The sequence below is a fragment of the Rhizobium sp. AAP43 genome, from assembly GCF_001296045.1.
Taxonomy (GTDB): Bacteria; Pseudomonadota; Alphaproteobacteria; order Rhizobiales; family Rhizobiaceae; genus Allorhizobium.
Map to the genome: position 1 here is coordinate 1 of NZ_LJHS01000035.1, position 115343 is coordinate 115343.

101 protein-coding genes and 2 other RNA genes (1 of these 103 running past the window's edge) are annotated in these 115343 nt (G+C 59.8%); 40 read left to right on the top strand and 63 right to left on the bottom strand.

Going from position 1 to position 115343, the window contains the following annotated elements; genetic code table 11:
- Window positions 1-141 precede the first annotated feature (141 nt).
- Entirely contained in the window at window positions 142-606 is a 465-nt protein-coding gene (locus tag IP76_RS17035; RefSeq protein WP_054159542.1) for an Lrp/AsnC family transcriptional regulator, read from the bottom strand.
- Between the two features lie 164 nt (window positions 607-770).
- Between IP76_RS17035 and IP76_RS17040 the strand changes: the two genes are divergently transcribed.
- Window positions 771-1484, top strand: a complete 714-nt coding sequence (locus IP76_RS17040) for an aspartate/glutamate racemase family protein (RefSeq protein WP_054159438.1) — start codon at window positions 771-773, stop codon at window positions 1482-1484.
- Window positions 1485-1492: 8 nt separating this feature from the next.
- Here the strand turns inward: IP76_RS17040 and IP76_RS17045 are convergent, their stop codons facing one another.
- The gene (locus IP76_RS17045) at window positions 1493-2245 is read right to left on the bottom strand and encodes a pyridoxine 5'-phosphate synthase (RefSeq protein WP_054159543.1); all 753 of its coding nucleotides are present in this window, start codon (window positions 2243-2245) and stop codon (window positions 1493-1495) included.
- A 251-nt stretch (window positions 2246-2496) separates the two neighbouring features.
- Here IP76_RS17045 and IP76_RS17050 point away from each other — a divergent pair, with 251 nt between their 5' ends.
- The 3 genes from IP76_RS17050 (at window position 2497) to IP76_RS17060 (ending at window position 5023) form a co-directional block, all read left to right on the top strand.
- Window positions 2497-3486 (top strand): hypothetical protein, encoded by a 990-nt coding sequence (locus tag IP76_RS17050; protein WP_054159439.1) that lies wholly within the window; start codon window positions 2497-2499, stop codon window positions 3484-3486.
- Window positions 3487-3654: 168 nt separating this feature from the next.
- The gene (locus IP76_RS17055) at window positions 3655-4335 is read left to right on the top strand and encodes a MerR family transcriptional regulator (RefSeq protein ID WP_054159440.1); all 681 of its coding nucleotides are present in this window, start codon (window positions 3655-3657) and stop codon (window positions 4333-4335) included.
- A gap of 172 nt (window positions 4336-4507) precedes the next feature.
- Window positions 4508-5023, top strand: a complete 516-nt coding sequence (locus IP76_RS17060) for a DUF4405 domain-containing protein (protein WP_054159441.1) — start codon at window positions 4508-4510, stop codon at window positions 5021-5023.
- A 21-nt stretch (window positions 5024-5044) separates the two neighbouring features.
- On the opposite strand, the gene IP76_RS17065 is transcribed toward IP76_RS17060, so the two are convergent.
- From IP76_RS17065 to IP76_RS17085, 5 genes are all read right to left on the bottom strand, one after another.
- Window positions 5045-6175 (bottom strand): ATP-dependent RecD-like DNA helicase, encoded by a 1131-nt coding sequence (locus tag IP76_RS17065; RefSeq protein WP_054159442.1) that lies wholly within the window; start codon window positions 6173-6175, stop codon window positions 5045-5047.
- A 72-nt stretch (window positions 6176-6247) separates the two neighbouring features.
- Window positions 6248-6622: a nitrile hydratase accessory protein gene (locus IP76_RS17070; protein WP_054159443.1), complete on the bottom strand. Its 375-nt coding sequence runs from the start codon at window positions 6620-6622 to the stop codon at window positions 6248-6250.
- Window positions 6609-7268 (bottom strand): nitrile hydratase subunit beta, encoded by a 660-nt coding sequence (gene nthB / locus IP76_RS17075; protein WP_054159444.1) that lies wholly within the window; start codon window positions 7266-7268, stop codon window positions 6609-6611. The genes IP76_RS17070 and nthB overlap by 14 nt, the downstream gene beginning before the upstream one ends.
- Window positions 7268-7906 carry a nitrile hydratase subunit alpha gene (gene nthA, locus IP76_RS17080; protein WP_054159445.1) on the bottom strand — a complete coding sequence of 213 codons (639 nt, stop codon included), beginning with the start codon at window positions 7904-7906 and terminating at the stop codon, window positions 7268-7270. Before nthA ends, nthB begins: the two co-directional genes overlap by 1 nt.
- A gap of 9 nt (window positions 7907-7915) precedes the next feature.
- The gene (locus tag IP76_RS17085) at window positions 7916-8509 is read right to left on the bottom strand and encodes a LysE family translocator (RefSeq protein ID WP_054159446.1); all 594 of its coding nucleotides are present in this window, start codon (window positions 8507-8509) and stop codon (window positions 7916-7918) included.
- 167 nt (window positions 8510-8676) lie between these two features.
- On the opposite strand from IP76_RS17085, the gene IP76_RS17090 reads away from it, so the two are divergent.
- From IP76_RS17090 to IP76_RS23650, 4 genes are all read left to right on the top strand, one after another.
- Window positions 8677-9522: an aldo/keto reductase gene (locus IP76_RS17090; RefSeq protein WP_054159447.1), complete on the top strand. Its 846-nt coding sequence runs from the start codon at window positions 8677-8679 to the stop codon at window positions 9520-9522.
- Between the two features lie 31 nt (window positions 9523-9553).
- Entirely contained in the window at window positions 9554-10852 is a 1299-nt protein-coding gene (locus IP76_RS17095; protein WP_054159448.1) for an SDR family oxidoreductase, read from the top strand.
- Window position 10853: 1 nt separating this feature from the next.
- Window positions 10854-11333: a DUF2269 domain-containing protein gene (locus IP76_RS17100; RefSeq protein WP_054159449.1), complete on the top strand. Its 480-nt coding sequence runs from the start codon at window positions 10854-10856 to the stop codon at window positions 11331-11333.
- Between the two features lie 132 nt (window positions 11334-11465).
- On the top strand, window positions 11466-11996 hold the full coding sequence (locus tag IP76_RS23650; protein WP_082352591.1) for a metalloregulator ArsR/SmtB family transcription factor: 531 nt from the start codon (window positions 11466-11468) through the stop codon (window positions 11994-11996).
- 64 nt (window positions 11997-12060) lie between these two features.
- Here IP76_RS23650 and ilvN read toward each other — a convergent pair whose 3' ends face one another.
- Entirely contained in the window at window positions 12061-12633 is a 573-nt protein-coding gene (ilvN, locus tag IP76_RS17110) for an acetolactate synthase small subunit (protein ID WP_054159451.1), read from the bottom strand.
- A 16-nt stretch (window positions 12634-12649) separates the two neighbouring features.
- Entirely contained in the window at window positions 12650-14428 is a 1779-nt protein-coding gene (locus IP76_RS17115) for an acetolactate synthase 3 large subunit (RefSeq protein WP_054159452.1), read from the bottom strand.
- A gap of 403 nt (window positions 14429-14831) precedes the next feature.
- On the opposite strand from IP76_RS17115, the gene IP76_RS17120 reads away from it, so the two are divergent.
- A complete protein-coding gene (locus IP76_RS17120; RefSeq protein WP_156318622.1) occupies window positions 14832-16814 on the top strand; it encodes an ATP-binding protein in 1983 nt (660 codons plus the stop codon).
- Window positions 16815-16818: 4 nt separating this feature from the next.
- On the opposite strand, the gene miaA is transcribed toward IP76_RS17120, so the two are convergent.
- Window positions 16819-17733, bottom strand: coding sequence for a tRNA (adenosine(37)-N6)-dimethylallyltransferase MiaA (gene miaA / locus IP76_RS17125; RefSeq protein ID WP_054159454.1), 915 nt, complete (start codon window positions 17731-17733; stop codon window positions 16819-16821).
- Between miaA and serB the strand changes: the two genes are divergently transcribed.
- The 3 genes from serB (at window position 17732) to IP76_RS17140 (ending at window position 21639) form a co-directional block, all read left to right on the top strand.
- Window positions 17732-18622 carry a phosphoserine phosphatase SerB gene (serB, locus tag IP76_RS17130; protein WP_054159455.1) on the top strand — a complete coding sequence of 297 codons (891 nt, stop codon included), beginning with the start codon at window positions 17732-17734 and terminating at the stop codon, window positions 18620-18622. The two genes, miaA and serB, sit on opposite strands and share 2 nt — an antisense overlap.
- Window positions 18623-18630: 8 nt before the next feature.
- Window positions 18631-19176, top strand: a complete 546-nt coding sequence (locus IP76_RS17135; RefSeq protein ID WP_054159456.1) for a GNAT family N-acetyltransferase — start codon at window positions 18631-18633, stop codon at window positions 19174-19176.
- Window positions 19177-19263: 87 nt separating this feature from the next.
- On the top strand, window positions 19264-21639 hold the full coding sequence (locus tag IP76_RS17140) for a bifunctional diguanylate cyclase/phosphodiesterase (protein WP_245281492.1): 2376 nt from the start codon (window positions 19264-19266) through the stop codon (window positions 21637-21639).
- Between the two features lie 3 nt (window positions 21640-21642).
- On the opposite strand, the gene IP76_RS17145 is transcribed toward IP76_RS17140, so the two are convergent.
- From IP76_RS17145 to IP76_RS17165, 5 genes are all read right to left on the bottom strand, one after another.
- The gene (locus IP76_RS17145; protein WP_054159458.1) at window positions 21643-23253 is read right to left on the bottom strand and encodes a Do family serine endopeptidase; all 1611 of its coding nucleotides are present in this window, start codon (window positions 23251-23253) and stop codon (window positions 21643-21645) included.
- A gap of 302 nt (window positions 23254-23555) precedes the next feature.
- The gene (gene hflC, locus IP76_RS17150; protein ID WP_054159459.1) at window positions 23556-24509 is read right to left on the bottom strand and encodes a protease modulator HflC; all 954 of its coding nucleotides are present in this window, start codon (window positions 24507-24509) and stop codon (window positions 23556-23558) included.
- 1 nt (window position 24510) lies between these two features.
- The gene (hflK, locus tag IP76_RS17155) at window positions 24511-25635 is read right to left on the bottom strand and encodes an FtsH protease activity modulator HflK (protein ID WP_054159460.1); all 1125 of its coding nucleotides are present in this window, start codon (window positions 25633-25635) and stop codon (window positions 24511-24513) included.
- A 157-nt stretch (window positions 25636-25792) separates the two neighbouring features.
- Window positions 25793-26317: a dihydrofolate reductase gene (locus tag IP76_RS17160; protein WP_054159461.1), complete on the bottom strand. Its 525-nt coding sequence runs from the start codon at window positions 26315-26317 to the stop codon at window positions 25793-25795.
- A 21-nt stretch (window positions 26318-26338) separates the two neighbouring features.
- On the bottom strand, window positions 26339-27133 hold the full coding sequence (locus IP76_RS17165) for a thymidylate synthase (RefSeq protein WP_054159462.1): 795 nt from the start codon (window positions 27131-27133) through the stop codon (window positions 26339-26341).
- A 115-nt stretch (window positions 27134-27248) separates the two neighbouring features.
- Between IP76_RS17165 and ssrA the strand changes: the two genes are divergently transcribed.
- The 4 genes from ssrA to IP76_RS17180 all read left to right on the top strand — a co-directional run bounded on the left by ssrA (window position 27249) and on the right by IP76_RS17180 (window position 28824).
- Window positions 27249-27625, top strand: a transfer-messenger RNA (tmRNA) gene (ssrA, locus tag IP76_RS22895).
- A 165-nt stretch (window positions 27626-27790) separates the two neighbouring features.
- Window positions 27791-28294, top strand: coding sequence for an SspB family protein (locus tag IP76_RS17170; RefSeq protein ID WP_054159463.1), 504 nt, complete (start codon window positions 27791-27793; stop codon window positions 28292-28294).
- A gap of 40 nt (window positions 28295-28334) precedes the next feature.
- Window positions 28335-28523, top strand: a complete 189-nt coding sequence (locus IP76_RS17175) for a DUF4169 family protein (protein WP_054159464.1) — start codon at window positions 28335-28337, stop codon at window positions 28521-28523.
- A 52-nt stretch (window positions 28524-28575) separates the two neighbouring features.
- Entirely contained in the window at window positions 28576-28824 is a 249-nt protein-coding gene (locus tag IP76_RS17180) for a ribbon-helix-helix domain-containing protein (protein WP_054159465.1), read from the top strand.
- Here the strand turns inward: IP76_RS17180 and IP76_RS17185 are convergent.
- The 4 genes from IP76_RS17185 to IP76_RS17200 all read right to left on the bottom strand — a co-directional run bounded on the left by IP76_RS17185 (window position 28817) and on the right by IP76_RS17200 (window position 38523).
- Window positions 28817-32548, bottom strand: a complete 3732-nt coding sequence (locus IP76_RS17185; protein ID WP_054159466.1) for an AsmA family protein — start codon at window positions 32546-32548, stop codon at window positions 28817-28819. The two genes, IP76_RS17180 and IP76_RS17185, sit on opposite strands and share 8 nt — an antisense overlap.
- A 74-nt stretch (window positions 32549-32622) precedes the next feature.
- Entirely contained in the window at window positions 32623-34032 is a 1410-nt protein-coding gene (locus tag IP76_RS17190) for an FAD-binding oxidoreductase (protein ID WP_054159544.1), read from the bottom strand.
- 112 nt (window positions 34033-34144) lie between these two features.
- Window positions 34145-37294, bottom strand: coding sequence for an efflux RND transporter permease subunit (locus IP76_RS17195; protein WP_054159467.1), 3150 nt, complete (start codon window positions 37292-37294; stop codon window positions 34145-34147).
- Window positions 37291-38523, bottom strand: a complete 1233-nt coding sequence (locus IP76_RS17200) for an efflux RND transporter periplasmic adaptor subunit (protein ID WP_054159468.1) — start codon at window positions 38521-38523, stop codon at window positions 37291-37293. The genes IP76_RS17195 and IP76_RS17200 overlap by 4 nt, the downstream gene beginning before the upstream one ends.
- 279 nt (window positions 38524-38802) lie before the next feature.
- Between IP76_RS17200 and IP76_RS17205 the strand changes: the two genes are divergently transcribed.
- Window positions 38803-41277 carry an ATP-dependent helicase gene (locus IP76_RS17205; protein ID WP_054159469.1) on the top strand — a complete coding sequence of 825 codons (2475 nt, stop codon included), beginning with the start codon at window positions 38803-38805 and terminating at the stop codon, window positions 41275-41277.
- Between the two features lie 29 nt (window positions 41278-41306).
- Here the strand turns inward: IP76_RS17205 and IP76_RS17210 are convergent, their stop codons facing one another.
- The 3 genes from IP76_RS17210 to IP76_RS17220 all read right to left on the bottom strand — a co-directional run bounded on the left by IP76_RS17210 (window position 41307) and on the right by IP76_RS17220 (window position 44833).
- Entirely contained in the window at window positions 41307-41906 is a 600-nt protein-coding gene (locus IP76_RS17210; RefSeq protein ID WP_054159470.1) for a thymidine kinase, read from the bottom strand.
- Window positions 41907-42072: 166 nt separating this feature from the next.
- Entirely contained in the window at window positions 42073-42351 is a 279-nt protein-coding gene (locus IP76_RS17215; protein ID WP_054159471.1) for a DUF6074 family protein, read from the bottom strand.
- Between the two features lie 142 nt (window positions 42352-42493).
- Window positions 42494-44833: a glucose/quinate/shikimate family membrane-bound PQQ-dependent dehydrogenase gene (locus tag IP76_RS17220; protein WP_054159472.1), complete on the bottom strand. Its 2340-nt coding sequence runs from the start codon at window positions 44831-44833 to the stop codon at window positions 42494-42496.
- A 200-nt stretch (window positions 44834-45033) separates the two neighbouring features.
- Between IP76_RS17220 and pncA the strand changes: the two genes are divergently transcribed.
- The 3 genes from pncA to panB all read left to right on the top strand — a co-directional run bounded on the left by pncA (window position 45034) and on the right by panB (window position 47452).
- Window positions 45034-45654 carry a bifunctional nicotinamidase/pyrazinamidase gene (gene pncA, locus IP76_RS17225; protein ID WP_054159545.1) on the top strand — a complete coding sequence of 207 codons (621 nt, stop codon included), beginning with the start codon at window positions 45034-45036 and terminating at the stop codon, window positions 45652-45654.
- Window positions 45655-45749: 95 nt separating this feature from the next.
- Window positions 45750-46622 (top strand): pantoate--beta-alanine ligase, encoded by an 873-nt coding sequence (gene panC, locus IP76_RS17230; protein WP_054159473.1) that lies wholly within the window; start codon window positions 45750-45752, stop codon window positions 46620-46622.
- A 2-nt stretch (window positions 46623-46624) separates the two neighbouring features.
- Window positions 46625-47452, top strand: a complete 828-nt coding sequence (gene panB / locus IP76_RS17235; protein WP_054159474.1) for a 3-methyl-2-oxobutanoate hydroxymethyltransferase — start codon at window positions 46625-46627, stop codon at window positions 47450-47452.
- Window positions 47453-47467: 15 nt separating this feature from the next.
- Here panB and IP76_RS17240 read toward each other — a convergent pair whose 3' ends face one another.
- Window positions 47468-47728, bottom strand: coding sequence for a DUF2164 domain-containing protein (locus IP76_RS17240; RefSeq protein WP_054159475.1), 261 nt, complete (start codon window positions 47726-47728; stop codon window positions 47468-47470).
- Window positions 47729-47866: 138 nt separating this feature from the next.
- Here IP76_RS17240 and IP76_RS17245 point away from each other — a divergent pair, with 138 nt between their 5' ends.
- Window positions 47867-48571 (top strand): AzlC family ABC transporter permease, encoded by a 705-nt coding sequence (locus tag IP76_RS17245; protein WP_054159476.1) that lies wholly within the window; start codon window positions 47867-47869, stop codon window positions 48569-48571.
- Window positions 48568-48879 (top strand): AzlD family protein, encoded by a 312-nt coding sequence (locus IP76_RS17250; RefSeq protein ID WP_054159477.1) that lies wholly within the window; start codon window positions 48568-48570, stop codon window positions 48877-48879. The genes IP76_RS17245 and IP76_RS17250 overlap by 4 nt, the downstream gene beginning before the upstream one ends.
- A 29-nt stretch (window positions 48880-48908) precedes the next feature.
- On the opposite strand, the gene IP76_RS17255 is transcribed toward IP76_RS17250, so the two are convergent.
- Complete coding sequence (locus IP76_RS17255) at window positions 48909-50744, bottom strand: aminopeptidase P family protein (protein ID WP_054159478.1); 1836 nt, start codon at window positions 50742-50744, stop codon at window positions 48909-48911.
- A 260-nt stretch (window positions 50745-51004) separates the two neighbouring features.
- On the opposite strand from IP76_RS17255, the gene IP76_RS23350 reads away from it, so the two are divergent.
- Window positions 51005-51178, top strand: a complete 174-nt coding sequence (locus IP76_RS23350; RefSeq protein WP_054159546.1) for a hypothetical protein — start codon at window positions 51005-51007, stop codon at window positions 51176-51178.
- A gap of 157 nt (window positions 51179-51335) precedes the next feature.
- Here the strand turns inward: IP76_RS23350 and IP76_RS17265 are convergent, their stop codons facing one another.
- From IP76_RS17265 to IP76_RS23355, 3 genes are all read right to left on the bottom strand, one after another.
- A complete protein-coding gene (locus tag IP76_RS17265) occupies window positions 51336-52220 on the bottom strand; it encodes a 50S ribosomal protein L11 methyltransferase (protein ID WP_054159479.1) in 885 nt (294 codons plus the stop codon).
- A 145-nt stretch (window positions 52221-52365) separates the two neighbouring features.
- The gene (locus tag IP76_RS17270; RefSeq protein WP_054159480.1) at window positions 52366-52965 is read right to left on the bottom strand and encodes an SCO family protein; all 600 of its coding nucleotides are present in this window, start codon (window positions 52963-52965) and stop codon (window positions 52366-52368) included.
- Between the two features lie 136 nt (window positions 52966-53101).
- Window positions 53102-53257: a hypothetical protein gene (locus IP76_RS23355; RefSeq protein ID WP_197278373.1), complete on the bottom strand. Its 156-nt coding sequence runs from the start codon at window positions 53255-53257 to the stop codon at window positions 53102-53104.
- Between the two features lie 133 nt (window positions 53258-53390).
- Here IP76_RS23355 and IP76_RS17275 point away from each other — a divergent pair, with 133 nt between their 5' ends.
- The 4 genes from IP76_RS17275 (at window position 53391) to IP76_RS17290 (ending at window position 57415) form a co-directional block, all read left to right on the top strand.
- Window positions 53391-54182: a DUF2189 domain-containing protein gene (locus IP76_RS17275; protein WP_054159481.1), complete on the top strand. Its 792-nt coding sequence runs from the start codon at window positions 53391-53393 to the stop codon at window positions 54180-54182.
- A 190-nt stretch (window positions 54183-54372) separates the two neighbouring features.
- A complete protein-coding gene (locus IP76_RS17280; protein ID WP_054159547.1) occupies window positions 54373-56337 on the top strand; it encodes a methyl-accepting chemotaxis protein in 1965 nt (654 codons plus the stop codon).
- Between the two features lies 1 nt (window position 56338).
- Window positions 56339-56803, top strand: coding sequence for a chemotaxis protein CheW (locus tag IP76_RS17285; protein WP_006725961.1), 465 nt, complete (start codon window positions 56339-56341; stop codon window positions 56801-56803).
- A gap of 243 nt (window positions 56804-57046) precedes the next feature.
- Window positions 57047-57415, top strand: coding sequence for a hypothetical protein (locus IP76_RS17290; RefSeq protein ID WP_054159482.1), 369 nt, complete (start codon window positions 57047-57049; stop codon window positions 57413-57415).
- Between the two features lie 66 nt (window positions 57416-57481).
- On the opposite strand, the gene IP76_RS17295 is transcribed toward IP76_RS17290, so the two are convergent.
- A complete protein-coding gene (locus IP76_RS17295) occupies window positions 57482-57937 on the bottom strand; it encodes a CreA family protein (protein WP_245281495.1) in 456 nt (151 codons plus the stop codon).
- 89 nt (window positions 57938-58026) lie between these two features.
- A complete protein-coding gene (locus IP76_RS17300) occupies window positions 58027-58656 on the bottom strand; it encodes a 3'-5' exonuclease (protein WP_054159484.1) in 630 nt (209 codons plus the stop codon).
- A gap of 287 nt (window positions 58657-58943) precedes the next feature.
- Here IP76_RS17300 and IP76_RS17305 point away from each other — a divergent pair, with 287 nt between their 5' ends.
- The 5 genes from IP76_RS17305 (at window position 58944) to IP76_RS17325 (ending at window position 64228) form a co-directional block, all read left to right on the top strand.
- Window positions 58944-59477 carry a GNAT family N-acetyltransferase gene (locus tag IP76_RS17305; RefSeq protein WP_197278375.1) on the top strand — a complete coding sequence of 178 codons (534 nt, stop codon included), beginning with the start codon at window positions 58944-58946 and terminating at the stop codon, window positions 59475-59477.
- A 184-nt stretch (window positions 59478-59661) separates the two neighbouring features.
- Window positions 59662-61707, top strand: coding sequence for a DEAD/DEAH box helicase (locus IP76_RS17310; RefSeq protein WP_054159486.1), 2046 nt, complete (start codon window positions 59662-59664; stop codon window positions 61705-61707).
- A gap of 138 nt (window positions 61708-61845) precedes the next feature.
- Window positions 61846-62712: a TIGR02587 family membrane protein gene (locus tag IP76_RS17315; RefSeq protein WP_054159487.1), complete on the top strand. Its 867-nt coding sequence runs from the start codon at window positions 61846-61848 to the stop codon at window positions 62710-62712.
- A gap of 8 nt (window positions 62713-62720) precedes the next feature.
- Window positions 62721-63131, top strand: a complete 411-nt coding sequence (locus tag IP76_RS17320; RefSeq protein ID WP_054159488.1) for a TIGR02588 family protein — start codon at window positions 62721-62723, stop codon at window positions 63129-63131.
- A gap of 239 nt (window positions 63132-63370) precedes the next feature.
- A complete protein-coding gene (locus IP76_RS17325; protein ID WP_054159489.1) occupies window positions 63371-64228 on the top strand; it encodes a GGDEF domain-containing protein in 858 nt (285 codons plus the stop codon).
- Window position 64229: 1 nt separating this feature from the next.
- On the opposite strand, the gene ligA is transcribed toward IP76_RS17325, so the two are convergent.
- From ligA to IP76_RS17460, 28 genes are all read right to left on the bottom strand, one after another.
- The gene (gene ligA, locus IP76_RS17330; protein WP_054159490.1) at window positions 64230-66386 is read right to left on the bottom strand and encodes an NAD-dependent DNA ligase LigA; all 2157 of its coding nucleotides are present in this window, start codon (window positions 66384-66386) and stop codon (window positions 64230-64232) included.
- A gap of 65 nt (window positions 66387-66451) precedes the next feature.
- Entirely contained in the window at window positions 66452-67264 is an 813-nt protein-coding gene (locus IP76_RS17335; RefSeq protein WP_054159491.1) for an endonuclease/exonuclease/phosphatase family protein, read from the bottom strand.
- A 72-nt stretch (window positions 67265-67336) separates the two neighbouring features.
- Window positions 67337-68785 (bottom strand): phospholipase D-like domain-containing protein, encoded by a 1449-nt coding sequence (locus tag IP76_RS17340; RefSeq protein WP_054159492.1) that lies wholly within the window; start codon window positions 68783-68785, stop codon window positions 67337-67339.
- Window positions 68786-68842: 57 nt separating this feature from the next.
- Window positions 68843-70516, bottom strand: a complete 1674-nt coding sequence (recN, locus tag IP76_RS17345; protein ID WP_054159493.1) for a DNA repair protein RecN — start codon at window positions 70514-70516, stop codon at window positions 68843-68845.
- Between the two features lie 27 nt (window positions 70517-70543).
- The gene (locus IP76_RS17350; RefSeq protein ID WP_054159494.1) at window positions 70544-71410 is read right to left on the bottom strand and encodes an outer membrane protein assembly factor BamD; all 867 of its coding nucleotides are present in this window, start codon (window positions 71408-71410) and stop codon (window positions 70544-70546) included.
- A 212-nt stretch (window positions 71411-71622) separates the two neighbouring features.
- Window positions 71623-72579: a UDP-3-O-acyl-N-acetylglucosamine deacetylase gene (lpxC, locus tag IP76_RS17355; protein WP_054159495.1), complete on the bottom strand. Its 957-nt coding sequence runs from the start codon at window positions 72577-72579 to the stop codon at window positions 71623-71625.
- A 264-nt stretch (window positions 72580-72843) separates the two neighbouring features.
- Window positions 72844-74598, bottom strand: a complete 1755-nt coding sequence (gene ftsZ / locus IP76_RS17360) for a cell division protein FtsZ (RefSeq protein ID WP_054159548.1) — start codon at window positions 74596-74598, stop codon at window positions 72844-72846.
- Window positions 74599-74693: 95 nt separating this feature from the next.
- On the bottom strand, window positions 74694-76025 hold the full coding sequence (ftsA, locus tag IP76_RS17365; RefSeq protein ID WP_054159496.1) for a cell division protein FtsA: 1332 nt from the start codon (window positions 76023-76025) through the stop codon (window positions 74694-74696).
- Window positions 76022-76951, bottom strand: a complete 930-nt coding sequence (locus IP76_RS17370) for a cell division protein FtsQ/DivIB (protein WP_054159497.1) — start codon at window positions 76949-76951, stop codon at window positions 76022-76024. Before IP76_RS17370 ends, ftsA begins: the two co-directional genes overlap by 4 nt.
- On the bottom strand, window positions 76939-77865 hold the full coding sequence (locus IP76_RS17375) for a D-alanine--D-alanine ligase (RefSeq protein WP_054159498.1): 927 nt from the start codon (window positions 77863-77865) through the stop codon (window positions 76939-76941). Before IP76_RS17375 ends, IP76_RS17370 begins: the two co-directional genes overlap by 13 nt.
- Before the next feature lie 211 nt (window positions 77866-78076).
- A complete protein-coding gene (locus tag IP76_RS17380; RefSeq protein ID WP_054159499.1) occupies window positions 78077-78922 on the bottom strand; it encodes a GGDEF domain-containing protein in 846 nt (281 codons plus the stop codon).
- 71 nt (window positions 78923-78993) lie between these two features.
- Entirely contained in the window at window positions 78994-79968 is a 975-nt protein-coding gene (gene murB / locus IP76_RS17385; RefSeq protein ID WP_054159500.1) for a UDP-N-acetylmuramate dehydrogenase, read from the bottom strand.
- Window positions 79969-81381, bottom strand: coding sequence for a UDP-N-acetylmuramate--L-alanine ligase (gene murC / locus IP76_RS17390; RefSeq protein ID WP_054159501.1), 1413 nt, complete (start codon window positions 81379-81381; stop codon window positions 79969-79971). It abuts the gene before it with no gap.
- Window positions 81378-82499: an undecaprenyldiphospho-muramoylpentapeptide beta-N-acetylglucosaminyltransferase gene (murG, locus tag IP76_RS17395; protein ID WP_054159502.1), complete on the bottom strand. Its 1122-nt coding sequence runs from the start codon at window positions 82497-82499 to the stop codon at window positions 81378-81380. The genes murC and murG overlap by 4 nt, the downstream gene beginning before the upstream one ends.
- Window positions 82500-82503: 4 nt before the next feature.
- The gene (ftsW, locus tag IP76_RS17400; RefSeq protein ID WP_054159503.1) at window positions 82504-83658 is read right to left on the bottom strand and encodes a putative lipid II flippase FtsW; all 1155 of its coding nucleotides are present in this window, start codon (window positions 83656-83658) and stop codon (window positions 82504-82506) included.
- A gap of 1 nt (window position 83659) precedes the next feature.
- Window positions 83660-85069 carry a UDP-N-acetylmuramoyl-L-alanine--D-glutamate ligase gene (murD, locus tag IP76_RS17405; protein ID WP_054159504.1) on the bottom strand — a complete coding sequence of 470 codons (1410 nt, stop codon included), beginning with the start codon at window positions 85067-85069 and terminating at the stop codon, window positions 83660-83662.
- 7 nt (window positions 85070-85076) lie between these two features.
- The gene (gene mraY / locus IP76_RS17410; RefSeq protein WP_054159505.1) at window positions 85077-86177 is read right to left on the bottom strand and encodes a phospho-N-acetylmuramoyl-pentapeptide-transferase; all 1101 of its coding nucleotides are present in this window, start codon (window positions 86175-86177) and stop codon (window positions 85077-85079) included.
- A 24-nt stretch (window positions 86178-86201) separates the two neighbouring features.
- Window positions 86202-87635: a UDP-N-acetylmuramoylalanyl-D-glutamyl-2,6-diaminopimelate--D-alanyl-D-alanine ligase gene (locus tag IP76_RS17415; protein WP_054159506.1), complete on the bottom strand. Its 1434-nt coding sequence runs from the start codon at window positions 87633-87635 to the stop codon at window positions 86202-86204.
- The gene (locus tag IP76_RS17420) at window positions 87632-89086 is read right to left on the bottom strand and encodes a UDP-N-acetylmuramoyl-L-alanyl-D-glutamate--2,6-diaminopimelate ligase (RefSeq protein ID WP_197278374.1); all 1455 of its coding nucleotides are present in this window, start codon (window positions 89084-89086) and stop codon (window positions 87632-87634) included. Before IP76_RS17420 ends, IP76_RS17415 begins: the two co-directional genes overlap by 4 nt.
- A gap of 56 nt (window positions 89087-89142) precedes the next feature.
- The gene (locus IP76_RS17425) at window positions 89143-90888 is read right to left on the bottom strand and encodes a penicillin-binding protein 2 (protein WP_054159508.1); all 1746 of its coding nucleotides are present in this window, start codon (window positions 90886-90888) and stop codon (window positions 89143-89145) included.
- Window positions 90888-91364: a hypothetical protein gene (locus IP76_RS17430; protein ID WP_054159509.1), complete on the bottom strand. Its 477-nt coding sequence runs from the start codon at window positions 91362-91364 to the stop codon at window positions 90888-90890. Before IP76_RS17430 ends, IP76_RS17425 begins: the two co-directional genes overlap by 1 nt.
- A gap of 1 nt (window position 91365) precedes the next feature.
- Window positions 91366-92391, bottom strand: coding sequence for a 16S rRNA (cytosine(1402)-N(4))-methyltransferase RsmH (gene rsmH, locus IP76_RS17435; RefSeq protein ID WP_054159510.1), 1026 nt, complete (start codon window positions 92389-92391; stop codon window positions 91366-91368).
- Window positions 92392-92408: 17 nt separating this feature from the next.
- Entirely contained in the window at window positions 92409-92849 is a 441-nt protein-coding gene (gene mraZ / locus IP76_RS17440) for a division/cell wall cluster transcriptional repressor MraZ (RefSeq protein WP_245281493.1), read from the bottom strand.
- Between the two features lie 405 nt (window positions 92850-93254).
- An RNA gene (gene rnpB, locus IP76_RS17600) (RNase P RNA component class A) lies at window positions 93255-93653 on the bottom strand.
- A gap of 75 nt (window positions 93654-93728) precedes the next feature.
- Complete coding sequence (locus tag IP76_RS17445) at window positions 93729-94919, bottom strand: FAD-binding oxidoreductase (RefSeq protein ID WP_054159512.1); 1191 nt, start codon at window positions 94917-94919, stop codon at window positions 93729-93731.
- An 83-nt stretch (window positions 94920-95002) separates the two neighbouring features.
- Window positions 95003-95527, bottom strand: coding sequence for a lytic transglycosylase domain-containing protein (locus IP76_RS17450; protein WP_054159513.1), 525 nt, complete (start codon window positions 95525-95527; stop codon window positions 95003-95005).
- 234 nt (window positions 95528-95761) lie between these two features.
- Entirely contained in the window at window positions 95762-96523 is a 762-nt protein-coding gene (locus IP76_RS17455; RefSeq protein ID WP_054159514.1) for an N-acetylmuramoyl-L-alanine amidase, read from the bottom strand.
- On the bottom strand, window positions 96520-97257 hold the full coding sequence (locus IP76_RS17460) for a DnaJ family molecular chaperone (protein WP_054159515.1): 738 nt from the start codon (window positions 97255-97257) through the stop codon (window positions 96520-96522). The genes IP76_RS17455 and IP76_RS17460 overlap by 4 nt, the downstream gene beginning before the upstream one ends.
- Window positions 97258-97608: 351 nt before the next feature.
- Here IP76_RS17460 and IP76_RS17465 point away from each other — a divergent pair, with 351 nt between their 5' ends.
- From IP76_RS17465 to IP76_RS17475, 3 genes are all read left to right on the top strand, one after another.
- Window positions 97609-98823 (top strand): pyrophosphate--fructose-6-phosphate 1-phosphotransferase, encoded by a 1215-nt coding sequence (locus IP76_RS17465; RefSeq protein ID WP_054159516.1) that lies wholly within the window; start codon window positions 97609-97611, stop codon window positions 98821-98823.
- A 46-nt stretch (window positions 98824-98869) separates the two neighbouring features.
- Window positions 98870-99505, top strand: a complete 636-nt coding sequence (locus IP76_RS17470; RefSeq protein WP_054159517.1) for a LysE family translocator — start codon at window positions 98870-98872, stop codon at window positions 99503-99505.
- 133 nt (window positions 99506-99638) lie between these two features.
- Window positions 99639-100556: a lytic transglycosylase domain-containing protein gene (locus IP76_RS17475; RefSeq protein WP_054159518.1), complete on the top strand. Its 918-nt coding sequence runs from the start codon at window positions 99639-99641 to the stop codon at window positions 100554-100556.
- 22 nt (window positions 100557-100578) lie between these two features.
- Here IP76_RS17475 and IP76_RS17480 read toward each other — a convergent pair whose 3' ends face one another.
- Window positions 100579-101940 carry a serine hydrolase gene (locus tag IP76_RS17480; RefSeq protein WP_054159519.1) on the bottom strand — a complete coding sequence of 454 codons (1362 nt, stop codon included), beginning with the start codon at window positions 101938-101940 and terminating at the stop codon, window positions 100579-100581.
- Window positions 101941-102152: 212 nt separating this feature from the next.
- Here IP76_RS17480 and IP76_RS17485 point away from each other — a divergent pair, with 212 nt between their 5' ends.
- From IP76_RS17485 to IP76_RS17500, 4 genes are all read left to right on the top strand, one after another.
- Window positions 102153-103403, top strand: coding sequence for a DUF3419 family protein (locus tag IP76_RS17485; protein ID WP_054159520.1), 1251 nt, complete (start codon window positions 102153-102155; stop codon window positions 103401-103403).
- 8 nt (window positions 103404-103411) lie between these two features.
- Window positions 103412-104065: a methyltransferase domain-containing protein gene (locus IP76_RS17490; RefSeq protein ID WP_245281494.1), complete on the top strand. Its 654-nt coding sequence runs from the start codon at window positions 103412-103414 to the stop codon at window positions 104063-104065.
- Between the two features lie 131 nt (window positions 104066-104196).
- Window positions 104197-104976 carry a GH25 family lysozyme gene (locus IP76_RS17495; protein WP_054159522.1) on the top strand — a complete coding sequence of 260 codons (780 nt, stop codon included), beginning with the start codon at window positions 104197-104199 and terminating at the stop codon, window positions 104974-104976.
- Between the two features lie 114 nt (window positions 104977-105090).
- Window positions 105091-106278 carry a lytic murein transglycosylase gene (locus IP76_RS17500; RefSeq protein WP_054159523.1) on the top strand — a complete coding sequence of 396 codons (1188 nt, stop codon included), beginning with the start codon at window positions 105091-105093 and terminating at the stop codon, window positions 106276-106278.
- A gap of 437 nt (window positions 106279-106715) precedes the next feature.
- On the opposite strand, the gene metF is transcribed toward IP76_RS17500, so the two are convergent.
- The 5 genes from metF to IP76_RS17525 all read right to left on the bottom strand — a co-directional run bounded on the left by metF (window position 106716) and on the right by IP76_RS17525 (window position 115088).
- Window positions 106716-107621 (bottom strand): methylenetetrahydrofolate reductase [NAD(P)H], encoded by a 906-nt coding sequence (gene metF, locus IP76_RS17505; RefSeq protein ID WP_054159524.1) that lies wholly within the window; start codon window positions 107619-107621, stop codon window positions 106716-106718.
- Complete coding sequence (locus IP76_RS17510; RefSeq protein WP_054159525.1) at window positions 107621-108628, bottom strand: metalloregulator ArsR/SmtB family transcription factor; 1008 nt, start codon at window positions 108626-108628, stop codon at window positions 107621-107623. Before IP76_RS17510 ends, metF begins: the two co-directional genes overlap by 1 nt.
- Window positions 108629-108772: 144 nt before the next feature.
- Window positions 108773-111124 (bottom strand): methyl-accepting chemotaxis protein, encoded by a 2352-nt coding sequence (locus IP76_RS17515; RefSeq protein WP_054159526.1) that lies wholly within the window; start codon window positions 111122-111124, stop codon window positions 108773-108775.
- A gap of 402 nt (window positions 111125-111526) precedes the next feature.
- A complete protein-coding gene (ettA, locus tag IP76_RS17520) occupies window positions 111527-113176 on the bottom strand; it encodes an energy-dependent translational throttle protein EttA (RefSeq protein WP_054159527.1) in 1650 nt (549 codons plus the stop codon).
- Between the two features lie 112 nt (window positions 113177-113288).
- Entirely contained in the window at window positions 113289-115088 is a 1800-nt protein-coding gene (locus IP76_RS17525; RefSeq protein ID WP_156318619.1) for a hypothetical protein, read from the bottom strand.
- A 180-nt stretch (window positions 115089-115268) separates the two neighbouring features.
- On the opposite strand from IP76_RS17525, the gene IP76_RS17530 reads away from it, so the two are divergent.
- Window positions 115269-115343: the 5' portion of an alpha/beta fold hydrolase gene (locus tag IP76_RS17530; protein ID WP_054159529.1), read on the top strand. It continues 864 nt past the right edge of the window; only the first 75 of its 939 coding nucleotides appear in the window; the start codon lies at window positions 115269-115271; the stop codon falls past the right edge of the window.

Sequence of the window (115343 nt, forward strand, 5' to 3'; positions counted from 1 at the left end):
GTTCGCGAAGTCTACAAGGTCAACGCCGACAAGTCGGTGACCCTCGTCAACCGCACGATCTCCAACGCCTCCTGACCTCCTCGGGCGACGTGAGGCTCCGGGGCTTCGGCCCCGGGGCCAATTTTTTATGCAAGCAATGACCTAGATTGCATAGTCGACTGGAATGGTCAGGCCATTCTTCAGCGTCTCCATCGAGATGGACGCAGAGACATCAAAGAGCTCGACGCGCTTTACAAGGCGCCGGTAAACGACATCATAGTGCTCCACCCGCGGCAGGACGATCTTCAGAATATAATCGTAATGCCCCGTCAAACGGTGCGCCTCAACGATCTCCGATATGTCACTGACTGCACGCCGGAATTCCTCGATCCATTCATCCGCATGATGCGCCGTCTTTATCAGGGCATAGACGGTGGTTGGAACACCCGTCTTCTCTCGGTCCAGGACAACGATGCGCCGGGTGATATAGCCCTGCTCCTCAAGCTTCTGAATTCGCCGAGAACAGGCGGAGACCGAAAGTGAGACCCTATCGGCAATGTCCGCGACGCCGACACCTGCATCCCTTTGCAGCATATCCAGAATCTTCCTGTCTCTTTCATCAATCACGCTCATCACTCCCGCGAGTCACAGCAAGCGCGCAAAAATTCAGCGCCAAACACTGATATCGTCGCTGTAACGACGCGACAAGGATCGAAATCTGACTTCACAATGCATCCTGATCGCGCGGAGCCTCGGGCATCATCAGGACATTCAAGATATGGGAGACAAAGATGCGGATGATTGGCCTGATCGGTGGGATGAGTTTCGAGAGTTCAGCGGTCTACTACCGCCTCATCAACGAGGCCGTCCGCGCGCAGCTCGGCGGACTCTCTTCTGCCGAGGTCATCATGCATTCCGTGAATTTCGAAGAGATTGTTGGTCTGCAGAAGGCCGGACGCTGGGCCGATGCCGCAAATCGCCTTGCAGCAGCCGCCGCGGGGCTAGAACGGGCCGGCGCCTCCTGCGTTCTCATCTGCACCAACACGATGCATCTGGTCGCAGATGCGGTGGAGGGCCGACTTTCCGTACCCCTGATCAACATCATCGACGAAACAGCGGCATCCCTGAGAGCGCACGGCGCAAACCGACCTCTCCTTCTTGCCACCCGCTACACGATGGAGCACGGCTTTTACGCCGAGCGCATGCGCCGTCACGGCATCGAAATCATGGTACCGGATACCAATGGTCGCACAACCACACACGACATCATCTTCAATGAGCTCTGCGCCGGAGAGATCCGTCCGGCCTCACGCGAAGCGCTCCTGGAGATCGTCGCAAGCGCGAAAGCCAAAGGCGCAGATAGCGTGATCCTCGGCTGCACAGAAATCTGCCTCATCCTCAATCCAGAGCAACTGCCGTTACCGGGATTCGATTCCACCGCCATCCACGCCGCGGCGGCGGTAACCTTTTCGCTGGCCGGCAAAGCCGCCATACGCGCGGCCTGAGCCCTGCCTCACACAACCTGGCCACAGGCACGCCGGAACCGTCTGACGGTTTCGGCCATGCCGTATTGCAGCGCATCGGCCGTCAGACCATGGCCGATAGAGACCTCCGCCAGCTCCGGAATTCTCTTGACCAGTGCCGGCAGGTTGGCAACCGTCAGATCATGCCCCGCATTGACGCCAAGCCCAAGCGCAAGCGCAGCATCAGCAGTCAGACCGAGACGCTCCACCTCGCGAGACGCTGCCTGAGGATCATCGAAGCAACCGCCGTAAGGCCCCGTATAGAGCTCGACACGCTCAGCACCGGTGGCCTTAGCGAGCGCCATGGCCTCAGGCCGGCCATCCCCATCGACGAACAGCGAAACCCGCATACCTTTTGCCCGCAGTCGCGCCACGACACGTGCAAGTTCGGTCTGATGGAGCGATAGATCCCAACCGTGATCGGACGTCGCCTGGGACGGATCATCGGGTACGAGAGTTACCTGTTCCGGCTCGATCTCTTCGCAGAGACTGAGAAAATCCTCACTCGGATAGCCCTCGATGTTGAATTCGGCCTGCGGAAAAAGGTCGTCGATCAGCGCACGCAGCACCGGCAGATCGCTGAATCGAATATGCCTCTGGTCGGGCCGTGGATGCACGGTCAGACCACTGGCGCCGGCCTCCAGCGCCACGCGGCCGAGATCGGCCACGTTGGGCCAGGGAAGGTCACGCCGGTTGCGGAGCATGGCGATGGCATTGAGATTGACGGAGAGCTGGGTCGGCATGATCGACTGACTGTCCTGCATGAAAGAATGAAGCGTTACACGCAGCATCTGTAGGACATCGGACCGACGAAGACCAACGAGAATCGCAAATCATACGATTGAAGACTTTGATGGGTGGCGAGGAAGACCAACCTCCTAGACTTTAGGGTATTGACGAGCCCTGCCCATCCGCTACTCAGTTAACAATTGTGACAAATCGCACAATCGCGCATGCGCGACGCTCGGAATGAACCGAAACGAACGGGACAGGAATGACCAACACAGCCAGGATCGAACAGACCAGGGTTGCGGAAGCCTTGCGCCACGTGTTGGCCAGCCGGACATTTGCACGCTCCGAACGCTTACGCTCCTTCCTGAAGTTCGTCGTCGAAATGGAACAATTGGGCCTCGCGCATCAGCTCAAAGGCTACACGATCGGGATCGACGTCTTCAGCCGTGACGAGGGCTTCGATCCAGGCACTGACCCGCTTGTGCGCGTCCACGCAGGCAAATTGCGCAAACTGCTGAACCAGTTCTACGCCGATGAAGGACGCAACGAGACCTTGCGCATCCGCATACCGCTTGGTGGTTATGTTCCAGTCTACGAGGATACACTCGATACGAACTGGGACAGAGAGGCACAGCCCCTGTCAGCCGTCGCCATCCCGATGTCGTCAGGCATGCCGGCTTTCACCTCACACAGCACAACCATTGCCGACCTTCCCAACATCACGGTCGTCAATGCTCAGCGCTCTGACCGTCGGGCCGGCATCTTCCTGCAGGCTTTGGGCACCGAGAGTCACTGGGCCGTTGCGTTGAATGGTCGCCAGGCAGAGCGGCAAGGCCGAGATCAGACTGGGTCAGCCGCATTGCAGTTCGAACTGCATATCGAAGTGACCGATGATGCATCAGACCGCCTCAGTGTCTGGCTGCGCCACACGGCGAGCAACATAGAGGTTCCAAGCTCTCGCATGTCGATTGACATAACGGAGGACAATCTGGTGCTGGCCATGGCCGCAAATCAGTTTGCAAGCACGAACCTGACCATCCCCGGCCATGTGTACCGGTTCTGCAACAAACGGGGCCTCTCAAGCGGACTGATGCTCTGCCTAGAAGCGACCTACCGCTATAAGCTCGAACAGACAGATGACGCTTTCCAGCAGGCGCGACGCCATCAGCAGCGCTGGTCCGGCATGCGCGCAAGCAAGGAGCTGATTACCGAAATACCCCGCCTGATTACACTGTCCTGCCTGGCAAACTGAATCCGACCTCAACACCCCGCATTCACGAATTTATTTTACCGATCTCTTATATATGTGTACCCTTAACCATGAAGCGAATCCCTGAACGGCGGATCGGAGGAGCATCATGTCAGATTATACGACGACGAAGAGGAAGATGACGAATAGGGCCTATTGGGGAGGGGCAAGATGAACGGGGCAAAACCACTGAAAAAGGTCGGAAAGCAGGCTGATCAGTCGACTGACGATATTTTCCTGCCGGAAATTACACTGCCTCTAGATGCCCCGGCCGAACCGGTGGCCATCGCAGACATGGCCGAATATTTCGGTGTCACACATCGCACGCTGCATTTTTACGAAGAGAAGGGCCTGATAGAGGCATCACGGATTGGCTTGATGCGGATATACCGCCGCCGTGATGTGCTGAGAATGGCGCTGATAAATGCCTGCCGTGAAATCGGAATGCCGATTTCCGTCATCCAGGATCTGTTTGAGTCGTTGGCAACTGCAAATTCCGTCACCCAAGCCAATGAGATGTTTGAAGAGGCTCTGTCCGCTCGGCGAAGGGAATTGACCGCCCATCTGTCGACCGTCCACCGGCAACTTCAACAGATCAGCTCGCTTCTGGTCCAAGGGGAGGACGACAATCAACCGGCAGCCATCCGTGCTACATCCAACCTCAGCGATGCGGAACTGACCTGCCTGCACCTGATGGCGGAAGGCTTCACCACAACACGCATCGCTCGGAAACTCGACTTGAAGTTCGACGAAACCGAAGAAATTGAGCGCCATGTGATCTCAAAGATCGGGGCACAAAATCGCTTTCAGGCCGTCGCCAAGGCTGTCCTGCTCGGGCTTGTGGCAAACTGAAAGCGAATGCCTCCAACAACCGGCCGGCAGCGGCCCGGCAGGTTGCAGAAAGACGTGGCAACCAGCGCTGCGCGACTGCTTTTGCCACCTGTCAAAAATGGAGGAAATGTAACGGGACGTGGCGCGTTGCTGCGACTAGAAGGCACGTGTTGTAATATTTCAGGTGCTAATCATGTCCTCACTTCTCTCTCGCTACGCGACCCCGCTCACGACGGGCCTCTTTCTTGTTTCCCTGATCTCAGGCATTGCGCTGTTCTTTCACGTCGGGACCACAGCCTTCCGGGAGATGCACGAATGGCTGAGCATGGTGCTGATCCTGCCCTTCCTGCTGCACATCTGGAAGAACTGGCGCCCGTTCCTCAGCTATTTCAAGCGCTTGCCGATGTCCCTTTCACTGGCTCTCTGTCTCGTCGCCGGTCTGGTTTTCGCTTGGCCGGCGATCACGGGCTCGGCCAGCGGTGCCGGCGGAAATCCCGCCTTTGCCATGATCAACGTCGTCGCCGCAGGCACGCCTGGTCAGGTCGCACCTCTGCTCGGCACATCCGAAGCCGAGGTCGTCACAGCACTGAAGGACGGCGGCTTCACCGCCGCCGAGGCGACCAAACCTCTCTCGGAAATCGCCTCAGCCTCCGGCAAGGATACCATGGCCCTGATGGCAACCCTGAGCGCCATGGGCAACAAGCCCTAAATCATTCAGAAAACTTGGCGCTCACCGGACGATGGTGAGCGTCTCCGCCGCGCGCGTTACAGCGGTATAAAGCCAGCGCTCGCGGGTGTCGCGAAAAGCCCAGCTCTCATCAAAAAGCACGACGTCGTTCCACTGCGAGCCCTGTGCCTTGTGGACGGTCAGGGCATACCCATAGTCGAACTCATCGTAACGTTTGCGCGTCGACCACGGGATCTCCGTGTCGATTTCCTCGAAGGCAGCTTTGAGAAGTTTGATCTTCGCCGCACCCCGATCCATATCGTCGTCTTCCGGCTTGATCAGAAGATTGATGCCCGGCTTTACAGTCTCGCGCGACGACGTCATAACCTGCCAGAGGGAGCCGTTCAAAAGCCCCTTCACCTGATCGTTGCGCAGGCAGACCAGCTTATCGCCGGCTTGGGGGTATTCGGCCGTGAACCCCTTCAACTCGCGCAGGCGCATATTGTAGCGCCGCCGTGTCTTATTGGTTCCAACCAGAACCTGATCAGCGTTTAACACCAGCTCTTGCGTCACCTCGTTTTTCGAGATCACCCGCGCTGTCGTTCCATAGTCGCCATGCATGATCTCCTTGCCCTCGCGGATATGCATCGCGAGTTGGATGATCGGATTGTCTCGTGCCTGACGGTGGATGTCGGTCAGCAGATAGTCCGGCTCCTGATCGGTGAAGAAACCGCCACCGGAGACCGGCGGAAGCTGCCCCGGATCGCCGAGCACCAGGATCGGCGTCCCGAAACTCATCAAATCCCGTCCCAGTTGCTCGTCGACCATCGAGCATTCGTCAATCACGATCAGCGCCGCCTTGGCAACCGGGCTCTGGCGGTTGATCGAGAACATCGGCGCAATCGATGTCTTGCCAGTATCTTCGTCCTCGACGGCCTCTTCTCCGCGCGGACGATAGATCAGCGAATGAATGGTCTTGGCATTGGAGGCACCGCGTGACCGAAGCACCTGCGCGGCTTTGCCGGTAAAGGCTGCAAACAGCACCTCGCCGTCGACATGTTCGGCGAAATGCTTGGCAAGCGTCGTCTTGCCGGTGCCCGCATAGCCGAACAGGCGGAAGACCGGAGTCTTTCCGTCTTTCAACCACTTGGAAACGGCCTTGAGAGCCTCATCTTGTTGCGGGGCAAATTGCATGCATAGGTCATGCGCGGATTCGTGGGCGACTTGCAAGGCAAAAGCCGCCCAAACAAGAACAAATCAAGGACATCAGGCCCGCAGCGGATCGTTGCCGAGTTCGATCGGCTGCCCATGCGGCGTCGCTTCCGCCGCCCTCTTCCAGCTTTCGGCCAAAGCCTCGACAGTGTCCCGCTCCGCCATGCCCTTCTGCTCCAGAAGACCTGCCAGAGCCGCGACCCACGCTTCGAAATAATCGGAGCCATCCGCGGCCCGCGCGGGTTTATGGACCTCAACCGAAAGCGCTTGTGCCCATTCAGCCCAGGTGAACACGCCCCTCTCGTGGAGATGAACTGTCATCGCAAAGGCTTGCGCCTGCCACGGCTCGGCAAAGGTGGGGATGCCCTCCGGCGACTGCGGCAATCCCGGCAACAGGACAAGATCCGATATCGTGTCACACGCGTTCAAGATAGCTCTCCCAGGCATCGATCGAGACGGTCAGCCTCGGATCCGCCCCCTCGCCCCAGATTTCAGGCGCTGTGAAGACTACGGTGTAAACCCATTCCGGGTTTTCACCCCGCGCATGGGCATTGTCATCCGGAAAGACAAAACCGCCCTGCACGGCCTCAACGATTCCCAACTTCGCCCGCGCGTAACGCGGCAGTCGCGTGTGACCGGTCGGATGGAAATTCTTCGTCCGCACGTGATCTCCAACGGCAAACCGAGGCGCGGTCTCCACAACACGATCGCACGGTCCACCACGTGCCAGCACGCCAGCCACCATGTCGGCCTTCAGGACACGCTTCGGTTCGCGCCCATCCATACGGCTCTGGCCTGTGGCCAGCTCCTCCGCCGAGACGAAACCGTGCCGCTCAAGCAGCATTTCGACACCGCGTATCCACACTTCGTAATAACTTGCAGACAGATAGGCAGCGGGCGGAATGCTCTCGCGCGCATGCCGGCTTTCGTCGATCGTCCAGGCGCCGAAAGCGCCACACGACAACGTAATCCCGAGTGCCCGCTTTTCCCACTCGGCATGAAACCAGGGCTCGTCCACCTCGGGGGCGACCGGACCAAAGCCCATCTGACCGCCAAGATCATGGGGGCCGTTCATCACCTCACCTCCGGCGACAGTGCAAGCCCGGTCCCAATCATGGCGTCGCGCGTCACGAGTGCAGCAAGTTGGTCCTCATCAAGGTCCTCGGTGCCATCGGGTCGCATGGGGATGACGAGATAGCGCAGCTCCGCCGTCGAATCCCAGACGCGCACCCCCATGTTATCCGGCAGATGCGTACCGAACTCGGCCAGCACGCCGCGCGGATCGATGACGGCGCGAGACCGATAGGCAGGCGCCTTGTACCAGACCGGCGGCAGGCCAAGCACCGACCACGGGTAACAGGAGCAGAGCGTGCAGACGACGAGATTATGAGTCTCCGGCGTATTGAATACGGCACGCATATGCTCGCCCTGCCGACCCGTATAACCCAGACTTGCAATTGCGGCGGTCGCATCACGCTTCAACCAGTCGGCAAAATTGGGGTCGCTCCACGCCTTGGCCACAACTCGTGCGCCATTGCGCGGCCCTACCTTGGTCTCATAGGTGTCCACGATCGCGTCAATGGCCGCCGGATCGATCAGCCCCTTTTCCGTCAGCAGGGTTTCAAGCGCCCTCACCCGGGCCTGCATATCGGAATAGTGGTTGTCATGGTGATGATCGTGATCGTGATCATGGTCATGATGATGGCCTGACATGAGAAGCTCCTATTTCAGCATGGGCCAGAGGCTGAGGACCAGCAAAATCGCCATGGTGATGTTGAACCATTTCAACCGCACTGGCACGGACAGCCAGTCTCTCAGAACCGAGCCGAAGCCCGCCCAGGTCGACACGCTCGGAAGATTAACAGCGGCAAAGACTAGGGCGACGATAGCCACTGTCAAAGCATATTGCTCCGGATTCGGATAGACGGCCATGGCGGTCACCGCCATCACCCAGGCTTTGGGGTTGACCCATTGGAAGGCTGCAGCACCGAAGAAGGACATCGGTTCGGCCTTTGCCTCACCGTCGCTCATCTGGCGCGACGAACCGATCTTCCAGGCAATCCAGAGAAGATAGGCACCGCCGGCAATCTTGAGGCCGATAAAAGCTGGCGGATAGGCAGCAAGCACCGCGCCCAGCCCGAGGCCGACACCGAGCAGCAGCGACAGAAAGCCTGCGCCGATCCCGACCATGTGGGGAATGGTCCGACGGAAACCGAAATTCACGCTGGAGGCGAACAGCATCATGTTGTTCGGTCCCGGCGTAATCGAGGTGGTGAAGGCGAAAAGAACGAGGGCCAGCATGGTATCCGCCGACATGGATGCAGTCTCCCACAGATTTTCCGGTACCGTAGCTGACCTGTCGCCGGGCGCCAGTGGCATTGTTGTCTTCGTGACAGATTGCACCGCATGGGACGCGAAGCTTTGGCTTGCCTCGACATCAGTGGTCGTTATCCTCGAACCGCAACCACGCCGAGGAGCTTGCCATGCATGATGCGATCCCGACCGTTACGTTTCCGGACGGCAAGACAGTTCCGGCACTTGGCTGCGGCACATGGATGATGGGAGAGCAGCAGGTTGACGCCAAGGCCGAGGTCGCGGCCGTGCGCCGTGCGCTCGATCTCGGCATTGGTGTCATCGACACGGCCGAAATGTATGGGGACGGCGGCGCCGAGCGGATCGTCGGCGAGGCCCTCAGGGATCGACGTCAAGACGCCTTCCTTGTGTCCAAAGTCCTACCCTGGAATGCGAGCTTCGACGGAACGATCAAGGCCTGCCACAACAGCTTGGATAGGTTGAAGACAGACTATCTCGACCTCTACCTCCTGCACTGGCGGGGCGAACATCCGCTCGCAGACACGGTTGCGGCCCTGGAAGTGTTGAAGGTAGACGGACACATCCGCGCCTGGGGTGTTTCGAATTTTGATGTCGAAGACATGGAGGAACTGGTCTCGGTGCCGGGCGGATCGCACTGCGCTACAAACCAGGTCCTGTACAACCTCTCTCGCCGGGGCGTGGAATTTGATCTTCTTCCCTGGTGCCAGCAGCGGGATATGCCCGTCATGGCCTATTCGCCAATCGAGCAGGGCCGGATCCTCGATCACCCCGAACTCATCCATATCGCCAAGGCCTATCAGGCCACACCTGCCCAGGTGGCGCTTGCTTTCCTGCTGGAACGCGATGGCGTCATGCCCATTCCGAAGACTTCCAACCTGCAACGCCTGCAGGAAAATCGCGAGGCTGTCGATCTGGACATATCCGACGAAGACTGGGAAAGGCTCGACCTGGCATTCCCACCGCCTCAAGCCAAACAGCCGTTGGCGATGCTTTGATCCGACACGCGCAAGACTGGAATTCCCCGCAATGACAATCCTCGTTCTCGGCGCGACCGGCTTTATCGGCCAGGAAGTTGTGCTGTCCCTTCAGGCGGCTGGACACCAGACCATCGGCCTTGGCCGCGATATCCGCCAGGTCAAGGCGCGTTTCCCGCAGGCAGCCTTCCCCAGGGCGGATTGGCAAGCTCGCGACCTCAAATCTCTGCGTGACGCCGCCAGCTGGCTTCCGCTGCTCAAGAGTGTGACTGCGGTGATCAATTGCGCCGGCGCCCTGCAGGACGGATTGCGCGATGATCTCAAAGCCGTACAGACAGAGGCCATGCTGGCCCTTCAGGCTGCCGCAAATACGCTGCCGATAAAGCCGCTGATCGTCCAGATATCGGCACCTGCAAATCTTGCCCCCGCGGGCACGCGCTTCATGGAAACCAAGCTGGAAGCCGACCGCGCGCTGAAAGCGTCCGGCCTGCCGCATGTCATCCTGCGCCCGACGGTAGTAGTTGGCCGCAATGCCTATGGCGGTACAGCGCTCCTGCGTGCCATAGCCTCCTGTCCCGGCATCCTGCCCTTGGTCGACGGGGAAACCAGCCTGAACGCCGTCCACGTTACCGACGTCGCCAAGGCCGTCGTCGATGCCGTGGAGGGGCGACTGGATGATGGCTCGGATCTTGTGGTGGCCGGGCAGCCAACACGAACGCTCAAGGAGATGGCGCGCTTCTACCGTGGCTGGCTAGGGCTGCCCGAGGCACCGGTTGTCAACATACCAACACGCCTGACGCGCCCGCTGTCGTGGCTCGCGGACATGGCCGGACGTCTCGGCTGGCGCTCTCCGCTGCGCAGCACCGCGACCCGTATCAGCGGCATTGGCGTGGCACCGGCACCGGATGTGCCGACACGCTGGGCACCGGACCCGATCGTCAGGCTCTCGTCAGAGCCGGCAGCCGTTCAGGACCTCTGGTTTGCCAGGCTCTATCTTCTGAAGCCGCTCATGATCCTGACGCTTTCCCTCTTCTGGATCACCTCCGGCGTGGTGCCTCTTTTCGATCCCGTTCAGACATCGCTCCGCTTCGGCTCCAACCTGCCGCAGACACCCGCTCTTGCCGTCACCATCCTGACCTCGCTCCTCGACATCGCGCTCGGTCTTGCCATCCTCGTCCACCCCTGGGCAAAGCGCGCTCTGCAAGGCATGATCCTCGTCTCGCTGTCGTACCTCCTCGGGGGCACACTCATCGAACCTGCGCTCTGGCTCGATCCGCTCGGCCCTCTCGTCAAAGTATTCCCCTCCATCCTGCTGGCCATGGCAACACTCGCTGTCCTGGAAGAGCGCTGACATGCTCGAAGAAATCCTCCGCTTCGTCCACGTCATCGGCGCAACCGTGCTTCTCGGCACCGGCGCTGGCATCGCCTTCTTCATGCTGATGGCCCATCGCACGGGAAACCCATCCCATATCGCCCATGTCGCCGGCACCGTGGTGATTGCCGATACGGTATTCACGGCGACCGCGGCGATCCTGCAGCCGATCACCGGGGCATGGCTCGCCCAAGAAATCGGCTGGGACCTCACCTCGGGCTGGGTCTTCCTATCGCTCATCCTTTATGTCGTCGTCGGCCTCTTTTGGCTGCCGGTCGTCTGGATCCAGATCCAGCTGCGCGATCTCGCCCGTCAAGCTGCGGCTTCCGGCACAGCGCTCCCGGCGCGCTATGTGAGGCTTTTCCGGATCTGGTTCGCCTGTGGTTTCCCGGCCTTCCTCTCTGTCATGGCCATCCTTTGGCTGATGCTGACCAAGCCGAACATCGCAATCGGCCTCTAAGGTACAGAAAACAGCAAACAGCCCGCAGCCTCTGGATGACAGGCCCTTTACCTCAGTCGCTGAGAAAATTAGGAGTTTAACGAAATCCGGAATAGGGGCCGGATGGATTCGCGATTTCATGCAGGGGGCTACATGGCAAAGCGCAACAAGGGTGGCATCCACCCGATCTTGGACAAATCGACATCACGCGTGTTTCACGCACTGGCATCCGATCCGCGCCGGATGATGCTCGCACATCTCGCGCAATCATCGCTGACCGCAGGTGAAATTGCCGCGCGCTTCGACATGGCCAAGCCATCAATCTCGCAGCATCTCTCGATTCTGGAAAATGCCGAGCTCATCGAAGGCCGGAAAAAGGGCCAGTTTATTCACTACCGCCTGAAGCCGCAGTCTCTGCGCCACGCGCTCGAAGCCATGCTGTCGACGCTTGAGCCAGCGGATGCCGCAGACGCCGTCGGAGAAGACGACGTCGTAGCCGCAGCCCCTGTCATCGGATCAGCCAAGCGCCCTCGACCAGACAAGTCCAGCAAAAAGCAGGAGCAATCAGAGAGCGCAGGACAGCCAGCGAAACGCGCCAAAGAGAAGGCCACAAAAGCGGACGTCGCGCCGCCTTCGCCACCGCAACAGATGGGATTGCTCGACCTCCTCGGCATGGAGGCTTGAAAACCAAAGCGAAAGGGCGACCCCGCAGGATCGCCCGTTCACGTTTCGGCAATAACCGAATTCTTTACATGCCTTGTGCGCCACGATTCATCGCGGCGATGCCGGTGCGGCAGACTTCGTTCAGACCAAGCGGCTTCATGATGGAGACGAACTGGTCGATCTTGGAGGATTTCCCGGTGATCTCGAAGATGAAGTGATCGACCGTCGCATCCACCACCTTGGCGTGGAAGGCATCGGCCAGACGCAGTGTTTCGGCCCGCATTTCGCCTGATGCAACAACCTTCACCAGAGCCACTTCACGTTCGATCGGCCGCTCCTGGCCCTGCTCGCGGGCGCGGACTGTGAGGTCGACGACGCGATGCACAGGCACGATCCGCTCAAGCTGCGCCTTGATCTGCTCGAGAACCGACGGCGTGCCGCGAGTCACGATGGTAATACGCGACAGATGCGCCTCATGCTCCGTCTCGGAAACCGTAAGACTTTCAATGTTGTAGCCGCGACCTGAGAACAGGCCGATGACCCGGGCAAGCACGCCCGGCTCGTTGTCGACAAGCACAGAGAGCGTATGGCTCTCGATGGCTGCGGTTTCCTTCGCGATGAAATAGGCCGAACCGGTCGGTTGAAGATGTGCGTTCATGGTGTTTTCCTCCCGGTCAGACGAGCTGACGACCCTTGGCATCGATGGCATTGGCAACGGCTTCGTCGGTCGCTTCATCCGGCAAAAGCATCTCGTTATGCGCCTTGCCCGATGGGATCATCGGGAAGCAGTTGGCGAGATTGGCGACACGGCAATCGAAGATGACGGGTTTGTTCACGTCGATCATCTCCTGGATGGCCCCATCGAGATCCTCGGGCTTTTCACAGCGCAGGCCAACGGCACCATACGCTTCCGCCAGCTTGACGAAATCAGGCATGGCTTCCGTGTAGGAGTTTGACAGGCGGTTGCCATGCAACAGCTGCTGCCACTGTCGTACCATGCCCATGTACTGGTTGTTCAGAATGAAGATCTTGATCGGCGCATTATACTGGATGGCCGCCGACATTTCCTGAATGCACATCTGGATCGAGGCGTCGCCGGCAATGTCGATGACCAGGCTTTCCGGATGCGCGATCTGCACGCCGAGTGCCGCCGGCAGGCCGTAACCCATTGTGCCGAGGCCGCCCGAGGTCATCCAGCGGTTCGGCTGCTCGAAACCGTAGAACTGGGCTGCCCACATCTGGTGCTGACCGACTTCCGTCGTGATGTAGGTGTCGCGGTCCTTGGTCAGTTCATAGAGCCTCTGCAAGGCGTATTGAGGCATGATGACGTCCTTGGACGGCGAATAGGCGAAGGAATTGCGGGCGCGCCATTTGGTGATGCTCGCATTCCAGTCAGCGGTCTGGTTCGCTTCCGGCTTCTTCGGCAAGGCGCGCCAGGCTCGGACCATATCTTCGAGAACGCGGCCGATATCGCCGAGGATCGGCACGTCGACGCGGACATTCTTGTTGATCGACGACGGATCAATATCGATGTGGATCTTCTTCGAATTCGGTGAGAACGCATTGAGGCGGCCGGTTATGCGGTCGTCGAAACGCGCGCCGATGCAGAGCATCACGTCGCAATCATGCATCGCCATATTCGCTTCGTAGGAACCGTGCATGCCAAGCATGCCGAGCCAGTTCTTACCCGAAGCCGGATAGCAGCCAAGGCCCATCAGGGTCGAGGTGATCGGAAAATCGGTGAGCGAAACAAGCTCGCGCAGCAGCTTGGTCGCCTCAGGCCCGGAATTGACGACACCGCCGCCGGAATAGATGATAGGTCGACGGGCACCAGCCATCAGTTGCACGGCAGCGGCGATAGCGCCTGCATCGCCCGACAGCTTCGGCTGATAGCTCTTGGCCGGCTCGTGTGTTTCGGGCGGCGTATAGGTACCCGTAGCGAACTGGATGTCCTTGGGGACATCGACGAGGACGGGACCTGGGCGCCCGGACTTTGCAATCCGGAAGGCCTCATGAATGATGCCGGCAAGCTTGTTGACGTCCTTGACCAGCCAATTGTGCTTGGTGCAGGGCCGGGTAATGCCGACGGTGTCGCATTCCTGGAAGGCGTCAGAACCAATCAGCGCTGTGGGAACCTGACCCGAGATGCAGACCAAGGGAACGCTATCCATCAGCGCATCCTGCAGCGGCGTTACCGCGTTGGTGGCACCGGGACCGGAAGTGACAAGCATGACCCCGACCTTGCCGGTCGAGCGTGCATAGCCTTCTGCGGCATGGCCCGCACCCTGTTCGTGCCGCACGAGAATATGCTGGATATCGTCCTGCTGGAAGATTTCGTCATAGATCGGAAGGACCGCACCGCCGGGATAGCCGAAGATGTGCTCGACGCCGTTGTCCTTCAGCGCCCGCAGAACGATCTCGGCGCCCGTCATCTGATTGTCTTTGCCCGTCATGCTGTGTTTCCGTCCGCCTTTGTGGATTTGGGGCACGAAGCCCGGTTTTAGGCATAAAAAAAGGCCCCTTGAGGAGCCTGTCTTCTAGCGCATGGGTGGCTGTCGCCGGATGGTCACACCATCCTGCCCATGCGCTTTCCCACCACGATAAGTACCATCGAGTTTTTCATGCGCGAAGTGTTAGACAGAAAGCGCCCAAGCGTCAACGCATGTTTCAGGATTATTTTCGCCCTTTTGCGCAGTTTTCTTTCTTCCCCTCCCCTGTGTCCGCCTCAAGCTCACACCGGCTACACAAAATCTTAAACGGCTTCTTTCATCATGAGGCGAGCAGGGAGAATGATAAGTGCCGAACAACGAACAACACGACTCCGCCGCGGTCAGCGATCAGGATCGCCGCGATGGCATGCGCCCGGGCAACCGGATGCTCGGCCGTGTCGTCGCCTGTAGCGGCTCGCGCGCAACGATTGCAGCCGTCGCCGAGCGAGGCGGCACCGACCTCACGGAGTTGTGGTCCGTCGGGCGCCTGATCTCGATCGATGTGGGTCGCAACCGGGTCGTTGCCCTCGCCTATTCCATGCAGACCGAAGGCAAGGATTGGGGTGAGACAGCCGACAACCAGTTCCTCATCGAAGTCGAGCTCCTTGGTGAAGTGAACGTCGGAGATAACGGCTCCGAACGCTTTTCGACGGGAATTTCCCGCTATCCCTATCTCGGCGCCGTAGCCCACCGCATCCGTGCCTCCGATCTCGTTCGCATCTACGATTCCGGCCAGAGCGACACCTGCGTCATAGGAAAGCTTACCCAGGACGAAAGCATCGACGCCACGATCCACATTCCATCCATGCTGTCGAAGCACTTCGCCGTTGTCGGCTCGACCGGCGTCGGCAAATCGACAGCCGTTTCTCTCCTGCTGCGCAAGGCGATCGAAAGCGATCCAAAACTGCGCATCCTGATTCTGGACCCGCACAACGAGTTTGCCGCCGCCTTTCCAGACCTCGCGGTCGTCGTCGACACCGACACGCTGGACCTCCCCTTCTGGCTGATGCGGCTCGACGAGTTTGCCGAGGTTCTCTTTCGCGGCCGGCCACCGGTCCCCGAAGAGCTCGATGCGCTCCGCGACCTTTTGCCTGAAGCGAAGCGCAGCTTCCGCGGCAACGAAAACGCCTTGATGCGGCGCATGGCCGATCGCAATGCGATGACGGCTGACACCCCCGTGCCCTACCGAATGGCAGACCTTCTGGCCCTGATCGATGAACGCATCGGGCGCCTCGAAGGCCGGGACGAGAAGCCGCATCTGCGCTCGCTGAAGATGCGCATCATGTCGGCGATCAACGATCCCCGTTATCATTTCATGTTCTCCAACAACACGATCAGCGACACGATCATGGAGACGATCGCCCATGTCTTCCGCATCCCCGGAGACGACCGGCCGATTTCGACCTTCCAGCTGGCCGGGATTCCTTCGGAAGTCGTGAATTCGGTTGCCTCGGTTCTGTGCCGCATGGCCTTCGAATTGGCGCTGTGGTCCAACGGTGCGGTGCACATGCTCGTGGTCTGCGAAGAAGCACACCGCTACGTGCCAGCAGATCCAAGCCTCGGCTTCTTCCCGACGAGACAGGCGATTGCCCGTATCGCGAAGGAAGGTCGTAAATACGGCGTGTCCCTCGGCGTCATCACCCAGCGCCCGGGCGAGCTTGACCAAACCATCCTGTCGCAGTGCTCGACGCTGTTTGCCATGCGCCTTGCCAATGATCGCGACCAGGAAATCATCCGCTCGGCCATCCCGGACAGCTCGATCTCGACCACCAGCTTCATCTCTTCCATTGGCAATGGAGAGGCCATTGCCTTCGGGGAAGCCATTTCGGTGCCGATGCGCATGCGCTTCAGCCGGGTGGAGCAGTCACAATTGCCAAAGGCGAACGGCCTGACGGTCAAATCCAGCGACGAAACGCCGGATACCGTTGACCTTCGCTCGATTGTCGGACGCATGCGCTCGGTGGCGCAGCCGGACATTGCCGCATTCCAGCAGAGCGTCGAATCCACCTCTGCTGCGGGTCGAGGCGCCCGCAGCGGATCCTATGACGATGATGACGCGGATGAATACGGCTCCATGGCTGCCCCTGAAGCACCGGCACCTCAGCCGCCGTCCTATGGTGGTACACCGCGAACCACATTCAGCGCCGCAGATACCCCGCCAATCGAACCCTATCGACCCGACATGCTGCCTCAGGTCGGCCAGCAGGACCTGCGCCCACGATCGGCGTTATCGGGATTGACTGGTGGCGAACCGGCTTTCGGCAGCGCTCCCGTGCGGCGCGAGAACGGTCCGTCATTGCGGGAAAGCCTGCTCAAGAAGCCACTTTCGACGCTCTACAAACGGGATTGAGAAATCAGTCGAGCGAGATGCTGGCCGGGTCAACGCGCCGCCAGCTGTCATCCATTTGATTTCGAAACCAGGTCATTTGCCGCTTGGCATAGTGGCGAGTCGCCGTCGCTGCAGAGACAACGGCTTCCTCACGGGAGACCTCCCCCCTCAACATCGCCTGGATCTGGCTGACGCCGATGGCCCGCATTGCTGGCAGGTCAGGCGAAAGCTGCATGGCAAGCAGGGCTTTGACCTCATCAATCGCACCACTGTCCATCATGACTGAAAAACGCCGGTCGATGCGTCCGTAGAGTGTCGCGCGGTCGGGCAGGACCACCAGCTTCTCGGCCCGATCCGGATCGATCAGGCAAGGACCGGTCTTTGCCTGCAATTCGCGGATCGAAGACCCGGTCGCCTCTAGGATCTCCAATGCCCTGACGATCCTCTGGCCATCGCGGGCCTGAAGCTTTTCGGCAGTCCTCGGATCGCGTTCAATCAGGCACTGATAGAGCGCTTCCGGCCCCTCCTGAAGCAAACGGGTTCGGTATCGCTCGCGGATATCGGCCGGGATTGCCGGCATGTCTGAAAGACCACCAGTCAGCGCCTTGAAATAGAGCCCGGTTCCACCGACGATGACAGGCAATCGCCCCACATCCCGCAGCTCTTCGAGCAACACCGTGACATCCCGAAGCCACTCGCCTGTCGAGTAGGGCCTGGACGCCGGCACATGGCCGTACAGACGGTGATCAACGCCTTGCATTTCCGCGTCATCAGGGCGCGCAGTCACGACTTGCAGCGTATCATAGACCTGCATGCTGTCGGCATTGATGACCACACCGCCGGTGCGACGGGCGAAGGCCAGGGCAATTGCAGACTTGCCGCTCGCGGTCGGCCCGGTTATCAGGATCGCATCTTTTTTGTCGTCAGGATCTTCCATCATGGCTCTCGTTGCCACGCTTATCGCCAATCCGTCAAATCCCATTCTGAGCGTCGCGCTGGCCGAAAAGGCAGCAGACGCAGTCGGGTCGCGCTACCTCTACTGGCTGGCCGACGGCGTGGCTTGCGATATTGCACTTCCCGATGGGACAGATGGAGAGCGGGCAGACAAAATCCTGCGTGAGATTGTTGCGGGCCTGCCCGTCGATATCGCGGTCCAGGTCGCAGAAGACCGGCGCAAGTCTTTCCTGATTGCCGACATGGATTCCACTATGATCGGCCAGGAATGCATCGATGAACTTGCCGCAGAAGTTGGCTTGAAGGATAAAGTCTCTGACATCACCGCCAGGGCCATGAATGGCGAGATTGCCTTCGAACCGGCGCTTCGCGAACGCGTTGCACTCCTGAAGGGCTTGCCGATCGGCGTGGTCGATGAGGTCATCGCCAACCGCATCACATTGACGCCAGGCGGCATGGAACTGATCGCAACCATGCGCGCCCGGGGATACCATACCGCCCTCGTCTCAGGCGGGTTTACGGTCTTCACCTCACGCATCGCCGCAACGCTCGGCTTCCACGAAAATCGAGCCAATGTGTTGATCGAGGAGAACGGTGTTCTCACCGGTGAAGTCGCCGAGCCAATCCTCGGACGTCAGGCCAAGGTCGACGCCCTGCTCGAGATCAGCGAACGCCTCGGCATTACGCCGGCAGACGTCATCGCGGTTGGCGACGGTGCGAATGACCTCGGAATGCTGGGCGTGGCAGGATCCGGCGTCGCACTCCACGCCAAACCAGCCGTCGCCGCAGAGGCGAAGATCCGCATCGACCACGGCGACCTCACCGCCCTCCTTTACCTGCAAGGCTATCGTAAGTCCGAATTCGTCTCCGGCTGAGACATTCCATGGAGATCGTCACGGAACGTCTTGTCCTTCGAAACTGGCAGGAGGAAGACCGGAACCTGTTCCGCGAGATCAACCGGGACAGCAAAGTGATGGAGTTCTTTCCATATCGCCGGACGCATGGCGAGGCCGACATGATGATGGACAGGATTCGAGACCAGATTGCGCAATCCGGCCTCGGCCTTTTTGCGTTAGCCGACCGCCATACCAATGAAGCGATGGGTTTTTGCGGGGTGAGCCCCGCCGTTCTTCCGGGTATCCTTCCAGCCGATGCCTACGAGATCGGCTGGCGCACAGCCACCCGTTTCTGGGGCAAGGGTTTTGTTACGGAAGCAGCGTCGGCTGTTCTTGACCATGCCTTCAACAATCACCGGCTGAAGGAAATTTTTGCTTTCGCCGTTGCCCATAATCGCCGTTCGATTGCCGTCATGGAACGGATCGGGATGCACCGACTGGAGGGCAGGGATTTCGATCATCCCCTTGTGCCAGTTTCCCATCCGCAGCTGAAACCCCACATTCTCTACAGGGCCACCCCCAATAATGCGTGAAATATCCGAAAAGCCGACAACGCTAACGGAAGAATTCAGACGCATTTAAGCATTCCCTCCTATAATTACCCCATGCAAACACCGACAATGAACGCTCGGCCAGGCACCATGGCGAATTGGTATCAGCGCTTCCTCCATCTGGGGGAAGAAGGTCAGTCGCGGGACGAGGCTCCGCGTGTCCGGGCGATTCGCATGGCGATCGTTGCTGGAAATACGCGTTGGATGATGGCCGCAAACCTCCTGAATGCGGTCGTCACGATGGGGGCCTTCTGGGATAGCCCCGCAGCACTTCGTGTGAATATTGTCTGCTCCATCCTTGTTGCATTTGCCCTTCTGGCAATCTGGTCATCACATCGTCGCCGTCATCTGCCGCCACGAGACACCGCAAGCATTCGCGGAACACGGCGTGCCGTGATGCATGCCGCCCTTCTCAGCGGGTTGTGGGCCGCCATCGACGTGGTCGCGTACGCGCAAGCAGACGAGACGCAAAGATTGATTCTGATGGCGCTGACAGTGGGTATGGCTGGCGGCGGCGGCTTCGCTCTCGCCACGATCCCGCCAGCGTCGATTGTCTTCTGCGTGACGATCGGGGCCGGTGCCGTCCTTGCACTCGCCAGTTCGCCATCGGTATTCAACATCTACCTTGTCGCACTGTATGTCATCTTTGCCGCCATCATCATCAGGTCGTCCCTCAGCGTCTGCCACAGCCTGACCGAACGCGTCCGCGCCAAAATGGCAGCAGATGAACAGCGTGACGTTATTGGGCTGCTCCTCAACGACTTTGAGGAAAACGCCGCCGACTGGCTCTGGGAGACAGACGACAACCTGCATCTCGCACGGATTTCGAACAGACTGAGCCAACAGCTCGACGTGCCGGAAAACCTCCTCCTCGGCAAGCGACTGCAAGATATCATGCCGTTCGCGAGTTCGAGCCTGAACGGTATGGAAGGCATGGACTGTCGCGAGCAGTTCATCATTCGCCTGGAAGCGCGTCAGTCGTTCCGCGATATCGACATCTGCATCGAGATCAACGGTGAACTGGCCATATGGTCGATGACCGGCAAGGCGGTCACGAATGCAGAAGGGCGATTCCTGGGTTATCGCGGGGTTGGCCGCGATGTGACGGCAAACCGTGAGGCAAGGATGCGCATAGAGCATCTCGCCAGACACGATTCGCTGACGGAACTCGGAAACCGTGTCCTTCTCGGAGAAGATCTCGCGCGCGCAGTCACGAGACTTGAACGGTTCGGCGACAGCTTTTCAGTGCTCCTGCTCGATCTCGATCGGTTCAAACAGGTCAATGATACCCACGGGCATGCCGGTGGCGATGAACTCCTGCGCGAAATCGCCAAGACGCTCAGGCAGCTATGCGGAGAAGACTGTACCCTCGCCCGCCTTGGCGGTGATGAATTCGCCATACTGCAGATGTCCATCAACGATGCGCGCACCTCAAGTCTTCTGGCGTCTCGCATCATAGAGCGCCTCGAGAAGCCCTTCCACCTGAGCACGGGCACAGCAATGATCGGCGTCAGTATCGGCATTGCCTTCGCGCCCACTGATGGCACGAGCGGCGACCAACTGATGCGCCACGCCGACCTCGCTCTTTATCGAGCAAAGGAGGACGGTCGAAACAGATATCACTTCTTCGACCAGTCGCTTGACGCAGCGTCCCGCCGCCGCAACTTGATCGAAAACGAGCTCGCGCTCGCCGTTTCCCAAGGCACACTCGAACTCAGGTTCCAGCCGCTCGTATCCACACAAAGCGGGCAAGTGGTCGGTGCGGAGGCACTGCTGCGTTGGCGTCACTCGCAACTTGGACCGATCAGCCCGGCGGAATTCATACCGATTGCTGAGGAAACCGGTATGATCACCAGCATCGGCGCCTGGGTCCTTCGGGAAGCCTGCAAACTTGCCGCACGCTGGCCATCCCATCTTCGTGTTGCCGTCAATCTGTCCTCCCGGCAGTTCCTGAGCCCCGGGCTTTTGCCACTGGTCGAGAGCGCCCTGAAAAACAGCCAGCTTCCACCCGAACGCCTCGAACTGGAAGTGACTGAAAGCCTGTTGATGGACTCAACGCTTGGTCTTGAGCATACGATCAAGGCGCTGCGCGGCTTGGGGCTAAAGATCGCCCTGGACGATTTCGGGACCGGTTACTCCTCGCTCAGCTATCTGCGACGCTACACCTTCGACAAGCTGAAGATTGACCAGTCCTTCATCTCCGATATCGAGACCAATCGGGAGGGACGGGCAATCGTCGAATCGATCATCCGGCTGGCCCGAGATCTGAACATGGTGGTGGTGGCGGAAGGCATCGAAACCGAGGGCCAGCGCGAACAACTTCGCACGCTCGGTTGCGAACAGCTCCAGGGTTACCTTCTCGGAAAACCGATGCCGGTATCAGAATTCGAAGCCCATGTCGCAAACCAGCTGGCTCTGGCACCGGTCAAGCGGCTGACCGCCTGAACGCTATTCCAGCGGCACTGCGACAAGCTTCAGATTGCCGGATTTATCGGCGATCATCAGATATCCGCTCCGACGGCCCTCGCCCTTGATGGAGGTCAGCTTCTCGGCAACCTGCTGGGGCGTCCGCATGAACTCCTGCGCCACTTCAACAATCACGTCACCGACCTTGAGGCCTTTGCCCTCGGCCTTGGAACCGGGCAGAACGCGGGTGATCAACACACCTTCAACGCCCTCGGAGATCCCGAAAGCCGTCCGCTTGGCGTCATCAAGGATCGAGATCTCGACGCCTATCAGACCCTCCGTGACGGGTGCTGCGTTGGCAGCGTCGGGCGCTTGCGGCTCAGTGACCTCCTGTTCAGTCTCGTCACCAGGAACCTGTTCGCCATCAGGCTCTACACCGGGATCGGCATTGGGATCTGTGCCCTGATCTGCATCCGGATTGGAACCGTCAGTCTCGGGTTCGGCAGGCGTCGATGGCTCGTCACTGGCATTGGTGGCAGCGTCGTCTTTCAGTTCGCCGAGCGTGACCTTGAGAGACTGCTCCTTGCCGTCGCGCAGCACGACCACATCCAGCGCCTCGCCGATCGGACTTTCGGCCACGATCCGGGTCAGGTCGCGGGTCTCGCCGATATCGCGGCCGTTGAAGCGGATGATAACGTCACCGACGACGATCGGCCCCTTCTCGACCGGACCACCCTCAACCACGCCACTGATCAACGCCCCCTTGGGGCGCGGCAGGTCAAGGCTGCGGGCCAACTCGTCGGAGACAGGCTGGATGCGGACGCCGAGCCAACCGCGGCGCGTCTCGCCGAACTCGATCAGCTGCTTGACGATGTTTTCAGCAAGCTCTGTCGGTACGGCAAAGCCAATACCGATCGATCCACCGCTTGGCGAGATAATCGCCGTATTGATGCCGATGACTTCGCCGTCCATGTTGAACAGCGGGCCGCCGGAATTGCCCTTGTTGATGGCTGCATCGGTCTGGATGAAGTTGTCGTACGGGCCGGCATTGATGTTACGACCGCTAGCAGAAATGATGCCGACTGTGACCGAGCCTCCGAGACCGAAGGGATTGCCGATGGCCATGACCCAGTCACCAATGCGCATCTTGCGGGAATCACCGAACTTGACGGCAGTCAGCGGCTGCGGCGGCTCGACCTTGAGCACGGACAGGTCGGTCTTCGTGTCGGTCCCGATCAGTTTCGCCTTCAGTTTTGAACCGTCGGAAAAGATCACCTCGATATCATCGGCGCCCTCGATGACGTGATTGTTGGTGACGACGAAGCCGGCCGGATCGATCACAAAGCCGGAACCGAGCGAATTCACTCGGCTGTCGCTGTCGCCCTCTTCCCGGTTTCGGTAGAAGTCCTCGAACAATTCTTCGAAAGGCGACCCTTCCGGCACTTTTGGCACCGGTCCCTCGCCCTCTTCCTTGACGCTCTGCGAGGTCGAAATATTGACCACCGCGCCGAGAAGACCGGATGCCAGGTCCGCGACAGACTCGGGACCTTTCGCCTCAACGGCGGTTGGCACAGTAACGGTACCCCCACCCAGCACACTGCCGAGGATCAGAGCCGGCAGAATGATTCGCGACGTACGGGCGGAGTAAAACATCGGCGTCCTCGTTGAATTGTCAGACTTCATTGCGAACATAAGGCGGAAAGAGCAATGGCAAAATCACAATTGCCGGAATACGCTACAACCTGCTTGCGACCAGATCTTGTCATTTGCCCGGAGAGATGAAAATCGTTGGAGGCGTGTAGGCGTCAGGGATCGTGGCGATTTCTGAAAGTGAATCCCCACGTCATGACAATCCACAGGCCCCAGAACGAAACAAGGGGCTGGCGGCAGGGCCAGCCCCTCGATGTTTTGAATGATAGCTCCCGCCCCATGGCAAGAGCCGCACCGGTCAAAGTTTAATTGCTGGCCGGCGCTTCCGGTGCACCAGGAGCGGCTGGAGCAACCGGAGCCGCACCACCCGTCGTCCCGCTCGAACCTGCACCGCTATTGAAGTAGCGGAAGAAGTCCGAATCGGGCGACAGCACCATGGTCGTGCCCTGATTGCTCATGGAGCCGACATAGGCACGCATCGAACGGTAGAAGGCGAAGAAATCCGGGTCGCGCTGGAAGGCATCGGCAAAGATGCGGTTCCGCTCAGCATCGCCCTCACCGCGCAGGATTTCCGAATCGCGCTGCGCATCCGCCTGCAATTCGACGACCTGACGGTCGGCGATCGCGCGACGGCGCTGGCTTTCCTCATTACCGCGGGCGCGGATGAATTCCGCCTCAGCCAGACGCTCGGCCTTCATGCGCTGGAAGGTCTGCTGCGACACTTCCTGCGTCAGATCGGTCCGGCGAATGCGCACGTCGGTCACCGCAAGCCCGAGGCTCTCGGCAGCCGCCTGCAGATCATTGCGGACATCCGACATCATCGAGCCGCGTTCTTCCGAAAGCGCAGCATCGAAGTTGCGCAGGCCGTAGACCCGTCGCAGAGCCGCATCGAGGCGGGTACGAAGGCGCGATTCTGCGGCCTCCCGGTCTCCCGATACCGTTTCGCGGAAGCGACGGGCATCGGTGATGCGGTAGACGGCGAATGCGTCGACTTCATAGAACGCGCCGCCGCGAACCTGGACACGAATGTCCGGAAGATCGAAGCGCAGTGCACGGTCCTCGACATACTGGACCCGATCCGCGTCCATGAAGGCAAACGGCAGCTTGAAGTAGATACCCGGCTCTGCCTTGACGTCCTGGATCTGGCCGAAACGCAGAACGATGGCCTGTTCACGCTCGTTGACCACGAAGATCGAGGAATAGGCGAAGAACAGAACGGCGCCGAGCGCGATGATGAAATAGGGAAGGCGGTTCGACATGTCAGTTGCCTCCCGTGGTGGTCTGGCCGGCGGGCTGGTTGCCCGGCTGGCGCGTGATCTCATTGAGCGGCAGATAAGGCACGACGCCTTGCTTCTCGTCGATGATCACCTTGTTGGAGTTGCGCAGCACGTTTTCCATGGTTTCGAGATAGATGCGCTGACGGGTCACATCAGGTGCCTTGCGATATTCGTCGTAGATCGAGACGAAACGCTGAGCCTCACCTTCCGCTTCCTTCACCACCTGATCCTTGTAGGCGGCGGCTTCTTCCCGAATCTGGGCTGCCTGACCACGGGCCTGCCCGAGGCGCTGGTTGGAATACTGGTTGGATTCTTCGACGAAACGGTCTTCGTCCTGCTGCGCACGCTGTACTTCTTCAAAGGCCTCGGCCACTTCACGCGGCGGCGCGGCGTCTTCAATCGGAACCGCGTTGATCGCGATGCCAGCACCGTAATTGTCCATGGTGCCCTGGATGATAGCACGAACCTGGGTCGAAATCTCTTCGCGATTGTCACGGAAGACGTCCTGTGCAGGACGACGGCCAACCACTTCACGCATGGCGCTTTCGGAGACCTGCTGAAGCGTCTGGGCCGGATCTTCGAGGTTGAACAGATAGGCCTGCGGATCAGAAACCGTGAACAGAACCGAGAACTGGACGCTGACGATGTTCTGGTCGCCACTGAGCATCAGGCCTGCGCCCGGATTGCTCGACGTGGCGCGGCTCCCGACATTCTGCTGCTGCTCGGTCACCTTGACGATCTCGACCTGCTCGACCGGCCAGAGATGGAAATGCAGGCCCGGCATGGCAAGCTCTTCCTTCGGCTTGCCGAATTGAAGTTCGACGCCGCGCTCATCAGGCTGGACGGTATAGATCGACTGAACGACCCAGAAAGCGACCAGCACGAGACCCACGATCACAAAGGCGCCGCCGTTGAAGCCACCCGGCACGACGTTCTTCAGCCGATCCTGACCCCGGCGGATCAGATCTTCGAGGTCTGGCGGCTGATTGCCGCCACCACCGCCACCGCCGCGCGGGCGGTTCGGCCCCTGGCCCCAGGGACCCTGATTATTGCCGCCACCGCCGCCCCATGGACCGCCGCCGCCGCCGTTCTGATTGCTCCAGGGCATTCATACCTCTTTGTGTGAAAAATTCGCTCCCGAGTCCTCGAGCCGCCCGGCATCATCGAAACGCGCCATGCGGAAGGTTGAAGAGGTTATAGGTATACGGCATCGTGCTTTCAACGCGAGCCGCTCAACTTCTTGCAGTCACAAGGCAAAATTTGCGTTATCGGGGCATTCTGCGACGGTATATCGCGTATCTCGTCGGGTAATTGTCGACTGGGCCGGCCGGAATTTGCATTTCACTAACCATTTCGAAGACAGCGTCATCTATCGCTGGGAAATGCGTATCTCCCTCGAGATCGGCTTCGACATGGGTGACGCAAAGCACATCAGCCAGCGGCAAGGTTTGGCGATAGATCTCCCCCCCGCCAATGACACAGATCTCGTCAACACCTGCGGCCCGGGCCAGCTCACGCCCGCGCTCCAACCCTTCTTCCACGCTCCGCACCGTCTCGACGCCCGGCATGGCGAACGTCGCATTGCGGCTGACAATCACATGCGGCCGACCCGGCAGCGGCTTGGACCCGAAGCTCTCGAAGGTCTTCCGCCCCATGATCAGGGGCTTGCCCATGCTGAGTGCCTTGAAGCGCTTGAGATCGGTAGACAAGCGCCACGGCATGTCCCCGTCACGCCCGATCACGCCGCTCTTGGCAACCGCGACGATGATGGCCGTCTTGATCGTGGTCATGCTTTCACCCCCGTCGCCGCATCAAACAGCGATCGGCGCCTTGATGCTTGAATCAGATTCATAACCGACGAGCGTAAAGTCCTGATATTTGAATGAAAATATATCCTTGACATCAGGGTTGATCTGCATGACCGGCAGTGTTTTCGGCGTGCGGGTCAATTGCAGCTGAGCCTGCTCGAAATGATTGGCATAGAGATGCGCATCGCCGAGCGTATGGACAAAATCGCCAGGCTTCAGCCCCGTGACCTGAGCGATCATCATCGTCAGCAAAGCATAGGAGGCAATGTTGAAGGGCACGCCGAGAAAGATGTCAGCAGATCGTTGATACAGCTGGCACGAAAGCTTTCCATCGGCGACATAAAACTGGAACAGGCAATGACATGGCGGCAGAGCCATGTCATCGACGAGGGCCGGATTCCAGGCGGACACGATATGGCGGCGCGAATTCGGATTGGTCTTCAGCCCTTCGATAAGCTGGGCGATCTGGTCGATATGCCCCCCGTCATAATCAGGCCAGGACCGCCATTGCGCGCCATAGACCGGCCCAAGGTCACCGTTCTCATCGGCCCACTCGTCCCAGATGCTGACCCCGTTCTCACGCAGATAGGCAATATTAGTCTCGCCCTTCAGGAACCACAGGAGTTCGTGAATGATCGACTTCAGATGCAGCCGCTTCGTCGTGATGACGGGAAACCCTTCAGACAGATCGAAGCGCATCTGGTGCCCAAAGATCGACCGCGTACCGGTCCCAGTTCGATCGCCGCGATCGGTACCCGTTTCGAGCACGTGTTTGAGAAGGTCGTGATACTGCTGCATGAGCCCGTCCGGATTCGTTTTCGGCCCCTACCATACCGCCAAGCGCCGGTGAGACCAAGCTGCAGCAGGACTTATCCCCGGCCACCGCTTGTCCCATTCGCGAAGTTTTCGCATCCCTCTTTTCATCGCCGCGTGAAACACCTATATCACTCGTGCCGGGGCTTGCTCCGGCTATGGCAATAAACGGTCGGTGTAATAAACCTATTGGACCCGGGGGCGGTACCCGGCGCCTCCACCAAAAACCGGTCGGATCTGATCTCTTATCAGGCCGGCTTTTGATGGGGGCGAAATAGGATCGACAAGGGCGTAAAGATCGAACTTTTGCTCGGCATGATACCGCCGTTATCGGGTCACAAGTGTAGTTGCAAACGACAACAACGCTAAGGGTTATGCTCTCGCTGCCTAATGGCGGTGCGGGAAATCCGAACCAAGTCCTCTAGGTTAGCCCCTTGAGGCGGGGTCCGAAGGCACCTGGCAACAGAAGCCTTCACCTTTCCCGACTTTCACTCCGTCATTTTCTCCATGCCGCCCCGCCTATCAGCGGTTCGGAAAATGGTGTATCCTGTCTCGACGCAATCCTCTCGGCGGGGCTTTTCCAGCATCGTCCGCCGTGGCATATAGCCCGCAAACAGGCATGACAGAGAAAGACAGATTCTGATGGGGCACGACCACATTCGCTACGACATTCTGGCCCAGGACGCGCTTCGCGGCGTCATTCGCAAGGTCTTGAGCGAGGTGTCTGCCACCGGCCGGTTGCCGGGTGATCATCACTTCTTCATCACCTTCCTGACAGGTGCGCCCGGTGTGCGTATTTCCCAGCACCTGAAGTCGAAATATGCCGAGCAGATGACAATCGTGATCCAGCACCAGTTCTGGGAACTGAAGGTCACCGACAGTCTCTTCGAAGTTGGCCTCTCCTTCTCGGACACGCCCGAGAAGCTCGTTATCCCGTTCAATGCGATCCGTGGCTTCTATGACCCGTCGGTGAATTTCGAACTGGAATTCGACGTGCCGCTGGTTGAGGAAGAAGAAGACAGCGCAGAGATCACCGCCTACCCTGTCGATGCTGTGGCCAAGACGGAAGAAGGTGAAGCGCCCAAGTCTGAAGAAAAGAAGGAAGGCTCCGTCGTATCACTCGACGCCTTCCGCAAGAAGCAATAGCCGTACGGACGCGCAGCGGCTGAGGATCGGGAGAGCCTTTATGGCAGACGTGGTCAATCTCCGACAGTTTCGCAAGGCAAAGGCCCGTGACGAAAAGCAGGCGCTTGCCGAGCAGAACCGCATAACCTTCGGCCGGACCAAAGACGAAAAGACGCTGACCCGGACGCTGAATGAAAAGGCTGCCCGGGATCATGCGCAAGGGCGGCTCGAAAAGTCCTCGGACGATTGAGCGCCACGCCAACGCACACGTGCGCGACAGGATCTTCCACAAGGGATGAGCAATGCCTCGGAAGCAGTCCATCACCCTTCATGGCCACCGCACCAGCTTCTCGATTGAAGGTCCGTTTCTCGATGAGCTGCGCGCAATCGCAACTGAGCGCGATCTGAGCTTTGCAGCGCTTGTGGCCGAGGTCGATGAAAATCGCCCAGACGGCGCCAATCTTTCATCGGCCTTGAGGCTTTATGTCCTCAATGTCGTCAAAGCCCGCGCTGCAGCACCTAACCAGCCATTCCCCACCCCGGTCAGTTGACGCCGGGAAGCCCCTCGAAACGCACATCCGGCAATGGCTGCCGCACCACACGCTCTGCAGGCGGCGTCGGCAGTGCAGGTGCGGGTATCACGCTCTGTGTCGTTGGTTCGGCAGCAGGCGGCGCTGGCTGAGCCTGCCCCTGGTTTGCTTGTTGCTGCTGGGCAGCGGCAGCCTCCTCGGCTGCCTGCTTCTCCGCAGCGGCCTTTGCCTCTTCTTCCCGCTTCGCGCGCTCGGCGTCCAGACGAGCTCGCTCTTCAACGCGTGACCGCGTGAGCGCCGCCTCGCGCCTCAAGCGCTGCTTCTCCAAGACGCTGGATTGAAGCGCCTCGACACGACGACGTTCGGCCTCAAAGGCCCGCAGAGATAGAAAATTGGTAAGTTCCGTAACATCGAAACCAACGGCGGGATTGACGGCCTGGCCTGTGACGAAGAGACGGAGGGCAGGTTCCGCCCCCTCCATGGCCGCATCGCCTGCCGCAAGTGCCGCCCGCAATGCGGCTTCAACTTCACCTGTCGACAGATCGATCCGGAGGTCACCGGCGAGCTTGGCGGCCTCTGTCTCGAACGACGCGTTCTGTACGCGAAGAACCCGATCCGACAAGGCGACAGACAGCTGCAGGCCATCCAGATTGCTTCCACCCTGCGTAGCTGACGCTTCAACCAGTCCCTGCACGGCGGTCTGGTCGATCTTGGTTCCGAGCGCATCCGCCTGTTTGATGATCTCCGGCATGATGGCGAAATTTACACCGGACAGTTCAAGGCGCGGGAATTGCAGTTGGCCTGATCCATTGGCCGCACCGATCAATTCACTGGCACTAGCGCCAGCGCCTTCCGCATTGAAGGTAAGGTCTGCCCGGCCAACCAGAGCAGATGAACGCTCCAAGCCACGCTCTGTGCGCAAACTGTCAATGGTGCGCGCCACGTCCGCACCCTTCACGTCGAGCCGCATTTGCATAAGCCCTGCCCCATCTGCATTGGAAAGTGCCACCCGTCCGGCCACAGCACCGCCCAGCCATTCACCCTTGGCGGCCTGCAAAACGAGCTCCCCCGACTTAAGGCTGAGGGAACCGGAAAAATTCGCCACCGCCTCAAGCATCCCGATCCAGAGACGGCCGGCGGTCAGCTCAACGGCAACGTCGACTGGCGGCAAGGATCGCCCGAGCGGCGCGCCGGACAATGCGCCAGTTTGGGGATCGCGCAGTGGGCCGATGATGGTTTCAGCCAGCCAATCCAAATCAATCTGGTCGGCGGCGAGCGTTCCTATCAGCATCGGACGGGGCTGGGTGAGGTCGACCTGCAACTTGCCCTTCACCGGCTGGTCGGCGATCGTCGCGGTAAAATCATCCAGCACGATTTTGCCCGCATCGAAACGCAAGGCGACATTCCCCTTGACGGGCAGTCCAACTTCCAGCGCGGGAAGATTGCTCTTGAGCGCCATCAGATAAGGAGCAAAATCGGTACTGTCGACACCAATGGTCCAGTTGCCGGACGTGGGCAGTGCGCCGTCAAACCCAGCCGCTTCGCCATTCAGCGCAACGCGCGTCTCACGCCCCGCATACGAGAGTGTAACCGCGGCAAGCTTTGGATCTGTCGAATCGACCTTGAGGGTCAACGTTCCGCCGTCCCCGATTGGATAGGGTAATGGGTCTAGACCCATCTGACCGAGAAGGATCAATCCGTCGTCATTCTGAAGACTAACATCCAGCACTCGCTCCGCAGCATCAGGCTGGCGGAAATTGCTGTTGCTATAGCGCAAGGAAACCTGACTTGCGTTCGCTCGGCCATTGCCCGTCACCGTCAGTGACGATGCCTCGTCCACCACCACGTCGAAGGTGACATCCGTGTCTGCATAAAATGGTGCGGCAGCGGACAGTCTCCCCAACACCGTCGTTTCCGGGAAGCGCTGCTTTACGAGCTCGATGAACCGGCTCGGATCAGTTGCGGTGAACGTTGCTCTAGCCTTACCCTTGGGCTGCGCACGACTGCCCTCAAGCATGCCCGTTACTCTTAAGGCAGCACCTTCAACATTCCCGATGTTCAGGCGTTCCACATCGAGACGACCGCCTGTATAACGCAGGATGGCATCGACCTTGCCAGCCGTGACGCCCAGAGCAACCATCTGATCGATTTCGAGCCGTGCTGCGACCTTCTTCGCCAGGATCTGCTCGGCATCGTCTTGGCCGGTTACGAGGGCGGCAATCGCCCGTGCCGCATCGAGATCGAGCATCTTGCCCGCCAGATCAAGCGACAGGCTGCTTTCGCCATTCTTTGGCGATTCCCGTTCAAGACGACCTTTCAACGGATCCGCACCGACCGCCAATTCAAGATTTTCAAACCGCTGCAATTCCGGCGTCAGGTTGACCTTGGCCGAAAGGCCGGCCGACTTCAGCTGACGGATAGCGGGATCGACTTGGCCCGAGAGCCATGTCGCGAGTCCGGAAGGCTGGGTCGAGGCAATCAGCAGATCCCCTTCGAACGAAGGCGAACCCGCAAGCATCAACCGACCCTTCGCTTCCACCTGCGTGCGTCCGGGCAATACGGCAACTGCATTCTCCACCGTCCAGCCCTGTCCATCCGGGCGGACATCCAGCTGGATGTCGCGAAAGACGGAATCCCCGGCAACGATCGCCGGCAGGCGTAAACGCGCCTGCCCCGGCACTTTCGGGATCGGGATCTCGGCTGCTGTCTTGAGCAGGATGTCGAGCCTGCGCTGCAGCGACATTGTGCCGACCCGCGAGGTTTTCGCGCGGGTTCCTTCAGCCGCAAGCTTTGCGACATCGACCTGCTGCCCTTCCGCGACCAGGCGAAATTCGGGTTTTGCACCGGTATCGAGTTTAGCCTCCCCGGTAATCACGTAAGGGTCTTTCGTATCGCCGATTTCCATGCGGTACGAGGCGATGGAAATGCTTTCATTCGTCAATTCGACATCACCGCGGATGCGCGGCTCCGGAACCTGAGGATCACCCTTCTCGGCTGTCTCACCAACGGAAGTCCGCAGCTGTGCGTCGAACCGGCCCTGATAGACAGGGCGCTCCTCCCTCAAGGCCAGCGAACCATCAACCTGCACGCTGAAGGGACGGGCGTCTGGCTCGAGGCGCAGCCTGAGGGGCAAGGCGTCACTGGCGATCTCGGCGGTGTTGAGCGTGAAATGACTCGCCTCGCCGTCCAGGACGGCGCGCCCGTCAATCGCCCATGGGCCAGCGAGCGACCGTGCAGAGACATTCGCGTCGAGACCGGTGATCAAGCGGTTGCGACCAGTCTGCTGGTCGATGAATTCAATCTGACCACCGGTGACGGTGACCTTTTCCAGAACGACGATGCGGGCCGGCATGCTCGGCTTGCTGCCGCGCAACCAGTCGAGCGTACCATCCTGCAGAAGGCGGATCCGAGCCTTTGGCTCATCGATGCGCATGTCGAAAATCCGCACCTCACCCGAAAGCAAGGGGGCCAGTTCTGCGTCGAGCGAAAATCGCGCGACATGGACGAGCGGCGAACCGTCGACATCCGTACCCACGGTCACGTCTTCCATCGTCAGGGAGGGAAATGGCAGCAACCGCGCGCTGACCGCACCGTGAACTGTAACCTTCTTGCCGAGAATTTGGCTCGAACGATCCTCGAACTCCTGGCGGAAACTCGTCCAGTCCACGAAAAAAGGCGCGAAAAGGGCCACGAAGAGTGCAATGACGAGAAGGCCGCCAAGCGTAACCAGAATGCGTCCAAGCACCGAATGCAGCTCCCTTGTCTGTCCCGCGCAGGGTAACGAAATTCACCTGCCGGGCAACCTGCGAACTTTCGCAGTCAGGTGTGAAAGATTTTTCCCGGATTGAAAATTGAGTCCGGATCGAGCGCCTTTTTAACCGAGCGCATGACCGGCAAGGCAGATCCGAGTTCCTCGGCCAAATAGCTCATCTTACCCTGACCAATGCCATGTTCGCCGGTACAGGTCCCGTCCATTGCCAAAGCTCTCGCATTCAGTCTTCCGATAAACGCCTCCGCTCTCTCAACATCTGCGGCATCCTTGTCATCGAACAGCAGCAATACATGGAAATTGCCATCGCCCGCATGACCCACGATCGGCGCGAGCAGTCCTTCGGCGCGAATGTCGGCCTGTGTTTCTGCCACGCACTCGGCCAGCCGCGAAATCGGCACGCAGACATCGGTCGACAGCGCGGCCAGAGCCGGCTGAAGTGCACGGCTCGCCCAATAGGCGTTGTGCCTTGCCTTCCAGAGTTGCGCCCGTTCCTCGGCATTGGTCGTGTAATGAAACGCTTTGCACCCAAAATCCGCCGCGATTGCGGCAAACTGCTGGGATTGCAGCGCTACCGACTCCTCCGTCCCGTGAAATTCGAGGAACAAGGTCGGTTGTTCGGGGTAGCTTAGATTGGAATAGGCATTGCAGGCCCGCATCTGCATCTCGTCGAGTAACTCGATGCGCGCCACGGGAATGCCAAGCTGGATGGTCATGATCACGGCATTGCAGGCGTCTTCGAGCGAGGGAAAGGCGCAGACGCCACCGCTGATTTTTTCCGGGATGCCCTGCAGCCTGAGCGTAATCGAGGTGATCAGACCAAGCGTGCCTTCAGAGCCAACGAAAAGTCGAGTAAGATCATACCCGGCCGAGGATTTGCGCGCCCGGTGCGCGGTGCGGATTTCCTCACCATTGGCCGTGACGACTGTGAGCGCCAGAACATTGTCCTTCATCGTGCCATACCGCACGGCATTGGTGCCGGAGGCCCGCGTGGCCGCCATCCCGCCAAGCGAGGCATTGGCACCCGGATCAATCGGAAAGAACAATCCGGTATCGCGCAGGTAGGTATTGAGCTGCTCGCGCGTCACACCGGGTTCGACGGTACAATCGAGATCTTCCGGATTGACACTCAGGATCGCGTTCATGCGGCTGAAATCAACCGAAATCCCGCCGGAGGGTGCATTGACCTGCCCTTCCAGCGACGTGCCTGTGCCGAAGGCGACGATCGGCACGCGATGTTTGGCGCAAAGCCGGACAACCGCCTGAACGTCTTCGGTGCTTTCAACGAAGACAACGCCGTCCGGCAACTGGGACGAGAGATAGGTCGTGGTGTGGCTATGCTGCTCGCGAAACGACTGGCCTGTCTGAAATCGCGAACCGAACAAGGAAGCCAGCGCGTCCAGAACGGCGGCGATCCCTTCTTCATTGCGCGGTCCCTGGATCACGTCCTTTCGGGCCATGGTTCGAAACTCCCACATTCATGCTTGGCAGCTGCCCGCTCGGGCATGCGCCAAGCTATGGGATAGGCATACCGATTCGTCCACCCGCATCCAACCGATAGGACGGCAGCTATCACTCGGCCGCCGCGCGCGCCGGCAGACCGGGATCGTTCGCCCCAAGCAAGGTCGCATCCTGCAGCTCGGAATGGAACTTCGCTTCCTCATCCGCATGCGGCTTCGAAAACCGCGCCAGAAGCAGATAGGCCACAGGGGTAATGAACAACGTCACGACCGTCGCAAGGCCCAGGCCGCCAACGATAACCCAGCCAAGCGCGATACGCGCTTCGGCACCCGCGCCCTGCGCCAGGACCAACGGGAAACCGCCCAGCACAGTGGCGATCATCGTCATCATCACCGGCCGCAGGCGGATCGCGCAGGCGCTTTCGATCGCTTCACGCACCCCTGCCCCGCGATCACGCAGCTGATTGGCAAATTCGACGATCAGGATCCCGTTCTTCGCCATGACGCCGACCAGAAGCACGAGGCCGATCTGGCTGTAGACGTTGAGGCTCGAGCCCGTGACAAGCAATGCAAAGACAGCGCAGGCGAGACCAAGCGGCACCGTTGCCATGATGATCAGTGCGGAGATCACGCTTTCAAATTGCGCGGCGAGCACGAGGAAAATGATGGCAATGGCGAAGCCGAAAGTCAGCGCCATGCCAGAGGCATTCTCCTGCAGCGTTGCCGCCTCGGACAGTGGCATCAAACGGGAGCCTGGCGGCAGAAGAGGTTCGGCAATCTGCTCCAGTGCCTCAACAGCCTGCCCAAGTGAAACGCCTTCCGGCAAACCGGCGGAAAACGACACTGCAGCCAACTGCTGTTCGCGGGAGAGCTGAGGCGCGACCGCCCGCTCCTCAAGCTTGGCGATGGTCGACATCGGCACCACCCGCCCGTCAGAAGTGGTCAGGAAGATGTTTTCAAGATCAGTCGGATCATTGATTGGCTGGGTGCTGGAGACGAGCCGAACGGGGATTGATTTGCCGTCGACGAAGACATCAGTGACCGAGCGGCCTTCGAGAAGCGCTTGGAGCGAAGTTCCGATTGCATCAATGTCCACGCCAAGATCAGAGGCGCGCTCACGATCGATGGTCACCGAGATCTGCGCCTGGTTCGGTTCGTTATCGAGCCGCGGCGTGTCGAACATCGGATTATCGCGCATGGCTTCGACAACCTTGATCGCAGCTTCGGTCAGGCGCTCATGACTGCTTCCAACCATCGCCATCTGCAGCCCGTTGCCGCCACCGCGAATGCGCAAGCTGTTTGCCTGGATCGCATTGCCGCGGAGCGCCGGCACGCTGGCGGCGGCGGCATTGACGTCCTGAACGATCTGATCCTGCGAACGCTCGCGGTCTTCCCATGGAGCGAGCGTCAGAATGAGGAGAGCACTGTTGGTCGCCCCCTGCCCCGAAATCGAAAACACGTTGGCGATCTCGCCGGCATCCACCAGCGGCTGCAGGTTTTCCTCAACCCTCTGCAACTGGTCACGGGTGTAAGCAAGGCTGGACCCCTGCGGCGTCGAGAGCCGCATGGTCACCATGGACCGGTCTTCGCGCGGCGTCAGTTCGTTCGGAATGGTCTGGAACGTCATGAAAGCAGCGGCAGAAAATATCGCGGCCACCACCACAACGATCAGCGGATTGCGCAGGCAGGCGCCAAGCGTCCGGCGATACAGGTTGGCGAAACCGTCACCAAAGCGCGTCAACAAACCCGGCTTTGGCGCATGGGCACGAGTGAGCATGCGAGACGCCATCATTGGGCAGAGCGTGAGCGCCGTAACGGATGACAGAAGCACGGCCAGCGCCAGCACGAAGCCGAATTCTCGAAAGAGGCCGCCCAGCTGACCGGGCAGGAAAGACAAAGGCACGAAGACAGCCGCAAGGGTCGCGGTCGTGGCCAAGACGGCGAAGAACACTTCCTGCGTGCCAAGCACGGCCGCCGCCCGTGGTCCCATGCCTTCAGCCCGTCTTCGCACTATGTTTTCCAGAACGACAATCGCATCGTCGACGACGAGGCCCGTCGCCAAAACGATCGCCAGCAATGTCAGGATATTGATCGAGAAGCCGGCGACATAGATCGCCGCCAATGTACCGATCAGCGCAACAGGCATGGTAAGGGCCGGGATCAGCGTGGCGCGCCAATCGCGCAGGAAAAGATAGAGAACCACGACGACGATGGCAGCCGACAGCAAAAGCGCAAGTTCGACTTCGTGCAGCGCCCCTTGAATAAACACGGCATCATCGCTGCTGATGACGATGCGAGTGCCGTCGGGCAGCACGCCTTTCAACTCCTCGACGGCGGCGGTCACACCCGCAGAGATGCTGAGCGTGTTTGACTGCGCCTGGCGCAAAATGCCGAGGCCAACACCCTGAACGGAGTTGGACCGAAGCGACGTCGACCCATCGTCCGGGCCAAGTGTGATCGTGGCAACGTCGCGCAAACGCACGCGATCGCCGATCAGTACGTTTTCGAAATCCTCGATCGTGGAAAGGCTTGCGGTGGCACGCACCACAATGTCCTGCGTCATCGATTCGAGGGAGCCAGCCGGCACATCGAGCGATGCAGATTGCAAAGCATCGGAGAGGTCCGCGACAATCAAGCCGCGGCTTGCAAGCGCCGCCTGATTGACGTCGATGCGGAAGACCTTCTCCTGGTCACCGTAGATCTGGACGTCTGCCACCCCCTCGACGGCGGCAAAGCGGTCTGCAATCTCGTTGTCGACAAGATCAGTCAGGTCTTCCATGCTCAGCGACGAGGAGGTTACCGACAGACGCATGATCGGCTGCGCATCGGAGTCGGCCTTCACAATGCGCGGTTCCTCGGCATCGTCAGGCAAGCTGTTGGTTACCCTGCCGAGCGCATCGCGCACGTCGTTGGCAGCAACGGCGAGATCGACACTGTCGTTGAATTCGAGCGTGGTCCGACTTGAGCCGAACTGCGAACGCGACGACATCGACTTCAACCCGCTGACACGGGCGAGTGCACCTTCGATGACGGTTGTCACCTCCTGGTCCATGGTTTGGGCCGAGGCGCCGTCATAATCGACACTGACCGAAATCACCGGCTGGTCGACATCCGGCAATTCGCGGACTTCGACGCCGGCAAGCGCCGCCAGACCGGCAACAACCAGAAGCGTGTTGAGCACCGCCGCCAGCACCGGCCGGCGAATGAAGGTCGCAGTAAAACTGCGCGATCCGTCAGACGGGGGCAATTCGCTCGTGCTCATCGGACAGCAACCTCGGCAGTAGATTTCAGCTCTTCAGCATTGGCGACGTTAACGGGGCCGTTTTCGCGCACGCGCTGCAGGCCTTCCACCGCCACCAGATCGCCTTCGTTCAGCGGCGCATCGACAAGAACCTGGTCTGAATTGCGCTGGATAATCCGAACGCGCGTCTTCACCGACTTTTCCTCGACGACCTGCCAGACGAAGGCGCCCTCACCGTCCCACTGCACGGCCAGAGGATTAACGGACGGGTAGCGATCCCCCTCGAAGCGCATGCTGACACCAAACGACATGCCGGCGCGCAACATGTCATCGACGTTGTCGATCCGTGCCCTGACGCGCATGGTGCGGCTTGCCGGATCGACACGGCTGTCGACGGCGTCAATTACACCGGAGAACACCTGCCCGGGACGCGAAACCGACGTGGCCTCCACCGGGAGACCCGGTCGCAGTGCCGTGGCGAACCGTTCCGGCGCCCAGAAATCGACGAGCAACTGCGAGCGGTCATCCAGCGATACGATGGAGGTTGAAGTGGTAACATTGTCACCGACATTGACCGCGACAATCCCGATGACACCGTCGATCGGCGCTGCAATCTGACGGCGCTTGAGGTTCAACTCGGCTGTGGTCAGCTGCAGTTGCGCTTGCTCCTCGGCAATCTCGGCGTCCAGCACCTCAAGGCGCGAAAAACTCCGCAGGTTGCGATAGGATTCGGCGCGTTCCGTGGCGCTGCGCAGGGCAACGGCCGCCTGATCACGCAAGATCACCTGCTCTTCACTGTCCAGTCGGGCGATCACATCGCCCTTTGCCACCCGCTTGCCGGAGTCGACCAAAATCTCCGAAATCGTGCCCGAAGCCTGCGGCATGACCGTCACGGCGGCCATCGCCACACCGTCACCGATCGCACTCAGTCGGTCATTGACGACCCCCATGGAAACACGTTCGGCAGCAATCAAGATCGACTGATTGCCACGCCGCTGCCCTCCGCCTTGGCCTGCCCCTTGCCCAGCACCGCGGGCCTGGCCCTGGGCACCTCCAGGGGCCCCAGCCCCACGCTTGGGCTGCGCATCACTGCCCTCGGCATTCAACGGACCAGACAGCATCGACACGACACGCTCCGGCGCGCCCATCTGAACAAGCGTCCGGGCCGCTTCGGGGGAAAGCCAGATCCATCCGGCAAGGGCAACCAGCAGAAGAAGACAGGTCGTGGCAAGTTGCTTCCAGAAGGGCATGCTGGGCTCCGGTCGGTCATCAAACGTTTGGAGACAAGTATTGTGCGTTGCACCTCAAAGGCAATGTATGGAATGCAAGCTTACTGATTTGTAATATCACGCGATTTCACGCCGCCGTGATCGACGGCCTCATACCTTCCCAAGGTCGCAAGTGGGAGACGGCAAACGATAGCATGCGGCCAGCAAGGTCGCGAGAAAAATGGCACATCAGCAGTGGACGGGAATAAAACCAGAACGCCCGCACTGGCCTTTCCAACCCGAATCACTACATTGGGCCGCATGAGTAACGGTTTTGACGACATTCCCTTCTTCGACGAAGAGCCGGCACCACGCAAGAAGAGCATCGAACCTGCGCCTGCCCCACCGGCAGCAGGGGGTGGTCTTGGAATTGCGGCGCGCGCCATGGCGGCTCGCGATCAGGCACGCGCACCCGACTATCTGTCCGGCCTGAACCCCGAGCAACGTGAGGCCGTGGAGACCGTCGACGGTCCCGTCCTCGTGCTGGCAGGCGCTGGCACAGGCAAGACACGCGTTCTCACCACCCGCATCGCGCATATTTTGGCAACCAACAGCGCCTTCCCGAGTCAGATCCTCGCCGTCACCTTCACCAACAAGGCGGCACGCGAGATGAAGGAGCGCATTGGCCTCCTCGTCGGCGGACAGGTGGAGGGCATGCCCTGGCTCGGCACATTCCACTCGATCGGCGTCAAGCTGCTGCGCCGCCATGCAGAACTGGTCGGCCTGTCGTCGGATTTTACGATTCTCGATACGGATGACGTTGTCCGGCTGATCAAACAGTTGATCCAGGCCGAAGGCATCGACGACAAGCGCTGGCCGGCCAAGCAGTTCGCCGGCATGATCGATGGGTGGAAGAACAAGGGCCTGGACCCGGCGCAAATCCCCGAGGGTGATGCCCGTGCCTTCGCAAACGGCAAGGGACGCGAACTCTATGCCGCTTACCAGAACCGATTGAAGACGCTGAATGCCTGTGATTTCGGTGACCTTCTTCTGCATCCGATCCGCATGTTCAAGGCCAATCCGGATCTCCTGAAGGAATATCACCAGCGGTTCAAATACATCCTGGTCGACGAGTATCAGGACACCAACACCGCTCAGTACATGTGGCTGCGGCTGCTTGCCCAGCGTCCGCCGGGCGTCGCACAGAATGTCTGCTGCGTCGGCGACGACGACCAGTCGATCTATGGCTGGCGCGGCGCGGAAGTCGACAACATCCTGCGTTTCGACAAGGACTTCCCCGGCGCAAGGGTCATCAAACTCGAGCGCAATTATCGCTCGACCGAACATATCCTCGGCGCTGCCGGCCATCTGATTGCCCATAATGAAGGCCGCCTCGGCAAAACGCTTTTCACCGACCGTGTCGACCCGAATGACGAGAAGGTCGTGGTTCACGCCGCTTGGGATTCGGAAGAGGAAGCCCGTGCCGTCGGCGAGGAAATCGAGCAGCTGCAGCGCAACCAGCATCCGCTAAACAACATGGCGATCCTGGTGCGCGCCTCCTTCCAGATGCGCGAGTTCGAAGATCGCTTTGTCACGCTTGGCCTGAACTACCGCGTCATCGGCGGCCCGCGCTTCTATGAGCGGCTCGAAATCCGCGATGCCATGGCTTATTTCCGGCTCGTCTGTCAGCCAGCCGACGACCTCGCTTTCGAGCGCATCGTCAACACGCCGAAGCGCGGCCTCGGCGACACGACGATCCGCAATCTGCACGACTATGCCCGGGCGCGCGACATCCCGATGCTCGCGGCAGCGGGCGACATCATCGAGACCGACGAGTTGAAGCCGAAAGCCCGCAAGGCGCTTTTCGATGTCGTCACCGATTTCCGTCGCTGGCAATCCCTGCTGGACAATACACCGCATACCGAGCTTGCCGAGCAGATTCTCGATGAGAGCGGCTACACCGCGATGTGGCAGAATGACAAATCCGCAGAAGCGCCGGGGCGGCTTGAGAACCTGAAGGAACTCATCCGCTCGATGGAAGCCTTCGAAAGCCTGCGCGGCTTCCTCGAACACGTCTCGCTCGTAATGGATGCCGAGACCAATGAAAACCTCGACGCCGTCTCGATCATGACGCTGCATTCCGCCAAGGGTCTGGAATTCGAAACAGTCTTCCTGCCCGGCTGGGAAGAAGGACTGTTTCCGCATCAGCGCGCGCTCGACGAAGGCGGCCGGTCTGGCCTCGAAGAGGAACGCCGCCTCGCCTATGTTGGCATCACCCGTGCCAAGCGCCGCTGCCATATCTGGTTTGTCTCGAACCGCCGCATCCACGGCCTGTGGCAGTCAACCATGCCGTCGCGCTTCCTCGACGAATTGCCGCCCGCCCATGTCGAGGTGGCCGAAACCGAGACCAGCTATGGCGGCTATGGCCGAAACCCCTATGGCCAGTCGCGCTTCGACAAGCAGGAGCCGTTCCAGAACAGCTATTCCACGCCGGGCTGGAAGCGAGCTCAAGCCAACAAGACCGACGCCACGCGCGATAATTGGGGGAGCCGTTCCGGTCACGCCGTCGAGCGCATCGGCTATGGCGAAAGCGGACCACGGGCAAAAACCATCGATGGCGAACTGGTGGCGAAGTCAACCACATCCGAGCCGTCACGCTATTCAGTCGGCGACCGCGTCTTCCACATCAAATTCGGCAACGGAAACATCGCATCGATCGAAGGCAACAAGCTGACGATCGATTTTGATCGCGCCGGCCAGAAGCGGGTTCTGGACGGGTTCGTCGCACCGGTCTGAGACGACATGCACGCAGGCCGAGGAGCGCTTCAAGCGCTCTTCAGCACTTCCTCGGCCGCAAACGCGGCCTGCCAGTGGCGGCGGCAGAGCGACATATAGGTCTCGTTGCCACCAATCATCACCTGGGCGCCATCCTTGAGCGCCTTGCCGTCCTCGCCCATGCGCACAACCATGGTCGCCTTTCGTCCGCAATGGCAGATGGACCGCGCTTCGGTCAATTCGTCAGCGATGGCCAGCAGCCCCTGGGAACCGGGAAAGAGTTCACCGCGAAAATCGGTGCGCAATCCATAGGCCATGACCGGAATGTCCAACGCATCAACGATCTGCGCCAATTGCCAGACCTGATCCGCCGTCAGGAACTGCGCTTCATCAACAAAGACGCAGGACAAAGGCGATGCCATGTGATCGGCCTTTACGGCAGCGAACAGGTCGTCTTCAGGCCCGAAGGCATCGGCTTCGGCCTTCAACCCGATGCGGGATCCGATCCAGCCTTTACCGACGCGATTATCGATTGCGCTGATGAAGGTCGCGACCCGCATGCCGCGCTCTTTATAGTTGTAGGCCGCCTGAAGAAGAAGCGTCGATTTGCCAGCATTCATGGTGGCATAGATGAAATGGAGCTTGGCCAAATGCGGGTTCGCTGTCTGTGAGGTTTCCGTCTGGCCCCAATAAAGGACGTGGCCCGCGTGGCGCAAGCGCGACACCGGGTTGCCAACAGCAACTGCACACAAGATTCAAACAAAAGCCCCCTCGACGCGTCGAAGGGGGCTCATACTTGGCGACGAAGAGAGAATATCAGCCTTGCGCGGCTTCATCCCGGTGCAGCCACATCAGCTCGATCTGAACTGCTGCCTGAAAGTCCATAACCTCGGCGCGCATTTCGTCGTCCGGGCAGCCGAGAGCCAGCAGTTCCTGACCGAGCCCGCGGCAGGTCGCCTTCCAGAATTGTTCGGCTGCATGGCCATTCAGCTTGTCGAGTTCGACGGCCGAACGCCGGACCAGGTCCCGACGGCTCGCGAGTGGAAAGAAGGCGATGGTCGAAACAGTCTGGCCAGTCATGGCGGATACACCCATGCAAAACATCCTCAGGTAACAGCATGGGTTTAGAATCAGATGGTTAACGTTCCGTTTCGAGTCGAACCCAATCCTTTGGAGGTGTTCCGAATACAGACACGCCCGGCATGGCCGGGCGTGTCGAAAGTCAGGTTTTGAAGGCTTAATCAGCCAGCGTATAAGCGATCACATAATCGCCCGGCTTGGTGCCGACGGAGCCATGCCCGCCCGCGACCATGACGACATATTGCTTTCCGTTGTCGAGCGCGTAGGTCATCGGCGTTGCCTGACCGCCGGCGGGCAACCGGGCTTCCCACAACTGGTCGCCAGTCGTTAGATCGTAGGCGCGTAGATAGTCGTCAACCGCGGCACCGAGGAACGCCACGCCGCCCTTTGTGATCATGGGGCCGCCGATCCCGGGTACCCCGACCTTGAACGGCAGCGGCAGCTGCGTCATGTCGTAAACCGTGCCATTGCGATGCTGATAGGCTATCTTGCCGGTACGAAGGTCAGCACCTGCAACAGTCCCCCATGGTGGCGCCTGGCAGGGAATGCCGAGCGGCGACAGGAACGGCCCCATGACAACACCATAGGATGCACCCTCGTTGCGATTGAGACCCTGCTCCGAACCCGTTGCACCTTCCACCTTTGGCGGAATGTCCGCACGCGGAACCAGCTTGGACGTGAAAGCGAGATAGGTCGGCATGCCAAACATCACCTGACGCTCAGGATCCACCGCAACCGAGCCCCAGTTGAAGGTGCCGAAATTACCGGGATAGACGAGCGTGCCCTCAAGCGATGGCGGCGTATACTGACCCTCGTAACGCAGTTGCCGGAAGGCAATGCGGCACATCATCTGGTCGACGATGCTAAGGCCCCACATGTTGCGCTCTTCAAGCGTTGGCGGGCGGAAGGTCAAACCGGAGATCGGCTGGGTCGGGGCGGCAAAATCATCCGCGATGGCGCCGCCAGGTGCCGGTAGTTCGGTAACAGGAATGATCGGCTCGCCGCTGCGTCGGTCAAGCACATAGATATCCCCCTGCTTCGTCGGCCCGACGAGAGCGGGAACCACCTGACCTTCAGCATTGGTGATGTCCAGAAGGACTGGCTGTGCGGGCACATCCATATCCCAGAGATCGTGGTGGACGGTCTGGCGCACCCAGCGATCTCGACCCGTATTCACGTCGAGGGCCACGATCGACGAGGAATGCCGCTCCACCGCCTCGGTCCGTCCCATGCCAAGTTGGTCGGGCGTGCGATTGCCAAGCGGGATGTAGACAAGCCCGAGTTCTTCATCGACCGAAAAGACCGACCAGCTGTTCGGCGAGTTGGCCGTATAGGTTTCACCTGGCGCCAGCGGTTCTGTCCGCTCAGGATTGCCGCTGTCCCAGTTCCACAAAAGCTCGCCAGTGTTGACATCGAAGGCGCGAATGACGCCCGAGGGAGACTGGATTGAGTAGTTGTCGTTGACGGCGCCACCGACGATGATCTTGTTGCCGACGACGACCGGTGGCGACGTCGAATAATAATAGCCCGCAGGATTGAAAGGCATGTTTGCTTCGAGCTGCAGCATGCCATTGTCGGCGAAACTTTCGCACACGGTCCCATTCGTCGCATCAAGTGCGATCAGTCGCGCATCTGACGTCGGCAGGTAGACACGGGTGGCGCAGGCGGCACCGGGTGTCGCCGTTAGATCAGCATAATAAGTCACGCCCCGGCAGGTCTGGTGCTGACGATCCGGGTTTAGTCCGGCATTGGGATCATATTTCCAGATTTCCTTGCCAGTTTCCGCATTGATGGCGATCGCCCAATTGTGCGGCGTGCAGAGATAGAGGGTATTGCCAACCTTGAGCGGCGTCACCTGATAGGTCGTCTCGCCCACATCCTGCGGCAGCTTGACGTCGCCGGTCTGATAGGTCCAGGCGACCTTGAGATCCTTGACGTTCTCCGTATTGATCTGCGTCAGAGGCGAATAGCGCTGACCGAACTGCGTGCGGCCATACTGATGCCAGTCCCCATCGGGAATGTCATTGCCGAGATTGGGCGCGGCCACGACCTGATCGGTTGGAAGCTGGCCTCGACGATCATAGGGGTCGCTCAGCAGTGAAATGCCCGCGACCACCACCGACAGCAAAACAGGCAGGCCGAGCGCTAAAAATCCGACGTTCCAGCGGCCAGTCTGCCGATCGGGGTGCAAACCTCGGCGCAGTGGCGGCAGCATCAACCAGAGACCGAGGACAACGACCAAGCCACCGCGCGGTCCAAGCTGCCACCAGTCAAAACCAACCTCGTAAACAGCCCAGATGAGGCTGCCAACGATGAAGGTGCCGTAGAGCCAGAGCGCTTCAGCGCGCCGCCTGTACAGAAGGAATGCGGTAGCCAGAAACACCATACCGGCAATGAAGTAATAGGCGCTGCCACCAAGCAGAAGCAATTGTGCGCCGCCGCCGCCGAGCACAAGGCCCAGCAAGCCGAAGACGACCGCAGTAAGGGTCAGGAGCATGTTCAAGTCCAATCATATATCGAAATAAGACCATCCCCCGTTAAGCGATGGCGACCTGTGCCAAACGTGGCAAATCCGCAATTGTTCCTTTTTCGCCAACCTCAGGACAGGCCACGTTTTGGCAGCAAGAAATCAGGATGCCGGCCTTGATTGGAAGAGCGGCACTTGCCATCTTGCACCGCACACAGATGGAGCGCGACATGACCAAGGCCTTGCTGCTGATCGATATTCAGAACGGTTTCTGCCCGGGTGGAAACCTGCCGGTCGCAGAGGGAGCGGACATCGTGCCGATCGCCAACAGCCTGATGAACAGTGGCCACTATGATCTTGTCGTCGCTTCGCAGGACTGGCATCCGGCCAATCACGGCAGCTTTGCATCTCAGCATCCAGGCAAGACACCCTTCGATATGGGCGAGCTTTCCGGCCAACCTCAGGTGATGTGGCCGGACCACTGCGTGCAAGGCACACCGGACGCCGAATTTCATCCAGAGCTGAACGTAAGCGCCATCGAATACGTCCAGCGCAAGGGAGAGAACCCGGCCGTCGACAGCTACTCCGCCTTCCGCGACAACGACCGATCCGCCCTGACCGGCCTTGCAGCGTATCTGCGCGACCGAAACGTCACGGAACTCGACATCATGGGGCTCGCCACAGACTACTGCGTGCAATTCTCGGCGCTTGATGCAGTCGACATGCTGCCAGGCGTGAAGATCCGCCTGATTGCGGATGGCTGCCGTGGCATTGATCCGAAGGGTGTTGACGATGCTCTCTCCACCATGCGCGCTGCGGGCGTCGAGATCATCCAGAGCAGCGACATCTGAGATTGTAGGCGGAAGCGCAAAGCATCTGTGCGATTGCCTTTTTTTGCGCCACGCGTTAGAGCCCAGCCGAAGACTTAAGAGGGAGGACGCCGCATATGGACGTCATCACCACGATCGCCGAATTGCGGGAAAGGCTGAAGCCGCACCGCCGCGCCGGCCAGACGATCGGCTTCGTACCGACCATGGGCTACCTGCACCAGGGCCATCTGACTCTGGTCGGAAATTCGAAGTCTGAAAACGACGTGACGGTCGTCTCGATCTTCGTCAATCCGTTGCAATTCGGCCAGAACGAGGATCTGGAGAAATATCCGCGCGACCTGGAACGCGACAGGGCCTTGCTCGAAGAGGGTGGCGTTGACATTCTCTTCGCACCGACGGTCGCCGACATGTATCCGCAACCGATGCAGACGGTCGTTGACCTGCCGAAACTCGGCTCGGAGCTCGAAGGCGAAGCCCGCCCCGGCCACTTTGCCGGCGTCGCCACCGTGGTGACGAAACTGTTCAACATCGTCCAGCCCGATGCCGCCTATTTCGGCGAAAAGGACTATCAGCAGGTCACGATCATCCAGAAAATGGTGGAGGATCTCGCCCAGCCGGTCAGGATCGTTCCGGTGGCAACCGTGCGCGAACCCGACGGCCTCGCCTGCTCGTCCCGCAATGTCTATTTGTCGGCGAAGGAACGGGCTGCGGCCGTGATCGTGCCAAAGGCCCTTGCCGAAGCCGAGCGACTGCTCTTGAACGGCATCCGCGATGCGAAAGCGCTGGAAGCAAAACTTACCGACTACTTGCGCCGCGAACCCCTGGCCAATCCCGAAGTGGTCGCGATCCGCAATCCCCGCACGCTGGAGCGTATGGAGACGATCGACGGCCCTGCGCTGGTGCTTCTCTATGTGCGCTTCGGCGCGACTAGACTTCTCGACAACCGCATTATCGGCCAAGCGGCCGCCACCGGCATGGAGGCCGCGTAACCATGAGCACCCCCCCACGTCAGAAGCGTTTCACCCCGGCGGACATCTCGGCCCTCAAGGGCATCCGGCCGATCGTATCGCTCACGGCCTATACGACGCCGGTCGCGCGGATTCTCGACAGGCACTGCGACCTTCTCCTGGTCGGCGACAGCCTCGGCATGGTGCTCTACGGCATGGACACAACGGTCGGCGTCAGCATGGACATGATGATCGCCCATGGTCAGGCGACCATGCGCGGTGCCTCCCGTGCCTGCGTCATCGTCGACCTGCCCTTTGGCTCCTATCAGGAGAGCAAGGAGCAGGCGTTCCGCAACTCCGTTCGCCTGATGAAGGAAACGGGCTGTGACGGCGTCAAGCTTGAGGGCGGCGAGGAAATGGCAGAAACTGTGGCCTTCCTGGTCAGCCGCGGTGTTCCTGTCTTCGGTCACATCGGACTGATGCCGCAGCAGGTCAACACATCCGGTGGCTATCGCTCCAAGGGTCACAGCGAAGCGGAGCAGGACAAGATCCGGCGCGACGCCCGCGCCATCGATGAAGCAGGCGCCTTTGCCATGGTCATCGAAGGCACGGTGGAGCCGCTGGCCCGCGAAATCACCGCCAATGTTGCAGCAGCCACGATCGGTATCGGGGCGTCACCTGCCTGTGATGGTCAGGTCCTCGTCTCCGACGACATGCTCGGCCTGTTCAACGAGTTCAAGCCGCGTTTCGTGAAGCACTTCTCAGCGCTGGCCAATGTCATCGACAAGGCCGTCGCTGACTATGCTGAGGAGGTGAAGGCACGCAGCTTTCCGGGGCCGGAACACACATTCCAGATCCGGACGAAGAAATAAGCGCTACCGGAGCGGTCAGCGATCCGTTGGCTGCTCCATCTCGAACAGCGCGTCGTTGATCTCATCAACTTGCCGCGCAAGAAGCGCCTGAGCATCTCTCAGACCCTCATTGTAAAAGTGCGGACCGATAAGCGCCGCCACCGCTTCGACAAGACCCTCGGCCTCAAAGCGGCCGATGTCGAGGGCCAATTCATCGCTCAAATGTGCCTTGATCTTCAGGGCGACCTTTTCCAGCGCCTGCCTGTCCAGCGTCTTGTCGATACCGTCTCGGGCCAATGCCGGATCTCCTTTCTGCCGCTATGAACGCGGTCGAGCCATGTCTGGGCATCAATCCTTCTGGCCGTTCCATCAAACCTATTGGTTTGCGGAGCACGGGCGAACAGGTTAGCTGAAGATGCGACACGAGAGAACAGCATGTCCCGTTCAGACTTTTTCGAGGGCGCCATCCGCGCCCTGCCCGTCATCATTTCCGCCGGCCCCTTCGCCATCCTCTTTGGCGCTGTTGCGGTCGCCAATGGCCAGACTGTCGCTGAGGCGACGCTGATGAGTGCGACCGTCTTTGCCGGTGCCAGCCAATTGGTCGGCATCGAGCTTTTCGGCCAAGCCGTGCCTATGTGGGTGATCGTGCTGTCGATCCTTGCGGTGAACTTTCGCCACATCCTTTACTCTGCAGCGATCACGCCCTTCATGGACCATTTCACCGGGCCACAAAAGGCGCTGAGCTTTTTTCTCCTGACCGATCCGCAATTTGCCGAAACGCTCTCGCGTGGCGAAGCCGGCAGGCCAGTGACCTTCTCCTGGTATTTCGGTTTCGGCGCGATGATCTACATGCCCTGGGTGATCCTGACCTCCGTAGGCGGGCTGGTCGGATCGATCATGGGAGACCCGGCATCGTGGGGGATCGACATCCTCCTTCCGCTCTATTTCATGGGACTGGTGCTCAGTTTTCGCCGGCGTGACAATTTCCTCACCATCGTCGTGGTCAGTGCCGCCGTTTCCATTCTCGCGCAGCATCTGGTCGGCTCACCCTGGCACATCAGCATCGGAGCACTTGCCGGCATAGCACTCGCAGCGCTTTTGCCGCCACCACGCCGCGAGCAGAAGGAGGCTGCGCAATGAGCACCCTTCTCACCCCTTACATGACAATGCTGATTGCAGTGGCAGCAGCCGCAACCTTCCTCACCAGGATCGGCGGTTATTTTCTCGTCAAGCGGTTGGAAGTCATGCCGCCACGGCTGGAAGCCGCGCTGAACGCCGTGCCGGCAGCCGTTCTGACCACGCTCGTCGCGCCGGCCTTCTTTTCTGGCGGCCTTGATGTAAAGGCCGCGATGCTCGCGGCCCTCCTGGTCGGTTTTCGTTTTTCCGCAATCCCGATCCTGATCACCGGCTGGGCCGTGGTAATGCTGGCCCGCCAGTTTCTCGTCTAGTCGCGCACGGGGTTGCGCCAAGCCTCCGGTCAGCGCCCGAAAGGCTCTGTCGCCTGCTCGAGCCAGGCTTTAACCGAGGCATCCTCGATCAACGGCAGCAGCGCCGCGCGTGTCTGGGCGTGATAGTCGTCGAGCCAGCGCAGTTCGTCCCGCGTCAACAGATCTTCAACAATCAGCTGACGATCGATTGGCACGAAGGTTAGTGTCTCGAAGCCGAGCATCGGCTGATCCCCGCCGTCGATCGCCTCAGCCTCCCGCACATAGATCAGGTTTTCAATCCGGATGCCGAAGCTACCGGGGCGATAATAACCCGGCTCGTTAGACAGGATCATACCGGGCAGTAGTTCCTGCGTCGACAGACGCGCAATCCGCTGTGGCCCTTCGTGAACGGAGAGATAGGAACCGACGCCGTGGCCCGTGCCATGGGCAAAGTCGGCTCCAGCCTTCCACAGCGCTATACGAGCGAGCGGATCGAGATCGCAGCCACGCGTTCCCTTTGGAAAACGGGCCGTGCTGATCGCAATCATGCCCTTCAGCGCCAGCGTGAAGAAACGCCGCTGCTCGTCTGAGACCGAGCCAACTGCGACCGTCCGGGTAATGTCGGTCGTGCCGTTCACATATTGCGCACCGGAATCGATCAGGAACATCTCGCCATCGTTGATGCTCCGATCGCTATCCGTCGTCACACGGTAGTGCATGATCGCGGCATGTTCGCCGGCACCGGCAATGGTTTCAAAGGACAGATCCTTGAGCGGGTTTTGCATCCGCTCGCCGACCCGCAATCGGCTCCCTTCGAGTGCCTTTGCAGCCGCAATTTCGGTCAGGCTGCCAGGCGGCTGCGCACCGAACCAGTGCAAGAACTCGACGACGGCCACCCCGTCCTGAAGATGTGCGGCAGCGGACCCGTTGAGCTCCGTCTTGTTCTTCACCGCCCGGCCAAGCTTTGCCGGATCATCGCCTTCGATGACCTCTCCACCAAAGGTGCGGATCATGAAGATGAGGGCAAACGAGGTCAGGTCGGGATCCACAAGGATTCGGCGCCCGCCCGCTGCAAGCTCTTCAAGACGTTTGGCAAGGAGGCTTGGATCGACCAGTTCGCAGAGGTCGCCGAGATAGAAGCCGACATCCGAATTGATCTTGCGGCCGTCGACAAAGAGTTGGGCCTTGCCGTTGGCGGTGATGATCGCACGCGAAAGCGGATGCGGCGTGTGCGGAACGTCGGCACCGCGAATATTGAAGATCCACGCCACAGACGAGGGATCGGTCACCAGCACCGCATCGAGCTTCTTGTCCGAAAGTTCGCGTGCGATGCGCGATAGCTTTTCTCCGGCCGGCATGCCGGCGAGCGATTCTCTCTGTATGGACACAGGTCCAAGCGGCTCGGCCGGGCGATCTGTCCACAAACGATCGACAGGATTAAACGGCAGAAGCACGAGCGTGCCCCCCTTGTCCGCCAGCGCCCTTTCTATACGGCGCACTTCGGCGCCTGTATGCATCCAGGGATCGAGACCGAGGCGAAAGCCAGCATTGGCATGGGTCAGGATCCACTTATGCGGTGGCTCGCCGACAAGATCCCCGCGCGTGAAGACGGTGGTATCGACCTGCTGGTCAAGTTGGGTCACATAACGACCGTCAACAAAGACGATTGCCGAACTCTCGGTGACCAACAACTGGCCCGCAGAACCGGTAAAGCCCGTTGCCCACAAAAGCCGCTCGGCAGAGGCTGGAACATACTCACCAAGGAATTCGTCAGAGCGCGGCACGAGGATGGCGTCGACCGCCAGTTCGGTAAAAAGCCCTCTCAGCGCAGCGATCCGCGCCTTGCCGTGCTCGGGTGTGGATTTGACGTCGAATGACTGAAACATGACATGCCTGCACAATGAATGGGAATCCTGCGTCGCTTATAGCAACTCGCTACCTGCCTGCCCATCCACCTCATGGGATGGACCTGCCGTCCATCGGGCTGCCCCGCGCCCTTGTCCAAATTTTCAACATCGCTCATGTTGCTATGCAGCATACGCAGGCCTCCCGTGAGGGAAGCCCTCTGCCTGAACGCCCGCATTTCCCCTATATCAGGGTCATCACCGGCGCTGTTGATGCGCTGCAACCGAAAAGGATCAGAGAGATGGCACAGTCTTTCCTGCGCACTGCCTTCAACAATCTTGTCGAAGCACGTCAACGCCGCGCCGACCTCTATGCCACCGGCGCCCTGCTCTCGCTCGACGACGCCTCGTTGAAGGCCATCGGCGTCACCCGCGAAGAACTCCGCCGTCGTCCGGCCCAGCGCGCTATTTTCTGAGACTTACCGCGCTCCCGGCGCGCTTACGAGTAGTATCCGCTTGAGCCGCTGTCGTTGGGCTCGCGGAATGGCACTCGACATGTGGTGCCCAAGGCGGCTCAGCGATGAGCCGCCTATTCTTTTGCATGACGCAAGCTTTGCAAACTGACGTTAGGGATCAACCCTTGCCTTGCGTGAAGTGGATGGTCACCCAGCCATTGCGCCAGATCGTTCGCACATGAGAAAGGCCAGCGCCGCTGTAGGCCGATATCACCTTCCAGCGCTGTGCCGCCAGAATACCCGACAGGATTACCGAGCCGTCCTTGGCCAGATGCTGCACCAGCTGCGGTGCCATCTTGATAAGAGGTCGCGCCAGAATATTGGCAATGATCAGATCAAAGGGCGCGTGCTGGGCGAAAGCGGTGGAATGGAAGCCAGGCGCAGTTCGAAAATCGATCCCCTCGACGACCTTGTTGCGTCTAGCGTTGTCGCGCGCGACACGCACCGCGATCGGATCGATATCCGTCGCCAGCACCGGCACCTTGATCATCTTGCGCACCGCGATGGCCAGAACACCGCTGCCGGTGCCCAGATCCAGCGCGTTACGGACTTTGCGCGAGCGTACCACGGTCTCAATCACTTCCAGGCAACCGGCCGTCGTGCCGTGATGGCCCGTACCGAAGGCCTGACCGGCATCGATTTCGATCGCAAGATCATGCGGCTGCACCTTGTCGCGGTCGTGCGAACCATGCACCAGGAAGCGCCCTGCCCGCACCGGCTTCAAGCCTTCAAGCGACTTGGCGATCCAGTCAATGTCGGGAATGATCTCGCGCGCCACGATAGCGTCGGGAAAATCCTCCTTGATGCAACCCTCGAAGCGCGGCCGGACCTCATCCTCGTCCTCGGCCATCATATAGATGGACGCCTCCCAGATATCGGCCTTTTCATCGACCTCGGTCGTTGCGATCGCAAAATCCTCTTCCCCGAAAGCCAGGCTCATCAGGTCGAGAATACGATTTGCACCATCTTCTGTCGTGGAGACGTAAAGGCGGATTTCACTCAAGCGCGCAGTCCTTAAAGTTCAATGGTCCGCCATGCGGTACAACGCCGGCACCGGCAAGGCAACCGCTAGCGCATCGCCGCGAAAATCGGAACGGATTTTCGCGGGCGCCAATGCTCCATTTTTCGGAAAAGCCCAGCCGTCGCCCTCAACCCTTTTTCAGGTTCTCAAGCTTCTTGATCGCCGTTTCAGGATTCTCACCATAGGCGATCGTACCTTTGAAACGCCCATCAGCGTCAAGCAGGAAGACAGATGCGGTGTGATCCATGGTGTAGTCGCCGTCGGGCTGCTTTTCATCAAGCGGGATCTTCTTGGCATAGACCCGGAAGCCCTTCACAACCTCCGCAACCTTGGCCGGGTCGCCTCCGATTCCCGTGACCCGGTCGGTAACGTTGGAGATGTAGGTTCCCAGCAGTTCCGGCGTATCGCGCTCCGGATCGACCGTAATGAAATAGGCCTGCAGACCCGTCTTGTCAGGGTCGACCTGCTTCAGCCAGCTGTCGAGTTCAAACAGCGTCGTCGGGCAGACTTCCGGGCAATGGGTGAAGCCGAAGAAAAGCGCTGTCGGCTTGCCGCGAAACGCCTGCTCGGTAATCGGCTGACCGCGCTGGTCAACCAATTGGAACGGCACGCCGAACGGCCCCTCCGCGATCTGCTCGCTGGAGCGCGTGACGGAAAATGTCAGCCATGCGAGCAGTCCGGCCATGGCCAGGACGCCTGCCCAGAGAATGATCCTTACCGTTTTCATTAGGCGAGCCTCGTATCTGTTATGCTTCGCCTCGCGGATACCCTCGCCAGGATGTCTGCGCAACAATTACCCGACGCGGACCACGAGACGGCGCGCATTTGTCACGCCCAAGGAAAGAAAAGGCGCAGCCAGCCTTTTACAAACAGTAAGCCAGGCCGCTATCGATCAGCGAAATGAAGATCGCCGAACCATGCTGCATCCAGCCAATGAAGGCCAAGGCACAGACAAGCAATGTCGCCGTGGTAACCAGGGCGATCGTCAGGATCTTGTCACGCTGAAGAGTTCTGAACATGCGTCATATTACAAGATTTAGGCTTGCAGAAAAGGCAAACAAGCGGAACGGCAACGAGATTTGACTGATATCAAGGAAGAGAATGCGCTTTTGTAGCCAAGTATGATGCGCATCCGAGTCTTGGGAGGGACAAATGGAACAGCAGGCTTTGAACGGCGCCGTACTTCGCAAACCTCAGATCCATCGGATCAGGGTGTCCGACGTGTTCGCGAGTTTTGCCGCAGGCTGGCAGGACTTTCGCGCCTACCCCCTGTTCGGCATATTCTTCGGCAGCATCTATGCCCTCGGCGGACTGTTTATAGCCGTAATGCTAACGCGCTATCATATGCCGTGGATGATCATCCCGGTCGCCATCGGCTTCCCCCTTGTCGGGCCTTTTATCGCTGTCGGCCTTTACGAGATCAGTCGAAGGAGGAACCAAGGAGAGGCGATCACCTGGCGCGGCGTTCTCGCCGAAGTGTTCCGCCAGCGCGAACGCCAGATGTCGTGGATGGCCTTCGTCGTGCTGTTCATCTTCTGGATCTGGATCTACCAGGTCCGCCTCCTCATGGCCCTCTTCCTTGGCTTTCGCATTCCATCGACGCTCGAAGGTTTTGCACATGTCGTGACCCAGACACCGGAAGGCATTCTGTTCCTCCTGGTCGGCACCATCGTCGGCGCGGTCCTCGCGACCGTCCTGTTCAGCGTGACTGTCGTCTCCATGCCGCTTCTCCTGGAGCACGAGTTGGACTTCATCACGGCGATGCTGACCAGCATTCGTTGCGTGATCGAGAACCCGATACCCATGCTTCTCTTCGGTGCAATCGTAGCCGGGGCCGCCATCGGCGCGCTGGTCCCGGCATTCCTCGGTTTGCTTGTGGTACTGCCGATCGCCGGTCACGCAACGTGGCATCTTTACCGAAAAGCCGTCACCACAGACCCGTGACTATGGGACTGAAGAGCTACTCTGGGAGGCACTAGGCTACCCCAGGAACAACCGTTAGCTCCGATTTAACCAATATAAGCGATTCTTCACGTAGCCGGGAATCGCTGCGAACACGCGCGCCTTCCCGCCAGATCTGGAACTTGGGCGTATGCGGCACCGCCTCGAGATGCCGCAGCTTGATGGGGACGTAATGCCACAGATCAAATCCGGTCACGGAATGTCGGTGAAGCAACGCATACTGACTCTGGCAGCAGCCGCAATCCTGGGTATAGGTACCATGCTGGGGATTGGTTGGTACCAGAACACGAAGCTTGATTCAGCACTCAATCACTCCATCGAGATCCAGAACGAGGTCGAGCGGATCAATGAAATGAGGTTGGCAAACGCCAACATGGTGCTGGCAGCAATGGACAGCATTATCGACCGTGGTGAAGGCAAGATCCAACCTGATCGCGTGACAATCATCGATGGTGCCTTGACCCTGCTGCGGGACAATTTGCCATCCCTCAAGGCGATTGCTGCGGAAACAAATGCCAGTGCACTCCTCGACAACTATGACGCCGACATCGCCGAACTGAGGAAGGCAGTCCAGGTCGACCTTCCGCGCCTTATCGAGACCGGCGCACCCGAAACAGAATTCGGCGCTATCGATGACGCCATTGACGGAGCCGGAGAGCGCGTATCCAACGCACTGAACCAGTTGTCCAAAGAGGGCGGAAATCTCGTCGAGCAAAATGTGGCCGAGGCAACATCGCGCAGCAGCCAGTCCCTCATCTTCCAGCTTGTGACCGGCGCCATCGCGTTTCTGACCGTTATGCTTCTGCAATTGCTTCACGGCAATTCCATCGTCAACGGCATCCGAGCCGTGCGCTCGAGCATGCAGCGCATCGTTGACGGCGATTATCAAACCGATGTCGACGGGAGCGAACGGCAAGACGAGATCGGCGACATGGCTCGTTCGGCGGAAATCTTCCGACAGGCAGCGATCGAAAAGCAATCCCTCGAGAGCCGGACATCCGCCGAGCGCCTTCTCACGGAACAGCAGCGCGAAAGCCGTGCGGCGGCCCTCGATGCAGACACCCGCGCCTTGCGGGCGGCCGTAGACGCGCTCGCTACAGGCCTCATGCGTCTTTCCGATGGTGATTTGACGACGGAGATCGTAACACCCTTCCCGACCGATCTGGAGCGCCTGCGCCACGACTTCAATGCCGTCAGCATCAAGCTTCGCGCAGTCATGCAGGAGATCACGGTCAACAGCAGCTCGATACGGGCAAACAGCTTGCAGATGCGTGCGGCAGCCGATGACCTCGCCAAGCGCACCGAACAACAAGCCTCGTCGTTGGAAGAAAGTTCAGCCGCACTCGCGCAGTTGACTGCAACCGTACATAGTGCGGCAGAGCGTGCAGAAGAGGCATCACGTCTCGTGGCACAGGCCAAGGACAGAGCCGAGGAATCCGGCGCTGTGGTCAATGATGCCACATCTGCAATGGGACGCATCCAGGATGCGTCGAGCGAGATCGGCAAGATCATCAACGTCATCGACGAAATCGCCTTCCAGACAAATCTCCTAGCCTTGAATGCGGGCGTCGAGGCCGCAAGGGCGGGAGAAGCCGGTAAGGGCTTCGCGGTCGTGGCTCAGGAAGTCCGGGCTCTGGCAGGCCGCGCAACGGACGCGGCGCGGGACATCAAGGCCCTGGTGAACAGATCGACACTCGAAGTGCGCTCCGGGGTCGAATTGGTGACCGCCGCTGGACAAGCATTGAGCGGAATCGGCGAAGAAGTTCTGAGAATCAACGATCTCGTTAAGGCAATCGTTACCAGCGCACGTGAACAATCAACGGGACTGAGCGAGATCAATTCAGCCGTCGGGCAAATGGATCAGGTCACGCAACAGAATGCCGCGATGGTGGAGCAGACCAATGCGGCAAGCCATACCTTGGCGAGCGACGCAGAAGGTCTCACGCGCCTTGTCGGGCAGTTCAAGATGAACGGAACTGACCCTGCTCATGCAGAAAGAGCACAGCCGGCGAGAGCGGATGTGAGACCTGAAGCACCTCGTCCCCGCGCTGCTATTGGCGCGGTACCGAGATACAACCGTAGCGCCATGGCATCGGCCAACCATGCCCCGGCGCAAGAACACTGGGAAGAGTTCTGAAATGAGCAATGCAATCAAGCAATCCGGCGCCTATCTGGAAATCGTATCCTTCCATCTCGGCGACCAGGAATTCTGTATCGACATCATGGCGATCCGCGAAATTCGTGGCTGGGCGCCCGTGACGCCGATGCCCCATACTCCGCCTTACGTCCTCGGCCTCATCAACCTTCGCGGCGCGGTGATCCCGGTAATCGACATGGCGTGCCGCCTGGGCATGAAGATGACCGAACCCTCAGAGCGCGCTGCCATCATCGTCACCGACATTGCCGGCAAGCTGGTTGGCCTCCTGGTCGAACAGGTTTCCGACATGATGACGATCAAAAGCGAAGACCTGCAGCCGGCACCGGAGATCATTCCGGAAGCCCAGCGCGCCTTCTGCCGCGGCATTGTCGCCCTCGAAAAGTCGATGGTTTGCTTCCTGAACCTCGACACCGTCATTGCAGACGAACTGGCTCAGGCAGCCTGACATCATCCGACGCTCTTCCCGGAACACCAGCCTCGCCCAAAGCGGGGCTGGTGTTTCGTTCTGCGTAACGCACCGTAAGCGCAAAGCATCACATCGCCCCGGCGATCAAATATATCAACAAATCAAGATTAGTTATTATTAATAAATATCTTAAGGTGAAGTGGAACTCGAAAGGCAGACGCACGTTTCTCCATAGCTTCAGACGAAGCGAAAGTTTTTGTACGGAACCCAAGGAGAAATACCATGAATTCTGCTGTTAAACTCGCTCTCGCCGGCGCCATGTCGATCACTTCGCTCTCGGGCGTAGCCATGGCCCAGACCACTGCTCCGGCAGCGCCAATGGTCGACTCGACAACCACCACTGGTTCCACCACCATGACGGATGGCGTTAGCATCATCCGCCTTGACAGTCTGGACAATGACCAGGGTCGCCAGGAGCATACGCGCCTCGAGCAGCTCACCAAGGATCAGGCCGCTATGGCTGAAGCCCAGTCCGAAGTTGGCGCCGATCCGGCCCTGATGCAGGCCCTGCAGGCCCAGAGCGTCGAAGCCACCAATGTCATTGACGTTGAAACGGCTGCAAACGGCGGCAAGATCGTCTACGTCAAGTAACGATGAACATTTCCCCATCGAAGCCCTGGAGCCCATCGGCTCCGGGGTTTCTTTTGCAACTCCGACTCAGGGCTTGTCCTTGGTCCAAACGACCTTCTGATCAAACAGGGGTACAGTCGAAATCGCCATTTTCGCTGAACCGTCGACAACCTGGCGCGAATGAATGAGATAGATCAGCGTGTCGTTGGTCTTGTCGTAGATCCTGTTCACATACAGTGATTTCCAGATGATCGAGCGGCCCTCGCGAAACACCTCCTCACCCTCTTCTGAAAGATCGATATCACCAATCTCGATCGGACCGGTCTGGCGGCAGGCGATCGAGTTGTTGGAGGGGTCCTCAAACCAGTTGCCCTTGCTGAGCCGGTCAATGATCGACCGGTCGAAATAGGTGACGTGGCAGGTGACGCCCTTCACCTCGGGATCGCTCACGGCCTCGATGATGATGTCGTTGCCGACCCAGTCGACACCAACCTGGCCCACCACTTCGGCAGTCGCCAGAGCGGGGGCAAGAGCGAACAGCATGACCAGTCCGGATTTCAGCAGGCGATTGTTCACAGCCATTCAGGCCTCCATGGAATTGCACTATGAAGACGTAGGCACTCACGACTTCGTTACAAGGCTCGGCGAAGCGGCTTCGAAACGGAGCAAGCCTGATAGCCGGTTGGGTGCAACCTTCCCGGTGTTAAACTGATAACGCGCGCAAGATCCAACACATGATCAACGCCCTTTTCGCGAGCCATGGCGATGGACGCTGCCGCACAGACAACGGCATCTTCAGCGGCATTGTGATGGACGAAGCGCAGACCGAGATGACCGGCCAGAATATTGAGTTTGTGGGAAGGCAAGTGTGGCCACACCTTTTGGGCCATCTTGACCGAACAGAGATAGCTGAAACTCGGATAAGCCAGACGATAGACGTCCAGTGATGCTCGCCAGACGGAAAAATCGAAGGCCGCATTGTGGGCAATCATGGTCGCCCCGGCAAAGTCATCAGCGAACTCGTCCATGACCTCCGGAAATTCAGCAGCATCTTCGACATGCTCGGGTCGGATGCCATGAATCGCGATGTTGAACGACGAAAACCGCATCGATTTCGGACGGATCAGACGCTCTTCGACGCGCGTCACCGCCCCGCCTTCAATCCAGGCAAGCCCGACCGAACAGGCACTACCCCGTTCCTCATTGGCCGTTTCAAAATCGATGGCAATCGTTTTGCCGGAGGGAATAGAGATATTCGACATGACCTCGGCTTAAACCTTCACCAGGATTCGGACAACAACCGTGGTGAAAAGGCGGACCGCGCAACACAGTTGACACGGCATGCAACCCAGACAATGATCACGCCATGATTGCAAACCGCTCGGCAAACGTGACGCTTCACCTAACCACCGTTCTCATGGGAAAACGGTGCAGGAAGCGCGTGTCTGAAAGCTGAATTGCCTTCATAGCCCGCCAACCCTGCCCAATCGAGCAGGGTCGCAAATTGTCTCTGCTCCTGTCCCATTCAAGAAGAGTAGAGATGAACGATATGACATCCCCCAGTCCGATTGCCCCTGACGCCCGATGGCCCGCAGATCTGCGTATAAGGGCTATCCGTCCTGAAGATGCTGACGACATGGCCGCCTTGCAGAGCCTTCCCGGCTTTCGCTGCGGGACCCTTCGGATGCCATACCCTTCCGCGCCGAACGTGAAGAAACATATCGAGGGCATGGCCCCGAATGCCGTTTCACTTGTTGGCTTCATAGGCGACGTCATGGTCGGCAATGCCGGACTAAACCAGATGACTGGACGGCGAAGCCACACAGCCAGCATAGGCATGGGAGTTCACGATCTCTACCAACGGCGCGGCATTGGCAGAGCCTTGCTGGGCGAACTCGTGGCGATTGCCGAAAACTGGCTCAATCTCCACCGTCTGGAGTTGACCGTTTACACCGACAACCTGTCCGCGATCGCGCTCTATGAAAGCTTCGGATTTGAGCGGGAGGGCATTCACCGAGCTTACGCATATCGCGACGGCGCTTTTGTCGATGCTCTGGCGATGGCCAGGCTTCGAAAGCTGTGAGGATGGCAAATTACCCCAGGCTGGAGACCGGCTCGCGGCTCTCCAGCCTTCACCATAGTCTCCCTTTTCCGTCCTGCCCCCTATACTTTCGAGGCGTCTGCGAGTAGGAACGGCCCAACATACCCGCAATCGGCGGGCGCGGTGCCTTGGCCCGCTCTGGTGACCCATTTCGAAAGACGAACCGATGACTGATTTTGACGGCATCGTCCCGGCGATTGCCGAGGCCTTGCGCAAACGTGGCTACGACACCCTTACGCCCGTGCAGCAGGCGATGATTGATCCCGAACTTGAAACGCGCGATGCACTCGTGTCGGCGCAGACAGGTTCCGGCAAGACCGTAGCCTTCGGGCTTGCCATGGCGCCGACTTTGCTTGGCTCGGATCAGCGTTTCGGACGCGCTGGTGCACCTCTCGCTCTGGCCATCGCCCCGACGCGCGAACTTGCAATGCAGGTCAAGCGCGAACTCGAATGGCTCTATGCCGAAGCCGGCGCCATCATCGGCTCCTGTGTTGGCGGCATGGATGTGCGCACCGAGCGCCGCGCCCTTGAACGCGGTGCCCATATCATTGTCGGCACGCCGGGTCGCTTGCGCGACCACATCACCCGCAAGGCCCTCGACCTGTCGCAGCTGCGCGTCGCCGTGCTCGACGAAGCCGATGAAATGCTCGATCTCGGCTTCCGCGAAGATCTCGAATTCATCCTCGAAGAGGCGCCCGCCGATCGCCGCACGCTGATGTTCTCGGCGACGGTTCCCCGTTCGATCGCAGATCTGGCCAAGAGCTATCAGCGGGATGCCCGCCGCATCGAGACGGTTTCTGAAAAGAAGCAGCATGTCGACATCGAATACCGCGCGCTCGTCGTCGCCAATCCGGACAAGGAAAATGCGATCATCAACGCGCTGCGCTTCTACGAGGCGCGCAACGCCATCGTGTTCTGTTCGACCCGCGCTGCGGTCAACCACCTGACAGCCCGCCTCCACAATCGCGGCTTCTCCGTCGTGGCACTCTCGGGCGAACTCTCCCAGAACGAGCGTACGCATGCCCTTCAGGCCATGCGTGACGGTCGCGCCCGCGTCTGCATCGCAACCGATGTTGCGGCCCGCGGGATCGACTTGCCTGGCCTCGAACTCGTCATCCACGCCGACCTGCCGACCAATTCCGAAACCCTGCTCCACCGCTCAGGCCGAACCGGGCGTGCGGGCAACAAGGGTGTGTCGGCCCTCATCGTTCCGGTCGGCGCACGCCGCAAGGCAGAACGTCTGCTCGGCGGAGCCAATGTCAGCCCGACCTGGGCCCTGCCGCCCTCAGCCGACGAAGTACAGGCGCGTGACGACGAGCGTCTGCTTGCAGACCCATCGCTGCAAGATGCGCCGGCAGAAGACGAAGCCGCAATGGTCGCGACCCTGCTTGAAACCCACGGCGCCGACAAGGTTGCCGCCGCCTATCTGCGCCTACAGCGCGGCCATCGCTCGCCGCCGGAAGACCTGATCCCGGTCAACATGGAACAGCAGCGCAAGTCCCGCGAGATGGACGACCCGTCCAAGGCACCACCCCGTCCGCGCGCTGAACTCGGTCGCAGCCAGTGGTTCTCCGTCTCCGTCGGTCGCCGCCAGAGCGCCGAGCCGCGCTGGCTGATCCCGATGCTTTGCCGCAATGGCGGCATCACCAAGAATGAGATCGGCGCGATCCGCATCCAGCAGGAAGAAACCTTCATCGAAATCGCTGAAGACGGCGTCGAGACCTTCACCAACACGCTCGGCCAGAACATGACGCTGGAACGGGGCGTGCGCGTGTCGAAGGTGGAAGGCGTGCCGGACTTCAATGCACCGCAGAAGGATCGCCCTGCCCGTCCGCCGCGCGACGAAAACTTCAAGCCGCGCGATGACAAGCCCTATGCGGCCAAGAAATCCTTTGGCGAAAAGAAGCCCTATGGCGACCGCTATGCCGGTGGGGAAAAGAAGCCCTACGACAAGAAGCCGATGGGCGACAAGCCGTATGCCGACAAGCGCCGCGACCCGCTTGCCGCCAAGGATGCCGAAGTCTGGGGTGATGCGCCAGCACGTGCGCCGCGCGAGGACTGGGCGTCGCGCAAGCCCGCCGGCCGCGACGACCGTCCTGCCTATGCTGGCAAGAAGCCAGGCGGCCCGGGCGCTCCGCGTGATCGCGCCAAGCCTGGCCGCCCCGACAAGCCAGGCGGCTTCTCGAAGAAGGGCCCCAAGCCCCGCGGCTAATCGGTCGCGAGGCTGAGACAACGGGCCGGACCGACATGGCAATGCCATGACCGGGCGGTCCACGATCTCACCTTCAAATGGAATGGAACAATAAGGTGGCTCCCGCATTGTGCGACATCGGCACGAGCGGGGACCGTCTTGACACAAAACATATTGCGCGATCAGGCGGCTTGTACCGACCGCTTCGTGAAAGGGCTTGCTCGCGGACTGGCGGGCGCCCTTCTGTTTTCCCTGCCTATGCTGATGACCATGGAGATGTGGCATCTCGGGTTCTCCGTAGAGCGCGCGCGGCTTCTCCTTCTTCTCCTCATCAACCTCCCTCTGCTTCTGTTGCTATCCCACCGTATTGGCTTTGAGCGAACGAGCAGCTGGGCGGAATCCGCTCGAGATGCGATCGTGGCCTATGCCATGGGCATTCTCGCCAGCGCCTTCATCCTGATCATCCTCGGGGTGATGACGCCGGACATGCCGCCAAACCAGTGGATTGGCATGATCGGCATCCAGGCCGTCCCGGCAAGCATTGGCGCCTTGCTCGGACGCAGCCAGCTCAGCATGTCGTCAGACGAGGATAAGGAAGACGAAGAGCAAGGCGATGAAGAGGCGGACCGAGGCACGAGCTATGCAACAGAACTCTTCATGATGGCCGTCGGTGCGCTCTTCCTCTCGCTTAACCTTGCGCCGACCGAAGAGATCATGTTGATCGCCTACAAGATGAGCCACCTGCACGCACTGGCATTGGTCGTCCTGTCCTTGTCGGTCATGCACGGCTTCGTCTATTCGCTCGCCTTTCGTGGCGGTCACAGCGTGGAAGAAGGCGCGGACAGATGGCACGCTTTCATCCGCTTCACCTTGCCCGGCTACGTCGTCGCATTTGCCGTCAGTTACTACAGCCTTTGGACCTTTCAGGGGCTGGACGATCTGGCAGCCATCGAGATCGTGCTCGCTGTTATCGTCCTCACTTTTCCAGCAGCTATCGGCGCTGCTGCTGCCCGGCTCATCCTCTAGGAGTTTCCATGACACTTGATCGCAAAGGGAAGAATGCGGAAACTTCCAATCCCCTGTGGATCGAGTGGGGCACTGGCATCGTTTCGCTTGTTCTCGTCGCCGGTCTGATTGGCTGGGTCGCAGTCGATCTGGTCTTCGCCAAAGACAATCCTCCGGACCTCACAGTGGGTGTCACCGCAGTCGACAAAGTTGAATCCGGTTGGCTTGTCCGATTCGAAATCGCGAACATGGGCTCGCAAACCGCTGCGGAAGTCCAGGTTGAAGGCAATCTTGAAGCCAGTGGAGAAACTGTTGAAGAAGCATCAGCCACAGTCGACTACGTCCCCGGACAATCTAAGGCACGGGGCGGCCTGATCTTTTTCCAAAATCCGGATGAGATGCAACTTACCTTACGCGCTGTCGGCTATCGACAGCCATGAGAAAGCGCTGGCGGAAATGCAATCTGAAGTTTTAAATTTACGAAGTATTAATCGATGCCGCACTAAAAATCATCGAAGAGTATTTCAGGTCGGCTTCGACTCCCATGACAGCCAGACCAGTCAAAACTCGTCGGGTGATAAGGCATAAATTGCAAAGCGATTGATCACTAACCAGACGGTGCGGCAGGGGCAAGGGCCGACCGAATGGGTTGACGAACTTCATTGCGCGAAGAAGATCGATGCTCAAAAATCGTATCGAAGAATGGATCATTCGGGATATTGGCCCGACCGAGTTCGACAACTGGGACAATGTCATGCGCTTTGCGCTACGCTTGTCCGTCAGGATCGCGCTCGTTGCCTGTGGCATGGTTGCCGGCATTCTTGCGCTGATGCATCACTTCGAGCTTCTCCTCAATCCCCTGTGGCGCGATCTTGCGATCGGTTGCTGTATCGCAGCATTGGTCGGGTTCAATCTGACGATGATCGCATCAATGTATATGGGCTATGCCGTCATCCATCTGGCCAAGACACGCCTTGAATTCCAGCAATTGAGCCGGACGGATATGCTCTCTGGACTCCTCAATCGGCGGGCTTTCATTGAAGAGATGTCAGGTATCGACCGCGGTCAACTTCTCGTGCTCGACATAGATCGTTTCAAGCAGATCAACGACAAATTTGGTCACATGGCGGGAGACGACGTGATCGTCGCCGTTGCCACGATGTTGCGGGAAATGATCGACACGCCGCACAAGGTCGCCCGGATCGGCGGCGAGGAATTCGCAGTCCTTTTTGTCGGCATCGATGGTTCAGAAGCCTTGTCCCGCGCTGAAAAGATCCGCCGCATCGTGGAATCCAACACAACCCAGCTGGTACAGCAGACCATCGCTGTCACCGTCTCTGGCGGCCTGGCGGATTTGACGCCCCTTCGGGATTTCTCGGCCGCCTATGCGGCAGCCGACAAGGCGCTCTATTTGGCAAAGACCAGCGGTCGCAACCAGATGGTGCATGAAAACGATATCAGACATCTGGATATCGATCCCGATCCAGACCCGAAAGAGCCTTTCTTTACCGGCAGCCAGACCCTGAGACTGGTCTGAATTAAGGTCCGATAAGTTCAAGCCATTCGTCTTCGGTCATCACTGTGACTCCGAGTTCGCGCGCTTTGTCGAGCTTGGAGCCTGCACCCGGACCAGCCACCACATAATCCGTCTTCTTCGACACAGAGCCCGCCACCTTCGCTCCAAGCGACTCTGCCCGTGCCTTGGCCTCGTCACGCGTAAAACGCTCGAGAGAGCCTGTGAACACAACAGTCTTCCCCGTGACGGGACTGACTTGCACCGGACCGCTTTCGACCGCCTGCGGCGACACCTGTTCGACAAGCCTGTCTATCACCTCGATATTGCGTGGTTCCTTGAAGAATTCGACAATCGAGGCCGCAACGACTTCGCCGATGCCCTCGATGGCGTTGAGTTCGTTCCATGCCTCGCCATGCTTAGGCGCGGCCGCCGCCATGGCCTCGGCAAAGGCCCGGTAGCTGCCATAGGAACGTGCCAGCAACTTAGCGGTCGTTTCCCCCACATGGCGGATGCCGAGAGCAAAGATGAAGCGATTGAGCGCGATCTCGCGTCTGGCGTCGATCGCCTCGAACAACTTGCGAACACTTACCCGACCAAAGCCCTCGATGTTTTCAAGCTTGGTCAGGGAATTCTCCTGCCGTGATTTCAGGGTGAATATGTCGGGTGCAGTCCGGACCATTAGAGCCGGATCGTCGCTCTCGAAGAAGAAGTCGACCTGTTTCGTTCCGAGGCCTTCGATGTCGAAGGCATTTCGGGAGACGAAATGCTTCAGATGCTCCATGGCCTGCGCGCGGCAAACGAAACCACCTGTGCAACGCGTCACCGAATCGAGCTTGCCGGTCTTTTCGTTCCGCTCCCGCAGGGCATGGCTCCCGCAAACCGGGCATTTGCTTGGAAAGGCATATTTGACCGCATCGCTCGGCCGCTTCTCCGGCACCACATCCAGCACCTGCGGAATGACATCGCCTGCGCGCTGCACGATCACCGTGTCGCCGATGCGGATGTCGTGCTCCTCCTCACGGATGCGCGCACCCGAATTGCCGATACCTTCGATATAGTCAGCATTGTGGAGGGTCGCATTGGTGACGACCACTCCACCGACGGTGACCGGCGTCAGCCGCGCAACCGGCGTCAGGGCCCCGGTGCGCCCGACCTGAATGTCGATCGCCTCGACCGTGGTGAAGGCCTGTTCGGCCGGAAACTTGTGGGCCGTCGCCCAGCGTGGCGAGCGCGAACGGAAACCGAGCCGTCCCTGGAGGTCGAGACGGTCGACCTTGTAGACGACACCGTCGATGTCATAGTCGAGGTCAGCACGCTGCAATCCGATATCCCGATAGTGATCGAGGATCTCCTGTACTGATGTCAGACGGCGCGTCAGCGGATTGACCGGAAAGCCCCAGCGCTTGAACACATCGACCATGCCCGATTGCGTGTCCGCCGGCATGGTGCTGATCTCACCCCAGGCATAGGCGAAAAAGCGCAGATTGCGGCTGGCAGTGACCTTCGGATCGAGTTGACGCAGCGAACCTGATGCGGTGTTGCGCGGGTTGACGTAGGTCTGTTTGCCCTCCGCTTCCATCTGCGCATTGAGCGCGAGGAAGTCAGACTTCGCCATGTAGACTTCGCCACGCACCTCGACCACATCCGGAGCGTCGGACGGCAAGGTCTGTGGAATATCCTTAATCGTCAGAATATTGGCCGTTACGTTTTCACCGGTCGTGCCGTCGCCGCGGGTCGCAGCCGTCACCAGCTTGCGGTTCTCGTAACGCAGCGACATCGACAGCCCGTCGATCTTCGGCTCTGCCGTGAACGCGATGGAATTGTCCGGCAACTGGCCTAAAAAGCGATAGACCGAGGCGACGAAATCCTGAACGTCGTCATCCGAAAACGTATTGTCGAGCGATAGCATCGGCCGGGCATGCACCACCTGGGCAAAGATGCCGGCGGGCGCCGCGCCGACCCGTTGCGATGGACTGTCGGTCCGTACCAGCTGCGGGAAGCGCGCTTCGATGGCGTCGTTCCGCCGCTTCAGCGCGTCGTAATCCGCGTCCGAAAGTACAGGATTGTCCTTGCCATGATAGAGGGCGTCATGATGCGCGATCTCGGCTGCGAGGCGTTCGAGTTCTGCACGCGCCTCATCCTCGCTCATGTCGTCGACTGCAGGGATCTGTGCAAGCATGGCGCCCTCCGAAACTGTGCGTGCCGGTCATACCCGAAAACGGGCGAATGAAAAGATGGCGATCTTCAATCCGAAAGCTTGTCCATGTCCAGACGTGCCGTCAGCGGCAGATGGTCGGACGCAACCCGCGCAAGCGCACTGTCATGCACCGTCAGATCGGTAATCATGTCGGCCCGATTGCCCATGATGCGATCAAGCGACAAGACGGGCAGCCGCGCGGGAAAACTGGGGATTGCCGGCGGCAGGGGCCCAAAAATCGGTTCGAGCCGTGTCAGTGCGGAACCGGGTCCCAGACGCCACTCGTTGAAGTCCCCCATCAGGATGGTGGGTCGCTGGTCGCGCGCCTTCAAGATATCAAGGATCACATCCGCCTGTTGCCGACGCGCCCAGCGCAACAGCCCGAGATGCGCGGCAACGATCCGGAGCCCGGCGCGCCCGTGAAAATCGAACTCCGCCACAAGCGCACCGCGTGGCTCAAGCCCGGGCAGCGCCACCTGATGCACGTCACGAATCGCCCCCTGCCGGAAGAGCAGGAGATTTCCGCGCCAGCCATGCGACTTCGTCGACGTCACCACAGGCACAGGAACCAAGCCGGTTTCCAGCCGAAGCCGGTTGAGATCGAGCAGGCCCGACCGCTCGCCAAACCGCTGATCAGCCTCCTGCAACGCGATCACATCCGGCTTGATCTCCCTGATGACGTCGATGATCCGGCCAGGATCGAAACGCCCGTCTGTCCCGACGCATTTGTGCACATTGTAGGATGCGACCGTAATCGCGCCGTCGAGGTCGGCGCGCTCGCGCATCGTGTCAGGACGTTGACGCCGATTGCGGAACGAATTCATCATCGTCTTTGCGAGGCTCGGGGCAGCTTTTTTCATCGCGCTGATCAACGTCCCATCATTTCATTTCCTCACAAGACCCGCGTGGACGCAAGCTAGATCGGCCTGACATCACAAATAGGGCGAACCGAGCCAAAACAAGCGGTCGAGCAATCGGAGCGGCAAGGAACGCGCCTTCAGCGCATCCAGTGTCAGTTCCTCGGCATCCGCCATCAGCCCGTCGATCCGTCTGCCGATCTGCTCGGCCAGCGCATAATCGAAAACTTCCAGATCGATTTCGAAATTCAGCCGCAGTGACCGCGCATCGAGATTGGAGGAGCCGATGAAGCACCATTTACCGTCGACGATCATCAGTTTGGAATGATCAAAAGGGGCAGCAGCAAGATAAACGCGGCATCCCTCTTTCAGGACCTCGCTCATCTGCGCCAGCATGGCCCGCGCCACGATGGCAAGATTGTTCTCTGCCGGGACCACGATCTCCACACGCACACCCCGGCGCGCCGCCGTGTTCAACGCGGCGAGAAAGGTGGTGTCCGGGAGGAAATAGGGGGAGACGATCCGAATGGATTCCTCCGCAACGGAAAACGCGCCGAGCAGCATCTTGAGGTTGGTTTCGAGATGCGAATCGGGACCGGAGACAATCGTCCGGACATAGGCGCCCTCACCCGGCACGGCGTCGGGCAGCCGCACCCGCCATTCGGGTGACACCAGCAACTCATTGGTCTCGAAATACCAGTCTTCTGCAGCAACCGCGAGAATGTCGGCGACCACAGGCCCGGTTACCCGGAAATGCGTATCACGTGCCGCACCTTCGCCGGTAAAGCCTTCACGCAGGTTCATGCCCCCGACAAAGGCCACCTGCCCGTCTGCGACCAGGATCTTTCGGTGTGTCCGCAGATTCGCATAAGGCAGACGCAGTCCGACGATAACCTGTCCGTTAAAGGACACCACGGGAACGCCGGCATCCTCAAGATAACCGATGATACTCGGAACGCTGTAGCGGGCGCCCACAGCGTCAACCACGACCCTGACGCTAACACCCCGCCTATGGGCTCGAATCAGGCTGTCGGCAATGCTGAGACCGATCGCATCCCGGTCGAAGATATAGGTTTCGAGAATGACGCTTGCCTCGGCAGCATCGATCGCCTGTCGCATCGCGGCGAACGTCTCTTCGCCCGTGGGAAGCAGATCCACATGATTACCCGATGACAGAGGATGACGCGCCACCCGGTCACCAAGCCCCTTCATCTGGTCGAAGCGCCCGCCAAAGTGGTCGGCGACAACGTCACGGCTGATCGCATAGAGGGACAGATCCCGCCAGATATCGTCGAGTGCCAGACTGCGGCGATGCACGACCCCTGCCCGCCGCATCCGGTTGATGCCGACCACGCCATAGATGAGCGCTCCAACCAGTGGCGACAGGATGATGATGCCGACCCAGCCGAGCGCCGAGCGCACCTCGCGCTTGGTCATTGCCGCATGCACGGCGGCAAGCGATCCGAGCACGATCGACAGGAGCGCAAGAGTTTCAGCCCAATAGGTCTGGATGACGTCGATCATGGCATGCCGGCTAAGAGAAGTGTCTACCGCTACATAAAGGGCGCAGGCGGTGCCGGTTCAAGCCTCACCGGCAAGAAGCTTGGCGGCAGCCGCGCGCGCTTCGTCAGTCACCGAGGCACCGGCCAGCATACGGGCAATTTCTTCGCGACGATGCTCTGGCGTCATGATCGCAACGCGGGTTGCAATCTTGTCGCCGGCATCGCCGGTCGGGCCCTTGGCAATCAGGAAATGCGTCGTCGCACGAGCCGCCACCTGCGGTGCGTGGGTAACCGACAGAACCTGCACCGTATCCGACAAGCGCTTCAGCCGCTGCCCGATCGCGTCAGCGACGGCACCGCCGACACCGGTATCAATTTCGTCAAAGACCAACGTCGGCGCAGAACCGCGGTCGGCAAGCGCTACCTTCAGGGCAAGCAGGAATCGCGAAAGTTCACCGCCCGATGCGACCTTAAGAATAGGGCCGGGGCGCGTGCCAGGGTTGGTCTGGACATGGAACTCGACGGTGTCGATCCCCTCGGCACCGCCATTCTCGGGATCGGTCGCGATCTCCACCATGAAGCGGGCCCGTTCCAGCTTGAGGGCTGGAAGCTCATGCATGACGGCATCGGCAAGCGCCGAGGCTGCATTCCGGCGCTTCTCGGAAAGCTGTTGCGCGAGATGATCGTAATGCGCCCTGGCCTCCCGCGCTGAGGCTTCGAGTTGGCCGAGCCTCTCTTCGCCGGCATCGAGGTCAGCGAGATCTGCGACCATCTTTTCCGCAAGTGCAGGCAGGTCGGTCACCGCAACGGAATATTTGCGCCCAGCGGCACGAAGCGCGAAAAGCCGCTCCTCGACACGCTCCAACTCGCGCGGATCGAACTCGGTACGGCGCAGGGCAGCCTCGACCTCCATCTGCGCTGCAGACAAAGTATCAAGCGCACTGCCCAAAAGCTGCACGGTTTCTTCCAGAAGACCCGGTGCCTCGTGGCTCTTGCGTTCGAGACGACGCATCATCGAGGCAATGAGTGGGACGGGAGAGGCATGGCCATTGAGAAAGTCGGATGCCTCGGAGATGTCGCCGGCGATCCGTTCCGACTTCTGCATGCGCGAACGCTTCTCGGCGAGCTCGTCCTCCTCGCCATCCTGCGGTGACAGGCCTTCGAGCTCTTCGACCGAAGCACGAAGATAGTCTGCCTCGCGGGCAGCCGCTTCAACCTTGGCCTTGTGCGCCTTGAAGCTGCGCTCGGCATCGCGCCAGCGCCGAAAGCTTTCACCCAGCCCAACGGCTTCATCGGTCAGACCGGCAAAGGCATCGAGCAAGGTCCGATGGGTGTCGATTTCTGTCAACGCTCGGTCGTCATGCTGCCCGTGGATCTCGACCATCAACTGGCCGACCTGGCGCATCAGCTGAACGGAAACCGGCTGGTCGTTGATATAGGCGCGAGTCCGTCCATCCGCTGATTGCACGCGGCGGAAGATAAGATCGCCGTCGTCGTCGACGCCATTCCCCTTGAGAAGCGTGCGGGCCGCATGGCTAGCCGAAACGTCGAAGACAGCCGTTACCTGTCCCTTGTCTTCGCCATGACGCACAAGCGACCCATCACCGCGCCCACCAAGAGCCAGGGACAGACTGTCGAGCAAAATAGACTTGCCGGCCCCGGTTTCGCCGGTCAGCACGGACAGACCCGCCTCGAACGACAGGTCCAACCGCTCGATCAGAACGATATCGCGGATCGAAAGCTGGACCAGCATGAGTTCAACGTCTCGCTTGCGATGGCCTCAGGAACCGACGAGCAGGTTGCGACCAGCACGTGCGATCCAGGAGCCGGAGTTTTCCCGTGGCTCAAGCCCGCCGCGCTGCAGAAGCTTGTAGCTGTCGGCATACCACTGGCTATCCGGGTAATTGTGACCGAGAACGGCGGCTGCCGTCTGGGCTTCCTGAACCACACCCATGGCGAAATAGGCTTCGACCAGACGGGCGAGTGCTTCTTCGATCTGGTTGGTATTCGGATACTTTTCGACGACCATCCGGAAACGCGAAATGGCAGCAAGATATTCCTTGCGCTCGAGATAGTAACGACCGACCTGCATTTCCTTGCCGGCGAGCTGGTCGCGGGCAAAGCGGATCTTGGCCTGCGCATCGTCGACATATTCCGAATCCGGATAGTTATCGACCACGCGCTGCATAGCATCGATCGTCTTGACCGAATTGCGTTGATCCTGCGTGACGCTCGAGATCTGCTTCCAATAGGAAAGACCAACAAGATACTGCACATAGGCCGAATCTTCGGACTCCGGATAGAGCTTCATGTAGCGATCGCCGGTCGAGATCGAATCGGCGTAGCGGCCCATGCGGTATTTGGTGAAGGTGCTCATCACCAGCGACTTGCGCGACCATTCGGAGAACGGATGCTGGGAATCGACCGCATCGAACTTACGGGACGCCTCGCTCATCTTTCCGGCCTTAATGTTGGCCAGCCCCTGATTGTAGAGCACTTCCGGCGGGTCGGTTTCCGCCGCCAGCTTGGTGATGTCGAGGTCGGGGTCGCTCTGGCATCCAGCGAGCACACCCGCGACCGAAACCATGACACAGAGGCTTGCAATACGTGCGGCTTTCTTCACAGCGACCGATCCTACTTGATTCATTCCAAAGATCCCGATTGCAGCGCCGCATAGTCTCGTCGCGTCAGACCGAGTTTCTAGCCACAAATGCGGCATCAGGGCAACGCAGTGATGGCCATTTAACGCAATTTTATGGCATGGCCCCAGAAAGTTTCCGCTCTCGCCGCCCGCCACCGAAACAAAAACGCCGGCCTTGTGCAAGCCGGCGTCTGGTGAATTCACATTTCAAAAGCAGATCACGCCGACCAAGGGGCAAATTCGGCCATCTGGACGGGAACGAATTCGCGCGCCCGGACACGCATGTCGCGGCTCGGCGCCTCGACAACTTCATAAGCCGTGGGATCGCTGAGCAGCGCCTTCAGCGCATTGGCGTTCAGCTTGTGGCCACCGCGATAAGACCGGTAGCAGCCGATGAACTGGGCACCTGCAAGCGCCAGGTCTCCTACGGCATCCAGCGTCTTGTGCCGGACGAATTCGTCCTTTTCGTAACGCAGGCCTTCGACATTAATGACGGTGTCGTCATCGGAGATCACGACGGAATTTTCCAGCGAGGAGCCGAGTGCGAAACCGGCTGCCCAAAGGCGCTCGACATCCCGCATGAACCCGAAGGTTCGCGCCCGCGACAGCTCATCCTTGAAAGACTGTGCGGAGAGATCACCAGCCCAGGTCTGGCGGCCGATCAGCTTGCTGTCGAAATCGATCTCGACCTCGAATCGCGTGCCGTCATAAGGACGGAACTCGGCCCAGGACGAACCCGATTCGATTCGCACCGGCTTCGTCACGCGGATGTAGCGACGCTTGACGCCAAGATTGGTCATGCCGACCTGCTCGATCGCATCAATGAAGACTTCCGAGCTGCCATCCATGATCGGCATTTCGGCGCCATCGACTTCGATCACGACATTGTCGAGGCCAAGCGCGTAGAGTGCTGCCATCACATGTTCGATCGTCGCAATCGAATGGGCCGGAGACGTGCCAAGCACGGTGCAGAGATCGGTGTTACCGACATGCGCCGACACCGCACGATATTCGCTGGTCGTGCCATCATCGAGTTGGCGGACAAAGACAATGCCGGTGCCAGCCTCGGCCGGCTGAAAGGTGATCGTCACGCTCTTGCCGGAATGAACTCCAATACCAGTCAGCGAAAGCGATGCCGCGATGGTTGTTTGAAATCCGAGCAGAGCGATTGCCATTCCATAAAGCCTTGTCTTGTGCGACGCGTGAGCCGGGATGATGGTTGCCCTAGCCTGCCGTCAAGTCATGTCCCGGTGCGGATCATGCACCTTGTTCATCGTCATACATACGGACTGAAGGGCATAGATCAAATCACTGTTTCTTTCGCTTTGTAACGAAGCCAAGCCCCTGAAAGATATAGGGATATTACCGCGCAAAAGCCCGTTCCAAAACGCAAGAAACCCGGGCCACCGGCCCGGGTTTCAAAGGTGGCGAAGAATCGCTCAGTTCGTCTGGCGGCGCAGGAATGCTGGAATTTCCAGCTCGTCCCCTTCGCTTGCCGAACGGGCAGGCGTTGCGCGACCGTGATCGTCAAGCTGACCGCGGCGCGGCGCATAGAGGCTGGCCTCTGCCGAGAGCGGGCGGCGCTGCTGCGACGGAGCCTGCGGAGCCGAACCCGTCATGTCGCCCATGACTTCCTCGTCCTGATGGCGGCCGAGAGAGTTGGTGATGCGCTTCAGGAGACCCATCGGGCCACGCTCATCCTGGGCGGCAGGGGCTGCCGTAGCCGCGTTACGATGGTCCATCTCTGCCCGGACGACCGGCGAGAAGTCCTCGACCTTCGGCATGCGAACCGGCTCAGGCGCCATACGCTGCATGTTGGCGACCGGATCCATCATCATCGGCGCCGGAGCGACCGGCGCCTGCATGGCAGGCTGAACCGGAGCGACAGGAGCCGGCGCATAGGTCGGAGCCTGCGGCTGGATCATCTGCGGGGCAGGAGCGACCTCCGGTGCGGGGCTTGCAAACAGCTTGCTGGCCGGGCGGAAATCGTTCTGTACCGGCTGAGCCTGCTGGAGTGCTGCCATCGACTGACGGGCAACGGCGATTTCGAGTTCACGCTCCATTTCAGCTTCAGCCGAACGGATGGTCTCGGCGACCGGGTCCATTCCGGTCTTGGGAGCCTGCGTCATTGCAGGCTGATATGCGGCCGCTGCCGGAGCAACGGCCGCGGAGGGACGCATAACGGGCTTTGCGACCGGAGCAGCGTCGTAACCGCGGGCAGCCATGGCAGCCCGATCGATACCCGTTGCCACGACGGACACGCGGATGATGCCTTCCAGCGCTTCGTCGAAGGTCGCACCGAGAATGATGTTTGCGTCCGGATCGACTTCTTCGCGGATACGGGTCGCGGCTTCGTCGACTTCAAACAGTGTGAGGTCACGACCACCGGTGATGGAGATCAGCAGGCCCTGAGCGCCCTTCATCGAGGTTTCGTCGAGCAGCGGGTTTGCAATGGCAGCTTCTGCAGCCTGCATGGCGCGGCCTTCGCCGGACGCTTCGCCGGTTCCCATCATGGCGCGGCCCATCTCGCGCATCACGGAGCGAACGTCCGCGAAGTCGAGGTTGATCAGGCCTTCCTTGACCATCAGGTCGGTGATGCAGGCAACGCCCGAATACAGCACCTGGTCGGCCATTGCGAAGGCGTCGGCGAAGGTGGTGCGGTCGTTTGCGATGCGGAAGAGATTCTGGTTCGGAATGACGATCAGCGTGTCGACCGACTTCTGCAGTTCCTCGATACCCATCTCGGCCAGACGCATGCGGCGACCGCCTTCGAAGTGGAAGGGCTTCGTGACGACGCCGACTGTCAGGATGCCCTTGTTGCGGGCGGCCTGAGCGACGACAGGAGCAGCACCGGTACCGGTACCGCCACCCATGCCGGCGGTGACGAAGCACATATGCGTACCGTTGAGATGGTCGATGATCTCGTCGATGCACTCTTCAGCGGCGGCGCGGCCGACTTCCGGCTGCGAACCCGCACCGAGGCCTTCCGTGACGTTGACGCCGAGCTGGATGATGCGCTCGGCCTTGGTCATGGTCAGCGCCTGGGCATCCGTGTTGGCGACGACGAAATCGACGCCCTGCAGGCCAGCGGTGATCATGTTGTTGACGGCATTGCCGCCACCGCCACCCACACCGAACACGGTGATGCGTGGCTTCAGCTCAGTGATATCTGGCTTCTGCAGCTTGATGGTCATGGTACCCGTTCCTTCTTTTTCCGGCCGCATCGCCAAGCCGGCCATGGTATTTCAACAGATTTTCCTTGGCCGAACCTTATGATCCGGCCGCTAACTCAAAAACTCTCTTTCAGCCATTGCCCCATACGGGCGAAGCGGCTGTTTCCGTTGCCAAAGGGCGAGAAGAGCCCGCCCTGCCCGGCATGTGTCTCCTGGTCCGCCATCTGCGGATAGATCGTCAGTCCGACGGCTGTCGAAAACGCCGGTCCCTTGGCAGCCGCTGGCAGACCCGACACGCCCATCGGGCGACCGATCCGCACATTGCGCGCCAGGATCTTCCGTGCCGCCTCAGACATGCCAGTCAGCTGGCTTGCGCCGCCGGTCAGCACGACCCGCTTGCCGACGATAGGCGAAAAGCCCGACGCCTGGATCCGGTCGCGCAGCAATTCGAGGGTCTCCTCGATGCGCGCGCTGATGATCCGGGTGAGCAGAGCCTTGGGCACCTGAATCGGTTGGTCGCGGTCGTCTTCGCCGATCGGCGGGACAGACACGACTTCGCGATCATCGGCGCCATTGGCGACAGCCGAACCGTGAACGACTTTCAGACGTTCTGCATCCTCGATACGGGTCGAAAGCCCGCGCGCCAGATCTGTGGTCACATGATGACCGCCGATCCCGATGGCGTCCGTATGGATCAACTTGCCTTCCGCGAAGACCGAGATGGTGGTCATGCCACCGCCAAGATCAATCGCTGCGCAACCAAGCTCCACTTCGTCGTCAACCAGGGCAGCAAGCCCGCTGGCATAAGGTGTGGCAACCACACCTTCGACGGTCAGATGAGCACGGTTGATGCAGAGTTCGAGATTGCGGAGCGCTGCACGTTCGGCCGTGACCACATGCATGTCGACGCCGAGGACGTCGCCATACATTCCAAGTGGATCACGGATTCCCCGCTCGCCGTCAAGCGAAAAGCCTGTCGGCAGCGAATGCAGCACGGCCCGGTCGTTGCCCTGCGACTGCTGGCCAGCCGCAATCAACACCTTGCGGAGGTCGGAGCCTTCCACTTCCTGGCCACCGAGATCGATGGTTGCCGTGTAGACGTCAGACCCGATTCGGCCCGCCGAAACGTTGACGATCAGGCTTTCGACCGTGAGCCCGGCCATGCGTTCGGCTGCGTCCACGGCCAGACGTACGACGTTCTCGACGGCATCGAGGTCGGCAATGACGCCCGACTTCACGCCGTAGGACCGCTGGTGACCGAGACCGATCACTTCGACATTATGGGTGCGGCCCGGCAGGACGGACGTTTCGCGCCGCGGCGTCAGGCGTGCAATCAGGCAGACAACCTTTGTCGAGCCGATGTCGAGCACCGAAACGACATGCGCCCGCTTCGAAGAAAGCGGCTTGGAACGCGGAAGACCGAAGGAGGAACCACCGAAGATGCTCATATCTTCTGCTCCAGCTTCTTGAGTGTTTTGCGACGCTCCTCGAGGGCAGCGGTACGTCGCCCCTGGGCTTCCGGCGTCAGACGCACCGTGACCCGATCGGGGAGACGAAGGTCGATTGCGGCGATATCGCGCGAGAGCACAGACTGCTCCTCTTCGAAACGGTTGAGGAGCGCCAGCGCGTCGGCAATCTTGCCCTCCGGCAGACGAACGATAATGCCATTGTCCATGTGAACATCCCAACGGCGCCCGCCGACGCGAACAAAGGCCTTGACCCGCGATGCAATTGCCGGCCAGGCCGAGAATTCTTTCTCGACCGCCGCAGCAGCACTTTCCGCATCGCGACCGACGAACAACGGCAGCGAAGCAAACTTGTTGTCGCGCAGCGGCGCAATGACGCTGCCCGAACGCTCGATCAAGGACAAATCGGTTCCATGCTGCCAGATGCCGTAGGCCTGGCGCTCGCGCAGCAGAATTTCGACGGTCGCCGGGTAAACCTTGCGGATCTCCACCGATTCGATCCAGGGAAGCTCGGCAATTGCGGTGCGCGCCGCGGCAATGTCGAGACCGAGAAGGCTCGTCGAGCCATCAAGACCAAGCAACTGAAGAATATCGATTTCGGACGTATGCTGATTGCCGGAGACCCTGACGTCCTCAACGGCGAACCCCACACCGGAAGTCGTAGCCTCCATGACAGCCGGCCAATGGCCACCAACGATCGTTCCATGAAGCGCGACGGCAGAATAGAAGCTGATCAGCGACATCTTGCCGAGATGGCGCGGCAAAACGATGCGACCGGCGCAAAGGCTAAGGATAAACCGCACAACGCGACGCAAAGGACGCGGCAGCACGACACCCTCACCCGAAGCATGAGCAACCGCATTGGTGCCCCTGCCGTTTACCGATTTATTGCCGCTCAACGAGAACAAGAAGCGTCCTCCACCATCCAACGCAGGAATTCACCAAATTCATAACCGGCATGCGCCGCCATTTCCGGCAGCAGCGAGGTCGGGGTCATGCCGGGCTGGTTATTCAATTCCATCCAGATCAGATCGCCCTCTTCGGACATCCGGTCGTCGTAGCGAAAGTCTGAGCGACTCACTCCGCGACACCCGAGCGCCCGATGCGCCGTCAGCGCTAAGTCTTGTATTTTTTGGTAAATTTTCGGTGAAATTTGCGCAGGAAGGACATGCTCAGAGCCCCCGGCCGCATACTTCGCATCAAAATCGTAGAAGGCATGACCGAGAGGGACGATCTCAGTGACCCCGAGAACCTTGTCGCCCATGACACCGCAGGTCAGCTCGTGACCAGCGACATAACGCTCGACCATAACCTCGTCGCCATACTTCCATTCGCTCGACGTCAGGATCTGCGGTGGATGCGTCATATCCTCACGAACGATGACCACGCCAAAGCTTGACCCTTCGCGAACTGGCTTCACCACATAGGGAGGCGCCATCGGATGAACCGTGCCGATATCGAAGCGATTGAGAACAATCGCTTCCGCAACAGGCACACCTGCCTGTGCCGCAACGATCTTCGCCTGGCGCTTGTCCATGGCAAGCGCCGAAGCCAGCACCCCCGAATGCGTGTAAGGGATCTGGAGGTATTCGAGCACACCCTGGATCGTGCCATCCTCGCCGTAAGGCCCATGCAGCGCATTGAAGGCGACATCCGGCCGCAACTCTTCGAGCACCCGGCCGATATCACGGCCGACATCCACGCGACTGACACGATAGCCGACGGTTTCGAGGGCTGCGGCGCAGGCTGCCCCCGAAGACAAGCTCACCGGCCGCTCCGAAGAAAATCCACCCATCAAAACCGCAACATGCCTGCCAGTCATCAACGCCTCGCAAAATTCGATACCTGCCCCGCGACTCTCAGGTCGCACGGGCTTTCTGCAAGATCAGTTGAACAACATTAAGGTTAATGAACCGTTTACTTTCGTTAACCAGAGCCACTTTCAGGCCACGAAAAATCCTCCGATAGAGAATTAAAATCAGAGGATATCAATCTGAAAATAAGAACGATTTAGGGGCTTCGCACAAAAAAAATCAATGCAGCAAGGCAACCGCTGGAGCGCTCATGAAATCGCGTCGTAAACCTGTGTCACGATCCAGAAACTGATCGGCATGGACGATTCGATTACGCCCTGCAGCCTTGGCGACATACATCGCCTGATCAGCCCGACAGAACATTTCACTAAACCCCGCCCCCATGGCAGCCTCGGCAATTCCAGCAGAGACCGTCACCGGGATATGGCCGCCAGGGCCGAAGAAAGCCCTGCACTCAACCGCGAGACGCACATGTTCGGCAATATCCATCACCGAGGCATCACCGTCACTGCCAATGAGGATGGCGAACTCCTCCCCGCCCAGGCGTGCTGCCATCCCATCCGCTGGTACGATCCGGCGTAGAATCTCGCCCACTTCAGCGATGACCTCGTCGCCAGCCTTGTGGCCGAAGTTGTCATTGATTGCCTTGAACCGGTCGATATCAAACAGGACCATCGAGACCGGCCCCTTCATCCGCTCAAACTGCTCGACGAATGCACGCCGATTCATCAGTCCAGACAGCATGTCGGTTCGGCTGAGAAGTTCGAACTTCTGCCGGGAAATACGTAGATCATAAATGGCAAGGCCGACGACGGCATATGCAACGAGCGCCACCAAAAACGAGACGGGTGGCGTAAGCACGGTCGCGATCACCAGTGCCGGACCCAGCGGATAGGGCAGGAGGTTGAAGGCGACCAGCAACAAATGGGCGAGCAGATTAAGCCCATAAGCAACCAAGGCGATCTTGGCCGCCATCCAGGTCGCCTTGCTCCATACGGCAGCACGGGACGAAAACTCGCCCAGCGTTAGCTGCCGTATCACCCAATGCCGCGCAAATCTGACCATAAACCACCCCTGGACTGGAGGGAGCTTACGTTACGCGAGTTAAAAAACCGTCGTAGAGCGACTCGCGGCAGTCAGACAGCCGCGCTTCCCATGAACGGCTTGACCTCACGACCAGGCATAAAGATGCCAAGCCGCTTGATTTCCCATTCAAGTTTGACGCCGGTTTTCTCGAAGACCTGCTGGCGAACACTCTCGCCAAGATATTCGAGATCGTAGCCAGTGGCATGGCCGACATTGATCATGAAGTTGCAATGCAGGGATGACATTTGCGCACCGCCGATCATCAGACCCCTGCATCCTGCCTCGTCGATCAATTCCCAGGCTGAATGGCCTTCCGGATTTTTGAAGGTCGACCCGCCCGTCTTCTCCTTCACCGGCTGCACCGTCTCGCGGTGGTGACGCACGGCATCCATGTCGGCGCGGATCTTGGCCTTATCCTCGGGATAGCCCTCGAACAGCGCGCTGGTGAAGATCAAGCCCTCAGGGGCTGCAGAATGACGGTAGCTGTAGCCCATGTCGGCGTTCGACAGCACGTGAACATTGCCCTTGCGATCGACCGCCTCGACTTCGACCAGCCGGCCGGCCGTATCGCCGCCATTGGCACCCGCATTCATGCGGATCGCGCCACCGATGGAGCCCGGAATGCCATAGTAGAAGTGGAAGCCGCCGATGTTATTGTCCATCGCCATGGCGGCGATGTGCTTGTCCGGGCAAATCGCGCCAGCGCGAATTCGGTTCTCGCCAGCAAGCTCGACCTGACCAAAACCCTTGGCCGACAGCCGGATCACCACACCGGGGATGCCGCCGTCACGCACCAGAAGGTTGGAGCCAACACCGACCACCGTCAGCGGAACGTCTTCCGGCAAAAGTTTCAGGAACGTCACCAGGTCATTGGTGTCATGGGGTTGAAACATGAGCTCGGCGAGGCCACCCGCCTGGAACCACGTTACACGGTCCATCGGCGCGTCTGGCGTCAGCCGGCCCTTCAGTTCACTGACCCCCGGTCCGAGCGAGGCCAGAAGCTTTTCCCCATCCACCTGTTTCATTCAAGACTTTCCCGCAATTGCATCCAGTTCAGCCGGCAGGGCGGCTGCCCACTGGGTAATGTTACCGGCCCCCAACAGGACCACAAAATCGCCCGGTTGCGCAATGGCCGCAACGAGAGAGGCAAGGTCTCCTGACTTCGGGAGGTAACGTGCGTCACGATGCCCGCCCGACTTGATCCGCGAGACCAGCGTTTCCGAATCGACGCCTGTTATCGGATCTTCGCCCGCCGCATAGACTGGCGACAGGAAAATCGTGTCGGCATCGTTGAAGCAGTTGGCGAAATCCTCGAAGAGACTTGCAAGCCGCGAGAAACGATGCGGCTGATGCACGGCGATAATCCGGCCCTTGCACGATTCGCGCGCAGCCTTCAGCACTGCTTTGATTTCCACTGGGTGGTGCCCGTAGTCATCGAAGACCTGCACATTGTTCCAGCTTCCGGTCAAGGTGAAGCGACGCTTCACGCCGCCGAACCCCTCAAGCCCGCGCCGGATCGCCTCTTCCGGAATATCGAGGCGATTGGCAACCGCGATTGCGGCGCAGGCATTCGAGATATTGTGTCGCCCTGGCATGGGCAAGACGAGGTCATTGAAGTTGAACACACGACCGGTTCGACGACGGCGGATCTCCACGTCGAAGATCGAGCGCGTGCCGTCTAGGCGGACGTTGGAAAAGCGCACATCAGCCTGCGGATTTTCCCCGTAGGTGATGACCTTGCGATCCTCGATCTTGCCGACCAGCGCCTGCACTTCCGGATGATCAAGGCACATCACGCCAAAGCCGTAGAACGGAACGTTCTCGACGAACTGGCGGAAGGCGGCACGCGCATTGTCAAAGGTGCCGTAGTGGTCCAGATGCTCCGGATCGATATTGGTGACGATCGCCACTTCAGCCGGCAATTTGAGGAAGGTGCCGTCGGACTCATCCGCTTCGACCACCATCCACTCGCCCTCACCCATGCGCGCATTGGTACCATAGGCATTGATGATGCCGCCATTGATGACGGTTGGGTCCATTGCGCCAGCTTCAAGAAGGGCGGCGACCATCGACGTCGTGGTCGTCTTGCCATGCGTTCCGCCAACGGCAATTGCATTGCGGAACCGCATCAGCTCCGCCAGCATTTCCGCGCGCCGAACGACGGGCAGCAGCTTTTCACGCGCCGCGACCAGCTCCGGATTTTCCTTCTTGATCGCTGTCGAAACAACGACGACTTCGGCCTCGCCGAGATTATCAGCGCTATGGCCCACGAAAACCTCGATCCCCTTGGCGCGCAACCGCTGCACATTCGCGCTTTCGGATTGATCAGACCCTTGGACCTTGTGGCCGAGATTGTGCAGGACTTCTGCAATCCCGCTCATCCCGATGCCGCCAATCCCGATGAAATGGACCAGCCCAATTGTTTTCGGCATTTTCATTGTGTGGCTCCCTTCGACTGGGCGATGCCCTTGCCGGCGGCAATAGCCTCTACGAGATCGGCGAGCAAGCTGGCCGCATCCGGCTTGCCCGTGCTTTTTGCCGCCGCAGCTGTATGAGCCAGCCTTTCCGGCGCATCCATTGCATCCTGCAGCAACAGCGCAATCCGTTCCGCCGACAGCTCTGATTGCGCAATAACCTCTGCTCCGCCTTCGGCTGCTAGCGCCTTGGCATTGGCGGCCTGGTCGTGATCAAGCGCATAGGGGTAAGGCACAAGGATGCTCGGGCGTCCGATCACTGCGAGCTCAGAGACAGTCGAGGCACCAGAGCGGCATATTACCAGGTGCGCTGACGCAATGCGCGCGGCCATGTCGGTAAAGAACGGCTCAACCTCAGCCGACACGCCGAGTGCCGCATAGGCGTCAACCACCTTCTGGCGATCATCCGGACGGGCCTGTTGGGTGACAACAAGCCTCTGTCGTGCGGCCTCCGGCAAAAGCTTGATAGCCGACGGAATGGCATCGGAAAAGAACTGCGCGCCCTGGCTGCCGCCAAAGACGACAAGCCGGAACAGTTCACCAGCGCCGGACGCCTGGTAGGCGACATTTGACGCTTCGATTACCGCTGGCCGGACCGGATTTCCAGTCAGCACCATCTTGTCACGATAATCGCCAGCCGGCGCCAGAAAGCCGCCGGCAATGGCTTTCACCCGCGAGGCAAGAAGACGGTTGGCGCGTCCCATGACGGCATTCTGCTCATGCACCGCGGTCGGAACGCCCAGGCCCGCCGCAGCAAAAAGCGGCGGTACTGTCGGATATCCGCCAAACCCGATGACGGCCTTGGGCTTCAGTTTCGACACCAGCGCACGGCCCTGGCGATACCCTTGCCACAACGACAGCAGCGCTTTGACAATGGCGACCGGGTTCTTCGAGCCAATCGTAGCGGAATTGACGGTATGCACGGTGTCAGCCGGAAAGCTTCCAGCATAACGCTCGGCCCGGCGGTCCGTGACGAGATCGACACCGTAACCGCGACGCTTCAATTCATGCGCCAAGGCCTCGGCCGGGAAAAGATGGCCGCCGGTCCCCCCGGCGGCGAGCAAAATTGTGCCTTTGGACATGGGCTTACTCCGCTGGAACCCCGGCGACGGACCGGAACAGGCTCCGCTCCTGGGCTCGCTTTTCGGGGCGTCGACGGGTCAACGCCAGGATGAAGCCGGCCGTGACGCAGATCGCGGTCATCGACGAGCCGCCATAAGAGATCAACGGAAGGGTCATCCCCTTCGCCGGCAGAAGTTCGAGATTGACGCCGATATTGATCATCGACTGCACGCCGAGCAGCAGAACCAATCCGGAAACGGCCAGCCGGTTGAAATCGTTGCGCTCGCGAAATGCATGACTGAGCCCCCGCAGCACGAGGAAGCCGAAGATCGCCACAAGCACCATGCAGAAGATGATGCCGAATTCTTCCGCCGCCACTGAAAAAATGAAGTCTGTATGACTGTCGGGAATGATCCGCTTGACGATCCCCTCGCCGGGACCCTGGCCAAACCAGTCGCCACGGATAATCGCCTCACGCGCTGTATCGACCTGGAAAGTGTCTCCCTCCCCGGTCAGGAAGCGGTCGATACGACCTGCGACGTGTGGGAGCGTGTAATAGGCACCGAAAACGCCAAACACACCAAGCGATCCGAGAACCACGATCCAAAGCCATGGCATGCCGGCCATGAAGAACATCGCACCCCAGACGCTGCCGATCAGGATCGTCTGACCAAGGTCAGGCTGGGCAATCAGCAAGGCGGCTGCAATGCCAAAAAGCAGGATGGCAAACAAATTGCCCGGAATTTCCGGCTGGCGTGCATGTTCGGCAAAGAGCCAGGCGCAGATCACGACAAAGGCAGGCTTCATGAACTCGGATGGCTGGATCGACATGCCGGCCAGCGACAGCCAGCGACGACCTCCCTTGACCTCGATGCCGATGAACAGCACCAGCACCATCATGATCAGGGCAACGGCAAGAAGCACCATGGCCGTGCGCCGCACCTGCCGTGGCGAGAGGAATGACAGGCCGATCATGACAGTGAGCGCCGGCATCATGAAGAAGGCGTGGCGCTTGACGAAGTGAAAGCTGTCGAGCCCCAGACGTTCCGCCACGGCAGGCGATGCCGCGAAGGACAGCATCAGCCCGATACCCATCAGCAGCACGAAGGTGAACAGGAACAGACGATCAATCGTCCAGAACCAGTCTGCGACAGGACCTCGCTCAACGCGGCTCACCATATCATCTGCCTCCTGTTGGCACGTCGATCAGCATGGTTACCCCGTCGAGCGCCGCGACATGGGCAACGAAGGCCTCACCGCGAACCTCGAAATTCTTGTACTGGTCAAAGCTCGCACAGGCCGGCGACAACATGACGACCGACCCTTCAGTGTCTTCATCAGCATCCTGCGCCGCATGGGCGACGGCACGATCCAGCCGGTCGGAAATCTCAAAGGCCACGCGATCACCCAGTTGTGCAGCAAAGGCGGAGGCCGCCTCGCCGATGAGGTAGGCTTTCACGATGCGCGGGAAAAGTGGTGCGAGGCTTGCGATGCCACCCTCTTTCGGTAAACCGCCGGCAATCCAGTAGATCCGCTCATAGCTTGACAGGGCCGGCGCCGCCGCATCGGCATTGGTCGCCTTGCTGTCATTGACGAACAGCACCTGGCGGCGACGGCCAACCGGCTGCATGCGGTGATTGAGGCCAGGGAAACTCTCAAGTCCTGCGCGGATCTCGGCCACCGAGACACCAACGGCAAGGCAAGCCCCGATCGCAGCGGCAGCATTCTGCGCGTTATGGCTGCCCTTGAGCGTCTGGATCCCGCCCAGCTCCGCGAGCATCGACGTCTTGCCTTGCTCGGCAAGCATGATCGTAGAGCCTTCCGCATAAAGCCCATCGGCCAATGGCTGGCGCTTCGAGATCCGGATGACCTTGTGACCGCCCCGTTCGATGCGATCACCGATCAATTCGCAGTAACTGTCGTCGATCCCAACGATCGCGGTGCCTGCCCCGGCCACCAGGCGCTCCTTCACCTCGGCATAATGCTGCATCGTCCCATGCCGGTCGAGATGATCCGGTGTGAGGTTTAGCAGGATGCCAGCCGTTGGATTGAGCGTTGGCGCGAGATCGATCTGGTAGGACGAGCACTCAACGACGAAGTACCGCCCGTCCTTTGGTGGATCGAGCGTCAGCACGGCACGGCCGATATTGCCGCCGAGTTGCGTGTCCCGCCCCGAAGACGAAAGAATATGGGCAATCAGCGCTGTCGTCGTCGACTTGCCATTGGTGCCGGTGATCGCGATGAATGGGCAACCGGGCGCATGTGCTCGACGTTCACGCACGAAGATCTCGACGTCACCGATGATTTCGACACCCGAGGCCCTGGCCAGCGCAACCGTCCAGTGGGGCTTGGGATGCGTTAGCGGAACGCCCGGCGACAGCACAAAGGACGAAACCTGGCTCCAGTCGATCTGCCTGAGATCACCTGTCGAAATCCCGACGGAGGCCGCGCGGGTGACGCTATCGGGATTGTCATCCCAGGCAATGACATCTGCGCCACCAGCCAGCAGTGCTTGTGCTGTGGCAAGCCCGGACCCTCCGAGACCGAACAGCGCGACCCTCTTGCCCTTGAACGTGGTTGCCGGGATCATCGCGCCCTCACCTGAGCTTAAGTGTCGACAGACCGAGCATGGCAAGCCCGACGGCAATGATCCAGAACCGGATCACGACCTGGCTCTCTGTCCAGCCGAGCTTTTCAAAGTGGTGATGGATCGGGGCCATCAGGAACACCCGCTTTCCGGTCATTTTGAAATAGCCGACCTGGATGATCACCGAAAGCGTCTCCATGACGAAGAGACCGCCGATGATTGCCATGACAAGTTCGTGCTTCGTTGCGACCGCCACGGAACCGATCAGGCCACCCAGGGCCAGCGAGCCAGTATCACCCATGAAAATCGCCGCCGGCGGCGCATTGAACCAGAGGAAGCCAAGACCAGCGCCGATTACGGCTCCGAGCAGAACTGCGAGTTCCCCAGTCCCCGGCACGAAATGGATCTGCAGGTAGTTCGAGAAGACCGCGTTACCGGTCAAGTAGGCAATCACGCCGAAAGAGGCTGCGGCAATCATCACCGGCACGATGGCAAGGCCATCGAGGCCATCGGTCAGGTTGACGGCATTGCCGGCGGCAACGATGACGAACCCGCCAAAGATCACAAAAAACAGGCCGAGATCGAGAACGAAATCCTTGACGAAGGGGAAGGCTACCGACGAGCCGAAGGTCGAGGCTTCAGGTCCGGAGGCAAGCGCTGTCGACATCATGAAGTAAACGGCGACACCGGCAATCACGAACTCGATACCCAGACGGGCCTTGCCGGAAAAGCCCTTCTCCGTCTGCTTCGTCACCTTGAGGTAGTCGTCATAAAAGCCGATCGCGCCGAAGCCCAGCGTCACCAACAAGGTCGCGACCACATAAACATTCGAGAGATCTGCCCAGAGCAAGGATGATACGACGATGCCCGCGAGGATCATCAATCCGCCCATGGTCGGCGTACCGGCCTTCTTGAAATGCGTCTGAGGGCCATCCGCCCGGATCGGCTGTCCCTTGCCCTGGCGCACCCGAAGTGATGAGATCATCGCGGGGCCGAACAGAAAGACCACCAGGGCCGATGTAAACATGGCGGCGCCTGTTCTGAAGGTAATATACCGGAACAGATTGAAAAACTGAAAGTGGTTCGCCAGATCCACAAGCCAAATCAGCATGGGAGCCCTTTCCAAAAGCCCGGATTAAAACTGGCGCTCCGTGTCGGGGAACGACGGATACTTGTCAAGCAGAGCGGCAACGATCTTTCCGAAACCGATCCCGAGTGACGATTTCACCATGACAACATCGCCCGTCTGGATCTGTGAAACGACAAAGGCCACGAGGTCATCGGTGCGTTCGAAATGCACGACGTTGACCGTCTCTGGCAACGCCTCCCGAAGGGCTGCCATCTCCGGCCCGGCAAGCCAAACATGCTCGATACCGGCCGAAAGCAGCGGCCCCGAGAGTTCGGCATGCACGGCGGGGGCAAACGCGCCCATTTCCAGCATATCGCCAAGCACGGCAATCCGGCGGCCGCCAGCATCGGGCTGGGCCGCCGCAAGCACCGCGATCGCGGCGCGCATCGAAGCGGGATTTGCGTTGTAGCTCTCATCGATCAAGGTGAAGCCGCCGCCGTTCAGCATCAACCGATGCCGGGCACCCCGTCCCTTGACTGCAGACAGGTGGCCAAGCGCTTCGATCGCGGCATCGATATCCGCCCCGACCAGAGCGACGGCTGCCAAGACAGCCATGGCGTTTTCCGCCAGATGACGGCCCGGCGCTCCAATCGTCACTTCATAGGTTTCAGCACCAAAGGATGCCCAAAGCGTCGACTGCTCGGCCGCACCATCGAATTCGGCGAGCCGGAAATCGGCCTTGGCATGCTGGCCGAAACTATGGACATTCTCGATGCCGGCCGCATATGCTGCGGCCTCGAGCTGTTCATAGTGCGGATTGTCTCGGTTGAGGATCACATCGCCCCCGGTGGCGAGCCCTTCGAAGATTTCGGCCTTGGCTTCGGCAATCTCTTCGACACTCGAGAAATTGCCGAGATGCGCTGGTGCAATTGTTGTGATGATTGCCACATCCGGGCGGACCATGCGCGACAGCGGGCCAATTTCCCCCAGATGGTTCATACCCAGCTCAAAGACGCCGTAGCGCGTATCGGCCGGCATACGCGCAAGCGTCAGCGGCACGCCCCAGTGATTGTTCAAGGAGGCGACGGCAGCGTGCACCTTGCCAGATGGCTCAAGTGTCAAACGCAGCATTTCCTTGGTTGTTGTCTTGCCGACGGAGCCGGTCACCGCGATGACCGTCGCCGATGTACGTTCCCGTGCTGCAAGCCCGAGTTTTTGGAGCGCGGCAAAGACGTCGTCAACGACGATCATCGGCGCCGTGAGCCGGCCGAGTGCAGGAAGCTTCGATTCGTTGACAACAAGGAGCGAGGCACCGTTGGCAATCGCAAAGGTCGCATAATCGTGACCGTCGACGCGATCTCCCTTGATCGCAAAGAAAGCTTCACCGGGCGAAACGCTCCGGCTGTCGATGGATATCCCGGTAATGCCGGAAGGCAAATTGCCGATCGGCCGTCCGCCCATGGCGGCAACCATCTCGCGTGAGGTCCAGAGCGTGCTCAACGGTCGAACTCCTCCAATGCCTTGCGGACTTCGATGTGGTCGGAAAAGGGTAAGGTCTCCGCCCCCACCGTCTGCCCTTCTTCGTGTCCCTTGCCCGCGACAATAAGCGTATCGCCCGCCGACAGCATGGCGACGGCCGCCCGGATCGCCTGAGCACGGTCACCGATCTCGATCGCCTTCGGGGCAGCAGCCATGATCTCGGATCTGATCGTCGCAGGCACTTCCGAACGCGGATTGTCGTCCGTCACGATGACGATGTCGGAGAGGCGCGTGGCGATTTCGCCCATGATCGGGCGCTTGCCCTTGTCGCGATCACCGCCACAGCCGAAGACCACGATGACGCGTCCCGTGGTAAAGGGCCGGACGGACTGCAGCACATTCTCGAGCGCATCCGGCTTGTGGGCATAGTCGACATAGGCCAGCGCGCCCTGTTTGGTCTGGCCAATCAATTCGAGCCGACCGGCCGCCCCCTTGAGGTGCTCCAGCGCCTTCAGCGCAACGGCAACCGGCGTACCCGTCGCGATGGCAAGCCCCGCAGAGACCAGCGCATTGGCAATCTGGAAATCACCGGCAAGCGGGATATGGACCTCATAAATGTCGTCGCCGTGATGGATCTCAGCCACTTGCTTGTGGCGGAAGTGCTCGACGCGCTTGAGCGCGAGGAAATTGCCCGCCCGTCCGACGGTCCGCACATCATGGCCAGCTTCGGTCGCAACCCTCACAGCCTCGGTCGACCACGGATCGTCAGAGAAGATCACAGCGGGCGAGCCCTTTGGGAGCAGGTCTGTGAACAGCCTCATCTTGGCCGCCATGTAGTCTTCGACCGTCGGATGATAATCCATATGGTCGCGGCCGAGATTGGTGAAGCCGGCTGCTGACAGCTGAACCCCATCGAGGCGGCACTGATCGAGCCCGTGGCTGGACGCTTCCATCGCCGCATGGGTTACACCTTCGGCTGCGAGTTCGCCAAGCAGCCCGTGCAACGAGATCGGATCCGGCGTGGTCAGCGAGCCATAATCGTTGCGTGTTGGTGAAATCACGCCGGTCGTGCCGATCTGTGCGGCGGCCAGTCCGGCCTCGGCCCAGATCTGGCGGGTAAAGGACGCGACCGACGTCTTGCCGGCTGTGCCTGTAACCGCAACCATGATTTCAGGCTGACGGCCCACGAAACGCGCGGCGGCCAGAGCTAGGAAGCGTCGCGGATCCTCGACAACAATCACAGGAACGGCCGCCTCGATCGGCTGCGCCGCCACGATGGCAGCAGCGCCCTTCTCAACGGCCTGGACGACATAGGCTGCGCCATCCGTCTTGCTGCCACTCAGGGCAAAGAACAGCGTTCCGGGCTGGACATGACGACTGTCGGCCGACAGCGCCTTGATCTCCAACGCCTCTGCGCCACTTCGCGCGACCTGATTTTTGAAATCTCCACCCGCGAGAGCACCGAGCAACATGGCAGTCCATCCTTCCGGGCAAACGGGGCGAATCGCCCCGTCCACCTGCATTCTGATCAATATGAGACGAGCAAAGCTGACCCGTCTTCCCCGTATTTCGGTTCTACACCGAGAATTGCGGCGCTTCTGCGGATGATGTCGCCCACCATCGGAGCCGCCGTATTACCGGCCAGCGCCGCGCCATTGCCCTTGTCCGTCTTCGGTTCGTCGATAAATGTCAGAACAACATAACGCGGGTTATCAATCGGGAATGCGGCAAGGAAGGCGTTGAAGTTCTTGTCGCCGACATAGCGCCCGTTCACCACCTTGTCGGCCGTTCCGGTCTTGCCGCCAACGTCGAAGCCCTCCACACGGGCGTTCTTGCCCGATCCCTTTATACCGTTCCACTCGAACAGGAAGCGCATGTCGTCACTGGTCGACGGCTTGATGACCTGCTTTGCTACCAGATCGGCCTGTTCTCGGGTGCGCGGCAGGAAGGTCGGTTCGATCAGCTTACCGCCATTGACCAGCGCAACCCCTGCCACCGCCGTTTGCAACGGCGTGGTTGACACGCCATGGCCGAAGGAGATGGTGATCGAATTGATCTTCTTCCATTCGCGCGGCTGAGTGGGCATCGCAACTTCAGGCAGTTCCGTCTGCATCTTCGTCAGCAAGCCGAGGCGGGTCAGAAACTCCTTGTGTGCTTCGGTCCCGACGAGGTCGGCAACCTTGGCCGTACCGATATTGGAAGAATACTGGAAGATTTCAGGCACAGTCAGCACACGGTTCTTGCCGTGGAAGTCCTTGATGGTGAACCCGCCAATGCGGATCGGATAGCGGGCGTCGAAACTGTCCTTGAGCGACACCTTGCCGGAATCGAGCCCCATGGCAATCGTGAAGGACTTGAAGGTCGAGCCCATCTCGAAGGTGCCGTTTGCCATACGGCTCAGCCAACCGTCCTCGGATCCGACAGGATTGTTCGGATCAAAATCAGGCAGCGAGGCCATGGCAAGGATTTCGCCAGTATGAGCATCGATGACGACACCGCCAGCACCGATCGATTTGAACTTGGCCATGGCGTCGACCAGCACGTCGCGGACGATGTTCTGCACACGCAGGTCGATCGACAGCTTGACCGGCTCCAGCGGTGCATCGCTGGTCATGCCAAGCGCCCGCAGATCCGCCATGCCCTGATTGTCGATATAGCGCTCCATCCCGACCATGCCGCGATTGTCGATGTTGACGTAACCGACAATATGGGAGGCCGTGGGACCACCCGGATAGAAGCGTCGCTTTTCCGGCCTGAAGCCGATTCCGGGAATACCGAGCGCCAGGATCTGGCTCTGCTGTTTCGGCGTCAGCTGGCGGCGCAGCCACTGGAAACGCGAATTGGACGACAGCTTGCGATAGGTGTCGCGGACATCCAGATCCTTGAGCACGGTTTGAAGCCGCTCAACGGCCTCGTCGGCATCGACGATCTTATGGGGCTCGGCAAACAGCGAAACAGTGCGGATGTCGGTCGCCAGCACTTCGCCGTTGCGGTCGAGAATGTCGGGACGCGACGCCATCAGGCGGTCCGCCGGCAGAATGCTGGAGACGGTTTCCGGCTGCGCATAGCCATACTGCACCAGCCGGCCGCCGATCACCGTGTAAACGAGGCAGAACCCGGCGATCACCAGACCGACACGGTTCTTGGCCATCTGCGATTTGCGCTTGCCGGCACCTTTGATTGTCAGATTATTGGCTGAGACGCCACCGCGCTGACCGTCTGTTGAGAAGTGGGCACGGCTCTTCAGGACCATGATTCGGGAAAGAAAGGTCATCAGTTATCCACCGATCCTGTCGTAATGAGGTCCCGGACGGGGTCGGAATTTGCAGCATCGGCTGCCATTGCAGCCTCCGCCTCGGCGGCTTCGGCTTCCGCTTCGGCAGCAGCCACAGCGGCGGCTTCGGCTCTTGCTGCTTCCGCCTTGGCAAGTTCTTCGGCGGCGAGCTTCGACTCTGGCGTCTCGGATTTCGGCATGGGCAACTCGACCGGTCGCGCCAGCTGGGTCGGCGCAGTCGGTTCCAGTTGCAGTTCGGTTGCATAGGCATGCACGAGACGCTCAAGCCGGTTGGGCTGGGTCAGCAGCGCATGGTCGGCCTTCAGCAACTCGATCGTATCCTTCTCAAGCTTGATCTCGGCCTCAAGCCGACGAACCTCAGCCGCCTTGTTATCGGTGTCATGTTTGATCTGGTAGGTGATCGTGGCTGCTGCCAGCATCGTTCCGATCAGAAGTAGATCGAAGGTTTTCAACATGTTAGCCTCCGATCTTGTCGAGTGCGGTCAGATCCGGCAGGTCAAAGATAGACATGTCGGCGTTTTCTGCAGGTGCTTCGGTGCGAATGGCGGCCCGCAACTTGGCCGAACGCGCGCGAGGATTGACCTCTGCCTCTTCGTCACTTGCGGCTACCATCCCCTTGCCAACAGGCTCGAAGGTCGCTGGTCGCGCTTGGACCATTGGAAGATGGCGCGAACCTGACGCCTTGCCGGACCGTTCGGTCAAAAACTTCTTCACGATGCGGTCTTCGAGCGAATGGAAGGTGACGACGACGAGACGCCCGCCGGGCTTCAAAGATTGCTCGGCCGCAAATAGCGCACGGGCAAGCTCCCCCAGTTCGTCATTGACGAAGATACGCAGCGCCTGGAAGACACGCGTGGCCGGATGGATCTTGTCTTTCGCCTTGCGGGGATTGACGGTCTCAATCAGGTTGGCGAGATCGCGGGTCGTCGTAAACGGCTCGGACGCACGCCGTTTTTCAATGGCACGCGCAATACGACCCGGGTGCTTCTCTTCGCCGAGAAAACCGAAAATGCGGATCAGATCGGAAACTTTGGCGCGATTGACAACATCGGCGGCCGATACACCGCTCGCTGACATCCGCATGTCGAGCGGTCCGTTGCGCTGGAACGAGAAGCCACGATCGGCCTCGTCGATCTGCATGGAAGAAACGCCGATATCGAGAACAACGCCGTCAAGACCGGTCTCTGGCGCTTGAGCTGCCAGTTCGGAGAACCGGGAATGTCTGAGATCAAGACGGCCCATATAGGCTTTGACCATCGACTGCCCGCCAGCAATCGCCGTCGGATCGCGGTCAATCGCGATGACGGACGCACCCGCATCGAGGATTGCCGCACTGTAGCCGCCCGCACCAAAGGTTCCATCAAGGATGACCTTTCCGCTGGCAGGCTCCAGCGCCGCAACCACCTCATGCAAGAGAACCGGAATGTGGCGAACCGGTCCGCCATTGGCATCGGGAGCACCTTCGCCAAGATTCGCCGCCATTCCGTATCCCCGTTTCTCTAGTTCTTCAAACCTCTCTGCCTGACCATTTCCCTGGCTTTCGCCTGCGCCTCGTGAAACGCCTGTGGCTGCCACAGCTGAAAATGGTCCGACCGCCCGACGAAGCAGACCTCCGAGGAAATCCCCGTGAAATCCCGGATAAACTCCGTCACCGGCAACCGCCCCTCGGCATCGAGGCGCATATAGACGCCGCCGCCATGGAGAAGCAGCGACATCTCGTTCGCCTCCAACGCGAATGGATCTTCTGCCGCCATTCTGCGCTCGTAGCGATCGAGCAGATCCGGACCGCCGATATTGATGGCCGGATAGACGAAATCCTGGAGACAATAAAGCTCCTGAATTCCCTGCTGCGAAAGCACGGCACGAAATGCCGCAGGGACGGAAACACGCCCCTTCGCATCGATCCTGTTTGTCGCATTGGACAGGAAGCGGCCCGCCACTGGAATCCGACTCCCCATTGGACGAAGGCCAGCTGATCGGCCTCCGGATACTCATTGATACGCCAACCGCACAACCGACCGGAAAGCAGCAGCCGAAAACTCGACTGATTGGGCCCGCTCTACGATCGGACGGAGCAACAAAGAACTCCGTTACGGCATGAAAATGGGATACCATGGGACACTATGGGCGTCAATGGGATTGGGACCAGCAGACCCCTTTCGGGATTCAAGAATGAATAGACGATTAAGCTTAACAAATCGTTAGAAATGCCTGTTTCCATTCGCGGATTAGCCACGACGTGCGGAAGCCCTCCGCAAGGACTGCCCTTGCGTTCCACCAATGAAACCAAAGCCTTGAGAAATTGTGCGGAGCCTCTGTCGCCGCAGTGACATGACAGAGGTAAAATTGCCAGTCGGCCTGTAAGCCGGGTTCTGTATGGCTCCGGTTTCCCGGAACGTGGCAGCCATTCATCTGGGACAGCGTTTACACGCTGCCTCACGCAACCCACCCGGATGACTGGCCCGGAAACAGGCTGTGGCCACACCGGAGTGCGGCCCGCGTCATCCCTATTCGGTCTTGCTCCCGGTGGGGTTTACCTTGCCATCCCTGTCACCAGCGACGCGGTGGGCTCTTACCCCACCCTTTCACCCTTACCCCGCAAGCGGGGCGGTTTACTTTCTGCGGCACTTTCCCTGAGGTCGCCCTCGCCGGACGTTATCCGGCACCGTGTTTCCGTGGAGCCCGGACTTTCCTCCCCTTACCGCCTTTCGGCATTGGTAAAGCGCGGCTGCCCGGCCGACTGGCAGCCGGTCCATAGCCGACCCGCTCGACGAAAGCCACTGAAAACGCAAGGCCCGCCTACTGAGCCCCAGACAGGCTTAAGTCTTGAACACTGGGGTGAAGCAGTCCCCATAGGCCGGGTCATCGATCCGACCATGCATTACGAGCTCCGCCCCGAGTCGACCGATCTCGTCCGAACTTTTCGCCGCAGCACCGCAGCCGCCGGTCAGGACGGCGATTCGTTCGCTGGCAAAACCGATGGCCGGATAATTTGCGGGCGTAAAAGAAGTGACGCAGGCCGCCATGGAAAGCGGCGCATCCGCAAGACTGGGCACGAGCCCCCGGATAATTCGCTGCAGATGGTTCCGGGTTGACACCCGCCCGCCGCTGCGGAACCAGGCCCTGATCTCAGGTTCCGTTCCGAGCAACAGGTCATCCGGGTCTCCGCCGATCTTGAGATAGGTCTTGCCATCGGGATAGCGCACAGGCGGCAGAAGGTAGATGTGATCCAACGGATCGTCGGGCTGGTGGATGAGCGATGGCATGCCCTGATAATCAGGGAGAATGTGGTCAGCAATTTCGAAGAAGGCAACGGTGCGACCATAGACCTTGAGATCCAGCGGCCGCGGCAGAAGATGCTCGGCAATCGAGAAGCCACCAGCCGCCACGAGAATGCGGTCGGCGCTATATTGGCGTCCGTCATCCGTCGAGACGACAGCACGATGCCCTTCTTCGCGGACAGAGAGCGCAGTCTGCCGAATCATCGCAGCCCCTGCCCGCTCGGCGAGCCGCGACTGCGCCTCGACCAGACGGCGCGGATTGATGTAGCCGGCGCTCCGGGATTCGTAGACGCCTTCGCAATCGACGCCAAAGTCGAAGTAAGTGAAGCGCTGTCGGAGATCCGCAGATCCGAACATCTCGACCGGGACGTCAAGTCCGCGGGCCGCAGCCTCGATCTGCGCAATATAGGGATCAGCCCCGCCCCGCGCCGGCCCGACAATCAGGCATCCGACCTCTTGGTAGAAATCCACGCCACTCTCGCGGGCGAGATCGCCGTAGCGGGCGATGGAGCGATTGGCCATCAGCGCCCAGACCGGATCAGAATCGATCGTGCGGGTAATTCGGGCCTCGTCATAGTGGCTTGCGAAGACACCCGGATGAGAGCTCCAGTCCGACGGCTCGTCGGGCCCGATGACGGCAACCCCCTCACCTTTCAGCGAAAGATAGCGGGCGGCCGCCGCTCCCATCATGCCTCGGCCGATGACGATGGTTTTGAAGTGCGTCACCATACTCTCACCCTTTTCGTTCCGAGCAGGTTGATAGCATGCTGCGCCGACAGATCCATTCGAAACCGGCCGAGATCACAGAGTTCTCAACCGCCGATCAGAGCAATGACTTTCCCGCAATATCGCTTGGAGACCGGATTCATCCGCTTGGCGCCATGGCCTGCATTGTAACGGAGGATGGTCCCGCAGGTTTCGCCACCGCCAAGTTCATGCGCCATCGACAAATACTTCATCCCGTAGCGAATATTGGTCTCCGGATCATACAGACCCTTGACCTTGCCGCGATAACCCATGGCGCGCGCAGTTGCCGGCTTGATCTGCATGAGACCGACCTCGTCCGCACTGCCTCGCGCCTTGGGATTGAAATTGCTTTCAATCCGGACCACCGCATGTGCGAGATCGACCGGAACACCGTAGGCCTTTGCATATTTGGAAATGATCGCCCCGTAAGGGCTCCGCGCAGCAGCGGGCTTCATTGAGAATCCCGCATCACGCTCAATCGACTTCAAGGGTTTCTTGAAGCGTTTTTCACCCGTATCTGCCAGCGCCATCTGAGCATGAGTCAATAGAAATGCAGTGCATGCCGCAGCAGCAACAAGTCGTTTCATCATGGGAAAGGTTAGTCTCCGGAACAAAGAGCGGATCGACGCATGCCTATACGCATGCAATAGCCTTCGCCCTTCTCGTAGAGGGCGGTCGATTGGCTCTTTATGTTGATATTGGCGCTCCGCCCTTCATGGGCGGCGGTCGCTGTTTCAGCGACATACTTAAAGCTGCTTAATAAGGAATTCGTGTGGCACCGCAGCAAATGAGCTGTCGGGACACGTAAGTCGGCCGGTCAAGCCTCACGAAAAACGCGGAAGCTTCGACAGAAGTCGATGCAGCGTCTCGATCGTCGAACTGTCTGCCACACCATCAACGCGGGCCGGACGGAAATGGCGCTGGAACGCTGCGACCACACCCTCAGTCTTCTCGCAGTAATGCCCTGATATCTCAATGCCGTAACCATAGATGGACAACATCGATTGTAGCGCCTCGACCGGTTGCCCTTCATCGCCACGCTGGAAGTACCGGCCACCGCCGATAGGGGTTGGATCGACCCAGTGTCCGACGCCCCCGCGATACAGGGTCCCCCAGGGGAAGTTTTCACCCGGATCAACCTTGCGAACAGGGGCCACATCAGAATGTGCGAGCACCCGTTCTGCCGGGATCCCATGCCGCTCGACACAATCGCGACACAATTCGATCAGCGCTGATATTTGCGCTTCGGGATACGGTGGCAGGCCACCGGGATGGCCGGGATTTGCAATTTCAATGCCAATCGAGCGGGAATTGATGTCGCTCTCACCGCCCCAGTTACTCTTGCCTGCATGCCAGGCCCGGTGGCTCTCTGCCACCATCTGGACGATCCGGCCATCCTCATGCACGAGGTAGTGACTCGATACCTGGCTTTCCGGATTGCACAGCCAAGCCTGAGCGCCATCAGCCGATGGCATTCCCGTATAGTGCAGGAGGAGTATGTCGGGGAACGAAACCCCAACCCGCTCGCCAAAATTCGGCGAGGCGCAGATCTCCGCTCCGCTGAAATCGGCCGAAAAACCCGTCATGCCGCGCGGCGCGCCTTCTCGATCGCGGAGAAGGCCGCATTCAGCCGCGCCATGCGGTGATGGGCCACGGCATGAAACTCGGACGGCACGCCGCGAGCATAAAGGCGGTCGGGATGATGCTCGGCCGCAAGTGCCCTGTAACGGCGGCGGATCGTGGCAAAATCGTCGGAAGGGGTAACGCCGAGCACGCCATAAGGGTCCCCGTCGAGGCGGATATGCCGCTCGGTGATCTGCTCGAACCGCTCCTCCGAAAGACCGAAGATCTCTGCGATCCGCGCCAGGAAGTCCAGTTCCTTCTCGTGCACAAGCCCATCAGCCTTGGCGATGTGGAACAGCGCGTCAATGATGTCCTCAAGCACAGGGCAATACTGATCGCAGGTCCGGCACATATTGGCGAGGTTACGCGCATAGGTCTCGAAACCAGCCACGTCCTGCCGGGCCAGATTGTAAAGGCGGGCAACGTTGCGCGCCTCCTCCGGCGGAAAATCGAAGACTTTGCGGAAGGCCTGGACTTCGGCATCGGACACGATGCCGTCGGCTTTCGCCATCTTGGCGGACAGCGCAATGATGGCCACCGAAAAGGACACCCGACGACGTGTCTCAGGATCGCCTTCGAACATGGTCCGAACGGCTTCGACAATATTGGAGATGGCGTTACCGGCAGCATCCCCGACGGCGCCTAGCAAGCGTTCGAAGAATGAGGAAATCTGCTCGCAGGCGAAATCAAAAATCATGGTCGAGAATGATCAAAAATCTCGGCTAAAAGCAAGCGAAACGGGAACAAACGGAGATTAAACTTTCTTCATCTCCGGTCAGTTTTGATGAAAGAGCGACCGATATCGGCCTATCCCTTGTGGTTGCGTCTCGGTCATTGAATGCCGTCGAGGCTGTCGTTTCGCTTTTCCACAATTCCATCCCACAGCTGCGCATGGATTGAATCGATTAGATTGGCCGGAACGTCGAACCGATCGATAAAAGACGGATTTAAAAGCGTTTTTCGACTTTACAGCCAGCCGCCGGTATCGCATCCATGGACCGCCGGAACAAAGGCACGAACACCGCACGCACATTCCCGAGGAGGTCCGATGGCCAAGCAGAAAGTTGCACTATTGACCGCAGGCGGCCTCGCTCCCTGCCTCTCGTCCGCAGTTGCCGGACTGATCGAGCGCTACACGGATATTTCGCCTGAAACCGAGATCATTGCCTACAAGTCCGGCTTCCGCGGCCTTTTGATGGACTACAAGATCGAGATCACCAAGGAGATGCGCCAGAAGGCGCATGTCCTGCATCGCTATGGTGGCTCACCGATCGGCAACAGCCGCGTCAAGCTCACCAATGTCGCCGACTGCATCAAGCGCGGCCTGGTCAATGAAGGCGAAACTCCGCTTCAAGTTGCGGCCGAACGTCTGGCGGCTGATGGCGTAACCATCCTGCACACGATTGGCGGCGACGACACCAACACGACGGCGGCAGATCTTGCAGCTTATCTCGGCGCAAATGGCTACGATCTGACGGTGGTCGGTCTGCCAAAGACCGTCGACAACGACGTTTACCCGATTCGCCAGACCCTTGGCGCCTGGACGGCCGCTGAAGTCGGCGCACGCTTCTTTGACCACGTCTCTAACGAACAGAGTGCCGCACCGCGCACGCTCGTCATCCACGAGGTCATGGGGCGCCATTGCGGCTGGCTTACCGCAGCCACGGCCCGCGCCTACATCCAGCGCACCAAGGGGAATGAGTATATTGACGGCTTCATGATGAACGCCGAACTCAAGAACATTGACGGTCTCTACCTGCCGGAAACGCATTTTGACCTGGATGCCGAAGCGACCCGCCTGAAGGACATCATGGACCGCACGGGCTATGTCACCCTCTTCGTCTCCGAAGGCGCTTGCATGGATGAGATCGTCAAGGAGCGCGAAGCTGCAGGTGACGTCGTCAGCCGCGACGCCTTCGGCCACGTGAAGCTCGATACGATCAATGTGGGCAGCTGGTTCCAAAAGCATTTTGCCAAGCTGCTCGATGCCGAGCGCTCTATGGTTCAGAAGTCGGGCTACTATGCGCGCTCGGCGCCAGCCAACTACGAGGATCTACGCCTGATCCAGAGCATGGTGGACCTTGCGGTCGAAAGTGGATTGGGCGGCGTTTCAGGCGTAACCGGCCATGACGAGGATCACGGCGGACGACTGCGCACGATCGAGTTTCCGCGCATTCGTGGCGGCAAGCCATTCGACCTCTCTACGCCGTGGTTCGCAGAAGTGATGGATTATCTCGGCCAGAACTATCGCCCGATCAATTGACCTGGGCCGAGAAAACTGGCTTCCTCTTTGAGGAGGAGTGCTGACAATGAGCATGGAATTCTGGACAGGGTTCACCGCCGCCTCGATCGTATTGCTGGCGATCCCGGAGCGGGGCATGATCGAGGTCGCGGCCTATGCCTTGGGGCATGGGCGGCGATCGGCCTTTGCCACGGTCACAGGCGTTGCGCTGGGCTACATGGCAGCGGCGGGCATTCTGCTTGCGGGACTGATCGCCCTTTCATTGGTCTCCCCCCTCCTGTTTTCTGTGGTGAAGGGTGCAGGTCTGGGTTTCCTGGTGATATCAGCCTTGCGTCTGTGGCGCGCGCCGGGCGGAAACCGTCCGATCGCCGACAATGACAACCTGCCGGTAGAAAAGCCGCTGAATGTCATGGTGCATTGTTTCGCCGCAACGGGCCTGAACCTGCGAACGATTGCCCTTCTTGCCGCATTCCTGCCGCAATTCCTGACGCTCTCCGCTCCCCTGGCTCAGGAGGCCCTGACCATGGTGGCGATCTTGGGCGGCCTGTCCATGCTCATCGCCACTGCCTACGCGATGGGCGCAGACGAAGTGCGGAATTTCCTTAGAAAACATCGTGCTCGGCGTGTCGTCGACCGCTCGCGCGGAACGGTGCTGATCGCTGCGCGATCTGTGACGGCCGGCTATCGCAAGATCGCAGCTTGAACCATAAAACCGGCGCCGCAGCCAGATTTGGCCCAACGCTTGCCGCATTGGCAGGCATAGACTAATAAATCCAAAGGAAACGATGGGTGATTTGCTCCGTCGGGGACGTCGAAGAAATAAAACGGATGATGGTATGATCCTCAAATTGGACCGCGGCGTCGCCTATGGTTGTGCAGCCTCCCTTCTGGTCGTACTGACCGGCTGCACCGGTATCGACGACAGCGTGAAGGCTGATCTTGCGGCCAAACCGATTTCCAATCCTAACTCTCTGGAAATGCAGGCAGCAAACGCTGCGGAAGCAGCGACAAGCGGCGCTGCCACCACAGCAAAAGCCGTCGCTGTCGCAGACACTCAGCCTGCCCCGATCATTCCGGGCACGGATACGGCAGCACCAGTCCCGATGCTGAAGGAATCAGCGCTTGCTGCGACGCCTCAGACCCCTGCGTCGCAAGCGCTCGATATGGTCGCTTCGACACCAACGACCGACCAGCAGCAGATAGCCGCCGCGGCAGCGCCAGTTCAGGCAACCGTTGCCCCCGCAGCCCAGCCGCAGACGGCATCGGCAACGGCCGCAGCCCCGACAGTTCTCGCCTATGCCGCACCGCTGCGGGTAACAGCCCTGACCAGCTTCGGCGACCCCTTTGATACATCGGCACCCTCCACCGAGGATAAGCTTGAGCCTCAGTCAAAGGCAGATACCATTGGCCCAACGCGCCTCAATGCGCTGATCAAGAAATATTCGAAGGTCTACGAAGTCCCCGAGGAGCTCGTGCACCGAGTCGTCAAGCGCGAAAGCCGTTACAATCCGTCGGCATACAGCAAGGGCAATTACGGCCTCATGCAGATCCGGTACAACACTGCGAAAGCCATGGGATATAATGGCTCTGCAGACGGGCTTTTCGACGCCGAAACCAATATCAAGTATGCCGTCAAGTATCTGAAGGGCGCCTGGCTCGTCGCAGATACCGACCATGATCAGGCCGTGCGCCTGTACTCGCGTGGCTACTATTACGACGCCAAGAAAAAGGGCATGCTTCACCTCACTCAGTGAAGCAGTCCGCACCTTACAACGCCTACTGGAGCGCTGCGCTTAGCGCTTTTGCCAAGGGTTGCGGCTGATAGCCGAGAGCGCTGGGTGTCAGACCAAGACGCACGACAACGAGGCCCTGCGAGGCAATCACTGCAATCGACTGACCGTCATGACCTCGCATCCACACTGTAGCGGGGTCTAACCCCGCCTGCTCGTTGCCGAGATCGCCCGCTCCCTGTCGCCAGGTCTGCACACGGGAATAGGCGCCATCCGACGCCCCCGAAGCCGTATACATCCCGTCAACATATGATGCCGGCAGCAGTTGCACGCCTTTCCAGACGCCGCGCTGAGCGATCAGCAGACCGAAACGCGCCCAGTCCCGCGCGGTGGCGTAGAGATAGGAACTGCCAACAAACGTCCCGGCCGCATCCGCCTCCAAGACGGCGCTGGTCATGCCGAGAGGATTGAAAAGCGCCTGACGTGGAAAATCGAGGGCCGCCTGGGGCGTCTCGAAGCGTGACATCCAGTAGCGGGTGATAAGGACGCTTTCGCCGGAGGAATAATTGAACCGGCTGCCGGGCTCGGCCCTTGAAGGCAGACCTTCGACATAAGCAGCCATGTCGGGCTCAAGGTAGAGCATACGCGTGACGTCGGTGAGGTCACCATACTCTTCGTTGAAATCGAGACCACTCTCCATTGCCAGGAGATCCGTCAGGGTAATGCGCGCCCGCACTTCGTCCGTCCAGCTTGCAAACAAATTGCGGCTGGAGAGATCAAGACGGCCCTGCCCCTGCAAGATACCGACTAGCGCAGCATTCACCGTCTTCGTCATCGACCACCCGAGCAATGGCGTTTCCGCATTGAACCCCGCGCCATAGGCTTCCCCAATGATCCGCCCGTCCTTGATGACGATGACTGCGCGGTAGCCCGGACCCAGTAATGTTTCATCCGACAGAACGTCGGCTACGCGTAGATCGGTGGTGTTAACGCGCTCACCATCAGGCCAGGGCAAGGTCGGATCGGCAGCTGGAACCCCAGCCACCGGCGCCGAATACGCTTTCGCCGCAGCCAGCGCGCCATCTGGCACATTGGCGCATCCAAGGCCCTCACGATGGACGGCGACCGAACGCGCCCAGCCAAGCGGCATCGAGGCCGTCACCAGACCTTGCTCGATATCGACATCGACGGAAACATAGCCCAGCAGAGGATGACCGGGCGCCTGCACGTCGACGCGAAGCACGTCATCCGCGTCGCGACCCGCAACGAAGACATTCGAGCAGACGATTTTTGCCGCGTAGCCAGTCCCGACCCGGAGAAGATCAGGCGGCATCATCCAAAGCGCGCCGAGCCCGATAAAAACGAGGCCTGAGACCGTTGCAGCAAGTGCTTTGACACGACGCTTCATGATTCGACCGCCTCCCAGGTTCACTAGGACCTATGCAAACAGCAAACTGTGACAAGCGAAAGAGCAGTCCTGACGTTTCCTGGGATTCGCCCATCACATCAATCGCTTCGGCCCAACTTGTGAGACCCCACGCAGGTCTCAAACCGCCACGTCATCAAACTGTAGCAGCGAAAGGCTAAAGCCGCCGAACCCGAAACGGATGGCGCAGCCCCATGACAGAGATCGCACCCGATGCCGGATACCACCGGAACACGAAACTGAAGGATGCGCTGCTGCAGCACGCGCCTCTGTCGGCGGAGGGCCTCTCAGAGCGCCTTTTCGGCCTCATGTTCTCAGGCCTCGTTTATGCCCAGATCTGGGAGGATCCGGAGGTAGACATGGCTGCCATGGACCTTATGGAGGGGCATCGCATCGTCACCATTGGCTCGGGTGGCTGCAACATGCTCGCCTATCTCAGCCGCCAGCCGGGTTCGATAGACGTCGTTGACCTCAATCCCAACCATATCGCCCTCAACAAACTAAAGATCGCAGCATTCCGCCATTTGCCCGATCATGCCTCGGTCGTCCGGCTTTTGTCCGGCAGTGAAGATCGCGCCAATATTCAGCTTTATGAGCGGCACATCCTACCCTACCTCGATGCCTCGACCAGGACTTACTGGCAAAAGCGGGGTCTGAATGGAAAACGCCGCGTCAGCGTCTTCAATCGCAACATCTATCGCACTGGCCTGCTCGGGCGCTTCATCGCACTGGGCCACTTGATCGCGAAACTGCACGGCATCAGGTTGGAAGACATGGCGGCCGCAAGGTCCCTGCGCGACCAGCGTCAGTTTTTTGACACGCGCATCGCACCGCTCTTCGACAAGCCGCTGATCCGCTTTATCACCGCGCGCAAGAGCTCACTCTTTGGCCTCGGCATCCCACCGCAGCAATATGATGAACTCGCAAGCCTTTCCGACAATGGCAGCATCGCACCCATCCTGCGCCACCGGTTGGAGAAACTCGCCTGCCATTTCCCGCTCAGGGAAAACTACTTCGCCTGGCAGGCCTTCATGCGCCGCTATCCGCGCCCGGAAGAAGGCGTGCTGCCAACCTATCTCCAGCCGCAGCACTACGAGGCGATCCGCGCTTCAGCCGATCGCGTGAATGTTCACCATGAAAGCGTCACGGACCTTCTCGCGGCAAAGCCCGCCGGATCGGTGGACCGTGTCGTCCTCCTCGACGCGCAGGACTGGATGACCGACCAGCAGTTGACGGCACTGTGGACCGAGATCACCCGCACGGCCGCTCCCGGCGCCCGCGTGATCTTCCGCACCGCAGCCGAATGCAGCGTTCTGGACGGCAGGCTCCCCGCATCACTGCTCGACCGCTGGACCTATGACGGCGACCGCTCGGCAGCCCTAAACACCCAGGATCGCTCCGCGATCTATGGCGGTTTCCACATCTATGAAAAGCGCGAGGGATGAGCGCCCCGATGCAAAGTGTCGAAGCCGCCCTCCCCGATCACGCCGAACGCATGGACCGGATGTATCGCTATCAGCGGCACATCTACGATCTCACACGCAAATACTACCTGATTGGACGGGATCGCATGATCGCCGGGCTGGACGTCCCCCCAAGCGGCACCTTGCTGGAGATTGGTTGCGGGACAGGCCGCAACCTCGTGCTGGCCCGCCGCCACCATCCGACGGCCAGACTGTTCGGCCTGGACATCTCGACCGAAATGCTGAACTCGGCCCGCGCCAAATTCACCGACGCAGCGACAGCGCCCGTTCTCGTCGTGGCCGACGCCACCGATTTCGACGCTTCGGCCTTCGGCGAGCAAGGCTTCGACAGGATCATGATTTCCTACGCGTTGTCGATGATTCCCGACTGGCAGGCAGCGCTTCATACTGCCTTCGGCGCACTTGCGCCGGGAGGCTCTCTCCATATCGTCGATTTCGGCCAGCAGGAGAACCTCGCCCCGTGGTTCCGCCGCCTGCTGCATGGCTGGCTTCATCGCTTTCATGTGACCCCACGCCCAGACTTGAACATCGAGGCCGAGCGACTGGCCGCAGAGACGGGTTCGATCGTGACCTTCGAGCCGATCTTGCGCGGCTATGCCTGGCACCTCGTCATCCGTCGTTGATCCTGCCCTACGACGATTGGCAAGCACGCCGAAATTGGCCATGATCAGACAAATATGGGGTAACGACCGATTCACGCATTCAAGATGCGGCTGAACCAGTCGGTTAGGCGTGGCAAGGGGTCGATTGAAACATGCGGTGGCTCGATGCCCTGACGCTTTGCCTGTGCCTTGCCGCCGCCGGCTGCACATCGGGCGCATCCGACATGATGGATGGTGTCGGCCATCCACCTCGTTTCCAGGATACCGATCCCCAGGACTTTGCCGGACGCACCCCACACCGGCATGATGTCCACGGCATCGATCTGTCGAAGTGGAACGGCGATGTCGACTGGGCATCCGTGCGCAAATCCGGCGTATCCTTCGCCTTTATGAAGGCAACAGAAGGTGGTGACAGGCTCGACGCCCGCTTCCACGAGTACTGGCGCGGCGCACGCGCTGCAGGCGTTCACTACGCGCCCTATCACTTCTTCTATTTCTGCACACCCGCCGACATCCAGGCAGATTGGTTTATCGCCAATGTCCCGAAGGATGCGGTCATGCTTCCACCCGTCCTCGACGCAGAATGGAACCCGACATCCAAAACCTGTCGTTTCAGACCCGAACCGCCGGTCGTGCGCCAGGAGATGCAGCGTTTCATGGACAGAATCGAGGCCCATTACGGCAAGCGGCCTCTGATCTACACCACGGTCGACTTCCACCGGGAAAACCTCGAGGGCCATTTCCAGAACCATCTCTTCTGGGTTCGCGCCGTATCGCAGCATCCATCTGAAATCTACCCCGCCCGCAACTGGGCTTTCTGGCAATACACCTCGACCGGTGTGGTTCCAGGCATCGACGTGCCCACGGACATCAATGTCTTTTCTGGAACACAGAAAAACTGGAACGCCTGGGTGGCAGCGGTCTCGAAATGACCGAAAACAAGCCCTAGTGACGCCCCATGGCAAGACGGATATCACCGACTGCCAACCAATCCTGTGATGACCGAGTGGTCACGCCCCTCCCGCCCCCGACCGAAGGAGACCATGATGAAAACGGCCCTGCGTTTTGCCCTCCCCTTTTGCTTACTCGCCTCAACCACGACGCTCGCCTCCGCCCAGCAGCAATGTGGCGGCGATCTGGCGCCTTTCCTTGCAGGTGTGAAGGCTGAGGCCGTCGCTGCAGGCACGCAAGCAGAGGCCGTCGACAAGGCGCTGGCCGGAGCCGCGATTGACCAGAAGGTGCTGTCGAGAGATCGCGCCCAGGGCGTCTTCCGCCAGACATTTCTTGAGTTCTCGCAGCGCACCGTCAGCCAGGCTCGCCTCGACATCGGCAAGAAGAAAATCAAGGAATATGCCGACACCTTCGGACGAGCCGAACAGGAATTCGGCGTCCCCGCCGGCGTGATTGCCGCCTTCTGGGCGATGGAAACCGATTTCGGTGCCGTCCAGGGCGACTTCAACACCCGCAACGCCCTCGTCACGCTCGCCCATGACTGCCGGCGTCCGGAACTCTTCCGCCCGCAGCTGATCGCGCTGACCAAGATGGTCGAACACGGTGATCTTGATCCCGCGACCAATACCGGCGCCTGGGCAGGCGAAATTGGCCAGGTTCAGATGCTGCCCAAGGACATCATCGAATTCGGCGTCGATGGTGATGCCAACGGCCATATCGACGTCAAGAAGAGCAGCCCCGACGCCATTCTCACTGCCGCCAAATTCATTCAGCATCTGGGCTTCAAGCGCGGTGAGCCCTGGATCCAGGAAGTAACGATCCCGGACAACCTGCCCTTCGAGCGTTCAGGCCTCGGCGGCACAATGACGGCTGGTGAATGGTTCAAGCTGGGTGTTGCACCGCGTGACGGCAATACCGGATTCCAGAACCTGCAGGTCTCGCTGGTCCTGCCGCAGGGCCGCAAGGGCCCCGCCTTTATCACCTATCCGAACTTCAACATCTATCTCGAATGGAACCAGTCCTTCATCTACACAACGTCGGCAGCCTATTTCGCCACGCGGCTGGCTGGCGCTCCGCCCTATCAGAAGGGCAACCCGGAACCTGGTCTCGATACCGAGCAAATGAAGGTGGTTCAGACCAAGCTCGAGGGGCTAGGCCATGACGTCGGCAAGATCGACGGCATTCTCGGTTCCGGCACGCGTGCAGCCATCCAGAAAGAGCAGCAAAGGCTGGGACTGGTCCCCGACGGCTGGCCGACGGCGGCGTTTTTGAACGCCCTCTGAGATATGCGAGGCCTCCGGTGCGGCGGAATCCGCACCGGAAGTGCTCCGTTCACGTTAAACTTCGTTAAATTCCGTGAACCCGATAAACCATTGAATCAAAGAGAACATTAGAGGTTCTTCACACCTTATCCACCGTCCTTAGTGGCAGTGCAGCAACGTTTACCCCTTGCTTTGACACAAAACGAACATACTATCTAACGGTCAACGCAAGGAGGCACACATGGGACTGACCAATTCTCTTAACGTCCTTATCATCGGTGCGGCGTTTGTTTTCATAGCCTCGATGCTGTTCATCTGATCGCTTAGATCAGTCGAACCACAAGCCATGAGACGGCCGACCAAGGCCTCTCCAAAGCAGAGACTGGAACTTGAAAAGGCGTAGGGTTGGATAACCCTACGCCTTTTCCTTTGGTTGGATCCCCTGTGGCAAAGGGCACTCAGGCGGCAGCACCAGATAGGTCGCGGGCGCCGTAAAGCCCAAGTCTTGAAAGTGTCGCGAGCGTCAGGGGTGCACGGTTCATCGTGTAGATGTGGAATTCCTCGATTCCTCTTTGCGAGAGGTCGGCAATCTGTTCGGCTGCGATATCGGCGGCGACCGATGCCCGCGCCTCTGGGTTTGCCTCGGTTGACTGAAAGCGGAGATCGAAACCCTCAGGAACGCTCGCGCCACACATGCCAGCAAAACGCTTCAACTGCGTCAGGTTCTGGATCGGCATGATACCAGGCACAATGGGAATGGTGATGCCGGCCGCCCGGACCTGCTCCAGATAACGTTCAAAGATATCGTTGTCGAAGAAGAACTGGGTCAGCGCCCGGGTCGCGCCCGCATCCACCTTGCGCTTCAACATATCGATATCCGCACCAGCATCCGCACTTTCCGGGTGCTTTTCGGGATAAGCCGAAACGGAAACCTCGAAGTCGCCCATGTGGCGCAGCCCGCGCACCAGCGCTGCCGCATTTTCGAAGCCGCCCGGATGTGGCTCGTAGCGAGTGCCAACGCCGCCCTGTGGATCGCCGCGCAGCGCCACGAAATGGCGAACGCCAACCGCCTTGAATTCGTCGACGACCGCCCGGACCTCGTCACGCGTCGCACCGACACAGGTCAGATGAGCCGCCGTCGCCATTGGGGTTTCGGCAATCAGCCGGCGCACGGTATCAAGCGTTGGCTCCCGCGTTGTGCCCCCGGCCCCATAGGTTACCGAAACGAAGTCGGGCGCGAGCGGCTGCAAGGCGTGAACGGTCTGCCAGAGCTGGTCAGCCATGTCAGGAGACTTCGGTGGAAAGAACTCGAACGAGATACGGGGCGGCTTGGTGCCGGTGATGGCGGGTGCGGTTTCAGTCATCATCTGCTTCCAGTCAGTGCAATTGCTTCTTGGGATGCGGCAGCCGTTACGTCAGAGCGGTTCCTAGCCAGCCAAATGGTCACCGTCACGCCCTTCCCCTGCCCGTCGGCGGGCGGAAGATCCACGACGTTTTCGACGGTGAGGCCGAAGCGAGCGAGCCAATCCTCCATCACCCCATGGGAAAACCCGAGACGAACATGGGCGTGCTCTTCGCGAAGATATTCGAGTTCATGCGGCGCGAGATCGATGATCGCCAGACGACCGCCCGGCCGCAGCATACGAACCGCCTCCGCGAGTGCGAGTTCCGGCTGTTCGAGAAAGTGCAGGACCTGGTGCACGGTAACGAGATCATAGTCACCGGCATCAAGCGGCAGGTTGAGAATGTCGCCATGGCGCACGGTTGCCGCCATGACGCCAGCCTTGTCCAGATTGGAGCGGGCAACGGCGAGCATGTCGCGGCTGGCGTCGATACCGACGGCACGCCGATAGTGCTCGGAGAAAAGCTGCAGGATCCGGCCTGTGCCCGTACCCAGGTCAAGCAACGCCTCGACCGGCTCTTCACCGATCAATGCCAGCAAGGCGGCCTCGACATCGGCGTCATTGACATGCAGGCGGCGAAGCTCGTCCCACTCGGACGCATTTCGGCTGAAGTAGGCCTGCGCCTTTTCGGCCCGGGCGCGTTTGACGGCAGCGAGGCGGTCTCGGTCACGTGTCAGCACCGGGTCTGCCTCTTCCGTCGTCAGAAGCAACTGCCGCACGAAGCCGGCGCCGTCCCCCTCCTGCTTGAGCCGGAAATAGGCCCAGGCCCCCTCCTGGTAGCGGTCAACCAAATCAGCCTCGGCCAGGAGTTTCAGGTGGCGGGAAATGCGCGGCTGGGATTGGCCGAGAATTTCAGTAAGATCGGTGACAGTGAGATCTCCGGCCGCAAGCAGTTCCAGGAGCCGCAACCGGGTGGGCTCACCAGCAGCCTTCAAAAGATCCACAAGACGGTCTAGCCCGAAATTCATTGCGCGCCCAACTCCAATAATCACATAAAGATATCTTTATGTCGCTTTGCACATCGAGGCAAGTCCGAAAGTGAGAATTGGCTGATGCAAATAAGAACGGCCGCCCGGGAGCGGCCGCCACATCGCAACTTTTAAAATGCGTGATCAGAATTCTTCCCAGGTATGACTGGCCAGTGCGGTGTTGCCCGAAACCGCCGGCATGGCCCGTCGTGGCTGGGGTGCGGAGGCACTTGGCTGCGTTGGACGCGCAGGCGCTGACTGAGAGGCAACCGGATTCCTCTGCATAGGCTGGGCCGATGCCTGCCCAGTGCGGAACTGGCCGAGCAATTCGGTCAGCTTGCCGCTTTCCTGTGCCAGACCGGCGCCGGCTGCATTCATCTCCTCGACCATCGCCGCGTTTTGCTGCGTGGCCTGGTCCATATGATTGACCGCCGTATTCACCTCACCCAGTCCGACGGACTGTTCCTGTGCGGCTGTGGCAATCGCATCCATATGCTGATTGATCGATTGAACCAGGCTGGCAATCGCAGCCAGCCCTTCGCCCGTGTCATTCACCAGCTTGACACCTTCGCTGACCGCCACTTCGGAATTGCCAATGAGCGATTTGATTTCCTTTGCGGCATTGGCCGACCTTTGAGCCAGTTCACGGACTTCTTGGGCAACGACTGCAAACCCCTTGCCCGCTTCGCCAGCGCGCGCGGCCTCGACGCCAGCGTTCAGCGCAAGAAGATTGGTCTGGAAGGCAATCTCATCGATGACGCCGATAATCTGGCCAATCTGACGCGAGGAATGTTCGATACGCTCCATGGCCGTAACCGCATTGCTGACAACCACGCCCGAGTGTTCGGCGCGGCTTCTGGTATCACGCACCAGGTCTCGCGCCTCGCCAGTCCGCTTCGACGTTGCGGTGACGTTGGCGGTGATCTCCTCCAGCGCGGCAGCCGTCTGCTCAAGCGATGCAGCCTGTTGCTCGGTGCGTTTGGCGAGATTGTCGGACGCATGCGATATTTCGCTGCTGCCGCTTGAAACCACGGAAGCGGATCCGCCCACCGCGAGCAAGGTTGCACGCAACTGCCTGACGGACGTGTTGAAATCATGCCGCAAGGCCTCGAACTGCGGCGCAAACTGCTCTTCGATTTCGCAAAGAAGATCACCGGATGCCAGGCGCTGCAGACCGCCTGCGAGCGAACCGGTTGCACGGGTCAGCCGTTCCTCTGCATCCGCCTCTGCACGACGCTGCGTCTCGATCCGGTCGCGTTCGGCGGCCAAACGATTTTCCTCGGCGCTGGCCTCAAGTTGCTTGTTGCGCACGGCCGCGATCTGAAAGACTTCGACCGAGCGCGCCATTTCACCCATCTCATCCTTGCGCTTGGCGCCAGGAACGACCACGGACAGATCACCATCAGCCAGCGATCCCATGCAGCGGGTCAAGGCGCCGATCGGACGGATCACCTTGCGCACGATCACTGCCATCCCGATGATTGCAAGACCGAGGACAATGAGGAAGAGAGTGAGGAAAGTCAGCGCCTGCGTGAAAGCGCCGGACTTGGCCGCCAAAGCCTGCTCATGCAAGGTATCCATAGCCAGCGAGGCAATATCGGCGATACTGCCCAGAGCAGCGGTTGTCGGACCACGCCACTCGTCGATCGTCAGCGGCGCCTTCTCGCCCGCGCTGAGCTTGGCAATGACATCAGCACGCAAGCTGGCGTATGCACCGGTGAAGTAGGCAGCATCAGCGGCCTTGAAACCATCCTTGATGGTCTGCGGCGTTTGCGGGTGATCCACCAGCACCCGGACGGCTTTCCACGCATAGGCAACATTGGCATCGGCAACAGCAAGCTTGGCCTGATTCTCGGCACTCAACGGCTCGCCGGACGTCACGGCGCTATTGAGGATCAGGGCACCACCACCGCCAAGCGCACGGGTCGACCATGCATAGGCGCGCATCTGAATCATCGGCATCATGGCTGCGTCGAGGCTGCGCATGCGGCCCTCGGCTGCTTCTGAGGCCTTTTCGAGATCAGCCAGGAATGTCTGGCCGAGATCCATCGAAGCCTTCGTCACCGCCCCATCGCGAGAACCAAGTGCCTTGGCAAGCTCAGCATCGATTGTCTTTCGATAGGCAGCAACCTTTTCATAGGTGGCCATAACCGTCGAGATCGACTGTGATAGCTCCGCGGCATGGATCCCCGCAGCAAGGGCCTTGGCATCCGCCATACCCGCATCGACAATCGCACGGTTCTTCGTCACAGACGCAATGGACCCAGCGGCCTTCTCGCCCTCCAGCGAAAGAGCCGAAGCACTGTCACCACGCTCACTGCGAAATGCCAGCAGCGCCTTGAACAAGGCCTTGTCGAAACCCGTCAATTCCGAGACTTCGGCATAGACCTGATAGTTCCGGTAGGAAGACAGCATCGAGTTTCCGACGAGCACGCTGAGCATCAGACTGAGCAAGGCAAAAACACTGAAGAGTACATTGCGAATAGAGAAAACCATGACACGCCCCAAGATTGGTCAATCTAACGGCATTTGATGATATTTCGAATAAGCCAAGGTTAATCGTGGCAGCCTGCAACCAAGCGTTCGGGGATGAAAACACGAGAGGCGCCCATCGCAAGGTCGCGATTATTTGGGAACAGGCATCGAATGACCTTTTTTCGGTCTTCGATCACGCCGGCGCAACTTATGACGGGCAATAAATCACATGTCTTTTGGAGAGGCCGAGCATCCCCGGCGCGAATAGCGAATACGCAAGGGATCCGCCCCCCCCCGGCGATTGCCTCAGCTCTTTGCGGCTGGAGTGCGTGGCGCCCTATCTACGAAAAAAGCTCCGGCGTGTGTGACCGGAGCTTCTTCTGAAACCACTTGCGGCATCGGGTGATGCCACCAGGGGATGGGTCAGCGCGTCAGGCGCTTGTAGGACTGGCTTCCGGGGTTCAGGGCGTCAGGGCCGAGGCGGCGGATCTTGTCCTGCTCGTAGTCTTCAAAGTTGCCCTCGAACCATTCGACATGGCCGTCGCCTTCGAAAGCAAGGATATGCGTCGCCAGACGGTCGAGGAACATGCGATCGTGAGAGATGATGATCGCGCAACCGGCGAAGGCTTCAAGCGCGCTCTCAAGCGCACCGAGCGTTTCGGTATCGAGGTCGTTGGTCGGTTCGTCGAGAAGCAGAACATTGCCGCCGGCCTTCAGCATCTTGGCGAGGTGCACGCGGTTGCGCTGGCCGCCGGAGAGATTGCCGACCTTCTGCTGCTGATCGCCGCCCTTGAAATTGAAGGCGCCGCAATAAGCACGCGAGTTCATGTCGAACTTGCCGAGTTTGATCACTTCAGCGCCACCGGAAATTTCTTCCCAGACGGTCTTGTTGGCATCCAGCGCGTCGCGGCTCTGGTCGACATAGCCGAGATGCACGGTATCGCCGATGCGGATTGTACCGGCATCCGGCTTTTCCTGGCCGGTGATCATCTTGAACAGCGTCGACTTGCCCGCACCGTTCGGACCGATGATGCCGACAATGCCGCCCGGCGGCAGCTTGATCGAGAGATCATTGATCAGCGTGCGGCCTTCAAATCCCTTGTTGATGCCTTCGAGTTCGATCACCACCTGACCGAGACGTTCGGAAACCGGGATGATGATCTGTGCATCGCCGGGCCGGATGTTCTCGGCTGCATCCACCAGCTGTTCATAGGCCTTGATACGGGCCTTCGACTTGGCCTGACGGGCCTTCGGACTGGATGCGATCCATTCCTGTTCGCGCGAGAGCGCCTTCTGGCGGCCGGCCTCATCGCGGGCTTCCTGCTGCATGCGCTTGGCCTTGGCCGTCAGATAGGCCGAATAGTTGCCTTCGTAGGGGATGCCGCGGCCACGGTCGAGTTCGAGAATCCAGCCGGTGACGTTATCAAGGAAGTAGCGATCGTGGGTGATCATCATCACGGCGCCGGGATAGTCGCGCAGGTGCTTTTCGAGCCAGGCGATCGTCTCGGCATCCAAATGGTTGGTCGGTTCGTCGAGCAGCAGGAGGTCCGGCTGCGACAGCAGCAGGCGGCAAAGCGCGATGCGGCGACGTTCACCACCCGAAAGCACGGTAACGTCCGAATCCTTTGGCGGGCAACGCAGGGCTTCCATCGCCATTTCGACCTGCTGCTCGAGATCCCAAAGGTTCTGGCTATCGATGATGTCCTGAAGCTTGGAGCCCTCTTCAGCCGTCTCGTCTGAATAGTTCATCATCAGTTCGTTGTATCGGTCGAGCACGGCCTGCTTGTCAGCCACACCTTCCATAACGTTCTCGAAAGCTGTCTTGGCCGGGTCGAGATGCGGCTCCTGCTCCAGATAGCCGACCGTCGCACCTTCGGCGAGCCAGGCTTCACCGGTAAATTCCTTGTCCTGGCCGGCGATGATGCGCAGAACCGTCGACTTACCGGCGCCGTTCGGGCCGAGAATACCGATCTTGGCATCCGGGTAGAAGGACAGGTTGACGTTCTCGAGGATCTTCTTGGCGCCGTAAGACTTGTTCAGTCCCGACATGTGATAGATGAACTGGCGTGCCATCGTTGAATTGCTCCGGGCAGAATGGGAAGTTGCCGCTATGTAAGCGAAACCGGCCTGCGGAGCAATGCATGGCACGGCCATGCCTGCGGAAAATGCCGCGTTCAGCTACGGATTAGTGCAGGACGCGTGGATCGATGCGGAAGAGCTTGAGCGGATTTCCGGCTCCCGCATCGATCGGCTCAAGTCCCGGCCAGATACCGCCCGTCGCCAGCGCCGCGTAAAGCCCGCCGTTGTTGAGTGTCATGTCAGGCGGCAGCTTGCAGACCGCAACATAGTTGAAACCGCGCATGGCATGACGGCGATCTGCAGCGTCTGTCGAGAGGAAGGCCTTGAAGCCGAGACTCATGCCCGCGGCTGCACGATGAAAGGGGATCGCATTCACCGCATGTCGCCCTTCGCCACCAAGAAGAAGTGGCACACCAAGCCCCTGCGGCGCCAGAATGCGCCCAGGCGCGAGGCTTCGGACAACAGAGAAGTCTGCGCCGTCACAGGCGTTGCCCATGGTGCTAGCAGCGTCTGTTTCTACGTGCGCTCGCGGCGTGACGAGGAAGGCGATGCCGAGGCTCGCGATCAACAGGGCTGTCGCCGATACAGCCCGTCGCAACATGGTCGGCACCGGCGAGCCAAGAGCCCAGCCAATCGCCATAGGCAGAAAGAGGGGCATGAGCGCAGCCGACAAACGGATATAGCGCATCTGGAGAAGCGTCAGCACGAGAGCCGTGAGCGCAAAGCCAAAGGCAATCAACAGACCCGGCTCTGCGCGAAAGCGCGAGGCGAGTGCCGGAAGGGTCCAGATCGCCACGACCGCGGACAGCAGAATGACTGGGAAAAGGCGAGTATCGCCTGTCTGCAAGTGGAAAAAGAGCCCATGCTCCTGCGGGATCCGCTGAAGCCAAAACTGGCGCGCCACGTCATCCACCATACTGTAGGGCCCGTTGAGACAATCGGGAAACAGCACGATGACCATTGCCACCAGGGCGACAGACGGAAGCAGGAGAGCAGCCCAGCGCGCTTGGTTCGATTGATGCTTGAACCAGACCGGAACGACGGACAGAACAGTGCCCGAGGCCACGGCCAGATAGGCATAAGGGGCGGAAAAACTGTCACAGGCGACGGCGACCAGGCCGGCCGGACTGATGAACAGGAGGCCGAGTAGAAGAGAGAAGAACGCAAGCGCACCGCCAGCAACCGACAGCACACGGCCGGAATCCGGCGCATTGAACAGCCAGGCAAAGGCCAGGCCGCCATAGGCCACCATGATCAGTGGCAGGCATTCCAACCCGACAAGCAGGGAGACTGCTGAAGCAAGACCGATAAAAAACGCGCCCCGCTCATCAAAGGTCTGCAAGCCGACCGCGATTGCCGTTGCCGCGAGTATCTGCAGATTATGATGATCAATGCGGCCGGGTGAAAACTCCGAAAGCGCCACCATCATCACCGCGGCAGTGATGGCGGATACCAGCAGGATCCGGAGACCGGACCAGTGTGCACCGGTGAAATGCGGCCGAATGAACAGAGCGATCAGCCAGGCCTGAGCGACAAGCATCACGAGCGGCCAGATGCGAAACGCCATCGGCAGCGCATGTTCTTCCCCCACCAACGGTGCCAAAATCCCGAACAGCACAACATAGGGAAGGTCGACCAAGCGCGACCAGGGTGACACATAGAGTTCAGGCGTGCGGATCTGCGGCATGCCGAGATCAAACCAACCGGCACCACCGAACAGGAACTGCCTGATCTGCAGCTCGCGCAGCCCGTCATCGACGTCACGGATCCACGACTGGCCATCGGCAAGATCCGCCGCAATCAGCAGGACACCGACGGCAAATATGGTCAAGGTCAGGAGCCCGGTGAAGCTTGCGCCTCTCCGCTCCCTCGGCTGCTCGCCGCTCACCCCGTCCACAATGCTCATGTCCCCCGACCCCTCGGTGATTTCGGCCACTTTGGCGGGCGCGGCTTAATCTCAGGTTATCGTCAACCGGCTTCTTCTGGGTGAGACGGGACAACCTGAACGACGCGCGACCAAAGCTTGGGAGACCTGCCATTGCGCCGGACGGAGAAATATCCTTCTATCACGGTCGCGGAGGACACGATGTTTACCAACCAGAATTTTCACCTGTCTCCGACGGGTGCCACGCTTGCCTATCACCATGAAGAGGCAAATGGC

Bases quoted from the DNA above. Each gene is read 5' to 3' on its own strand.
- IP76_RS17350 (WP_054159494.1), bottom strand. From the start codon at position 71,410: ATGAATCAAGTAGGATCGGTCGCTGTGAAGAAAGCCGCACGTATTGCA.
- IP76_RS17170 (WP_054159463.1), top strand. From the start codon at position 27,791: ATGGGGCACGACCACATTCGCTACGACATTCTGGCCCAGGACGCGCTT.
- IP76_RS17250 (WP_054159477.1), top strand. From the start codon at position 48,568: ATGAGCACCCTTCTCACCCCTTACATGACAATGCTGATTGCAGTGGCA.
- IP76_RS23350 (WP_054159546.1), top strand. From the start codon at position 51,005: ATGGCACAGTCTTTCCTGCGCACTGCCTTCAACAATCTTGTCGAAGCA.
- IP76_RS17275 (WP_054159481.1), top strand. From the start codon at position 53,391: ATGGAACAGCAGGCTTTGAACGGCGCCGTACTTCGCAAACCTCAGATC.
- ftsA (WP_054159496.1), bottom strand. From the start codon at position 76,025: ATGAGCATCTTCGGTGGTTCCTCCTTCGGTCTTCCGCGTTCCAAGCCG.
- IP76_RS17310 (WP_054159486.1), top strand. From the start codon at position 59,662: ATGACTGATTTTGACGGCATCGTCCCGGCGATTGCCGAGGCCTTGCGC.
- IP76_RS17420 (WP_197278374.1), bottom strand. From the start codon at position 89,086: ATGTTGCTCGGTGCTCTCGCGGGTGGAGATTTCAAAAATCAGGTCGCG.
- IP76_RS17375 (WP_054159498.1), bottom strand. From the start codon at position 77,865: ATGACTGGCAGGCATGTTGCGGTTTTGATGGGTGGATTTTCTTCGGAG.
- IP76_RS17090 (WP_054159447.1), top strand. From the start codon at position 8,677: ATGCATGATGCGATCCCGACCGTTACGTTTCCGGACGGCAAGACAGTT.
- IP76_RS17485 (WP_054159520.1), top strand. From the start codon at position 102,153: ATGACAGAGATCGCACCCGATGCCGGATACCACCGGAACACGAAACTG.
- IP76_RS17480 (WP_054159519.1), bottom strand. From the start codon at position 101,940: ATGAAGCGTCGTGTCAAAGCACTTGCTGCAACGGTCTCAGGCCTCGTT.
- IP76_RS17465 (WP_054159516.1), top strand. From the start codon at position 97,609: ATGGCCAAGCAGAAAGTTGCACTATTGACCGCAGGCGGCCTCGCTCCC.
- IP76_RS17525 (WP_156318619.1), bottom strand. From the start codon at position 115,088: ATGAGCATTGTGGACGGGGTGAGCGGCGAGCAGCCGAGGGAGCGGAGA.
- nthB (WP_054159444.1), bottom strand. From the start codon at position 7,268: ATGAACGGCCCCCATGATCTTGGCGGTCAGATGGGCTTTGGTCCGGTC.
- IP76_RS17500 (WP_054159523.1), top strand. From the start codon at position 105,091: ATGAAAACGGCCCTGCGTTTTGCCCTCCCCTTTTGCTTACTCGCCTCA.
- ettA (WP_054159527.1), bottom strand. From the start codon at position 113,176: ATGGCACGCCAGTTCATCTATCACATGTCGGGACTGAACAAGTCTTAC.
- lpxC (WP_054159495.1), bottom strand. From the start codon at position 72,579: ATGGCAATCGCTCTGCTCGGATTTCAAACAACCATCGCGGCATCGCTT.
- IP76_RS17270 (WP_054159480.1), bottom strand. From the start codon at position 52,965: ATGAAAACGGTAAGGATCATTCTCTGGGCAGGCGTCCTGGCCATGGCC.
- IP76_RS17120 (WP_156318622.1), top strand. From the start codon at position 14,832: ATGCGCCCGGGCAACCGGATGCTCGGCCGTGTCGTCGCCTGTAGCGGC.
- IP76_RS17160 (WP_054159461.1), bottom strand. From the start codon at position 26,317: ATGACCACGATCAAGACGGCCATCATCGTCGCGGTTGCCAAGAGCGGC.
- IP76_RS17175 (WP_054159464.1), top strand. From the start codon at position 28,335: ATGGCAGACGTGGTCAATCTCCGACAGTTTCGCAAGGCAAAGGCCCGT.
- nthA (WP_054159445.1), bottom strand. From the start codon at position 7,906: ATGTCAGGCCATCATCATGACCATGATCACGATCACGATCATCACCAT.
- miaA (WP_054159454.1), bottom strand. From the start codon at position 17,733: ATGATGGAAGATCCTGACGACAAAAAAGATGCGATCCTGATAACCGGG.
- IP76_RS17065 (WP_054159442.1), bottom strand. From the start codon at position 6,175: ATGCAATTTGCCCCGCAACAAGATGAGGCTCTCAAGGCCGTTTCCAAG.
- IP76_RS17320 (WP_054159488.1), top strand. From the start codon at position 62,721: ATGACACTTGATCGCAAAGGGAAGAATGCGGAAACTTCCAATCCCCTG.
- ligA (WP_054159490.1), bottom strand. From the start codon at position 66,386: ATGCTTGCACAGATCCCTGCAGTCGACGACATGAGCGAGGATGAGGCG.
- IP76_RS17455 (WP_054159514.1), bottom strand. From the start codon at position 96,523: ATGACGGGTTTTTCGGCCGATTTCAGCGGAGCGGAGATCTGCGCCTCG.
- IP76_RS17140 (WP_245281492.1), top strand. From the start codon at position 19,264: ATGAACGCTCGGCCAGGCACCATGGCGAATTGGTATCAGCGCTTCCTC.
- IP76_RS17425 (WP_054159508.1), bottom strand. From the start codon at position 90,888: ATGACCTTTCTTTCCCGAATCATGGTCCTGAAGAGCCGTGCCCACTTC.
- murG (WP_054159502.1), bottom strand. From the start codon at position 82,499: ATGTCCAAAGGCACAATTTTGCTCGCCGCCGGGGGGACCGGCGGCCAT.
- panC (WP_054159473.1), top strand. From the start codon at position 45,750: ATGGACGTCATCACCACGATCGCCGAATTGCGGGAAAGGCTGAAGCCG.
- IP76_RS17305 (WP_197278375.1), top strand. From the start codon at position 58,944: ATGACATCCCCCAGTCCGATTGCCCCTGACGCCCGATGGCCCGCAGAT.
- IP76_RS23650 (WP_082352591.1), top strand. From the start codon at position 11,466: ATGGCAAAGCGCAACAAGGGTGGCATCCACCCGATCTTGGACAAATCG.
- IP76_RS17300 (WP_054159484.1), bottom strand. From the start codon at position 58,656: ATGTCGAATATCTCTATTCCCTCCGGCAAAACGATTGCCATCGATTTT.
- murD (WP_054159504.1), bottom strand. From the start codon at position 85,069: ATGATCCCGGCAACCACGTTCAAGGGCAAGAGGGTCGCGCTGTTCGGT.
- panB (WP_054159474.1), top strand. From the start codon at position 46,625: ATGAGCACCCCCCCACGTCAGAAGCGTTTCACCCCGGCGGACATCTCG.
- IP76_RS23355 (WP_197278373.1), bottom strand. From the start codon at position 53,257: ATGTTCAGAACTCTTCAGCGTGACAAGATCCTGACGATCGCCCTGGTT.
- recN (WP_054159493.1), bottom strand. From the start codon at position 70,516: ATGCTGGTCCAGCTTTCGATCCGCGATATCGTTCTGATCGAGCGGTTG.
- IP76_RS17145 (WP_054159458.1), bottom strand. From the start codon at position 23,253: ATGTTTTACTCCGCCCGTACGTCGCGAATCATTCTGCCGGCTCTGATC.
- IP76_RS17450 (WP_054159513.1), bottom strand. From the start codon at position 95,527: ATGATGAAACGACTTGTTGCTGCTGCGGCATGCACTGCATTTCTATTG.
- IP76_RS17040 (WP_054159438.1), top strand. From the start codon at position 771: ATGCGGATGATTGGCCTGATCGGTGGGATGAGTTTCGAGAGTTCAGCG.
- IP76_RS17295 (WP_245281495.1), bottom strand. From the start codon at position 57,937: ATGCTGTTCGCTCTTGCCCCCGCTCTGGCGACTGCCGAAGTGGTGGGC.
- ftsZ (WP_054159548.1), bottom strand. From the start codon at position 74,598: ATGACCATCAAGCTGCAGAAGCCAGATATCACTGAGCTGAAGCCACGC.
- IP76_RS17165 (WP_054159462.1), bottom strand. From the start codon at position 27,133: ATGCAGCAGTATCACGACCTTCTCAAACACGTGCTCGAAACGGGTACC.
- IP76_RS17490 (WP_245281494.1), top strand. From the start codon at position 103,412: ATGCAAAGTGTCGAAGCCGCCCTCCCCGATCACGCCGAACGCATGGAC.
- mraY (WP_054159505.1), bottom strand. From the start codon at position 86,177: ATGCTGATTTGGCTTGTGGATCTGGCGAACCACTTTCAGTTTTTCAAT.
- IP76_RS17340 (WP_054159492.1), bottom strand. From the start codon at position 68,785: ATGATCGACGTCATCCAGACCTATTGGGCTGAAACTCTTGCGCTCCTG.
- murB (WP_054159500.1), bottom strand. From the start codon at position 79,968: ATGAAACAGGTGGATGGGGAAAAGCTTCTGGCCTCGCTCGGACCGGGG.
- IP76_RS17055 (WP_054159440.1), top strand. From the start codon at position 3,655: ATGAACGGGGCAAAACCACTGAAAAAGGTCGGAAAGCAGGCTGATCAG.
- rsmH (WP_054159510.1), bottom strand. From the start codon at position 92,391: ATGGCGGCGAATCTTGGCGAAGGTGCTCCCGATGCCAATGGCGGACCG.
- hflC (WP_054159459.1), bottom strand. From the start codon at position 24,509: ATGTCGAACCGCCTTCCCTATTTCATCATCGCGCTCGGCGCCGTTCTG.
- serB (WP_054159455.1), top strand. From the start codon at position 17,732: ATGGCTCTCGTTGCCACGCTTATCGCCAATCCGTCAAATCCCATTCTG.
- IP76_RS17135 (WP_054159456.1), top strand. From the start codon at position 18,631: ATGGAGATCGTCACGGAACGTCTTGTCCTTCGAAACTGGCAGGAGGAA.
- IP76_RS17285 (WP_006725961.1), top strand. From the start codon at position 56,339: ATGAGCAATGCAATCAAGCAATCCGGCGCCTATCTGGAAATCGTATCC.
- IP76_RS17325 (WP_054159489.1), top strand. From the start codon at position 63,371: ATGCTCAAAAATCGTATCGAAGAATGGATCATTCGGGATATTGGCCCG.
- IP76_RS17380 (WP_054159499.1), bottom strand. From the start codon at position 78,922: ATGGTCAGATTTGCGCGGCATTGGGTGATACGGCAGCTAACGCTGGGC.
- IP76_RS17460 (WP_054159515.1), bottom strand. From the start codon at position 97,257: ATGATTTTTGATTTCGCCTGCGAGCAGATTTCCTCATTCTTCGAACGC.
- IP76_RS17200 (WP_054159468.1), bottom strand. From the start codon at position 38,523: ATGCCCTTCTGGAAGCAACTTGCCACGACCTGTCTTCTTCTGCTGGTT.
- IP76_RS17290 (WP_054159482.1), top strand. From the start codon at position 57,047: ATGAATTCTGCTGTTAAACTCGCTCTCGCCGGCGCCATGTCGATCACT.
- IP76_RS17100 (WP_054159449.1), top strand. From the start codon at position 10,854: ATGCTCGAAGAAATCCTCCGCTTCGTCCACGTCATCGGCGCAACCGTG.
- IP76_RS17205 (WP_054159469.1), top strand. From the start codon at position 38,803: ATGAGTAACGGTTTTGACGACATTCCCTTCTTCGACGAAGAGCCGGCA.
- metF (WP_054159524.1), bottom strand. From the start codon at position 107,621: ATGACTGAAACCGCACCCGCCATCACCGGCACCAAGCCGCCCCGTATC.
- IP76_RS17475 (WP_054159518.1), top strand. From the start codon at position 99,639: ATGATCCTCAAATTGGACCGCGGCGTCGCCTATGGTTGTGCAGCCTCC.
- IP76_RS17115 (WP_054159452.1), bottom strand. From the start codon at position 14,428: ATGACGGGCAAAGACAATCAGATGACGGGCGCCGAGATCGTTCTGCGG.
- IP76_RS17180 (WP_054159465.1), top strand. From the start codon at position 28,576: ATGCCTCGGAAGCAGTCCATCACCCTTCATGGCCACCGCACCAGCTTC.
- IP76_RS17045 (WP_054159543.1), bottom strand. From the start codon at position 2,245: ATGCCGACCCAGCTCTCCGTCAATCTCAATGCCATCGCCATGCTCCGC.
- IP76_RS17445 (WP_054159512.1), bottom strand. From the start codon at position 94,919: ATGGTGACGCACTTCAAAACCATCGTCATCGGCCGAGGCATGATGGGA.
- IP76_RS17245 (WP_054159476.1), top strand. From the start codon at position 47,867: ATGTCCCGTTCAGACTTTTTCGAGGGCGCCATCCGCGCCCTGCCCGTC.
- IP76_RS17195 (WP_054159467.1), bottom strand. From the start codon at position 37,294: ATGAGCACGAGCGAATTGCCCCCGTCTGACGGATCGCGCAGTTTTACT.
- IP76_RS17220 (WP_054159472.1), bottom strand. From the start codon at position 44,833: ATGCTCCTGACCCTTACTGCGGTCGTCTTCGGCTTGCTGGGCCTTGTG.
- IP76_RS17085 (WP_054159446.1), bottom strand. From the start codon at position 8,509: ATGTCGGCGGATACCATGCTGGCCCTCGTTCTTTTCGCCTTCACCACC.
- hflK (WP_054159460.1), bottom strand. From the start codon at position 25,635: ATGCCCTGGAGCAATCAGAACGGCGGCGGCGGCGGTCCATGGGGCGGC.
- murC (WP_054159501.1), bottom strand. From the start codon at position 81,381: ATGAAAATGCCGAAAACAATTGGGCTGGTCCATTTCATCGGGATTGGC.
- ilvN (WP_054159451.1), bottom strand. From the start codon at position 12,633: ATGAACGCACATCTTCAACCGACCGGTTCGGCCTATTTCATCGCGAAG.
- IP76_RS17255 (WP_054159478.1), bottom strand. From the start codon at position 50,744: ATGTTTCAGTCATTCGACGTCAAATCCACACCCGAGCACGGCAAGGCG.
- ftsW (WP_054159503.1), bottom strand. From the start codon at position 83,658: ATGGTGAGCCGCGTTGAGCGAGGTCCTGTCGCAGACTGGTTCTGGACG.
- IP76_RS17190 (WP_054159544.1), bottom strand. From the start codon at position 34,032: ATGGCCCGAAAGGACGTGATCCAGGGACCGCGCAATGAAGAAGGGATC.
- IP76_RS17335 (WP_054159491.1), bottom strand. From the start codon at position 67,264: ATGAAAAAAGCTGCCCCGAGCCTCGCAAAGACGATGATGAATTCGTTC.
- IP76_RS17215 (WP_054159471.1), bottom strand. From the start codon at position 42,351: ATGGGTGTATCCGCCATGACTGGCCAGACTGTTTCGACCATCGCCTTC.
- IP76_RS17060 (WP_054159441.1), top strand. From the start codon at position 4,508: ATGTCCTCACTTCTCTCTCGCTACGCGACCCCGCTCACGACGGGCCTC.
- IP76_RS17495 (WP_054159522.1), top strand. From the start codon at position 104,197: ATGCGGTGGCTCGATGCCCTGACGCTTTGCCTGTGCCTTGCCGCCGCC.
- IP76_RS17280 (WP_054159547.1), top strand. From the start codon at position 54,373: ATGCCACAGATCAAATCCGGTCACGGAATGTCGGTGAAGCAACGCATA.
- IP76_RS17050 (WP_054159439.1), top strand. From the start codon at position 2,497: ATGACCAACACAGCCAGGATCGAACAGACCAGGGTTGCGGAAGCCTTG.
- pncA (WP_054159545.1), top strand. From the start codon at position 45,034: ATGACCAAGGCCTTGCTGCTGATCGATATTCAGAACGGTTTCTGCCCG.
- IP76_RS17470 (WP_054159517.1), top strand. From the start codon at position 98,870: ATGAGCATGGAATTCTGGACAGGGTTCACCGCCGCCTCGATCGTATTG.
- IP76_RS17515 (WP_054159526.1), bottom strand. From the start codon at position 111,124: ATGGTTTTCTCTATTCGCAATGTACTCTTCAGTGTTTTTGCCTTGCTC.
- IP76_RS17430 (WP_054159509.1), bottom strand. From the start codon at position 91,364: ATGTTGAAAACCTTCGATCTACTTCTGATCGGAACGATGCTGGCAGCA.
- IP76_RS17095 (WP_054159448.1), top strand. From the start codon at position 9,554: ATGACAATCCTCGTTCTCGGCGCGACCGGCTTTATCGGCCAGGAAGTT.
- IP76_RS17510 (WP_054159525.1), bottom strand. From the start codon at position 108,628: ATGAATTTCGGGCTAGACCGTCTTGTGGATCTTTTGAAGGCTGCTGGT.